This is a genomic window from Bacillus thuringiensis, from assembly GCF_022095615.2.
In the GTDB taxonomy this organism is placed as follows: Bacteria; Bacillota; Bacilli; order Bacillales; family Bacillaceae_G; genus Bacillus_A; species Bacillus_A cereus_AG.
Window position 1 is genome coordinate 422,844 of sequence record NZ_CP155559.1, and the last position, 115,343, is coordinate 538,186.

Sequence of the window (115,343 nt, forward strand, 5' to 3'; positions counted from 1 at the left end):
GTTTCCGTTAAAGAAAGTATCTCCCATCCAAGCGATACCGAAAATAGCAACAACTGCTGTTGCCCCCGCTTTAAAGACGTTACCAGACACGATGCTTTCTACATTTGGTTTGCAGAAAATAATAATAAGAGCTGCGATAGTTAACATAACCATTTCAATTGTGTTTGGCATGGAAAGACGAACTAACTTCCCGTCAACCATCCATCCTGGACGAAGTGCTTCAAATGAACCGAGAAGTACGACAAGGAAAGTTCCTACTAAGAAAAGGATAACGGATAGTTTAGCGCCTTTTAAACCAACAAATTCTTTCTTCTCTTCAATTTTAGGAATCATTCCTTCTTTTAAACGTTTCAAGTATTCAGGGTCTTCATTTAATTCTTTCCCCATTTTGCTAGCAACAAATGCAGCTACCATACAAGCGATGAAGGTAGAAGGGATACTTACTTTTAAAATATCTAATAAAGTGATTTTATAGTCAGCTAACATTGCTAAAAGGGCAACTGTTGCAGCTGATATAGGGCTAGCTGTAATTGCTTGTTGGGAAGCGATTACGGCAATTGACATTGGTCGTTCTGGTCTAATCCCAGATTCGCGAGAGACTTCTGCGATAACAGGAAGTACAGAATAAGCAACGTGACCAGTTCCTGCGCACAGTGTAAATAAATAAGTAACAATTGGAGCAAAGAATGTAATGCGCTTTGGATTTTTTCGTAATGCTTTCTCAGCAAGATGAACAAGATAGTCCATTCCTCCAGCGGCTTGCAGTGCACCAGCAGCTGTAATTACTGCTAAAATCATAAGCATTACATCAATAGGAGGAGCTGTAGGTTGTAAGTGGAAGACGAAAACAAGTATTGCCATACCAACGCCACCCATTACTCCTAGACCAACTCCGCCTAGGCGTGCGCCAATAAAAATGCAGAGTAGTAACGTAAGAAATTGTAGCCAAAACATGATAAACTACCTCCGAAATTCATTAGTTAAGGTATATTCGAATAATTTAATTTGAATGAAAATTAAAATAAATACTCAAAATAATCCTTGTGTTATATACATTTTTTATTATATAACACAAGAAATGTAACATTCACGAACTTTGTTAAATTATTTCGAAAAAATAATACATTGAAACTTTACATTTGCATCTCTAAATAGGTAGACATTTTAATTTTTATGTTGTAATCTTTGATAGAGAATAACTTAATTCTCATAGAACTCCCATATCGTTCAACTCGTTCAGCGAGAAAGGCAAACTGATGGAAACATTAGGACGCAAAACTACAGGAGCTAAGGCCGCAATGCTATGCTAGCCAGTTACCGGACGGATAGGGTTGGTCTTGACCAATGCTCTTTTCATTGGTCTTTTTTTTATTTGTAAACAAATGAGAATCGTTATCGATTATTAATAAGATTTATATTTTAATAGCTTTACTTTATAGTAAGTAAATTAAGAAAGGTGATGTTAATGAAAAAATATTGGCACAAGCTATCGTTTCTTCAAAAAAATGTATTGTTAACTGTGTTAGTTATTTTGACGCTTGTTGGTACTATGGGAGCGTTAAGTTTTAACATGTTTCAAAATAGTATGATGTCTATATTTGAAAGGCATTCTTTTGAAACAGGAGATACGGTATTACATAAATTAGACGCGAAAATATTGAGAGATGTTGCAAAAGACCCGACGGCAGAAAGAGAAAAGAGAGAGAAGTTAGTAGAGAAGTTAGATGAATCAACGGAAGAATTGAACAGTGTTGGACAAACGTATATTGTTGGAGCAAAAGAAAATGAAAAAGGTGAGTTACAAGTTGTCGCTTTGGCTACAGGGTTAGCAAATGTTGTTGAAGTAGAACCGGGAGACTATTATAAACAACCAGATCTTTGGATGGAAGCATATGATAAAGTAATGAGCACAAAAAAAGCAAACATGACAGTAGTATATGAAGACGCATTGGGATCATGGGTAACGATATTAGAGCCAATTAAAGATGAGGAAGGTAATATTGTGGCAATTGTTGCAGCCGATGTAGATGCCTCTATTGTTCCTATTACAAAGGAAAAATTCATTGTACAAGGTTTAATGTTTATTTGTATTTCTGTTTTAATTGCAACGTTTATTCAATTCCTAATCGTACGTAACGCACTTGCTCCATTGCGGGATTTACGTGAAGGATTGCGCAAAGTCGGTGAAGGTGACTTAAGTATTAAATTAGAGGAAAGACCCGATGATATTGGTATTATTAATGCGTATTTTAATAATACTATCGAGAAGTTTAAAGAGATTATAGACAAAGTGAAGCAGACAGCAGAACAGGTTTCCTCATCTTCACAAGAATTGTCAGTAAGTACGAAAGAGAATAGCATGGCAGTCCAAGGAATCGTAAGTTCTATAGTGGAGTTAAGGGTTGGCGTTCAATTACAAGAAACTGCAGTACCAAAGTATTTAGATATTATATATGAAATGGAAGATAGGATGGAAGAGATAACGAATGCTGCAAAACAAATGGCGAAAGAGTCTGAAGGTACAAAGCATCATTCAGTAAAAGGAAATGGTATTATTGAACAGACGATTAATCAAATGAACATAATACAAAATGCAGTACAAGATTTATCTTCTATTATTTATTCTTTGGAAACAAGATCAAAAGAAATTAGTGATATTGTAACAGTAATTACCGGTATTTCAAATCAAACGAATTCGCTAGCTTTAAATTCTTCTATTGAAGCTTCACGTGCTGAGGAAACCGGACGAGGATTTGCTGTTGTTGCTGATGAAGTGCGTAAATTAGCAGAGCAGACGGAAGCATCAGCAAAAGATATAGCAAAATTAATAGGGGAAACGCGAGCTGGTACGGAAGAAGCTGCTGTTTCAATGAAAAATGCTTTAAAAGAAGTAGAATCGGGTATGAAACTTGTTGAAAGTAGTGGTGCTTTCTTTGGTGGAATTTCAAAATCAGCACAATCTGTTACAAATCAGGTTAGAGTTGTTTCTGACAATTCAAGTGATATATTGCAAAATAGCCAAAATATTGTTCGTTTTGTAAATGAACTATCACTTATCGCAAATACGTATGCAAATAGTAGTAGTAATATTGAAGAAAGTATGAAAGAACAGGAAATGTCTGTACAAGATATTGCTGAATTAGCTAGTTCTTTAAGCTGGCTTTCACAGGAGTTACAAGAGTTAATAGGGGAATTCAAAAGCTAAATGAAGTGATTATGCATGCTTTTGTTTGTTCAATAAAATAAATCATGCTACAATGAAAACGAATTAAGGACCGGGGAGCCAATTGGCTGAGAGGATGTAAACAAACATCGACCCTCAACCTGATCTGGATAATGCCAGCGTAGGGAGTTACTTAAAGTGATGTAGCATATGTTATTCTATAATAACTTGCATACAAGGCTTTCCTACGTAGTAGGAAAGCCTTTTCTTGTTTTAACATTTCATTTTATAAGGGGGATTTACAATGTCACAACAAGTTACGATTTCATTTTCAGTAGTACCGCAAGCGAAGAACAAAGATGTATATTCTGTTGTCGATAAAGCAATTGAAGTTGTACAACAATCAGGAGTTCGTTATGAAGTAGGGGCAATGGAAACAACGCTGGAAGGAGAATTAGATGTACTTCTTGACGTCATTAAACGTGCGCAACAAGCTTGTGTGGATGCTGGAGCAGAAGAAGTAATTACTTCTATTAAAATCCATTATCGTCCAAGCACTGGTGTAACGATAGATGAAAAAGTTTGGAAGTACCGTGATGAATATGCAAAACCAGAAGCAATCTAAAATAATTACAACAATTTGGCTTATCCTTCTCATTGCGATATGGGAAGGATCTGTTTCATTATTTAAAATTGAACCGTGGATTTTACCGAAGCCTTCTGCCATTGTTCAAGAATTAATTGGAATGAAAGATTTACTATTACCGAATACGATGCAAACGTTACAAGAGGTTATAATCGGACTATTTTTTGCGATTTTAATTGGGACAAGTATTGCAATTATTATGGACGTTATCCCTTTATTTCGTATTTTAATAAATCCATTGCTTGTTATTTCGCAAACGATCCCAATCGTTGTACTTGCACCGTTATTTATTATTTGGTTTGGATATGGAATGCTACCGAAAGTAATGGTAGTCATACTCGTTTGTTTCTTCCCGATTGCGCTTAGCATTTTAGAAGGTTTTCAAACGGTAGATAAAAATATGTTGAAGTTGTTGCAAACGATGAAGGCAACGAAATGGCAAGTTTACCAGAAAGTAAAGTTTCCAGCAGTGCTTCCATACTTTTTCTCAGGTTTAAAAATTGCAGTTACATATAGCGTAATGGGAGCGATCATTGGGGAATGGCTCGGTGCCAGTGAAGGGTTAGGAGTTATGCTTACGAGAGCTACAAAATCCTTTTTAACAGCCCGAGTATTTGGTGTGGCAGCAATTATTGTTATGGTGACATTATGCCTGTATTTTATCGTGGAGTTTATGGCAAGAATAACAGCACCATGGATATATAGAAAGGACGGCAGAAAATGAAAAAAGGTTTAAAAGTTATGTTGGCTGCCTTATTAGCAGTAGGTGTGGCTGGATGTAATCCGGCGAAGAAAGAAGATAGTGCAAGTAAAGATCAAAAAATAAAAGTAGTTTTAGATTGGTTTCCAAATACGAACCATACTGGCTTATATGTAGCGCAAGCGAAAGATTATTATAAAAAGCAAGGCTTAGATGTAGAAATTATTCAGCCTGGTGATAATGTGACAGCGGAGCAAATGATAGCTTCAGGAAAAGCTGATTTCGCAATAAGCGCACAAGAAAATGTAACATTGGCTCGTGTAGAAGGTATTCCTGTTGTATCTGTCGGAGCGATTATTCAGCATAACACTTCAGCATTTGCATCGCTTAAGAAAGATAACATGACTTCACCGAAAGATTTTGAAGGTAAACGTTACGGAGGCTGGGGAGGACCAGCAGAAGAAGCAACGTTGAAGACAATTATGGAGAAACATCAAGCTGATTTTAATAAAGTTGAAAAAATCATCTTAGGACAAACTGATTTCTTTAAATCAATCGGCCGCGATGCAGACTTTGAATGGATTTATTACGGATGGGATGGAATTGAAGCGAAGCGCCAAGGAAAAGAGTTAAATACGATTATGGTGAAAGACTTAGACCCAGCGCTTGATTTCTATAGTCCTGTTATTATTACGAGTGAAAAACATACGAAGCAAGATAAAGACTTTGTGAAAAAGTTTATGAGCGCAACGACAGAAGGGTATAATTTTGCAATTAAAGAGCCGAAAGAAGCTGCTGATATTTTAATTAAAGCTGTTCCAGATGTAAATAAAGACTTAGTACAAGAAAGTCAAAATTGGTTAAGCACGAAGTATCAAGATGATGCAAAAGCATGGGGAGTACAGAAGGAAGATGTTTGGACGAATTACATGAATTTCTTATATGATAACAAAGTAATTAAGAAGAAAATTGATGTAAAAGATGCCTTTACAAATGAGTTCCTTCCAAGCGAAAAATGAGCGGATTACAAATAAAAGATATTGTGAAATCTTTCGATGGAAAGAATGTATTAGCAAATATTAGTGCTTCTATACGAGAGGGAGAGTTCGTTTCTTTTGTAGGGCCAAGTGGTTGCGGGAAAAGCACATTATTAAATATGATTGCAAATGTTGAGAATCCAACAAGTGGGAATGTAACGTATAACGATAAGCAAATGCAAGAGCAAGATGTTGTAAGTTATATGCCGCAACAGGATTTATTACTGCCGTGGCGATCAGCTTTGCAAAATATAGTTCTTCCATTGGAAATCGAAGGGAAACCGAAAAAACAAAGGCTGACAGAGGGGATGGAAGCATTAAAGCAGTTTGAACTAGATGAATATGCAGACCATTATCCAGATGAATTGTCTGGTGGGATGCGTCAAAGAATTAGTTTTCTGCGCACATATTTATGTGAAAAGCCAATTATGCTACTTGATGAGCCTTTTGGAAAATTAGATGCCTTTACAAAAATGGAAGTACATAGCTGGCTTTTAAACTCTTGGCACCAAGAGAAGCAAACAATCGTTATGGTCACACATGACTTAGATGAGGCAATCTTGCTTTCGGATCGCGTATTTATTTTATCTCAAAGACCAGCCTCAATAGTTGGTGAGGTACAAGTGAAATTACCTAGGCCGAGAACGATGGATATGTTAACATCACTTGAGTTAAAGAAGGATAAGGAAGAAATTCTGAGAGTATTAGCCCCGTATATGAGAAAATAGAAAAAGTCTTTTAACAGTTTTTGGTATGATTACTGTTAAGAGGCTTTTTTATATAGGGGGAGAAAGATGAAATCTATAGAGCAAATAGTTGATTCGTTAACACTCATCTTTACAAGTCCATATGCATTAGAAAAGATGTATAAAGAAATTTACGAAGAAAATGAAAAAACGGAGAAGGAACAAAAGAAAAAATAGAGAATAGAATATAACAGAGTAGTTTATACTCTTAATATAACAAATGTTAAAGGAGTGAAAGGATAAAATGACTTTATCAACTGTTCTTCAAATGGTTTTAGCTTGATACGGGAGAAGTCTGCCCATTTTTAACGATTAAGCTAAATTGAAGACAGCAGGTAAAGAACCTTAATCCTTTTTTACGATAATATGTAATGGGTAAGGTGTATTCACCTTACCCATTTTTTATATATACAATTAAATAAGGCTTTATACTGTTGCTCTCTCTATTTAGCTTATGAACTATAAGTAGAGGAGAGAAAAAAATGAGTATATTAACAGTAGAAAATTTAAGTCATTCGTATGGTGAGAAAACCATTTTATATAATGCATGTTTTCGACTATTAAAGGGCGAGCATGTTGGGTTAGTTGGGAAAAATGGAATTGGAAAATCAACATTGTTAAGGATTTTAACAGGAGAACTTATACATGATGACGGAAACATTGAATGGTTTCCACATGTGAAGATAGGTTTTTTACAGCAGCATATGGATTTACAAGAAGGAATAACAATTGAGAGATACTTACAAAGTGCATTTTCTAATCTGTATGCGATTGAGTCTGAAATGTTAAAAATTGCTGAAGAAATGAATGGAGCAGGAGAAATAGAAAAACTGTTAGTAAAGTATGGAGAATTACAAACTATATTAGAAAGTTCTAATTTCTATCAAATTCATACTGAAATTGAAGAAGTAGCAATCGGCTTAGGCTTACTTGAAATAGGTTTGAAAAAGGATGTTTCACAGTTAAGTGGAGGACAGCGAACAAAGTTATTACTTGGGAAGCTCCTTTTAGAAAAAGCTGATGTTTTATTGCTAGATGAGCCAACAAATTATTTAGATACAGCTCATATAGAATGGTTGCAATCGTATTTGAGACTGTATGAAAAAGCTTATGTGATCATTTCACATGACGAAGTATTTTTGAACAGTATTACGAATGTTATTTATCATCTAGAAGAACGGAAAGTGAAGCGGTACGTAGGAAATTATGAAAAATTTGTGCAAAGTTATCAATTGCAAAGGAAACAATTACAATCGGCGCATGCGAAACAACAAAAAGAAATTGCTCAGTTAGAAACATTTATTCAAAAAAATAAAATTCGAAAAGCGAAACAGGCTAAGAGTCGAGAGAAAGTATTAGAGAAAATGCAAAGGATTGAAAAGGTTAATCATGTAACTCGATCCCGTTTTGATTTTACTGTTTATGAGGAGCCAGTAAGTCGTATATTGCAGGCTGAGAAACTAAGGATAGGTTATAGTGATCCATTATGTCCAGAGTTAAATTTACAAGTGAAAAAGGGAGAAAAGATAGCGATTGTTGGTCATAATGGAATCGGAAAAACGACGATGTTAAAAACGTTATTAGGCCAAATAAAGCCGCTAAGTGGTTCGATTTCTGTTGGCGAGCGAGTAAATCCTGCCTATTTTGCACAGGAAGAGTTTGCTTCAGAAACAACACCATTAGAGAAAGTTTGGGCAGAACGACCAGATATGACCAGGAAAGAAGTACGCCAAGCACTAGCAAAGTGTGGCTTGAAAGAAGAGCACGTATTAAAACCTATTCGTTTATTAAGCGGCGGAGAACAAACGAAAGTGCGTTTATGTGAACTTATCGTAACGAAAAGCAATGTTTTAATTTTAGATGAACCGACTAATCATTTGGATATAGAAACAAAGAAGTCTTTGCAGGAAGCGTTACAACAATATACAGGAACAGTTTTACTTGTCTCACATGAGCCTTCTTTCTATGAAGCGTGGATCACAAAAGTATGGAATATAGAAGAATGGAACGCTGAACAATATGAATAAAGAAAAGGCCTTAGCTTATATAAGCTAAGGCCTTTTCTTTGTGATTAACATGATTTTCGAGAACTCTTACATGAGAATTGTATGAAGAAGCACTCTTATGGTGCGCTTATAAGCGTGCTTTTTCTTATATTATTTTTATATTTAGATGCCTTTCCCTAATAGGCGACTATCTTTCTTTGTATATATAGATAGTTTGAAATGGAATGAAAAATAATTCCTATATGTAAAGGATAAAGTGATTAGTATAAGAAGACAATAGAACTGAAAGGAAATTCATGTAAAGTTCAGATGAACTTCACATGAACTTCATATTAGAAACTAAATATAATTATAATAGGTTATCGTAATATATATTTGTAATTTTTCATGAAATTCAAACTTTAGTGAAATGATTAATGGAGGCTATGTTTAGTTTTCGCTAATGGATGCATTTAAAAGTTCAGTAGGATTGCCTGTTCCAGCTCCTCCGATTGTAACAGATCCACCAGGAAGAATTTCACCATTCCATCCTGCATTCGTAATTACGTAATGATTATTTATTTTACTACTGATTTTAGAATCCCAAACTTGTGTTAAATTGCCGTTATAATCAAATTCTAATTTCCAGTTTTTAATAGGGGTCGTTCCACTATTTTTAATTACAATCGAGAAGTTGTAACCACTTCCCCAATTTGAAGTGACTGAAAAGGTAGCATTGCTATTTCCACCAGGAGGTGTTGTGTTAGCGTCATCTGTTTTTACAAGAATGGAAGTAGGCTGTGATTTATTCCCAGCAGCATCCTTTGCTAATACTGAAAAGGTGTATTCTGTATTAGGTTTTAAGTTTTTAATTGTAATACTATTTGTTGTTGTACTCCATTTTTCTTCTCCGGCAGTAATTTCATATTCAGTAACTCCTACGTTATCAGTAGATGCAATCCAGTTTAATTGAACTGAGTTTGAATTTTTATTTGTAACAGCAATATTTTTTACGTTTGTTGGTGGTTCAATATCTTTTTGAGTAATAGGTCCACCAAGTAATTCTTTTACTAGCGTATCAAGTAATTTTGGTCCACTACAACTATATTTTGGACTTGTACGGCAATCCCCGCTTAGCTCCCAAAACATTGCGCCACTTAAACCCTTTGTCTTTATATAGTCTGTTTTATATTTCATAGATTCGTTGTCATCATAGCTAATAAATGTGCCTGTAGTCGCATTATATAAATAAGGTACTTTCGCTACATCGTTCCAGTGGCGAACAAAACCATTTTTATTAACATAATTAGCTGCTAAATCACCATAATCGTACACACCTGTGTCACCGGTAGAATAATCATCCCAAGTACCTTTAGAAGCGAGCTTTCCGTCACTACCTGGTTTACAAGGTTGGTATTGCCCATTATTTTCTTTTCCGCAACTTTTCCATCCACGTCCGTAAAAAGGTACACCTAATACGAGTTTATCCGCTGGAACCCCTTCATTTGTATAAATGTCTATCGCACCATCTACGTAAAATTTTGTATCTGTTGCGGGGTCATTTGGATCTTTGTATAGTGCAGCATTATGGTTAGAAGTAGCTTCCCATCCACCATGGAAATCATATGTCATAATATTAATCCAATCAAGTATTTGAGAGATCTTCTTTAGCTCCGTATGATCCGCATAACGTTGGCTTGCACCTGACGCGATTGTTAGTAAATATTGTTTCCCATCTTCTGCACCAGCTTTCGTTAATGCATTTCGAACATCTTGAAGGAGTAGGGTGAAGTTTTGTTTATCTTCAGGACGATAACTACCACCAGGAATTGTTTCAACACCCGGGTATTCCCAGTCTAAATCAACGCCGTCAAATCCATATTCGCGAAGAAAAGCTACTGTAGATTCGGCGAATACTTTTCTTGTTTTTTCATCAGCGGCCATATCAGAAAAGCGGTTAGACCAAGTCCAGCCACCAACTGAAATAATTGTTTTTAAGTGAGGATACTTAGCTTTTAATCGTTTCAGTTCTCCGAAATTTCCGCAGCGGGCATATTTATCACAATCTTCCCAAGTTGTACCCGATCCCGGATAAGATTTTGTGACATCAGCCCATGGTTCACCGAGTACGAGAGTGCCATTAGGGACCTCTTTATTTTGCAGTGGTACACCAGATTCTTTACAGTTCCATGTTTGTTTATTTGGATTATCGGGGTGAGTAGAAGGGTTTCCATGTTTTCCATTCCAGCAAATATCAGCGAACGCATAGTTTAAATGAGTTAGCTTTGACGCATCAATGTCTGCAACTTGATAATTACGTCCGTAAATACCCCATGAAGGAAAATACCCAACAATTTTTTGACCTTGCTTTGGTGAATCTGCTAATGCGAAATTTGGAGTAGTAAAGTTTGTGAGAAAAAGAGGTAAGAAGAGTAGTAGGGATAGTAATAGCAGTGTGAATTTTTTTGATCTCATAGTCATTTCTCCTTTCAAAATAAAAGATATATTTAAAGGCATACGCCAATAAATCAAAATGGATCTAGACGTATGAAACGTCTAGATAAAGTGAAACTTTAATCAGTGGGGGGCTTCATCCCCCACTGATTATTAGTTGAACCAATCGGACTTTTAGGGGCAGTTGATCCCCCACCTAACTTCTTTGCTTTCGCTAAAGTTTGAGGTGGGGGTCTTACTGCCCATTAAAGCGGGATAAAAATGATCAGACATCACGAAGTCTATACAAGAGAGCTGGGGGTGATTAAATCGTAGCAAATGTAAGATTTAGTGTAAACGCTTTATTTGATTCAAAAAGATTTTCTCAATATGAAATGGCTCTAACACAGACTACACATGAAAATAAAATATTGATTAGGGAGGAAAAGGCTCCTTGTAATTAAATTTGAGAAAAAATTGTATAAAGTCAATTTGTAATAGCGTAGCAAGATGAGAAAATATCATGTAAAATAATAGTAAAAATATGTAAAGGAGCGAATGGTGTGGATGTCTTTTTGAACATTGCTGAAGAAAAAATTCGACAAGCAATACGGAATGGAGACCTTGATCATATTCCGGGAAAAGGAAAACCACTACAATTAGAAGACCTTTCAATGGTACCTCCAGAACTTAGAATGAGTTATAAAATTTTAAAAAATGCGGGCATGATTCCACCAGAAATGGAACTACAAAAAGATATATTAAAAATAGAAGACTTAATTGCGTGCTGTTATGATGAAGCAGAGAGAAAAGAATTACAAGAAGAGTTAACAGCAAAAACGCTGCGTTTTCAGCAGGTAATGGAAAAGAGAAAGATTAAAGATAGTTCAGCTTTTCGTATGTATCAGGATAAAGTATTTCGTAAATTAAGCTAAGAGGGATAAGATGAATACATTTGAAACGATAGAAGAATTAGCGACATATATTGAAGGACAACAATTAGTACTGCTGTTTATTAAAACGGAAAATTGTGGTGTTTGTGATGTTATGTTAAGAAAAGTAAATTGCGTATTAGAGAATTATGATTACGTAGAGAAAGTAGAAATATTACTACAAGACATGCAAGAGATAGCGGGGCGATATGCAGTATTTACAGGACCAACAGTTTTATTATTTTATAATGGAAAAGAGATCCTTCGTGAATCACGCTTCATTTCACTTGAAAATCTAGAAAGAACCATTCAATTATTCGAAGATTAAGGGAGGCTTTTATATGGAATTTATTATTGTCATACTATTATTTGTTGTAGTTGGAACGATCGTAACAGCAGTTCGATCAAACAAAAAGAAGGTAAATCTTACAAAACAAAATAACATTCATAATTCATCCAACAGCTCATCACCATTATTTTTCTTTGCTGGATCGGATAATGATAGCTCGCACGATGGAGGTTCACATGATTGCGGAGGTTCTTTTGGTGGAGATAGTGGAGGTAGCTGCGGTGGTGGAGGCGGTGGTGATTGATGAGAATACGCCTTATAGGGGGCGTATTTCTTTTTAAACAAACGTTTGATTAGTTGGCTTACATATGCATAACAACAGTTAAACAAACGTTTGATTAATATTTTTAACGTACTAAGGGGAATAGAAATGAAAAGGGAACTGAAAGTGAAAAACAAGGGGAAAGTAGTGTTATTTTTATTAGCTGCGGGAGGCGTAGTTCTTGTTAAATTAGGATTTAAAATTGGAATCATACATATGATTCGAACGTGGTTTGAAAGTACGTTTTCTTAAATAAGGAATATAGCCTCTTGCGATAGAGGTTTTTTATTTGTTATTATTAGACTGAACGGTCGGTTTAAAGAGGTGTGAATATGAGAAGAAGCGCAGAAGAGATAAAGAAAGAAATTGCCTATAAAGCAGAAAGTCTGTTTTCACAGAAGGGCTATGCAGCTACATCTATGGAAGAGATTTGTGAAATTACAGAGAGAAGTAAAGGAAGCATTTATTATCACTTTAAAAGTAAAGAAGAATTATTTTTATTTGTAGTGAAACAGCATACGTATGATTGGCTTGAAAAATGGAATGAAAAAGAGAAGTTGTATAGTACGAATACTGAAAAACTATATGGTCTCGCGGAATATCATGTCGAGGACATACAGCAGCCCATTTCAAATGCAATAGAGGAATTTTCTATGAGCCAAGTTGTAAGTAAAGAGATTTTGGATGAACTATTGGCTTTAACTAGAGAATCATATGTTATGTTTGAGAAACTAATTGAAGCAGGCATACAGTCTGGAGAGTTTCGTGAAGATAATACGCGTGATCTTATGTATATTGTGAATGGATTATTATCGGGGCTTGGAGTACTTTACTACGAGTTAGATTATAAAGAGCTGCAACGTATTTATAAAAAGGCAATAGATGTATTGTTAAAAGGAATGGCAGCTGAATAATAGGTCAGTTGCTTTTCTTACGAAATAAATTAGACCGAACGGTCGGTTTATGAAAGGAGAATGAAAATGAACGCTTTATTTAAAAATCGAGCATTTATGCTCGTTATGGTATCTGATATTTTACAACAATTTGCAATTTGGATTAGAAATATGGCTCTTTTGTATTTCATAATGGAGCGAACGAATAATGATCCAGTTTCCGTTTCATTGTTATCGGTTATGGAATATGCACCTATTTTTATTTTCTCGTTTATCGGTGGTGCGCTAGCTGATCGCTGGAATCCGAAAAGAACAATGGTTGCTGGAGATGTATTAAGCGTACTGTCCATTGTAGGAATTGTCTTGTTGTTAAAGCTGGATTATTGGCAGGCTATATTTTTTGCAACACTCATTTCCGCGATTGTAGGCCAGTTTTCTCAGCCATCATCTTCGCGTATATTTAAGCGCTACGTAAAAGAAGAACAGGTAGCAAATGCAATTGCATTTAACCAAACGTTACAGTCATTATTTATGATTTTTGGACCAGTGGTAGGGTCGCTTGTGTATACACAACTTGGTTTATTTACGTCACTATATAGCTTAATCATTTTATTTTTGTTATCTGCTATAGCCCTTTCATTTTTACCAAAATGGGTGGAACAAGAGCAAGTGGCGAGAGGTTCATTAAAAAATGATATAAAAGAAGGATGGAAATACGTTCTTCATACGAAAAATTTACGTATGATTACGATTACTTTCACCGTTATGGGCTTAGCTGTTGGACTAACGAATCCATTAGAGGTATTTCTTGTAATAGAGCGCCTTGGAATGGAAAAGGAAGCTGTTCAATATTTAGCTGCAGCTGATGGAATCGGTATGTTAATCGGTGGTATTGTTGCTGCAGTTTTTGCTTCAAAAGTGAATCCGAAAAAGATGTTTGTATTCGGTATGAGCATATTAGCAATGTCATTTTTAGTAGAAGGGTTATCTACATCATTTTGGATTACTAGTTTCATGAGGTTTGGAACAGGTATTTGTTTAGCTTGTGTTAATATCGTTGTCGGTACGCTTATGATTCAACTTGTACCAGAAAATATGATTGGAAGAGTAAATGGAACAATTTTACCACTGTTTATGGGGGCAATGTTAATCGGAACTTCACTAGCTGGAGGATTGAAGGAGATGACCTCACTAGTTACTGTATTTTGTATAGCAATGTCACTTATTTTATTTGCGATAGGTCCGGTTTTGCGTATGCAAATAAAGAAAGAAGATATTGTGAATCGAGAGGAAATGACGAATTGATTCGTTTCGGAATAGCTATTGTAAGGGGGCTGAATTGCTCCCTTTTCTTGTGGCAATCTTTTGACAACGACATGCCCCAACTATATACTGATGATGTAAAAACGATTTTACAGGTTAGGAGCAATGGTGTGAAAAATCAAATCTATGAATTACGCACTGAAAACAATATTTCACAAGGTGCATTGGCTGATAAGTGTAAAGTTTCTAGACAGACGATAAATGCAATTGAGAATAATAAATATGATCCAAGCTTAGCGTTAGCATTCCGTTTAGCTGAAGTATTAGGAACAACTGTTGATAAACTATTTTTGTACAAGCTGTAGGGGGAGTAGTTGTTGGGGAAAGAGAAAATAAGCTTTGTAGTTACGGCATTAGTAGCTATAAGTACGTTAGTGTTTGCACTTTATTATTGGTTAACTGAACTTCAAGTAAACTGGTATGCACTATTTATTTGTAGCATCGCATTACATTATATGTTTAAAAGTTTGGCATCGCATAATGTGGAAGGGACAACGGAGGAGAAAGAAGATGTAGAAAAACATGTATTAAAAACAAGTGCAAATGTTACGTATTATGTACTTGTTGTATTAATTTTTGGTTTGTTTTTCGCATCGGTAGGTTTTAATAAATGGATTGATTTTCATAACATACCGCTTTTGTTTGCGTTATGCGCTGCGATAGTTGTAAAGCCGGCTGTAGAATTTTTAATTGTAAGACGTTATCGCTAAAAATAAAGAAAAGATCCTCTTCTCATGAGAAGAGGATCTTTTTCTTATAGCGTTTTTGTCTTTGGGCTAGGTGGTGTAACGGATGTATTATTTTCAGGAACTCTAGTTAATAAGAATCCACCGATAACGAACAGTACAATAATACTAAGGACACCAGCGTTTGTTTTTCCCGTTAATTGCGTCGTAACACCGACTAATACGGGACCCATAATCGCTGCAAACTTACCAAAGATATTATAAAATCCGAAGAATTCATTTGCAGATTCTTTAGGTACTAGTTTTGCAAAATAGGAACGACTAAGTGCTTGAATACCACCTTGAGAAGTTGCAACTAACATTGCTAAAATCCAGAAATCGAGTGTCGTTTTTAAGAAATAAGCATATGTGCAGATAATGATATAAATAATAATACCGACATATAGCATTTTTTTACCTGTAAATGTTTCTGATAATTTTCCGTATAATAAAGCGAATGGACAAGCTACAATTTGTGTGACAAATAAGATGATTAATAGATTCGTTGCACTAATACCGAGATCTGTTCCGTAAGCGGTAGACATAGTAATAATGGTATCGACCCCGTCAATGTAGAAGAAATAGGCGATTAGGAACATGAAGACTGTTTTATATTCTTTAATATTTTTAAAAGTATCAGCAAGGCGTTTGAAGCTCATTGCAATTGGTCTTGGATGGCGTTCAATATAATGTGTTTGCTCTACGTTTTTTAGCATTGGAATTGTAAATAATCCCCACCAAAGAGCTGTTATTGCGAATGAAATTTGACTAGCAATGCCGACCGATAAAGGGATAGTGCCTTTTTGAGCAAGAATAATAAGGGCGATACAGCCGATAAAAGGAATTGTGCTCCCAATATAGCCTAATGCAAAGCCTCTTGTAGAAATTCGATCCATTCTATCTTTAGAGGTAACATCTACTAAAAATGCATCATAAAAAATGTTTGCTCCAGCAAAACCGACTAATGCGAGCATGTAGCATCCTAGTAATAAGTACCACTGAGATGTTGGGACGACTGCTAGCATACTTGTAAATACGATACCGAGTCCAAAGAAGAATGTGAAAAATCGTTTTTTAAATCCTTTATAATCAGCAACTGTGCCGAGAATAGGGGCAAGTATAGAAATTAAAAGTGTAGCGAATGAGTTTGCGTATCCCCAATATGCTGTTGAAGTTGCACCAGATAGCCCAGCTTCTTTTGCAGCTGCCTTAAAGTAAATTGGGAATAATGCAGTTGTAATGACGAGTGAATATACGGAGTTCGCCCAATCGTATAATATCCAGCTTTTTTCTTGTCTGGACATTTTTTTCATATAGTGTTCCCCCTTAAATTTGTTCTACTAACAGTGTACAAAAATAAAAATTATAAAAAGAGAAACTGTGATGATTTTTACATAACTTTTACATGTATACACAGTTCTTTACAATTGGAGTAAATCCTCTACAATTGATCCGTCTGTTTCACCTAAGTGTAAACCGAGTAGTCTAGCGATAGTTGGGCCTTCATCAATAAGTCTCATATACGGGATGATGACACCGCTTTTTATCCCTTTCCCAGCAGCGATAAAAATTGTTTCATAGTTAGGTTTTGTTGGAGAGTATCCATGTGTACCAAATGTATATTTTTTACTAGGCGTAACATCTTTTTCAGTAATTTCTTTTATAAAATCTCCTGTATAGTTTTCAGTGAAATAATATCCTTCACGCGCTTCTAACATAAATAAACAATTACCATCTGCACCGCAGTCTTTTGCAGCTTCATCATGAAGCATAAATTCAATACCGTTTTGTTTATTTTGAAGCAGTTCTTCAAGTAGTAGTTGTACGTCTCGAATTGTATCGGTATCGTTCTTGTCTTTCACATATACGTAGGCAGATCCGTCACAACTTTGGCAATAGGCCTTCCAGTCTACTAATTTTCCTTTTGAATTTATAGATATAAGCCCTTTTTGATGAAATAGTACATTTAATTGGATGGCTTTGTTTTCACTTAAAGCGCTATGGTCACCAAGAGTGATAATTGTACTCTCTTCGTATAGGTCACTGTCTTTTAAAGCTTGAATAATTTTCCCTAGCCGTTCATCATGTCTATGAATTGCGGCTATTGTTTCTTTGGATTCAAAGCCGTGATAGTGTCTTTGGGTATCTAAATCGGTGAAATGTACAAACATGACATTAGGCTTTTTTGTCTGGATTGTATGCACAGCAGAAGCCAGTACGAAATTATCGAGTTCAGGCTGTGATAAGCCATTTCTTATATGGCCAAAACGCTGATTCAAATCTAATTGATATAGAGGGCTACCGCTAAATAATGAAACTAAAACTTGATTTTGCCACGGTCTATTTGGAAAAATTTCAGGTAAATTATAATCAATATTTGCTCTGCCGGTAACAGGCCATAGAAGGGCAGCTGTCGTTAAATTTGCTTTACGTGCTTCATCGTATAATGTTGTTCCTTTAATGGATTTTCGGTACCAATGCCAATCTGGTGACTCGCGTCCAGGTTGAAGTAATGTATTGCTAACTACGCCATGTTTATTAGGATAGTTTCCAGTAACGATTGTTGAGTGACTTGGATATGTTACAGAAGGATAAATAGGTTCCACTTTTTTCGCAATCGCGCCCTTGTTTATTAATGTTTGGAAATTAGGAAGTTTTTGTAATATAGGAAAATCTAAAGCTGATAAGCAATCGAAAGATAAAATAATGACGTGGTTTGTTAATGCTTTATCCATAAAGTTCCCTCCTGATTATATAAAACCTATTATTATATATTACTATTAATACCTAGTAATAAAAATATATTTTTAGGTGAAAATTTATTATTTATTTTCAGAAAAATTAAACATATAATTAAGTATAAGGGAATCTATGGAAGGAGGAAACACTATGGAGTGGTTAGATGGATTTAGTATCTTTTATATCATTGGCGGAATTACGATTATCCTTGTATTTGCTATTTCGTATTTACTAAAGAAACGGTTTCCAAATAAACAGTTCGATATTATATTTGCACTTAGTTTAATACTTCTTTGCTTAGCATCCTTTCCGGTTACAATGATGGTGATTGGTGGATGGGAAGGAATGGGATATGGATTTATTGGTTTCTTCGTTCTACTTGGTACACTTATCGGTATGATTGCACATCAACTTTTAAAAATCACGAGAAAAAGCTACGTATAAAACTGCAAAAAACGAAAAGAATATATAGAAATTAGAAAATTAGCTATTGTTTAAAAAAAGAATTTGTATTATGATAATCAACAAATTTATTTCGTTATAACGATGAAAAAGGACTAGTACATGTTCAACCTTTTTAGCAGAGAGAGAATCCGCCCGGCTGAAAGATTCTTAAAAAGGCGATATGGAACCTACCTTTGCGTTCTGCATATGCAGCGGGAATTTCCCGTTATCAAAAAGAGAGCATGCGCAATTTTTGTGCATGAATCAGGGTGGTAACGCCGGCAAAGCTCGGTCCCTATTTAGGGATGCGGGCTTTTTTGTATTTTCTAGAAGGAGGAAGACTGACTATGGCAAAAGAACAAGTACAAGCGATTACGAAGATGGAAGAGGATTTTGCACAGTGGTACACAGATATTGTAAAAAAAGCAGAACTTGTTGATTATTCAAGTGTAAAAGGATGTATGATTCTACGTCCGTACGGTTATGCCTTATGGGAAAATATGCAGAAAGTTATGGATGAGAAGTTAAAAGCAACTGGTCATGAAAATGTGTATATGCCAATGTTTATCCCAGAGAGTTTATTGCAAAAAGAGAAGGACCATGTAGAAGGGTTTGCTCCTGAAGTAGCATGGGTGACACATGGCGGGGATGAAAAATTAGCGGAGAGACTTTGTGTACGCCCTACATCTGAAACTTTATTCTGTGAACATTTTTCAAAAATTGTGCAATCCTATAATGATTTGCCAAAGCTATATAATCAGTGGTGTTCAGTAGTTCGTTGGGAAAAGACAACGAGACCATTCCTTCGTACAACGGAATTCTTATGGCAAGAAGGTCATACGATCCATGAAACGGCAGAGGAATCTCAAGCTGAAACGTTACATATTTTAAATCTATATGCTTCTTTCTGTGAAGACTACTTAGCGATACCAGTAATTAAAGGACAAAAGACAGAAAAAGAAAAGTTTGCGGGTGCAAAGGCTACTTATACGATTGAAAGCTTAATGCATGATGGGAAAGCACTTCAAACAGGAACATCTCATAACTTTGGAACGAATTTCTCAGAAGCATTTGATATTAAGTTTTTAGATCGTAACGGTAAGTGGAAATATGTACACCAAACATCTTGGGGTGTATCAACAAGAATGATAGGTGGACTTATTATGGTCCATAGTGATAATAATGGGCTTGTAATGCCACCAAAAGTTGCTCCAGTGCAAGTTGTTATCGTACCGATTGCGCAGCATAAAGAAGGAGTTTTAGCGAAAGCAACAGAGTTACAAGAACATATTCAAAAGGTTGCACGAGTAAAAATAGATGCTAGTAATAAAACACCAGGCTGGAAATTTAATGAGTATGAAATGAAAGGCATTCCAATTCGATTAGAAGTTGGTCCTAAAGATATTGAAAAGAATCAAGTCGTACTTGTAAGAAGAGATACGAAAGAAAAAGAATTTATATCAATGGATCAATTAGAAAAACGTATTCCAGCACTACTTGAGGAAATTCATAATTCTTTATTTAATAAGGCAAAAGTATTTCGCGATGAGAATACGTATAGTGCGACGAATTTCGAAGAGATGAAAAAAGTAGTGGATGAAAAGCAAGGATTTATTAAGGCAATGTGGTGCGGAGAGTTAGCTTGTGAAGAGAAACTAAAAGAAGAAATTGGAGTATCTTCACGCTGTATGCCTTTTGAGCAAGAGCAATTAGCTGACGAATGTATTTGTTGTGGCAAAGAAGCTAAGCAAATGGTGTATTGGGGAAAAGCGTATTAATGCTCTTTTTGATAGAGGATGAAAAGGACTTTGGGTTGCATAATAAAATGCAATCCAAAGTCCTTTTTAGTTTTATAATTTGTTTCATGTATGTTTTAGATGGAGGGATGTGTTTTATTTTGCATTTTTACGGCGAATAAATAGTAACATACCGATTAGGAATGTTGAAAGTCCCATTAAAATAGATGCAGGATAATGTGTTGCCGTATTAGGTAACTTATCGCCTTGTTCTGTCGCATTATCTTTTACATTACCACCTTGAGAGCCGTTGCCCCCCTGAGAACTGCCATCGCCTTTAACGCGGTTGCCGCCTTGAGAGCCATTACCACCTTGAGAACTGCTATCGCCTTTAACACGGTTTCCACCTTGAGAACCGCTACCGCCAGAACCGTTGCCACCAGAGCCATTGCCGCCAGAACCACTGCCACCAGAGCCATTGCCACCAGAACCGTTGCCACCAGAGCCACTGCCATCAGAACCGTTGCCACCAGAGCCATTGCCACCAGAGCCATTGCCACCAGAACCGTTGCCGCCAGAACCACTGCCGCCAGAACCACTGCCGCCAGAACCACTGCCATCAGAACCGTTGCCACCAGAGCCGTTGCCGCCAGAACCGTTGCCACCAGAGCCGTTGCCACCAGAGCCGTTGCCGCCAGAACCGTTGCCACCAGAACCGTTGCCACCAGAACCACTGCCATCAGAACCACTGCCATCAGAACCGTTGCCACCAGAACCACTGCCATCAGAACCACTGCCATCAGAACCGTTGCCACCAGAGCCATTGCCACCAGAACCGTTGCCGCCAGAACCGTTGCCACCAGAACCACTGCCATCAGAACCGTTGCCACCAGAGCCATTGCCACCAGAACCACTGCCACCAGAACCGTTGCCGCCAGAACCGTTGCCACCAGAACCGTTGCCACCAGAACCGTTGCCGCCAGAACCACTGCCATCAGAACCGTTGCCACCGGAACCACTATCGTCCTGAGAACTATTGTTTTCTGGTGGCTTATTATTATCTTTTGAGTTGCCTTCTGCTAAATGATCGTTATTTTGTACAATTGCGTTTGTTGCTGGAGAGAAGTTTTCAGTTGCTGCATTACCGATATTTAAACCGCTAAAAAAAGATAAAGAGAGTGTTGATGCTAAAATGAAGATTTTCGTCATTGTTTTCCTCCTAAGAAATTAATATTCCATCTAAAATACATCCCTTTGTAATATTTCTTAGGAAAAAGAGTTTTATGCAAAAAAAACTATATATAGAAAAAGGTGGTGTATTTCTGAAGAGAGAAAAGAGTTAGTGTAAATTCTTTATAATAGTAGAGTGGTGAGAATTTTACACGCATTACAATAGAGGAAGTGACAGCATATGAAAGAATATATTGCATTTGATATTGGTGGTACACAAATCAAATATGGAATTGTTTCAGAAACAGGAACAGTACGAAAGCATAAAACAGTTTCAACAGAAATTCATTTGGGTGGGGAACAAATCATTCAAAAACTTATTCTTCTATCCAAACAATTAATGAATGAACATACGATTTCAGGAATTGGCATTAGTACTGCGGGAATTGTTAATATTCATAAAGGGGTTGTAACGGGAGGAGTGGAGCATATTCCGAACTACGCGACTATTCCTATTATTGATAGATTGCAAGGGGTATTGCAAGTACCTGTGTCCGTTGAAAATGATGTGAATTGTGCAGCTTTGGGTGAGAAGTGGAAAGGTATTGGAAACGGAAAAAGAAATTTTATTATGCTTACTCTTGGAACTGGTATTGGAGGAGCAATTTTTATAGATGGAGAGTTATACAGGGGACATTCTTTTAGTGCTGGTGAATGGGGAAATATGTTAATAGAAGGAAAGCAGTTTGAAGAGGTCGCTTCCATTTCAGGGTTAATTCGTCTTGTGCGAAAATATAAAGGTGAACGTGATTGGAATGGAAAAACGATTTTCGAACTGTATGATAAAGGAGATAGAGAAGTTACGCAAGCGGTTGAGGTTTTCTTTAAACATTTAGCGATTGGAATTAGTAATCTTGCTTATATTTTTAATCCAGAAATGATTGTTATAGGTGGAGGAATTACTGATAGAGGAAATAAGTTCTTAAAAGAAGTAAAAGAGGAAGTAGAAAAATATTTAAATAAAGAGATTTATAGTAATTGTGAGATTGAACTTGCACAAAACGGTAATTGTGCAGGAATGATTGGTGCTATTTACCACTTCTTACATCATCATAAGTAAATTATATGAATGTTTTCATATAACTGAGAATTTATCCTTTTTATCACTAGGTAAATAATGCTACAATATAAGAGAAGAATACAATATTTTCCGCCTTGGAAAATGCTTTGTAGAAAGGAAGAAACTGCATGCCTATTATTTTAGAAAAAGGTCAAAAGATCGATTTAACGAAAGGACAACCCAAAGTAGCAAAACTACAGGTTGGCTTAGGCTGGGATCCAATTGGGCAATCAGGTGGGTTTCTGTCTTCATTATTTGGAAGTAAACCAAATGTAGATTGTGATGCATCTGTTGTTATGTTAGAAGGAGATCGCTTTTTAAACAAAAACGATTTAGTTTACTTCGGAAACAAGCTTTCTACTTGTGGTAGTATTATTCATTCAGGAGATAATTTAACAGGTGAAGGCGCTGGTGATGACGAAACAATTTTCGTAGAATTACATAAAGTTCCGAGCCGTATTAATCGTTTAGTATTCGTTGTAAATATTTATGACTGTGTAAATCGTCGTCAAGATTTCGGGATGATTCGTAATGCATATATTCGAATTCAAAGCCCGCAAACTGGTGAAGAATTAGCACGCTATAATTTATCGGATAATTATGCTGGCAAAACGACTCTAATTGCAGGTGAAATGTATCGCCATGGAAGTGAATGGAAGTTTTCAGCTGTTGGAGAAGGCACACAAGATAAAAACTTAAGTGAGATTGTATCACGTTATCAATAAAATAAACCGAGGAGGAATTGAATATGGCATCAATTTCATTGAAAAAAGGACAAAAGGTAGACTTAACAAAAACAAATCCAGGTCTTTCAAAAGTTCTTGTAGGACTTGGTTGGGATACGAATCGTTATGACGGACAAAACGATTTCGATTTAGATGTTAGTATTTTCTTAGTAGGTGCTAACGGTAAAGTTTCAGGTGCAGAGGATTTCGTTTTCTATAATAACCCTAAAGGTGCGAATGGTGCTGTCGAGCATTTAGGAGATAATCGAACTGGTGACGGTGAAGGTGATGACGAAGCGATTAAAGTAGATTTAAAAAATGTACCTGCACATATCGAACGTATTTGCTTCACAATTACAATTTATGATGGAGAAGGCCGTAGCCAAAACTTCGGGCAAGTTTCTAACTCTTTCGTACGTATTTTAGATGAAGAAAAGAATGCAGAATTAATTCGTTACGATTTAGGAGAAGATTTCTCTATTGAAACAGCTGTTGTAGTAGGTGAATTATACCGTCATGCAGGTGACTGGAAGTTCAATGCAATCGGAAGTGGATTCCAAGGTGGATTAGCGTCTCTATGTAATAATTTCGGTTTAGATGTAGAGTAATAGATTTATATATCCATCAGTAAACAGATGTGTACTGATGGATATATTTTTAAGATTAAAATATAGAGGTGAATATAAATGGTAATTCAATTGCAAAAAGGACAGAAGATTGATTTAGGTAAGACAAGCCCTGGTTTAACAAAAGCAGTAATTGGTCTTGGGTGGGATTTTAAATCTTATGATGGTGGATCAGATTTCGATTTAGATGCATCTGCTTTTTTATTGGATGCGAACGGAAAATGTACGAAGGAAACTGATTTTATCTTCTATAACAATTTACAGTCTCCTTGTGGATCTGTTTTACATACAGGAGATAACCGTACAGGTGAAGGCGACGGGGATGACGAGCAACTTGTTGTAGATTTGAAAAAGGTTCCATCAGATGTTCATAAAATTGCTATTACAGTTACAATTTATGATGGAGAAGGCCGTAACCAAAACTTTGGACAAGTCGGAAACGCATTTGTTCGTTTAGCAAATGAAGAAACGAATGAAGAAGTTCTTCGCTTTGATTTAGGGGAAGATTTCTCCATCGAAACAGCAGTTGTCTTTTGTGAATTATACCGTCATAATGGACAGTGGAAGTTTAATGCAGTAGGAAGCGGTTTCCAAGGTGGCTTAGGCGCGCTTGTAAGAGCGTATGGCTTGGATGCATAGAAAGGAAACGATATTCGTTTCCTTTTTTTGACCTTTCTATAAATCTAGCAAAGAATAGGGGATAAAGGTAAGATGAGTATTTTGCAAGGAATCCTTGATACGTATGCTCAGTTTTTCGACTTGGACATGTGGATTAAAGTGTTGCAAGATCCAGTATCTTGGGGATTAATAGGTACACTTGTTGTACTTGAAGGTTTGTTATCTGCTGATAATGCACTTGTATTAGCAGTAATGGTAAAACACCTTCCGGAAGAAAAACGTAAAAAGGCATTATTCTATGGACTTATTGGAGCTTATGTATTCCGATTTATTGCGATTGGAATTGGAATGTTCTTAATTAAATTAGCGTGGGTAAAAGTGTTAGGTGCACTTTACTTAGCTTGGCTTTCAGTTAAATACTTCATTGATAAAAGAAAAGGTAATGCAGAAGAAGAGGAAGCTCATGGTATGAACCAAAACAGTATTCTCTTCAGAATGTTTGGTGTCTTCTGGGGAACAGTTGCGATGGTTGAATTAATGGATATCGCGTTCTCTGTAGATAGCGTACTTGCTGCATTTGGTGTATCAAATGAAGTTTGGATTCTATTATTAGGTGGAATGCTCGGTATTTTAATGATGCGTGGTATCGCTGGTGTATTCTTAAAATTGTTAGAGCGTATTCCAGAACTTGAAACGACAGCATATATTTTAATCTTAATTATTGCAGTAAAAATGTTACTGTCTGTTATTCATATTGAAATAAGTCATATGCTATTCTTTATCATTTTAGTTGTAGCATTTGGAGCAACATTTATACTTCACTACATGAAGAATTCTGGACAAGCTAAAGAAGAAGTTGCAGCTACTAAAGAAGACAATAAATAATTGAAATGGGTTTGCTCGTTTTACGAGCGCCCATTTTTTATAACCAAAAATAGTTTATAATAGAAGAAAGACTTAGAAAAAACGTAAATGTTTTTGGAGGTGAACTGTTGTGTTTTCACGTTTTACACTTCAACCATATGGATTAAAAGATGAATCAGATTTAAAGCAATTTGAAACACTTTTAGAAAAACGCCCACAATATGAACTGACAGAGAATGAGATGAAATTTAGTTATATAGCATGTCGAATCCTTGGCGTTCCTAATGATGTAGATGAATATTTTAATGAGCTATTTGATTATAGTGAAGCGAAAGGAATCGAAGTTTTACACGAACAAAATTTAAACAAAGTGATTGATTCGGAAAAGCTTCGTCATATTCAAGAAGTGTTCGGATTACATCAAGAAGCACCAAACGGTCTGACAGTAAATAGGCTAGTGGCACACTTATCTGGGAAACAACTTTTACCGAAAGTAGACAATCCTGACTTACAGCATTATATACATACGACGTTTATTTCTGTATTGAAATTGTATGAGAAACAACATAACCAATCGTTAAAAACAGAGGGATTCCGTCGTTTCTTAATTGATATAATTAAATTAAGTGAAAATTACGTAGCGAAGTGGTTTTCTACGGTTAATTATAAGAAACAAATGCCGCGTATCGTTTGGTATGGTGATGCGACGGAAAGCCGTATATATTTCTTATACTTCCTTATTATGCTCGGCTGTGATGTACTTTATTATCATCCAGAAGGAAAAGATGGATTTGAGAATGTTGATGAGGAAGGAAGAAGTTTTGTTGTGTCTCATTCAGGTCGCATTTCTCTTGAGCCATTTCCAGATCGCCGCCGCGAACGTGTTGCAACAGTAGCGTATCAAGCTTCAAAAGAAATTGAGCAAGTACTTCACCACGATAATTCACTGCTGTACAAGCCGTGGCAGTTCCGCTCGTATACGCCTGTAGCTCGTACGCTCAAAACAACATACGATGAACTCTTTTTAATTACGAAAGAAAAGGCATTTGTACGCCCGACATTCTTTGTTGAGAATAAACACATTTATATTCCTTCTTTATTTGCAAAAATATCAGGTGTTTCAAAGAATGATAAAGAATATTTTCAGCGACTAAAGGCTGTTACATCATTTGATAACAGTTTATTAATTAATACATTCCCGTTTACGAAAGAACAAAAAGCAAATTTCCAATATCATTACCGAGATGCTTTAGACCGCGGGGGAAAATTACATCCAGATTTAATTATGAACAGTCATTGGTGGCCGCATAAACGATTGCCAGAAGGATTACAACATGGTATTGCAGAAGCGATTATCCATACGTGTGAAAGTGAAATGTGTAAACCAATTGCAAAAGAGACGAAACAAGATGTAGCGTTATATGTTTTCGCGCAACTTTCTCAAATACCACCGAATATTTTAGAACAGCTTGAGAAATTTGATTATTCACAAGATGTACCGAAAATTGTTATATTTAATAATGAGAAGAGTGGGGAATTAACTCGTTCGGATGCTGTTTTACTCCTATTTTTAAATCAAATAGGAGTAGATGTATTCCACTTCAATCCAACGGGACGAAATGATATTGAACCGTATATTGATGCAGCAGCATTTGATTCACATTGGCTTGAAGAAGTTAATTTCGATCTTGAGTTTCATGGTTCATCAGCCTATAAAAATTTATCACAAACAATAAAAGGACTATTTCGTCCATTTTTATAAGGAAAGGGAGAATACCATATGAATAACCCAGTCGTACTAGATTCGAAAACAGAATTAAATGAGCAAACAGCACAAGATGTTCGCTTGCAACTTAGACAAGATGCGGATGTACAACGTATTTATAATGCGGTAGATATTAAAGACCAATTAGAATTAATTGAGCTTGGAAAAGAACCTTCTATGGAAATTTCACGCTTTGCAGATCAAATTTTACATACAATGTCTCTGTCAAAAATAGAAGACTCTGGTGAGTTATTAAAACAGCTTGGTAAAATTATGGACCGATTCGATAGCAAAGACTTTGCGGAAGAGAAGAGTGGTTTCTTCTCACGTATGTTCAAAAAAGCGGATAAAATGATTGAACAAATCTTTAGCAAGTATCAAACGATGGGCCGTGAAATTGATAAAGTGTACGTGGAAATTACGAAGTATCAAGATGAAATGAAAAAATCAATTGGTACGTTAGACGGGTTATATGAGCAAAACTTAAAATATTACTTAGACTTAGAAAAATACGTAGTAGCAGGAGAAATGTTATTAGATCGTTTAAATACAGAGCTAGTTCCGATGTATGAAGAGCGTGTACGTAATAATGATCAATTAGCAGGTATTGAATTAGAGTCGCTTAAAAACTCTGTGGAAATTTTAGAACAGCGTATTGACGATTTAGAAAAGGCACGCATGGTTGCTTTACTTACAGCACCACAAATTCGTATGATTCAACGTGGTAACAATAAATTAATCGGTAAGATCAATACAGCATTTATTACAACGATTCCTATCTTTAAAAATGGTATCATTCAAGCGGTGAATGCGAAGCGTCAAAAGCTGGTTGCAGATTCTATGGCTGAACTGGATCGTCGTACAAATGAATTACTTAAGAAAAATGCACAAAATATTGCAACGCAAAGTGTGGAAGTGGCAAGGTTATCAGGCTCTTCTAGTATTAAGATGGAAACACTTGAAGAGACTTGGAACATTATTTCAAGAGGTATGCAAGAAACACAACAAATTGAAGAGCAAAACAAACGTGAGCGTGAAGAAAGTCGTAAGCGTATGGCTACATTAACAGAGAACATCAAAAAAGAATTACAAGGATAAATGAAAAGGCAAGGAGGACTATAGTCCTCCTTGCCTTTTAGTTTCTCTTCACTAATTTAATGATTTCATTCACAACAAGCGGAATGATACTTAATAAGAGAACAAATCCCCAATCTCGCATCGTTAATGCATGCACACCGAATATATTGGCAAGAGGTGGGATGGAAATGATACAAACTTGCATAAGAACACCGATAAGAAGGGAGAACACTAAATATTTATTTGTAAAGATCCCAATTGAAAAAATCGATTTCGTTCTTGAACGCAAGTTAAAGGAATGAACGAGCTGAGAAAAACTAAGAACGACAAATGCCATCGTTTGAGCATGTAATAGGGCATCTTCATCAATGCGCTCTGGGAACAGAGGGAATAAATTTGTATCTCCAGTATAGAATTTTGCTCCGGCGATAAAGGCCACTAGCGTTAAAAGTCCAATGACAGCCCCATTGAAAATAAGAAAAGGGATGCTACCGCTAAATAGGCTTTCTTTCGCACGTCGTGGCTTTTCCTTCATCACATCTGAATCTTCAGGGTCAACACCAAGTGATAGTGCAGGAAGTGTGTCGGTAATTAAATTGACCCACAAAATGTGGATTGGGCGTAATGGTGTCGCCCAGCCGAGTAAAATGGCTAAAAATAAAGCGATAATTTCTCCAAAGTTACAAGAGAGTAGGAAGAGAATTGATTTTTTTATGTTACGATAAATATTTCTACCTTCCTCAACAGCTTTCACGATAGATGAGAAATTATCATCTGTTAACACGACATCCGCAGCCCCTTTTGCAACGTCTGTTCCTGTAATGCCCATCGCTACGCCAACATCTGCTTGTTTTAAAGATGGTGCATCATTGACGCCATCACCAGTCATAGAAACGATATTGCCTTTTGCACGTAATGCTTTTACGATCTTTACCTTATGTTCTGGAGAGACCCTAGCGAATACATGTAAGTGATCAATTTTGCTTGCTAGTTCTGTATCTGAAATGTTATCTAATTCAGTTCCAATCATAATTTCAGATATTTCTGTAGCAATGCCAAGTTCTTTGGCGATTGCAAAAGCGGTATCTTTATGGTCACCAGTAATCATAACTGTGCGAATACCGGCTTTTTTACATTCTGTAATTGAATCCTTTACTTCAGTTCGAGGTGGATCAATCATACCGACAAGACCGATAAAGATGAGATTTTCTTCAAGATGATTTATATCTACAGCGTTTGAATTGTATTGTTTAAATGCGAATGAAAGTACTCTTAAAGCTTCTTGAGACATTGATCCGGCAGCTTCTAATATTTGATTTTTATCAGTATCTGTTAGAACCTCGATTTTATCATTTTTAAATATGTGGGTACATCGAGGTAAGAGTTTATCAATAGCACCTTTCGTCATGCTATAGTAGCCTTCATCATATGTATGCACGGTTGACATCATTTTACGATCTGAATCGAAAGGCAACTCGTTAACGCGCTCATGTATCTTTTCTAAATGATCTTTTTGCATATTAAAAGTGCTTCCAGCAACGAGAAGAGCAATTTCAGTCGGGTCTCCGGTTTGTGATTCGTTATTGTAAGACGCATCATTACATAGCACCATATTCTCTAACAATAGACGTTGCGTATCGTTATTTACATTTAAATTTTCTAATTGATCGTATAAGTTATCACTATAAAAGTGAGTAACGGTCATTTTATTTTGTGTTAACGTACCTGTTTTATCTGAACAAATAATTGTGACAGAACCGAGAGCTTCAACAGCTGGTAGTTTTCGAATGATAACGTTTTGTTTAATCATGCGTTGCACACCAATTGCAAGAACGATGGAAACGATAGCTGGCAAGCCTTCTGGAATAGCTGCAACGGCTAAACTAATAGCAGTCATAAACATTTCTAACGTATCCCGGCCTTGTAAAAAGCCGATGAAAAACATAACGATACAAATAGCTACAGCGACAAAGCCTAAATACTTTCCGACTTGTGCCAAGCTTTTTTGGAGTGGTGTCATATCATCGTCTGCTTCATGTAAAAGGGTAGCAATCTTGCCGATTTGTGAGTTCATGCCAGTTTCAACAGCAACACCGACACCTCGCCCGTATGTAACAAGAGTAGACATAAAGGCCATATTTTTTTGATCGCCGAGTGGTACTTGTTCATCCGTTTGCATAGAAGGATGATAAAGTGCATCCTTATCAACAGGAACGGACTCACCAGTGAGAGCAGATTCTTCAACTTTTAAATTTGCTGTTTCGATTAGTCGCAAATCACATGGGATATAACGTCCTGCATCGAGCATGACAATATCACCTGGAACGACTTGTTCAGATAGAATTTCTTGTAGCTCACCGCCGCGTTTTACGATAGCTTTAGGCGTTGCCATCTTTTTCAATGCCTCTAAAGCTTGTTCTGCTTTCGATTCTTGGACGACACCGATAACAGCATTTAAAACTACAACGAGCGCAATAATACTTGCATCAGCCCATTCACCTACAAAGGCAGAAATAAGAGCAGCAATAATAAGGACATATACGAGGACATCATTAATTTGGGCGAAAATCCGCTGCCATAACGTGCGTTTTTGTTTTGTAGCTAATTCATTAGAGCCGTATTGCTTTAAACGTTCATTTACGATTTCATCTGTTAAACCGTGTTGTTCGTTTGTTTCTAGGTCGATTAACGTTTGATCTTTCGTCTTACTGTACCAATTGCTCATAAGTAAGCACCTCCAGTAAAAACAGTTAGCAATGGTAGTGTTGCTATTATTTGTGAGTAGTATGTATGGAGAAAAAATCTAAGGTGAGGTTCTACTTCTATTGTACAGTATTTTACAGTTGGTTGAGGGAAACAGAAGAGTTGTCATGAATTTGTTGGAAATAAAAAAGAGCCCCATAAGCGAGGCTTTTTTTACTTTTTAATTAATGTACCTAATTCTTCTGTAATAGCTTGCATTTCACTGATGCTGAATGTTTCACGTTTCATAACATGATCATAAATGTCACGTAAGTCTTCGTACATTTCTTCATTAAAGCTAGCAGCTCTCATCGCTCCAGCATTAACCATACGTAATTTTTCTTTAATAGCTTCGACCATATATTCAACGTTTTCTTCTGACTTTACGGATAAATCCACCGAAGTGTCCCCCTTTAAAATAACATAAGGCTATCTTAACATTTTTTATCATTTTCGTTAATGAATCTTTTCAATCCTATTAAATTAGTAGGGATTTCCTTTATATTTAATAATTGGTTGTTTATACTATAAGTATATATTAAGAAATGCACCAAGAAGGGAAGAGACAAAAATATGATTCAAGTATTGTTTGTTTGTCTTGGGAACATTTGCCGTTCTCCGATGGCAGAAGCGATTTTTCGAAATCTTGTCGTAAAAGAGGGACTCGAAGGGAAAATTGTCATTGATTCTGCAGGAACTGGAGATTGGCATATCGGTCATCCGCCACATAAAGGAACACAAAAAATTTTAAAAGAAAATGCAGTCACTTTTGAAGGAATTAAAGCGAGGCAAGTAGAAAAAGAAGACTTAACAAAGTTTGATTATATTATTGCCATGGACAACAAGAATATAGCAGATTTAAAAAGTTTAGGTAAAACTGGAGGCTATATTGGTAGGCTGTCCGATTTTGTTCCAGACGGTGGCTGGACAGACGTTCCCGACCCTTACTATACAGGGAATTTCCAAGAAGTATATGACCTTGTAACAGAAGGGTGTGCAAAGCTATTAGCTTTCATTCGAAATGAACAAGGAATATGAGGAAGCTTAGAAAGAAATACTTTCTAACATAAGAAATGAAAGGGTGAAGGAATATGGCAAAGAAAAATAATATTGCTCGAAATATTGCACTTGGTGTAGCTGCAGGTGTAGCTGTATCTATGTTGAAGAAAGAAAACCGTGAAAAAGTAAAAAATACTGCGGAAAAAGCAAAAACAAAGATGATTGAAATTGGTGAAAATGCAAAGATCAAAGAAAAAGTGCAAACTGTTACAGATAAAGGACGCGAACTTGCTGATTTCAATGTAGTGAAAGCAAAAGTAGCAGAAATCAAAAAATTGACGCCGTCTGTTGTAGAAACGTTAAAAGAAACGAAAGAAATTTTTAGTAAGAAAAAAATTGAGCAAGTAGAAAAGCCAGAAACAATTGAAATTCAAGCTGTATCGTCAAAGGTAGATGAGCTGAAAGCAGAAGAAGAGCCAGTAGTAGCTGGAGATGGCGGTATGAAAGAAGCGCGTGAACTATTTATGAAAGACTCAAATGCAGAGGAAAAAAAAACTGAAGCGTACATTGAGTTAAAGCAAGATAAAGAAGAGAAGAAAAGCGTTTAAACATATATGAGAAAAATTTTAGAAAAGGTGAGGAGACATCGTACTTATTCGTTTGGTAAAGACTTGTATGACCGAACGATGCGCGATGATGTAGCGGGCTTGGCAGCACAGCTCGCTTATTTCTTCTTGCTTGCGATTTTTCCTGGGCTTGTTTTCTTAATTACGCTTCTTGGATTCATTGACCTTCAAACAGAAAGTGTGCTCAATTTATTAGAACCGTACGTACCCGAAGATGCAATGTCCTTAATTGAAGTAAACGTTGATAAAGTTGTAAATGAGCAAAATGGTGGTTTATTATCATTTGGTTTATTATCGATGTTATGGTTTGCTTCAAACGGGGTAAATGCGGTTATGAATGCTTTTAATCGTGCGTATGATGTAGCAGAAACACGTTCTTTTATTAAAACGAGAGCTTTATCAATTGTGTTTACATTAGCAATCATTTTTATGATTGTGTTTGCGCTAATTGTTCCAGTGTTCGGACAAGTCATTGGAGCAGCGGTATTTAAAGCAATTGGTTTATCGGATAGTTTTTCTTACGTGTGGAGTATTATGCGGTTAGTAGCGAGTTTCTTCGTGCTATTTGCATTGTTTAGTTTTTTATATACATTTGCACCAGATCGAAAGTTAAAAAGAAGAGAAGTCATTTCAGGAGCAACATTTGCTACTGTAGGATGGATTGTGGTATCGTACTCATTTGCTTATTATGTAGATAAGTTTGCGAATTACGCCAATACATATGGTGGTCTCGGTGGTATTATTATTTTAATGTTATGGTTTTACTTGACTGGGTGGGTAATTTTACTTGGCGGTGAAATTAATGGTTTACTCCATCATTATAGGACGGGTGACAATAATTCCCGTAATGAAAAGTGAGCTCTTGTTCCATAATAAAAGGGAACAGGGGGGATATTTCATGAGTAATAATAAAAAGAATCACAACAACAAAAATAACAATAAACAAAAGAGCAGTTCGCATCCAAAGCATAAAACGAGTAGTAGTGCGAATGGGCATAATAGCTATCATTAGAAAAAACGGGTCCTCTATGAGGGACCCGTTTTTATTTGTTTCCTTTTAATAATCGTAAACCATTTAAAATGACAAGAATCGTGCTTCCTTCATGCCCAATAACACCAAATGGAAGAGCTAAAAATTGCAAGAAATTTGAACAAATCAGCATTGCAATTACAGCTAGCGAAAAAATTACGTTTTGCTTTACAATGCGGTTCATTCGTTTTGATAAACGGATTGCTTGGGAAAGTCGAGATAATTCGTTTTTCATAAGTACAACGTCTGCAGTTTCTAAAGCTACGTCTGTTCCTTCGCCCATTGCTACACCAATGCTAGCGGTAGCGAGTGCAGGGGCATCATTTATACCATCTCCGACCATTGCTACTGTCCCGTATTTTTCTTTTAGCTCTTTAATTGTTTCAACTTTTGTTTCTGGTAAGCATGATGCGTAATATTCCTTTATATTACTTTCAGAGGCAATTGCTTTTGCCGTTTCTTCATTATCACCAGTAATCATAATAGCTTCGACATCAATGCTTTGTAGTTCGCGGATAGCAGCTATTGTTTCTTGGCGAAGCGTATCTTTTAAAGCGATAAGTCCAAGGATGCCATCCTTATCACTAATATAAACGACAGTTTTACCCTCTTTTTCAAGTGAGGCAGAAATACCATTATGAAATGTCTTTGTTTCTTCACCGATAAAATCAGCTTTACCTATTTTATAAGCTTTGTTTTCGAATAGTCCTTTTAGCCCAAAACCAGTTACATCTTCAACATTTTCTGGTTTTTTTAATGCAATGTTATACGTATGTTGTGCATATTTAACAATAGATTCAGCTAAAGGATGTGTAGAGTGACTTTCAATTGATGCTGTAATAGAAAGTACTTCTTTTTCTGTCATATTTTCTCGAACATATACATCTGTTACGGTAGGTTTTCCTTGTGTTAATGTTCCTGTTTTATCAAAGGCGATCGCTTTTACTGAAGCGAGGCGTTCTAAATGTATGCCACCTTTAAAGAGAATTCCATTTCTTGCCCCGTTAGAAATTGCAGATAACGTTGCTGGTGTAATGGCAGCAACGAGTGCACAAGGAGATGCGACTACAAGTAAGATCATAGCGCGATAAAACGTTTCATTCCAGCTCCAGTCAAGTACGAAATGAGGGACGAACATCATAAGCGCAACAACGAGTAGTACACCTTTTACGTATGTTCCTTCAAACTTTTCGATGAATAGTTGTGATGGTGATTTTTCGCTTTGTGCACTTTGGACAAGACGGATAATCTTTTGGAATAATGTTTGATCGCTCGGCTTTGTAATTTTAACTTCGATAGCACCGCGTAAATTTACAGTACCAGCAAATACTTCATCACCGAATTTTTTCTCATTCGGAATAGGTTCCCCTGTAATAGCAGCTTCATCGATATTTGTTTCACCGTTATGAATCGTACCGTCAGCAGGAACACGCTCACCTGGCTTAATTAAAATAATGTCGTTAATTTGTAATCGTCCTACAGGAACACGTTCCTCGGTTCCATTAGAAATACGCAATGCTTCTTCAGGTTGTAAATCAAGAAGCGCTGAAATTTCTTTTTGACTTTTACTTAATGTATAAGATTCCATCGCACCGCTTAGTGCAAAGATAAAGATTAAAATCGCACCTTCTGCCCAGTAGCCAATGATTGCAGCACCGATAGCAGCAAAGAGCATGAGCATTTCGACATTTAGCTCTTTCTCTTCAATGGTATCTTCAATACCTTCTTTCGCCTTTGCATATCCACCAACTATATAAGCAAGGATATAGCAAGTAATCCCTACATTCATTGCATCGTTCTTTGTGAATAACCAACCAGCTAAAATGAAAATACCAGATGTGATTGAAAATATAAGTTCATAATGTTTCTTTAATGTATCCCATAAAGAGGGATGAGAAATAGACTTTTGTACTTGTAATGTTTTTACTTCTGAGTTCATTACTACTCGCTCCTTCCAAATTCTTATTGAGAAAAAGAATCAAAATCGAAACCCCTATAAAACGACGAAAGCTGCCATCCATAATGGATAGCAGCATTTCTGTTGAATCTGATTTTAATAGTTATTATGTTGTAATTATTCTATAGTATAGCATATGTTTTCGTTAGATGATATGTTTTTGTTTGCGTATAAACTGAAAACTTGTATTTTCACACTTCCTTTGGTATATATGAATATTGTTCATAAAAAGATCGGAAAGGAAGACCACAAGTGAAGACAGAGAAATTTTTTACCCATCCGATTGGTGTATTAATTGCTGCAATAGTAGCGACTTTTTTATGGGGGAGCGCATTCCCGTTTATTAAATTAAGTTATGCTGAACTTGGAATTCAGCCACAAGAAGTTGGAGAGCAAATATTATTTGCTGGTTATCGTTTCTTTTTATCTGGAGTAATGCTCATATTTTTCTTTAAAGTATTAGGAAAAGATATGAGCTTCAAAAAAGGAACGGGGAAGCAGTTAGTACAAATTGGTTTATTTCAAACATTCCTTCAATATATATGTTTTTATATTGGGATGAGTTATAGCTCTGGTATTGAAGGAGCTATCATTTCAGGAACATCATCATTCTTTCAAATTTTACTCGCGCATTTTTTATATAAAGATGACGCTCTCAATATGAGAAAAATAATTGGGGTCTTTATCGGCTTTTGTGGTGTCATTTTGGTAAATGTACCGAGTGATGGTAGTTTGTCATTCCATTTCGGAATCGGTAGCTTATTACTTCTTAGTGCAGCAATGTTGTATTCATATGGAAACATATTGGCGAAAGAAGGTAGCAAAACATTAGATGTTGGCTATATGACAGCATACCAAATGATCTTTGGTTCTATCGGGCTATTATGTATAGGGGCTTTGCAAGTTGGAGTCATGCCATTTACATTTAGTGCACATGCAATATTTATGCTTATTTACTTATCTTTCTTATCCGCAGCAGGCTTTTGCATGTGGAATACAATTATGAAGTACAACAAAGTTGGAAAAGTATCAATGTACATGTTCTTTATACCCGTATTTGGTGTGTTATTATCGAGCATGATTTTAGGAGAAGCAATTCACTCATTTGTATTATTCGGTTTAGCATGTGTAGCCGCGGGAATTATCGTGGTGAATCGTACGCCAGCTAAGCAGAAAATGGAGCAAGAAAAACAGGTAGCGTAGAGAGAGGGAAAACGATTACAATGGAAGAACAGTACTGTTCTTCTTTTTTTATATAGAAAAAGGATAATAGACTAGGTGTAACGAAAAAAGATACAAAAAGCATTTATTGAGGAGAACATATTATGAATCTACTTTACGTGGTGTTAATTGGACAAATAATTCTTTTTTTAATTGGTGCAATGTACGCAATAGGACAGACAAAAAAAACAAGAAATAATATGCCGTTACCTTTAGCGGTGCGTCTTATTCTTAGTTTTTCTTTAACAGTAAGTGCAATATGGATCTGGTTACAAGATCCATCAGTAGAGTATAGTACGTGGGTTGCACTAGGTATGACGTTATCAACTGTAGGGGATTTATTTATGGCAGGTTTGATTCCAATTGGTCATCGATTAATTGGAGGGATGATTACTTTCGCTCTTGCACATTGTTTTTATGTAAAAGCATTTTTGCAAACAGGCATCTCATGGAATGGTTTTTGGATTGGTTTACTCGTATACGGACTCTTTCTCGTTATAGGATGGTTCTTTTTTATACGAAATGATAAACAAGATAAATTGTTTACGATAGGCGCTCTAATTTACGGACTGTGGGTTGGAGGAATGGCTTGCTTTGCATTCGCCTTATACTATGAGAATACAGGAATATGGTGGATACCAGCTTTTGGTGGTTTTCTATTTGTGATTTCTGATTTTATTATTGGCGTGACAGATATTGGAGGGCGTAAATTAAAGTATGAACCACTTTGGATTTGGTTTACATATGTAGCGGCTCAAATGTGTATTGTATATGTAGGGATATAAAAAGGTACTCTCAAAAATAGTGGATAGACTATTTTGAGAGTATCTTTTTTACTATTTTACTTCAACCGATTTTTGAGATGGGAGTTTTACTGCCTAAAAATAGTGAGATAAATATATAGTAAATAAAATAAGAAGTTTATGGGGTATTTCGAGTTTATAATATTCTAATTATTCAATTCAGAATTTTGTGGAAATTGAGAGGTGGAAGTCCTTATAATAAAAGTAAAAAGATGATGAGATGGTGGAATGATGCAAAAGAAAAAACGTTGGCGTGAATTCTTTGGAACAATTGCAATTGCATGTTTGTTGGTGTTTTTGGCAAAAATCTTTTTGTTTTTTCCTACGACTGTAAAAGGAGCGTCCATGAAGCCAACGTTACAAGATGGGGATAAGGTGATTGTTAATAAGTTGGCAAAGCAATTTGAAAGTTATGGGCGAGAAGATATTATTGTTGTGAAGACAGATAATTTTTATGTGAAAAGGGTTATTGGTTTGCCTGGTGATGTCATTGAGGTGAGAAATGATCAATTATATGTGAATCATGAAGTGATACAGGAAGCATATTTGTATAGTAATAAAAAACAAGCTGAAAAAAAACTTATGAATTTAACAGAGGACTTTGGACCAATTACAATTCCTAAAAATAAGATTTTTGTTATGGGAGATAATCGTTTAATAAGCAGAGATAGTAGAAATGGTTTAGGACTTATTGATAAAGCGGATGTATTAGGAGAATTAGCGGCAATTTATTATCCACTTGAACATATGAAAATAATGAATTAAAGTAAAAAACCAAGCAAATTTCGTTTGCTTGGTTTTTTATCCCGCTTTAATGGGCAGTAAGACCCCCACTGATTAAAGTTTCACTTTATGTTAAATCGTAGGAGACTCATTAAATTCATAGACGTCTTCATTGTTTTTGTTCGTACTTAAAATGAATTTGTGCTGCAATAGTTGCAGTTTAAAGAATGCTAACGGATCGTGATAAGTTTCTGGATTGCTTCTTAACGTTGCTAATGTTTGCTCGTCTTCCTGTATTTCAAGTTGAGCTGATTCTACATTTTGTTTCAGTATGCTAAGTGGATCTTTAAAGAACATCATGATATCTCGTTCTAAGGCGCCTTCAAATACTTCAAATTGAAGGAAGAATTGTTTTGAAATTGTTTGAGCAATTTCCGTATAATCTTCCGTTTCAATGTATTGTTTATATTTGTTTGCGAGCATAGATTGATTTTTTTGCATGTTACCAAATAGTTTTCCCGCACTCTTTAAGAAAAATTGTGTCGGTGTAAAGCGTAATAAAATATTGATGTTCGATACTGTAATTCGATTTGTCATACGTACAACATCTCGATGCCAATCATCTAGTAATTTGAAATCGCAAGGAAGTTTCATGCGTTCTTCTTTATATAATTTATTAAACGTTTCACTCATTTCATCTAAATAAGATTGAGCTTGAATAAATTCATTATGCGCTGTTTCAATCCATTCTTGAATAAACCCAGTAAATTTAGGAAGAAGCACTTGCTGTACATGTTTTTGAATTCGTTCGTTCATTGCAGCATTTAATTCTTCATGAACTAATTTGAAATCACTATCTTCTTGAACAAGGTCAGAACAGCTCTGTAACAATTCAGGAATTTGAGAATGGATATCCCGTGTGATTTCTTCTTTCGTTAAAAGATAAGATTCTGTAATAGAACGAATTTTATCTTTTTCAAGAGCAGTAAGATTGTTAATAAATCCGTTTAGTTTTACTGAGATATGTTTATTCCAGCGTACTGATTTCACTAATGTATTTTCTAATTCCACACGTTCATTTACAAGGTATGCGATTGTTTTTTGAGTAAACCATATTAGTTTTTCTATACGTTCTTGTTCTATGTCGCGTTCTGCTAGATTAGAAAGAATAGACTCTGTCACGTCTCCAAGTTGCTGGCTACTCTCTTGTGAAGGAGAGTATGGGAAGAATTTTGCATTTGGGAAATGGACTTTAATCTTACTCATGAGTTTTTCATTATTGGCCGCACTATTTGTGTGTAATACGAAATGAATTTGTAAGTTTGGCACTTGTTCACGTAAATAAATTAATGTATCAAGCTCTTCACCATGCAATGGTGAAGCAGAATTTAATAAGTAAATAAGGCTATCTGCTGCTTGTAAGTATTCAAAATATGAGCTGCTTTTATCCACTTGCCCTTGAACAGCTGGCGTAACAAGAAATGCAAACTTATTTTTTCTTAAAAATCTACTTGGTAACTTAATTTCTATACACTTCTTCTCAAGTTCTGACTCGGAAGGTGTAGCCATTATTTGATGGAATTCATCAAAGTTCGGTATATTGTGTACATCTAACGCAGTGAATTCTGTTATTTCAGTTTGGCTATCATCTTTAAATAGAATAGGAGTTGTTACAGTCTCAGTTAAGATGTTCTCTCCTAATATTGAATTGATGAATGATGACTTATCATGGTCACTAGTTCCCGCTATTAGTAATTGTGTAACATTTAAATCACATAGTTCATGAACGAGTAACGTAAATTGATGACTTAAATCCACATCATTTTTTTCAGCCCATACAGCAATTGTTTCGAATAAATGAGAAACGGTTTCCATATTTACAGTTGTTTCAGCTGTTGAATTAGAGAGTAGGGCTCCCGCACTTTTTACGAGTAATGACTCTAAAGTTGTAGGTGAAACTTCATTCCATGCTAACACTGCAGCGGAGACAAATAGGGCATCTTTTGCTTTCGTTAAACTAAACCAATTTGTTAATAAATCTGGCACAAGTCCCTGCATTTCATGCATGAAATGTTCACCAGTAATTAATTCAAAGTATGTATCTTGGTAGCGTTCAATAATTTCATGCCAATCGTCATTGTTGTCTGTTTCGATATGTAAGAATAAATGATTTATTGTTTGAATCCAAGGTAGATGCAAGTTTTCATTTTGATAGCTGTTCCAAAGAGCAATAACAAGTTCTTTAAATTGGACTTGATCAATTGCATATAAAGCTTTTAAAGATTCATAGAAATATTCTGGTTTGATTTGTTTCGTGAATCCTTGATTCACATAATTGATTAAAGTATCGAACCAGTGTAATGATTTTGTTCGAATTCCTTCTTGAACGGCAAGTTCGATGGCGTTATTCCAATCTTCTTGTTTTTCATAGAATGAGCGAGCAATTGCAGTAATATTTGGATAGTCAGGTTGAAATGCAACAGCCTCACTAATCGTCTTAAATGCTAGACCTAAACGATCTTGTTCGATGTAAAGAGAAAGAAGTTGTAAGGAAACTTCCATTGTAAGAGTTGTATCTTCTGTTTGGATAGATTGATAAATCTCTTCTGCTTTTGGCAAGAATCCTAGTTCAAAATAAGAATCTGCAATATTTTTGGTTGCCCAAAGTGCAAGTTCGTTATTTACTTTCTCCCATTTAAATATCGCGGCTTCAAAGTCTTTATTTTGGTAATAAAATTCACCTTGAGCAAAGCGGATATTAGAAATGTTGGAGAATTCGTTTGTAGATTCATTTATATATGCTTCACCGAGTACTTCTGATACTGGAGTAGAAGTTTCTTCTGTTAAAAATGTTTTATAGTAAACCTTTTGGATAAATTGATTTTCAATGGTCATGTTCGTTCCCCCTGTATAATTTAGAAAAATGATGTTGTATGTAAAGGGTGCATGTTCTTTTTATAGGTAGAAGTTGCATTATATCGACCAAACTACGTTTTTGCTAGATATATCATTTTTCCTGAGAGTTAAACCGTTGCGAAAAGTAACTTTCCTTTATTGTAACAAAAAAACAAGCATATGAATTTTTATTTTTTAATCCTGCTATTTACGGATTATAAGACTAGCACTTCAAAAAGCGGTGAATCCAAGGGAAGTAGGCGGGAGTTGGGCACACGATTAATGGTTCACTTTCTTCCTGCTAAAGGAATGGATAGAAGTAGAGTTCATTATAAAAACAATGTATAGTGAATATGTATACCATGTTTGTCTGAAAGAGAGAAAGGGCACAATGTGGAATAACGATTGTGCATAGGATGTGTCTTCCGAATGGAACAACATATTGGCGAGTTAATCGCGCATTATGGGTATTTTGGAATTATTATAGCGTTGGCAGGTGGGATTGTCGGATTACCGATACCAGATGAGTTTTTATTGACCTTTGTTGGTTATAACGTTTCAAAAGGAGTTATGTCAGGAACGGCTGCTTTTTTAAGTGGGATGGCTGGTGCGATGTTAGGTATTACATTAAGCTACATATTAGGTTTAAAACTGGGACTTCCTGTTTTAAAAAAATATGGGCCAAAAATTAGAATCAAAGAACATCATATTGAAAAAACACATATTTTATTTGAAAAATATGGACCATTTCTTTTAATGATTGGTTACTTTATCCCAGGAGTACGTCATTTAACAGCATATTTTGCTGGGGTGTCGAATTTAACACTTTGGCGTTTTTGTTTGTATGCTTACGGTGGTGCGTTTATTTGGATAAGTGTTTTTATTGGACTTGGCTGGAAGTTAGGAGAGAAGTGGCGTTTCGTTGAGTATAGTTTACATCATTATGGAATATGGATTTTATTCATTTCAGTAGTTGTTACAGGTGTTGTGTGGTTTTACATAAAGAAAAAGAAAAACCGCTAATAGCGGTTTTTTTAGCTGAAAGCAATAAATAGTACACCAGCTGTAATAAAGACTACACCAACGCCAGTCATAAAGTTTAACTTTTCACCGAGTATAATCATAGCGAGGATGATAGAAAATACGACGCTTAATTTATCGACAGGAGCCACTTGTGAAACTTTCCCTGTCTTGAGGGCAAGAAAATAAAATAGCCATGACGAAGCACCTGCAACCCCACTTAATGTGATAAAGAGCAGTGCTTTTTTATTTAGCAGTACGTCGCCAATATTTTGAAATTTACCTTGTATAATAATAACGCCTACCATAAATAATGCCATAATAATAGAACGAACCGTTGTCGCAACATTGGCATCGATTCCATCTAAACCAATCTTTCCAAAAATAGATACAAGGGCAGCAGCAATTGCTGATAATAGTGCGAAGAAGAGCCATGAACTCATAGTAAAATTCCTCCAATCTTACATTATTATACATGAAAATCATTCTCATGTATAAAGTGAAACTTTAATAAGTGGGATTCTACCGCCTCGCAAATAGCTGGATAGTTAGCGAAATAATCCCACCTTATATTTTTAATAAGGTGGGATTATTATACTACTCTGCAATTTCTTCATATAAAAAGTACGTTACATTATAAATATGTTCTACTTCATCGTCTGTCATAAACAATAATTCGTCACGCTCAATCCCTTTTTTCTTTTCAATAAACTCAATCATATTTTTGCGTTCTTCTCTTTTCATCAATTTTATTTCTCCTCTCAATCTGTTTTAATACAGTTTATTTAAGTTACTGCTATTATATAACAGAATCTTTAGAAAGTTCCACCTATTTTCTTGTTTTTTTCAGAAGAACTTTTCGACAAAACAAGCCCACCTAAAGGGGGCTTGTTTTATTTTATAGTCGTAAAAACTCGGGCTCCGTCGTACCAGCACTATCGATGTAATAAATTGTGTCAGGATTGATTTTAATTAGTACATAATTAGGGTCTTCAGGACCGAGTAACCAGCGTTTTAAGCTATTATTCCAAAACTTGTTTTTTAATGTGGAGTCTTCCTCGATGGAGGCTAAGCCTTCAACCTCAATATAGTCTTCATCTAATTTTTTTCCTTCACGCCCAAGTAGTACATATACATTTGGATTTTTTTCAATATCTGTTATCTTTTTTGATTTTCGATCTGTTGCAACATATAGTACAAAATCTTCGTGGAAAAACATCATAAAGGCACTATGAGGTTTATTTTCACGTACAGTAGATAATACACCGGTCCGTTGACCGCAAATAATAGTTTCAATTTTTTCTTTTAAATGCATGCTTTTAACCCCTCTTCATACTTTGTAATTTTCTTCGTCTAAATAAAAATGAAGTATCTTTCATACTCTTTTCATCAACATGATTTTTTAAACGTAATTGTGATGAAATCGGACAAGTTAGGAGAAGAATAATAATAATAGCGAGGAGAAATACATACGATGGAAGGATGAAAAGCATGTTTAATAAAATATTTCTTATCGTAGCGCTTATAGGTGTACCACTTTCTGTACTTGGGAAAACACTTCATTGGCCTCAAACAATTATGTTCGCTGTGTATTGTATTACGATTATCGCATTAGCGGGTTTTATGGGAAGAGCGACAGAAAGTTTGGCAATTGTCTCTGGACCTAGAATAGGCGGATTATTAAATGCTACTTTCGGTAATGCTGTTGAACTAATTATTTCAATTTTTGCACTTCAAGCTGGGTTAATTGAAGTAGTGTTAGCTTCTTTAACGGGTTCTGTACTTGGAAATTTATTATTAGTAGGAGGACTATCCTTCTTTATAGGTGGACTTAAATATAAAAGGCAAAGCTTTAACGTTTACGATGCAAGGCATAATTCAGCTTTATTAATATTTGCTGTTGTAGTAGCTTTTGTTATTCCAGAGATTTTTTCAATGAAGATGGACGCTGGAAAGACGTATCAATTAAGTATCGGTGTTTCTATCATTATGATTATTATGTACCTTGCTGCACTGCTATTTAAGCTCGTTACGCATCGCGGTGTATATCAACATAAAACGGATGAAGTAGCTCATGAGGAAGAACCAGAGTGGTCGAAAGGTAAAGCGCTACTCATTTTAGCAATAGCGACAATTGCGGTAGCTTATGTGTCAGAGGCGCTCGTGCATACATTTGAGACAGTTGCCAAATCATTTGGTTGGTCAGAATTATTTATAGGGGTTATTATCGTTGCAATTGTTGGAAATGCAGCGGAACATGCATCTGCAATTATTATGGCTTATAAAAATAAAGTAAATATTGCAGTTGAGATTGCAATAGGTTCTACATTACAAATCGCCATGTTTGTTGCACCTGTATTAGTACTTCTGTCTATGTTCTTCACGCAAAGGATGCCTTTAGTATTTACAATACCAGAACTTGTTTCTATGATTACAGCTGTTTTCTTAACGATTGCGATTTCAAATGATGGAGATACAAACTGGTTTGAAGGCGGTACTTTATTAGCAGCGTATGTCATTATGGGAATTGGTTTTTATTTATTATGAAAAATAGGCATAACAATTGTGCCCAGAGAAAACAATAAACAAAGTAGTATATATACCTTTACATAGGAAGGAGCCAGACAGGTGAAACGAGTATACAGCATATGTCTTTCAACTATGGTCTCGTTTATTCTATTATTTCCTAACATGAGTTTTGCAAAGACAACGGTAGGAACAAAAATGCCTTCATCTGTTTTAAATATTTCCAAAGACAATACGTTTCCAAATGATGCGCAAGATTTGCCGCGTTTACTGCCGAGTAAGTTTGCTCAAGAACTATTGAAAACAGCAAATATTAAAATTGAAAATCCGGACTTAATTCGAATGTTTAATGAAACGACAATTTCGAATGCGCCGCTTGCGGTAGGGTACCGAGCGAAGATTTATTTAGGTCAATGGGCATTAAATTATGAATCGGTTGATACATCGATTAATTGGGAATATAAACAAGTAAATCGCAATGTGTATGATAATCGCGGAGGAGATCGTCTATATCCGCTACGCTATAAGCAAGAAACGCAAAAGACGATTGAAGGTGATTTGACAGCAGATATGAAAAATACTGCGGATGTGAAAAAAATGATGCTTCTCAAAGCACTTGAAAAAGTACAATTGCCGCTTTCATTTAAAACGACCATTGGTTATGGTACTGGACATGAGCGTGTGTATAATATTAGTCCGAGTCAACTTGGATATTTATACGCTTATACACCAGCAGTAAATGAAAAAGGAAAAGTAACATTTGGAGAAGTGTATCTTGTGTTAAAGGGAAATCAAAAAAGGCTTGTTGTGAAAAATATTACCTCTCAAGGAATTGGAGCGGCAATTCCAATTCATGATCATTTATTCTTTAAATTCATTTCCTCTTCTCACTCGCAATAACATGAAAAAACGTCAGCTTATAAGCTGACGTTTTTTTATAATGTAATGTTTGCTGTTTTTGATAAGAAATCTTCTGTCGGATAGTAGCTGTTTTTTACAAGAACATTTGGTCCAAGGCATTTTACTGCAGGACAGTGACAGCTTAATGATTTTGCTGTTTTTGAGGCACTCCATTTGTCATATGCTTCTTGTAGTGTGTTTGTTTGTACGTTACCTAGAAGGGGAACGTCACCGAAATCAGTTACGATAATATTACCATCAAAAATGTTTACATTTAAGCGTGAACGGCCATCTGGATCGTTACGAACTGTTACATTTTTGCTCTCTTGTAATTTTTTAAATGTGGCAATGTCTCGCTCGTCATCGCTACAAGCATAGAAAGGTAAAGTCCCAAATAACATCCATACATTTTCATCGCGAATATCTAGTAAATGCTCAATTGCATCACGAATTTCAGCTTTTGTTAAAATTTCTAAATTGCTCGCGAAGTCGCTTGGATACATCGGGTGAACCTCATGACGTTTACAGCCCATTTCTTCGACAATTTGACGGTGAATATGTTCCATATGTGGAAGAGTTCTTTTGTTTAACATCGTTTCGGCTGATACGAGTACACCTGCATCTGATAGAGCTTTACTATTTGTAATCATTCGTTCAAATAATTTCGCACGTTGTTCATACGTAGGTTTACGCTCCATCATTGCAAATCCGCCTTCAACGAAGTCATCAATTGTTCCCCAGTTATGAGATATATGCAATACGTCTAAATAAGGAATAATTTGTTCGTAACGTGCTAAATCTATAGTTAAGTTTGAGTTGATTTGAGTGCGAACGCCTCGTTCATGGGCATATTTTAAGAGTGGTGTTACATAGTTGTCGACGGATTTCTTTGAAAGCATAGGTTCTCCGCCAGTAATACTTAAAGAACGTAAATGAGGAATCTCATCTAATCGTTTTAATAAAAGATCCATCGGAAGCGGATTCGGGTCTTTCGGCTGTAACGTGTAACCAACAGCGCAATGCTCACAGCGCATATTGCATAACGTCGTCGTTGTAAACTCAACATTTGTTAATAGTAGTTTGCCGTACTCTTCAAGGTCCATATACGCTTCCCATGGATCGTAAGAAGGAGTAATCGGCTTCATTTTTTGTGATATCGTCATATGAAATACTCCTTTGACTATTGAAATAACAATTTGTCCATTCTCTATAATAGAAGAATATGTGCTTTTTATAAAGTGAAACTTTTTTGTGAAAAAAGAGAGAGGGCTTACATTTGAATGGATTACTGTGACAAAATTGATGAAATTACATATCCACAGTAATCATTTTTGCGGTATAATAAAAGCAACTCGAATTAAAAGGAGAGTGCCTTCATGGGAAAAGCAATTCAAGATAAAGATACACAATTAGTATATTTAAAAGAACGTTTAAATATGTTCATTGAAGTAATTGATACAATTGAACCTGAAGAAGTAGAGTTAGAAGATGTAGATCGTCTTCTTGCGATGTTAGATGAATTAGAATTAAAATGTGAGCAATTTAAAAAAGACGAATAATATATTAAAAAGGCTGCCAACTCCAATTTGGTAGCCTTTTTCTGTGCGGATAATAGAAGGACGATAGAAAAAGAGGTATAATCAAGTTGTGAAAAATTTCATTTATGTTTTAATAGCGTGAAACAAATAAAAAGCTGAAGAGCATAACAATGAAATTTTCAGCTCATAACGTTTTGGTAGCGTTCACAATTGAGGGGGAAGTAACAATGGAAAAGCTTCAAGAAAGCATGTATCAACTAATTGTTGAAACGTCAACGAACTTACCGAAAGATGTTCGTCGTGCGATTCAACAAGCGAAAGAGCGAGAAAATGCAGGGACTCGTTCTGCGATGGCACTTGGCACAATTACGAATAATATTAAAATGGCTGATGATAACATCTCGCCAATTTGCCAAGATACAGGGATGCCAACGTTTAAAATTTATACACCAGTTGGTGTGAATCAATTAAAGTTGAAGGAAGCTATCTATAATGCGCTTGAGCGGGCGACAAAAGATGGTAAGCTTCGTCCCAATTCTGTTGATTCTCTTTTTGGAGACAATAGTGGAAATAATTTAGGACCAGGTACACCGGTTATTAAGTTTGAACAATGGGAAAAAGATTATATTGATGCACGTTTAATTCTAAAGGGTGGTGGCTGTGAGAATAAAAATATTCAGTATAGCTTACCGTGTGAATTAGAAGGACTTGGACGAGCTGGCCGTGATTTAGAGGGGATTCGTAAATGCCTCCTTCATGCAGTATATCAAGCACAAGGTCAAGGGTGTAGTGCAGGTGTAATTGGTGTTGGTATCGGGGGAGACCGCACATCAGGTTACGAATTAGCAAAAAATCAATTATTCCGTACATTAGATGATGTCAATCCAGTCCCAGAGTTACAAAAACTTGAAGAGTACGTATTAGAAAATGCGAATAAGCTTGGAATTGGTACGATGGGATTTGGCGGAGAAACAACTTTACTTGGCTGTAAAATTGGCGTGTATAACCGTCTGCCAGCTAGCTTCTACGTATCTGTTGCGTATAATTGCTGGGCATATCGCCGCCTTGGCGTAACAATCCACCCTGAAACAGGTGAAATTATGGATTGGTTATATCAAGAAGGTGACGATACACTGGAGCAAGATGCACAAGAAAAAACAGAGCAACGTGAGATTGTATTACAAGCGCCAATTACAGAAGAGCAAATCCGTGAACTTCGCGTTGGTGATGTTGTAACAATTAATGGCATGATGTATACAGGTCGTGACGCAATCCATAAGCATTTAATGGATAATGATTGTCCAGTAGATTTAAATGGACAAATTATTTATCACTGTGGCCCAGTTGTCGTGAAAGATGAAAATGACAATTGGCAAATTAAAGCGGCAGGTCCAACGACAAGTATTCGTGAAGAACCATATCAAGGCGATATTATGAAAAAATTCGGTATTCGCGCTGTCATTGGAAAAGGCGGTATGGGTGCGAAAACATTAGCGGCTTTAGATGAGCATGGTGGTGTATATTTAAATGCAATCGGTGGTGCAGCGCAATATTATGCTGAATGTATTAAAGAAGTGAAAGATGTTGATTTCTTACAATTCGGTATTCCAGAGGCAATGTGGCATTTACGTATAGATGGATTTAAAGCAGTTGTAACGATGGATTCTCATGGTAATAGCTTACATGCAGATGTTGATAAAACATCACTTGAAAAATTAGCGAGCTTTAAAGAGCCGGTATTTAAGTAAATAAAAATGCATCTCGAATCATTCGAGATGCATTTTTTTGGTATATATAGAAAAACATGTTCAGCATGAAAGAATGCGCGTCAACAGAAACTACAAGTACGATTATATATGGAAAGGAGACTATTTATGAAATATAAATGGTTATATATCGGTCTCATTTTTTCAATTATGATGGCGCTTGTTCCAGTTTCAACATTAGCTTATACAAATACTCCACATAACTGGGGAATCCCACGTCCTAAAAATGAAACAGTACCAGATGCAGGAAAGTTATATACAGATTTACTACAAAAAAATGGTGGGTTTTATTTAGGGGATACAAAGAAAAAAGATATTTATTTAACATTCGATAATGGGTATGAGAATGGATACACAGGGAAAATCTTAGACGTATTAAAAGAGAAAAAAGTACCGGCAACTTTCTTTGTAACGGGTCATTATATTAAAACACAAAAAGATTTGTTATTAAGAATGAAGGATGAAGGACATATTATTGGAAACCATTCGTGGAGTCATCCAGATTTTACAACGGTAAATGATGCGAAACTTCGTGAAGAATTAACGAGTGTAACAGAAGAGATTAAAAAAGTAACTGGGCAAAAAGAAGTGAAATATGTACGCCCTCCGCGAGGTGTGTTTAGCGAAAGAACGTTGGCTCTTACGAAAGAAATGGGCTATTATAATGTATTTTGGTCACTTGCATTTTTGGATTGGAAAGTGGACGAGCAAAGAGGATGGCAATATGCGCATAATAATGTAATGACGATGATCCATCCAGGCTCTGTTTTATTACTTCATGCAATCTCGAAAGATAATGCAGAAGCACTTGCGAAAATCATTGATGATTTGCGCGAGAAAGGGTATCATTTTAAAAGTCTAGATGACTTAGTAAAAAGCAATCAACCGTAAGCATGTATGCTTGCGGTTTTCTCATGCTATAATGATGTGTAAAAAGGATGGGGAAACGTATGTGGAGCGAACATGTTACGTTAGAGTATCCGTATCATTTTGAAGAAGTATTAAAACGTTTATCTTTTGATCCTCTTCACGTCATTCAATTAGATGAGAAAGTCATTTATGTCCCGCTTTGTATAGAAGAGGAACAGATTGTTGTTCGCTTACAAGGGATCGGTACTGTTCAAAATCCACAGTTTTGGATTTCTAGTCAGACAGGAGATCCGGAGAAAGTCATGAAACGAATGAGAGCCATTTTTCATTGGAATGAACCGTTTCAAGATATACAAAACCATTTTTTAAACACATCATTACGCCCACTGTTTGAAACATATGCTTATACTCCAATTATTTTAGAATTTGATTATTTTGCTTGTCTTCTTCGCTGTATCATTCATCAACAAATAAATTTGAAATTTGCTACTGTGTTAACAGAACAGTTTGTGAAACGATATGGAACAGAGAAGAACGGTGTATTCTTTTTCCCCACTCCAGAAATAGTAGCAAATATTTCAATAGAGGAATTGAGAGAGCAGAAGTTTAGTCAGCGAAAGGCTGAATATATAGTAGGATTAGGTCGAAGTATTGTCAGCGGTACATTAGATTTAGCGAGTATAGAAACCAGGGCGGAAGAAGAGGTTTCAGCACAATTGTTACCAATTAGGGGGATTGGTACATGGACAGTGCAAAACTTTTTAATGTTTGGGCTTGGACGGAAAAATATGTTTCCGAAAGCGGACATTGGGATTCAGCGTGCAGTGCAAGGTGTATTTCAATTAGATGATAAACCTGATGATGCATTTTTAGAAAAAGTGAAACAAGAGTGTGAACCATACTGCAGTTATGCAGCGTTATATTTATGGAAAAGTATAGAGTAGAGGTGTAATAATGATACAAAAGCAACATGAGAGTAAGTTGGAAGTTGGTCAAACGTTTCCTGTGACAATTAAACGTCTTGGGATTAACGGAGAAGGCGTTGGTTATTTTAAGAGACAAGTTGTTTTCATTCCAGGAGCATTACCAGGAGAAGAAGTTGTTGCTGAAACAACGAAAATTCAGCGTGGCTTCGCTGAAGCGAAAGTGAAAAAAGTTCGTAAAGCTTCACCACATCGTGTGAAAGCACCATGTCCGGTATATGAAGAGTGTGGCGGTTGTCAGCTGCAACATTTAGATTATAAAGAACAATTAAATCAAAAGCGTGATATCGTTGTACAAGCATTTGAGAAGTATATGAACAACAATTTGGAAGAGAAAATTCGTCCAACACTTGGTATGGAAAATCCATGGCATTATCGTAATAAGAGTCAATTACAAGTGGGACGTAAAGACGAAAAGGTTATTACAGGGCTGTATAAGCAAAACTCACATCAGTTAATCGATATTGCTCATTGTATGATTCAACATAAAGCAACGAATGAAGCGACAAAAGTTGTAAGACGTATATTAGAAAAATTAAATGTTTCTATTTACAATGAGAAAAAACAAAAAGGTTTAGTACGCACAATTGTGACACGTACTGCAGTTCAAACAGGGGAAGTACAAGTTACGCTTATTACAACAAAAGAAGAATTACCAAATAAAGATCAATTTATCGCAGAAGTACAAAAACAGATGCCAGCTGTTAAATCAATTATGCAAAACGTAAACTGGCGTAAAACATCTGTTATTTTCGGCGATAAAACATTTAAATTAGCTGGAAAAGAAGTAATTCAAGAAACACTAGGTGATTTATCATTTGAATTATCAGCACGTGCATTCTTCCAGTTAAATCCAGAACAAACAGTTGTTTTATACGATGAAGCGAAAAAAGCAGCTGCTTTAACAGGCGATGAGAAAATTGTAGATGCGTATTGTGGTGTTGGTACAATCGGTCTTTGGCTTGCAAATGATGCAGCGGAAGTACGTGGTATGGATGTAATTCCAGAAGCGATTGAAGATGCAAGAAAAAATGCGAAGCGTCACGGATTTACAAATACGAAATATGAAGCAGGTAAAGCCGAACAATGGTTACCGAAATGGGTAAAAGAAGGATGGCGTCCAGATGTAATTGTTGTCGATCCACCTCGTACAGGTTGCGATGATAAATTACTGGAAACAATTTTAAAAGTGAAACCAAAACAAGTTGTTTACGTATCTTGTAATCCTTCTTCATTAGCACGTGATGTACAAGCATTAATGAAGAGTTATGAAGTGGAATATGTACAACCAGTGGATATGTTCCCGCATACAGCTCATGTAGAAAATGTAGTGAAGCTTGTTAGAAAGTAAAGTTTATTCATATTCCCTCACGATATGAGGGAATATTTTCTATGAAGGAGAGTAAAATGAATAATTATAAATTAACGATTCAGTACGATGGTGCACGTTTTAAAGGCTGGCAACGTCTCGGTAATAACGATAATACAATTCAAGGGAAAATCGAAAGTGTTATATCTGAAATGGTCGGAAAAGAAATTGAAATTATCGGTTGTAGTAGAACAGACGCTGGTGTACATGCTTTGAATCAAGTTGCTAACTTTCAAAGTGATGAGAAGTTAGTGGAACATAAAGTGAAAAAATATTTAAATCAATATTTACCTAATGATATTAGCATTACGAATGTAGAAGAAGTTCAAGATCGCTTCCATGCTCGTTACAACTCTAAAGCAAAAACGTATCTTTATAAGATTTGGAATGAAGAGCATACAAATCCATTTATGCGTAAATACAGCATGCATGTGAATAAAAAATTAAATGTGAAAAGCATGAAAGAAGCTGCGAAACATTTAGTTGGTTCACATGACTTTACCGCTTTTTCAAATGCGAAATCAAAGAAAAAGTCTATGGTGCGAGAAGTATATACACTTGATGTGATGGAAGAGGCGGGATTTGTACAAATTAGAGTAAGTGGTAACGGATTCCTTCATAACATGGTACGAAAAATTGTTGGAGCATTAATTGAAGTTGGATTAGGACAATTAGATGCAGAAGCAATTCCACAAATTTTAGAGGCTAAACAACGTAATCAAATTAATTGCCTTGCTGATGCGAGTGGTTTGTATTTGGAGAATGTGGAGTTTTAATAATCAGTAAAAAATCGAGCTGTGTAGGCTCGATTTTTTTATGTTTTGGTGTTAAGAAGATTTCTCTTTCTTCATACGTATCTTTAAATTCCAAAAAGCAGCCAGCATAATAGCTGCAAAAGAGCCGCTAATTGTTGCTAGTAGCTTTGCATAAGGATAGGCATTCATATCAATGAGTAGCATCATACATAGAAGGACAGGGAAGAAGGCTAAGTATTGTAATAACTTTAATTTTTTATCATTACTCATATATATCGTTCCTTTCTAGTATGTTATATGTTTATTATAGCATATTTTTCCAAATAATGATTTGTACTTGGAAGCGGATTCATCCTACATTTGATTAAAGTTTCATTTCATATGTGTAAATGAAGTTTTTTAATCCGATATTGTAAGTTTTGCCTACTTAATCCCAAAAACTTTGCAGCTTGTGAAATATTACCGTGGTACTCTTTCAGAATTTGATTGATGTAGTTCTTTTCCATTGCCTCTATTGTGTGCTTTAACGTTTTAGGTGCATCAGCATCGTTATTAGTCAGGGAAGGTTGCATATTGAATTCTTTTTTTATTTGTTCGCGAAAGCGAGTGGGAAGATGAAACGCTGTAATGATATTTTCATCTTCAACTAAATTCATTGAACCTTCAATGATATGTTCCAATTCTCGTACGTTTCCAGGCCAATCATATGCATACAAGAATTCTCTTACATGTACATCTAGATCTGTTACGCCGAGTCCAAATTGAATGTTGTACTTTTCGATAAAGTGCTGAACAAGAGCTGGAATATCTTCTTTTCGTTCACGTAAAGGCGGGAGACATAAAGTAACGACGCTTAATCGGTAATATAAGTCTTCCCGTAATCGATTGTGTGCAATAGCTTCAAGAGGGTCTTCATTAATAGTTGCTATAATACGAACATCAATTTCTTTTTCTTGTGTGCCTCCGATTCTTCGTATTGTTTTTTCTTGTATAGCTCGCAGTAACTTCGCTTGAAGTGCTGGACTTAATGAGTTGATCTCATCTAATAACAAAGTTCCTCCGTTTGCTTCTTCAAATAAACCAGCTTTATCGAGGGCTCCTGTAAATGCACCTCGGTTCGTACCAAATAATAAGCTTTCCATGAGTGTATCAGGTATAGCGGCACAATTTTGTGAAATAAATGGTTTTGTTGAACGCTGACTTTCATTATGAATACTTTGTGCGAATAGTTCCTTTCCGGTACCTGTTTCTCCTACGAGAAGTATGGATGAGGATGTACGAATTACTCTCTTAGCTTCTGTAATGACGGATTGAATAGCGCTAGAATCACCGATAATGTGATCAAAGGTAAACTTATTATTTGGTTTTCGAGAAAGGTTCGTTTTCATTGTTTGTTTGGAGTGGCTAATCTCTGTTGAAATTTCAATAGCGCCTTTAATTTTTCCGTTTTCTATTATAGGGAAAGTATTGTTAATCGTCGTAATTTCTTGCCCTTTATTGTTAAAATACGTTTGTTTTATATTTTTGTTTGTTTTTCCTAATTTTAATGCTTCTATAAGAGTACTATTTTTATTTTCTTCAAATGCGAATACTTCTAAAGGACTTTTATATAGCACATCTGAGCGCTCCATTGATTCAATTTCCATCATTTTGCGGTTATAGATAATCGTTTTACTTTCCTCATTAATAATATGAATCCCGATATCGAGTTCATTGAGTAAAGTTTCATATAGCATATTCATTTCAATGATTTGTTTAAAATTAATGTCTTCTGTACGCATAGATTATCTTCTCCTCATTTCACCCTATGAAGACTGACTTTTTATAATTTTATTAAAATTCTTATAAAATCGCAAAAATTTTTTGCTATTTTCTTTTTAAAACTTCTTGAATGATAGAAAAATTTTGCGGTTATGAAGATTTTTTTGTGAGAAACCTTTATTTTAAACAGGAATTGGAGATTGGTACGCATTTTGCATAAATAATAGTTGAAATCTTTAAAGGAGGGATATGCAACGTTTCAGTACCAATTAATAAGAAGGAGGAATTTATAAAGTGAAGACGGTTATAGAAGGCGTGTATAGTCCTTGTTACGGGAAAGTAGAGAAGTTATTTGTTATGGAAAGTTCTTACGTATACGAGTGGGAAAAATTAGCGTTAATTGAAACAATAGATAAACAGAAAGTAGAAATTAAGGTAGGAATCAGTGGGTATATCGAATCATTAGAAGTAGTAGAAGGACAAGCCATCGCTAATCAAAAGTTATTAATAACAGTGAGGGATGATCTTTTAATAACAGGTAGTGATTAATACTATGCATTTTGCTCTTTTCAATAATTATTCTTATTATGAACAATTTTAAAAACGCTTACATGAAATGGGTTTCCAAAGTGAAAAGGGGGGATTTATATGATGGATCAAAACCAAGGGTTAAAAAGAGAATTGAAAAGCAGGCACATATTTATGATTGCACTTGGAGGAGTTATTGGTACCGGTCTTTTTTTAGGATCTGGGTATACAATTCATGAAGCTGGGCCTGGAGGAGCGATTGTAGCGTATCTTGTTGGAGGATTTGTTATGTATTTAACGATGCTCTGTCTTGGAGAGTTAGCTGTTGCGATGCCTGACGCAGGATCTTATCAAACGTATGCTACAAAGCACATTTCCCCTGCAGCGGGTTATGTAGTGGGATGGATGTCGTGGTTAAACTGGTCTGCTACGATAGGTATTGAACTGATTGCAGTTAGTATTTTAATGAAACGATGGTTTCCTGATGTACCGTCATGGATTTGGTGTGTAGCGTTTGCGGTGCTTCTCTTTGCTATAAATGCATTATCTTCAAGAAGTTTTGCAGAAGTTGAATTTTGGTTTGCAAGTATTAAAGTCATTACAATCATTGCATTTATTATTTTGGGCGGGGCAGCAATGTTTGGTTTTCTAGATATGAAAGGAAATGAACCAGCACCGATGTTCTCTAGCTTTACTGATTATGGTGGGTTGTTTCCAAATGGATTATCAGCCATTTTAATTACGATGATTGCAGTTAATTTTTCCTTCCAAGGAACGGAACTAGTTGGTATTGCAGCTGGAGAGAGTGAAAATCCAGAAAAAACAATCCCGAAGGCAATTAATAATACAGTTTGGCGTATACTTGTGTTCTTTGTATTATCTATTTTTATTCTTGCGGGACTATTCCCTTGGCAGCAAGCGGGAGTGATAGAAAGTCCATTCGTAGTTGTATTTGATAAAATTGGTATTCCTTATGCAGCTGATATTATAAATTTTGTTATTATTACAGCGGTTTTATCCGTTGCGAATTCAGGATTATATGCAACTTCTCGTATGCTATGGTCTATGTCTAATCAAGGAATGATTAGTCCGATTTTTGGTAAGTTATCTAAAAATGGTGTTCCTATTTATGCATTGATTGTAAGTACTATTGTAGGTTGTCTTTCATTACTATCAGGTATTTATGCGGAAGATACAGTTTATTTATGGCTACTTTCTATTGCCGGATTTGGGGCGATATTAGTTTGGGCATCTATTGCTCTATCTAACTTATTAGCTAGAAGGGCGTATATTAAGCAGGGCGGGGATGTGAAGGACTTGAAATTTAAAACACCCCTATATCCATTCGTACCACTGCTTGCGTTAGTATTAAATGTAACGGTAATCGTAGCTATGGCCTTTATCCCAGAGCAAAGAATGGCGTTATATTGTGGAATTCCATTTATGATTGTTTGCTTACTGTTTTACCGTGCGACCAAAAATAAGGGAAGCAAAATAGAACATGTTGAAAAAGTAAATACAACAGAAGCAGAAAGTTTATAAATATATTAGAAACTTATGCTGAAAAAAGAGACTGTAAAATTGTAAACAGTCTCTTTTTTTGTGACAATAAAGCTGGAAACATACTATGTATGCAAAGGGGAATTAGCGATGAATCAAGAAGTTTCACAGCTATTAGAACAGATTGATCTACGAAAGAATGATCTACTAGAGCTTACAAAGAATTTAATCCGTTTTGAAACACCAGCACCGCCGGCGAGAAACACAAATGAGGCACAAGAATTTGTTGCGGATTTTCTAAGAAAACGAAATTTTAATGTTGATAAATGGGATGTATATCCGAATGACCCGAACGTTGTTGGGGTGAAAAAAGGAATAGAAAGTGACACACATAAAAGTCTTATTATTAACGGACATATGGATGTAGCTGAAGTGTCAGCAGATGAGGCGTGGGAGACTCATCCGTTTGATCCGTTTATAAAAGATGGTTGGCTAGTTGGACGTGGTGCGGCAGATATGAAAGGTGGACTGGCTGGAGCGCTATTTGCTATTCAGATTTTACAAGAAGCAGGCATTGAATTACCTGGAGATTTAATCTTTCAATCAGTAATTGGGGAAGAAGTTGGAGAGGCAGGTACACTTCAATGCTGCAAAAGAGGTTATGATGCTGATTTTGCAGTCGTAGTGGATACGAGTGATTTACATATGCAAGGACAGGGCGGCGTAATTACTGGATGGATTACTGTGAAAAGCCCCCAGACGTTTCATGATGCAACACGCAGGCAAATGATTCATGCTGGAGGACGTTTATTCGGAGCGAGTGCGATTGAAAAAATGATGAAAATCGTGCAAAGTTTACAAGAATTAGAGCGTCATTGGGCAGTGATGAAAACATATGAAGGTTATCCATCTGGAACAACAACAATTAACCCAGCTGTTATTGAAGGCGGACGGCATGCAGCGTTTATTGCGGACGAGTGCCGGTTATGGATAACAGTGCACTTTTATCCGAATGAAACACATGAACAAATCGTACAAGAAATTGAAGCGTATATTGGGAAAGTAGCGGCTGCCGACCCATGGTTAAGTGAAAATCCACCACAATTTAAGTGGGGTGGAGAATCAATGATTGTGGATCGTGGCGAAATTTTCCCTTCTTTAGAAGTAGATAGTGAACATGCAGCAGTAAAAACTCTTTGCTCAGTACATGAATCAATTCTATCTAAACATGCAATTTTAGATATGTCTGCAACGGTAACGGATGGTGGTTGGTTTAGTGAATTTCATATTCCGGCTGTTATTTACGGACCAGGTACATTAGAAGAAGCGCATTCAATAAATGAGAAAGTTGAAGTAGAACAGTTAATTGAATTTACAAAAGTAATAACAGCATTTATATATGAATGGTGTCATACAAAAAAATAGATTAGTATGTTGAAATCGTACAGGTATGTATACTTGTACGATTTTTTAGTGAACTATTTCAGAGTTGAACAGAAACAACTGAAATAGTTCTTTGTTTTTCTATGTCTTTCGTTTTAGTTCGATTAATTTCTCTTTCGCTAATTCAACAGCAATTGCATCATCTAAATAGCCAATTGGAAAGAGATAATCGGGGATAATGTCTGTTGATAAAATGAAATACAATAATGCGCCTCCGAGAACCGCACGTTCCTCATTTGAAGTAGTCTCATTGCAAAATTGTTGATACATATCCGTTAATTGTTCAATAAAAGGGCCAGCGCTATCGATTTGTTCTAATTTACTTGCAAAACTTTCATGAATACGTTTTTCACCTTCTGTTGTTTGAGCATAGCGTTCATAGTTTTCAAGTTCTTGTTTTACGCGTGTTGTTGTATAGTCAAAATCGAATAAGTTAGAGGATTGCAGCGTTTGCTGAATGGTATCAAGAGATGTGTACATATCCGTCTTTTCTTTATTTATGTGAGGAGAATCAGGATACATTTCATCAAATAACAATTGAGGTGGAACTTGCAAACATTCTGCAAATTTTTGTAGATGTTTTTGTTTTGGCGGTTGTTTACCATTCATAATTCTTGAGATTGTTGCGGGATCAATATTTGTATGCATTCCTAATTGGCGCATGGATAAGGCACGTTCTTTTAAAAGTTTTTTTATTAATATACTAAGCCGCTCATTTGGATTTTCTTTAGGCATAGTGAAGGCACTCCTTTTTTATTGTTGAAAAAATGTTGAGCATTTATTACATGTATATGAAACAGACAGGCACAGTTGCTCAACATTTTCATAAGATGCATGGAAAAGTGAGAAAAAGGGGTGGCTGTTTATGAGTACGGCAGGTCTATTTTCAATTTTTTTAATCGGGATCGCTTCTAATTTAGATAATGCAGGTGTTGGGATTGCATATGGCATTCGTAAAATTCGAATTTCGTGGTTTAATAATTTTATCATTGCATTTTTTGGATTTTTATTTACTTTATTAGCTGGATTTTTTGGGAACTGGATCGCATTATTTATTTCAGAGTTTACGGCAAATTTGATTGGGGCCATTGTTTTAGGAATAATTGGAGTGTTTATTTTATGTCAGCCTTTCTTGAGTAAAAAAGAGACCGTAGACTCTAAAGATGATAGTGTACTTATGGAAATTTTACGGGATCCAGAAAAAGCAGATTTTGATGGATCTAAAACAATTAGTTTTTCTGAAGCAATTGTGTTAGGCGTTGCATTGTCTATTAATAATATCGCAGGTGGATTTGATGCTGGGGTAACAAATTTGAATCTGTGGCTTACAGCAACTATTTCTGGGGTGTTTAGTTTTATTTGTATTAGTGGTTTTGCGTATGTAGGAAAACGATTTTTAGCAGCATACTTAGGGAAATGGGCTACTGTTATTGCGGGCGTGCTATTAATTCTTATTGGAATAGATCAGTTATTGTAACATACAATGTTCGAGCATTTCCTCGGAAATACTCGAATGAATGGCATATATCGACATCGAATGTGCAATTACCGAAACGTTACTGTTTATATAAATATGAAAGCACCTACATAGGTGCTTTTTTAACGTATATCTTCAATTAATTGTTCCGATTCTTCATGCATACTGTATTCACTTAACACTTGAATGCAAAGCCACTTTAATTCTTCGATAGTATGTTCAAGTTCTTCAGGAAGCACATGATGAATGTCTTCAAGTCCCATTCCGAAATGAATGAGTTCAAGTACTTGATCATCGATGTTCCGATCCATTAGTAGTTCAAGCACTTCTAAATTGAATATGTATCGGTGAGCTTCATCGAGTGAAACAACTTTTAACTTCAAGCTTTCTACAATACTCAATATAAAAAGAAGAATTGTTTTTTCAAGAACAGGCTGTTTTTCCATTTGAAATATTAGTTTCATCTTTCACACCTCCACATATAGCGCTAGGTTGTACTATATTATTCAGGAGGGGGGAGCAAATATGCATGATATAGAGAAACTTTCAGTACGGTTTTTGTAAGGGGATGGATAGCTGATAAAGTTGAGGATTTTATGAAATAAAAAAATCCTGCTAGTATAGCAGGATAACTCTGAATTAAAAAATGCTCCAACCTTCTTGAGCAGAAAGAAGTTCAAGAATTTTAAAACCAGCGATACTATTTCCGTTTGCATCTAAAGCCGGTCCGAAAATACCAATTCCCATTTCTCCTTTTACGCAGCCGAAGATGCCACCAGCTACACCACTTTTTGCTGGAATACCAACACGAATTGCAAATTCACCAGACTCGTTATACATACCACATGTAACCATAAATGTTTTACAGATTTTTGTAATATGTTTAGGGATAATTTGTTTTTTCTTATATGGATCATATCCATCCATCGCAAAAATTAAGCCGATACGTGCTAAATCGATACAGTTTACTTCCACTGCACATTGACGAGTGTATAAATCCATAAGTTCTTCGATGTCACAATCGATAATTCCGTTTTGTTTCATATAGTAACAAAGTGAACGGTTTAAGTAAGCTGTCTCTAATTCTGAAGTGGCAACTTTAGAAGAATAATTAATAGTAGGATTATCCGTTATTTCACGTACAAAATGAAGGATGCGCTCCATTTTTTCTTCATTATCTTTTCCTGTTAACATACTTGTAATAGCTAGTGCTCCTGCATTAATCATTGGATTAAGCGGCTTAGAAGGACTTGTCGTTTCTAACTTAATAATAGAATTAAATGGATCACCAGTCGGTTCCATTCCAACTTTAGAAAATACATATTCTTCACCACGATCTAAAAGGGCAAGTGCAAGTGTAATTACTTTTGAAATACTTTGAAGAGTAAATAGTGTTTGTGAGTTGCCAGCATGGATGTATTCTGTTTCTTTATGGAAAATGGCAATCCCTAAATCATCTGGATTTGCATTTCCTAGTTCGGGGATATAAGTAGCAAGATTTCCTTTTTTCGTATATGGTTTTACTTGTTCTAACAACTGTTGTAAGTTGTTTGTTTCAATGCACTGCATAGTACCAACGCTCCTATTTCGAATTAACTAAGTTTACTTTTCCCGATATGCTCGGAAATAAATAATAACATGAAAAAGTGGAATGATAAAACGAAAGTTACATGTTATATCGTTCGTCTTTCGTTTGAGTATTCTGTATTAAAAAAGGAGAATTTTCCTTTTATATAACAGTTTGGAAATAGGAGATTTATCCATAAAAAATTCAAAAATAAAAACTACACATCTATACAACTATATGTTATTATGGTTATGTAAATAGAAAGCGTTTTCTAAGGCGTACTTATAATGATAACGATTTCATAAATTTGATAGGGGGAATTAAAATGTTGCAGTTTCTACAACGTATTGGTAAAGCATTAATGCTTCCAATCGCCGTACTACCAGCAGCAGGATTATTGCTTCGTTTAGGGCAACCAGATGTATTTGATATTCCTGTTATGGCACAGGCCGGTGCAGCAGTTTTTGATAATTTAGCACTTATTTTTGCAATTGGTATTGCAATCGGTCTTTCAGTTGATGGTAGTGGTGCAGCAGGTCTTGCAGGTGCAATTGGTTATCTAGTTATGAAAAACAGTATTGATGCACTTAGTAAGGGATATTCTACTGTAGAATTACAAGATAAATTAGGCAAAGTCCAAGATTTAATAGGTAATAGCGCTAATGTAGATCCATCTAAGCTTGCAGATACAATGACACAAGTATCTAAGGCAGCCGAATTATCGACTAAAGTGGATATGAAAGTTTTAGGTGGTATTCTTGTCGGTGTTATAGCAGGACTTCTTTATAATAAATTCCATAAGATTAAACTTCCAGAATGGTTAGGGTTCTTTGCTGGAAAACGTTTCGTTCCGATTGTTACATCGGTTGTGATGCTACTATTAGGAATTCTATTCGCACAAATTTGGCCAGCAATTCAAAATGCTATCGATGCATTAGCTCATGGAATTGTTAATTTAGGGGCAGTTGGCTCAGGGCTATTTGGTTTATTAAACCGTCTATTAATTCCAATTGGTTTGCACCATGTAATGAACACATACTTCTGGTTCGTACTTGGTGACTTTACAAATGCAGCAGGTAATGTTGTAAATGGTGATATTGCTCGCTTCCTTGCAGGAGATAAAACAGCGGGTATGTTTATGACTGGTTTCTTCCCAGTTATGATGTTCGGTTTACCAGCAGCATGTTTCGCAATGATTGCGGCTGCTAAACCAGAAAAACGTAAAATGGTTACAGGTATGTTAGGTGGTCTAGCATTAACTTCATTCTTAACTGGTATTACAGAACCAATTGAATTCTCATTCATGTTCTTATCACCAGTATTATATGGAATTCATGCTGTATTAACAGGTCTGTCTCTATTCATTACAACAACTCTTGGCATTCATGATGGTTTCACATTTAGTGCCGGTGCAATCGATTATTTCTTAAACTTCGGTATTGCAACAAAACCAGTATTACTAGCAGGAGTCGGTTTAATTTACGCAGTAATTTACTTCGTTGTATTCTACTTCTTAATTAAGAAGTTCGATTTAAAAACTCCTGGTCGTGAAGATGAAGAGGAACTAGCTGAAGGTGAAGAAGCTCCAGTTGCAGGTTCAATTGGTGAAACTTACGTAGCAGCTTTAGGTGGAAAAGAAAACTTAACAGTTATTGATAACTGTGCAACACGTTTACGTTTACAAGTGAAAGATGCTGGTCAAGTAAATGAAGCAGCATTAAAACGTGCTGGTGCAAAAGGTGTTATGAAATTAAGTAACACGAGTGTCCAAGTTATCGTAGGTACAAATGTTGAATCTGTTGCCGATGATATGAAAAAACACGTATAAATAATTAGATAAGAGGATATCCAAAAAGATTGATAACATCAGTTTTTTAGAGGATATCCTCTTTTTTTATGTTAAAAATTTAACGGGAATCTTACTTTTGTAAATTTTCTTTTTCTTTTTTGTACATATAGGTTGGTAATATGTACCGTGCGTGATAAAGTAGGGATGACGTCGAATGGAATGTCAAAAATCTATGAAAAAGATCTGGAATGAATCTTGTGTAGTGGAATTAAATTATCGGTAAATAAGGGGAAAAAAGCAATTATGGATCAGGAAAAAAATAATGCGAATGGGAAAGCACGTCAGCCGATTGTATACATAAAAAGAACAATCATTCTCGTCTTACTATTTTCAGTTGTATATTTCATGTATACAAAAATTGTTGCGGATAATAAGAAAGAAGAAACTTTAAAAGCAGCAGCAGAAATGAAGAAACAAGAAGAGCTAAAAAAGAAAGAAGAAAAAAAGAAGCAAGAAGCACAAAAACAAAAAGAGCAGGAAGAACAAGTGAAGCAAGTACAAGCTGTAGAAAAGCCTGCTGAGGGACCACCTCAAGAAATTAATGAAAACGCTCAATTAGATCAATATTTACAAAACACAGGATTTAGCGGGACAGCTGTTATTGTGAAGAATGGAAAAGTTCTTTTGAATAAAGGGTACGGCATGGCGAGCAAAGAGAAACAAGTACCGAACAATTCAGAGACAACTTTTTATATTGGTTCTATTTCAAAGGCATTTGTAGCGACTGCAATTATGCAATTAAAAGATCAACATAAATTAAACGTAGAGGATACGGTTGCAAAGTATATTCCAGATTTCCCTCAAGGTAATGGTATTCAGTTAAAACATTTACTAACACATACATCAGGAATTCCAGAGTATGAGCAGGGAACAGAGGATATTTCTCATGAAGAATTGATAAAACGAATAGGAAAGCAAAAGCGTATTGGGAGTCCAGGAGAGAAATGGAAATATTCCGATTCGAACTATTCTATACTCGCTTACATCGCTGAGAAGGTAAGTGGACAACCGTTAGAAGAATATATTAAACAACATATTTTTGCTACTGCTGGTATGAAACATTCTGGTTTCGGTAAAGCGTTAGAGCAAACAAGGTTCCCGTCGACAGGTTATAAAATAGTAAATAACAATATGACAACACCTAATATTCCAAGTATGTCACAACTATATGGTTGTGGTGATATATATACAAGTGCACATGATTTATATTTATTTAATGAAGCGCTCTTCTCTGGGAAGTTAATTTCAAAAGAAAGCTATGATCAAATGTTTACGGCTGTGAAAAAGGATTACGGATTTGGTTGGTATGTAGACCCGGGAAGTTATTCGAATCACGGTGTAATGCCAGGATGGAATTGTTTAAATGGATTTAGTAAAAACGGAAGTGTGTATGTCGTTTTATTATCTAACATTCAAAATAACATTAAATCGTTTGGTAAAGTGAATAACGATATTTATACGATGTTGCGAAATATTGAAGTGTAAGAGACTATCCTATTGGATAGTCTTTTTTATTGAGGAAGTGTAGGGGGCAATGAGATAATGAAATAAAGTGAAACTTTAATCAGTGGGGGTTTTCTTCATCCCCCACTGATTATTAGTTGAACCAATCGGGCTTTTACGGGCAGTTGATCCCCCACCTAACTTCTTTGCTTTCGCTGAATTTTGAAGTGGGGGTCTTACTGTCCGGCGAATAGCGGGATAAATGGAAAAGGGGGAGGGATATGAGTATACATAAGCATCACGCACGTAATGCGAAACGAATTTTTTGGGTATCTATCATTGTATGGATTATCGTTGCAATTGCATTGTTGATGGAATATAAAAAAGGGACGCTATTCACTTCGGAGAAAGAAAATCTGAAATTATTAGGTGTTGTACTACCGGCATTTGGATTATTAATATATAGCTTTATGGAAAAACGAAGATCAAAAATGCTTAAACAGGAAAATTATAATATAGAGACTTCTGAATTATTTGAGCAACAAAAATTTGTTGTTCGTAAAGAGGTAGGGATATTTCAAGTAATAACATATTTTGGATTAGACGGAAATACAGTAGGGTTTTTAAAAGAAGAGTATGATTTTGTTATTCAACGTGTATGGCAAGCTTTACTTTCTTTTCTTTTTAGGGGATTACATAAGCAACAACTTTATTTATATAATCACTCGGGAGAAAGATTGTTGCGTGTTCAAAAGAAGATGGGAGTACGCAACGCCTATATTTTTTCTAATATAGATGGAAAGAAAATTGGAGAGTTAAAACAAATACTAAGTTTAACAAAGTGGGAATGGATTTTTTTAGGGGTGGATGGTCAAGAATTTGGTAAAGTGACTGGGGACCTTTCAGCAACAATGCAGAAAATAGATTGGCGGGATGGAACACACATAGATGTGAAAGAAGACGGTATTCCGTTAGAAGCTGTTAAGTATTTTTCGGCAAGCGGAGGGTCTCTTGTTACAGCTTCTATAAGTGAACAGGCAGAATTACCACGAGCAGTTTATTACAGTGTCTCTGTGATAGTTACAATTAAAAATTAATATATATAAAGATAGATGGAATACCATCTATCTTTTTTGTGATTAGAACATATTGTTTTGTTAAAAAATGTATGTCTTACCTATCACAAAAAAGTCTGTTTTGTATACATTAAGATGTATGGATGTATTTTTATAATTTAAAATTAATAGGAGGAGAAGTGTATGTGTCTGTTCGGTAAGTATTGGAAAAAGTTATCGAGATTGTTTAATAGACAATTAGATTATTTTTTAGATAATAAGTTATTGCCTGCTGTGGAACGACTTTTATTTTCACAAAACTTCGCGAGATTTATTCAAAGAAACTCTAAGCAAGCTACGGAAGAATTTATTGAATCAAGTAGATTTCAATCTATTATTTGTAACATATTAAAAGAATGTAATACATCACCTTTTAAAGAAATTGCAGAGCAGTATTTGGGTAAAAACGTAGAAATTACGGTGACAGTTGGACAGTTAACGGGTGTAATTGTAGCAGTTGGTGATGATTTCTTAACATTGCAAGAAGGGATAGGAACAGAAATTTTATTACCATTTACAAGCATTATATCAATTAAAGAAGCGTAAGAAAGGAGACTTATATATGTTATTTACTGAAGAATTGCGTAACCATGTTGGGGAGCTAGTGCAAGTTGTGACGGCGGTTGAAATTGTTGCGGGTATTCTGTTATCTGTGACAGATGGGGCGGTAAGTGTTCGTACTTCTCCTTCTTATGGACCACCGGAAGATGTAGTTGTGCGTACACCTATTATTGCTTATGTTCGCTTGGAAGGGTAAGAGTGATACAAATATGAGAGTATCAGTTGTTATTCCAGCGCATAATGAAGCGAGTACTTTATCACAAGTTTTAGTAGAAGTGGAGAAGCTCGAACCTTATGAAATTATCGTAGTTGATAATGGATCGACAGATGGGACAAAAGAAATAGCGTTACAACATCATTGCCATGTCATTTATTATCACTATTCTCTTGGCAATGATGTTGGACGGGCAATCGGAGCAAGAGAAGCGAAAGGTGACATCGTTTTGTTTTTAGATGGTGACATCGTCATTGATAACAAAGAGTTGCAACGTTTCATAAAAGGAATTCAACAAGGCCACCAAATTGTTGTGAATAATTTAACATGGTCCGTTTATTTAAAGATGAGACCGCATTATACGACAGTTGGCAAATGTATGTTGAATCGCTATTTGAATAAAAAGGAGCTTGTTGTTGGATCTTTAATCGCAATTCCACATGCAATGAGTAAGGAAGTTATTCAGAAATTTGGTTGGTGGAATTTAGCGGATCCAACACTATTTCAAGCGATGGCGATGTCTAGAGGAGTAGATATTGCCGATATGGCTTCGGTCGATGTCATTCATACAAATAAAGTGCGTCCTGTGCACACTGGTACATCACCCGGTTCTCCTTATCCGAAAGCGACTAGTCGTATTATGGGAGATCATTTACGTGCTTTGCAATACGTAATCGAAATATATGGTAAACGTGGTGGCTTTTCGGAAGGAAGTAGGGATAGAGGGTTTATAGGAAAGTATAAACCAGTTGTATTACAAAAGAAAAAAGCGAAATATAGTGCTATTATCCCAGTATCAGAAGAGAAAATGACTATAAGATCTGTTATACAAGAAGTAAAAAAAGCAGGTGTAGATGAAATTATAGTAGTTGCGAATGGCGCTGATATGGAGACAATTAAACAAGCAAAGCTAGAGAATGTTATCGTTATTGAATTCGGGGAAGCACTTGGTCATAATGTGGCCCGAGCGATAGGATCTATGCATGCCACGGCCGATATTTGTTTATTTGTTGATGGTGATTTTGTTATTCCGGGAAAAAAACTAATTCCATTTTTACATGCTATTGAAGATGGACATGATGTGGCATTAAATGATTTACAGTGTTTATTAGATATGTTCCATCCAGCAGATCCAATTAGCATGGGAAAATATTTTGTGAATTTGATAGCGAAACGACCAGATTTATGGAACAACTCATTAACGGCAGTACCACATGCTATGCATAAAAAGGTAATAGAGAAAATCGGATATGATTCTCTTATCATTCCACCATTAGCTCAAATGAAAGCTATTTTGGAGGGGTTCTCTATTACAGCAGTAGAATTTGTAGATGTTATAAAAACAAATCGAGTGCGCCCAGAGCAACATGGATTTGTAAATGGGCGTATTCCAGCATTTGACCGTATTTTCGGTGATCAAATTGAAGCAATTGCATATTTATTGCAATCCACAGACGAGCGCGGGAGTTTTACAGATGGAGAGCGGGATAGAAATATAATTCAACAATTGAGAAAGGAAGAAGAGAATACAGATGAATGTTAGTAGTACAGTTGCCATTATCGGATTAGGATATGTTGGCCTTCCTTTGGCAGTTCATTTTGCAGAGAAAGGACATACGGTGCTTGGATTAGATAAAGATACTAGAAAAATAGAATCAATTATAAAAGGAGAAAGCTACATTCCAGATGTTTCTTCTAAATTGTTACAAAGTTTATTGACTAAAAAAAAAATAATAGTAAATACACCGGATCAAGGTATTGCTGATTTTCAAAATAGTGATTATGTTATTGTCACTGTTCCGACTCCAATTAATGAACAAAGAGAACCAGACTTAAGTGCCCTCATTTCAGCTTCTCATTATATACAACAACACCTTCAAAAAGGACAAACCTTCATTTTCGAAAGCTCCACATATCCAGGCACGCTTGAGGAAGTTATTATTCCAATTATTTCTCAAGCAGGTCAAAAGGTAGGAGAAGATTTCTATATCGGATATTCCCCTGAGAGAATTGATCCGGCTAATAGTCACTATTCCGTTCAAACGATTCCAAAAGTTATTAGTGGACAAACAGAAAAGTGTAAACAAAAAGTACAGGAGTTGTATAGTACTACATTTGATGTAGTTGTTCCAGTTAGTTCTCCGAAAGTAGCGGAAATGTGTAAGTTATTTGAAAATATTCAGCGCCTAGTCAATATTTCATTAGTAAATGAGTTAAACACACTATGTGAAAGTTTAGGAATTGATTTTTATGAGGCACTTGAAGCTGCATCTACAAAACCGTTTGGATTTACCCCATATTGGCCAGGGCCAGGGATAGGGGGACACTGCATTCCGGTAGACCCTTTATATTTTCAATGGAGAATAAAAAAGAATGGAGCAATTAGTCAATTAATTGAGGCGGCACATGTAATTAATGAAGAAATGCCAGAGAAAATAGTCCGGAAAGTAAAAGGCATGGTGCAATCGCCTGCATCAGTTTTAATTGTAGGAATTGCGTATAAGAAAGATGTAAATGACTTAAGAGAATCACCAGCGTTGCCAATTATTGAATTGTTAATAGAAGAAGGATATGAGATAGAATATCATGATCCATATATTTCTTCTGCAAAATTTGGAGATAAGGTGTACCAATCTGTTTCTTTGGATGAACAAGTCATGAAACAAGCGGGTTGTATTTTAATTTTAACTGATCACTCTAATATCGATTGGAAGCTTTTTAAAGGAATGAAGCGAGTAATAGATACACGTGGAATTGTAAAGAAGGTGAGTGTATGAGTAAGAAATGTTTAATTACAGGTGGAGCAGGATTCATTGGATCGCATCTAGCTGAAGAATTGGTAAAAAGAGGTTATGGGGTCACAATTGTTGATAACTTCTATAAAGGAAAAAACAAATATCATGATGAGTTAATGAAAGAAATTCGGGTTATTCCAATAAGCGTTTTAGATAAAAGTTCAATTTATGAATTAGTAAATCAACATGATGTAGTTTTTCATTTAGCAGCAATTTTAGGTGTGAAAACGACAATGGAAAAGAGTATAGAGCTTATTGAAACGAATTTTGATGGAACGAGAAACATTTTACAAGCAGCGCTAAAAGGAAAGAAGAAAGTAGTTTTTGCGTCTACTTCAGAAGTATATGGTAAGGCAAAGCCACCCTTCTCTGAAGAGGGGGATCGATTATACGGGGCTACTTCTAAAATACGTTGGAGTTATGCAATTTGTAAAACGTTAGAAGAAACATTATGTTTAGGATACGCTTTAGAAGGTTTACCTGTAACGATTGTTCGTTATTTTAATATTTATGGTCCAAGAGCGAAAGATGGTCCGTATGCAGGGGTAATTCCACGATTTATCAGTGCGGCACTGCAAGGAGAAGACATTCTCGTATATGGAGATGGAAAGCAGACACGTTGCTTTACGTATGTAAGTGATGCGGTAGAGGCAACGATTCGAGCGATGGATGAGAAGGTAAATGGTGAGATTATTAATATAGGTTCTGAGAACGAAAAGAGTATAAAACAAGTAGCAGAAGTAATTAAAAAGCTAACGAAATCTTCTTCAAAGATTGTCCAAGTTCCTTTCGAAGAGGTATACCCACATGGCTTTGAAGAAATTCCAAATAGAAGACCAGATGTAACGAAATTAAAAGAACTTGTGCAGTTTCAAGCGATAGTAACGTGGGAACAAGGATTGAAAGAAACTATTAAATGGTTTCGTGAAGAAAACAATGGCTAAGTCGCTATCAATTATTATACCTGTATGTAATGAAGCGGATATGATTTCAGACGTTATTCAATCGGTAAAAGGATTAAATCCAGTAGAGATCATTGTAGTAGCAAACGGTTGTAACGATGGCACAGAAGAGGTTGCCAGTTGTTTAGGGTGTAAAGTAATCGAGTATACAGAGCTACTCGGGAACGATGTTGGACGTGCGGTCGGCGCAAAACACGCGATAGGTGATGTACTACTATTTATAGATGGAGATTTTGCTATTCAAACTTCAAAATTACAATTATTCCTGAATCCAATTTTACATGATCAGGCCGACATCGTTTTAAATAATTTGGACGCACTATTTTTAAAGAAACAAAAACCGCACTCCGTGACAGTATGGCGCCAAATATTAAATGCAATGTTAGAGCGTGAAGAGTTAAAAATTGATTCTTTATTATCTGTACCTCATGCGTTGACGAAAGAAGTTGTTCAAAGCATTGGATATGAATGTTTTGTTAATCCTATTGTAGCTCATTTACGCCTAGTACAAAGCAAATGGAGAATTAGTCGTCATTGTGCAATTGATGTTATTACGCCGAATAAATTTCGGCCAACTGAGCATGCTGCGTATGGAACGGGTCTTTCTCAATCTGAAAAACGGATGATAGGTGATCATATAGAAGCTGTAGCGGAACGAATAGTAGGCAGTGATGAGCGCGGAGGATATTATGATGGAAATAGGAAAAGAGACAGTGTCTATCATACTTTAAGTTTCGAAGATTTTTATCAAGGATGGGGCGTTACATCCAAATTGTATAAAGGAAAGCAATTATCGGTCATTATTCCTGTACAAGATGAAGAGAAAACAATTGGAAACGTTATAGAAGAGCTTCGCAAAATTGAACCTTTTGAAATTATCGTTGTTGTAAATGGTTCGTCTGATCAAACAGAAACGATTGCAAAAGACAAGGGAGCAACAACAATTGTATATAAAGAAGCACTTGGAAACGATGTGGGGCGTTCACTTGGCACTTATTTTGCAAAAGGAGAAATTGTATTATTTATAGACGGTGATTTTGTTATTCCAGCTAATGAGCTATATCCATTTGCAAAAGCTATTGCAGATGGAATGGATGTCGCATTAAATGATCTAAATCATTATTTAGATTTAAGAGTACCGCTTCATCTTGTAACTGCATTTAAATATGCATTAAATTTAGCTTGTGATAGAAAAGATCTAGGAGTAGGCTCACTTATTGCTGTACCTAATGCATTTAGCAATAAGTGTTTGAAGGAAATCGGTTATAGATCTTTACTGTCACCTTGTGTAGCTCAAGTGAAAGCTATTCTGTCAGGATTCGAGATTGCATGTGTAAGTCGTGTAGAGGTAGATAAGATGAATCGCATTCGTCCCAGTGAACATTTTGCAAAAATAGGTCATCCTCCAGCTGTCTTGCGAATTATAGGTGATCATATAGAAGGATTAGAGCAATTAATTATATTGGAAGGCAGTCGTGGTGGATTCTATGATGGGAATAGAAAAAGAGATGTTTTAGAGTAGTAACAAAAAAAGTGTACAACATATGTACACTTTTTTGTTCTGTTATAAAAACTATAACAGATTAGGAGATAAGAGTATTACAGCTCTACAATGGGTATTGTTCTTATATTACAAAATAGGACTCGTATATAAGGATACCAAAAAAATACAATTAAGGAAAGGGTTAATTATAAAGACTTTTAAGCGAAGTTAACACTATGCATATAGTAGTTTGCTCAACGTTTCACAAACATGTCACAACTATTTCGTTCACTTTAGCCAAAAAGTAGTATTCTAAGTGTGTAAGCTGTTATATAAAAAATCTTAGTCCTGTACTAATCAAAAATGGAGGAGATTAGGATGACTCAAGTATTAGAAAATGTTAAAAACGCATGGGAAAACTTTAAAGGTGAAAAATGGAAAGCAGAGATTGATGTTCGCGATTTCATTTTAAATAATGTAAACGTTTTCGAAGGAGATGAATCTTTCTTAGCGGGAGCAACTGAAGCAACGAAACAACTTTGGGATCAAGTAATGGATTTAACAACGAAAGAACGTGAAAACGGTGGCGTTCTTGATATGGATACAAAAATTGTTTCTTCTATTACATCACATGAACCAGGATATTTAAATAAAGATATTGAAAAAGTAGTCGGTTTCCAAACTGAAAAACCATTTAAACGTTCTTTACAACCATATGGTGGTATTCGTATGGCGGAACAAGCTTGTGAATCTTATGGATACGAAATGGATAAAGAACTTAGCAGTATTTTCAGAGACTGGAGAAAAACTCATAATCAAGGTGTATTTGATGCATACACACCAGAAATGAAAGCGGCTCGTAGATCAGGTGTAATTACTGGTCTTCCGGATGCATACGGACGTGGACGTATTATCGGTGACTACCGACGCGTAGCATTATATGGCATTGATCATTTAATTGAAGTGAAAAAAGCTGATTTGAATTTAACTGGCGGTGTAATGAGCGAAGATACAATGCGTTTACGCGAAGAGTTATCTGAGCAAATGCGTGCACTTCAAGAGTTAAAGCAAATGGCCGCTTCTCATGGCTTTGATATTTCTAAGCCTGCCACAAACGCGCAAGAAGCATTCCAATGGTTATACTTCGCATATCTTGCAGCAATTAAAGAGCAAAACGGAGCTGCGATGAGTCTTGGACGTACTTCTACATTCTTAGATATTTATATTGAAAGAGATTTAGCAAATGGTACTTTAACAGAAGAAGAAGTACAAGAAATTGTGGATCACTTCATTATGAAATTGCGTCTTGTGAAATTTGCAAGAACACCTGATTATAATGAATTATTCTCTGGTGACCCAACTTGGGTAACTGAGTCTATCGGTGGTATGGCATTAGATGGTCGTCCATTAGTAACAAAGAACTCATTCCGTTTCTTGCATACATTAGATAATTTAGGACCAGCTCCAGAACCAAACTTAACAGTTCTTTGGTCTAAACAATTACCACAGAACTTCAAAAACTACTGTGCGAAAATGTCTATTAAAACATCAGCAATTCAATATGAAAATGATGACATTATGCGTGCTGACTACGGCGATGACTACGGAATTGCTTGTTGTGTATCTGCAATGAGAATTGGTAAACAAATGCAGTTCTTCGGCGCACGTGCAAACTTAGCAAAAGCATTACTATATGCGATTAACGGTGGTAAAGATGAAAAATCTAAAGCACAAGTTGGTCCTGAGTACGCACCTATTACTTCTGAAGTATTAGATTATGAAGAAGTTATGCATAAGTTTGATATGACAATGGAATGGTTAGCAGGTCTATATTTAAACACATTAAATGTTATTCATTACATGCATGATAAATATAGCTACGAACGTATTGAAATGGCACTTCATGATACAAATGTTCTTCGTACAATGGCAACAGGTATCGCGGGTCTATCTGTAGTAGCAGACTCTTTAAGTGCAATTAAACACGCAAAAGTAAAACCAATTCGTGATGAAAACGGTATTGCAGTTGACTTTGAAATCGAAGGAGATTTCCCTAAATACGGTAATAATGATGATCGTGTAGATGAAATCGCTGTAAATCTTGTAAAAACATTTATGAATAAACTGCGTAAACATAAAACATATAGAAATTCTGTTCATACAATGTCGATCTTAACAATCACATCTAACGTTGTATATGGTAAGAAAACTGGTAACACTCCAGATGGTCGCCGTACTGGAGAACCATTTGCACCAGGTGCGAATCCAATGCATGGTCGCGATACAAAAGGTGCGTTAGCTTCATTATTATCTGTAGCTAAATTACCATATGAAGATGCACAAGATGGTATTTCTAATACATTCTCTATTATTCCAAAAGCACTTGGTAAAGAAGATGATGTACAAGTACGTAACTTAGTATCAATGCTTGATGGTTACGCAGTAAAAGAAGGCCATCACTTAAATATTAACGTATTTAATCGTGAAACATTAATGGATGCGATGGAACATCCTGAGAAATATCCACAATTAACAATTCGCGTATCTGGTTACGCTGTAAACTTTATTAAATTAACTCGTGAACAACAAATCGATGTAATTAATCGTACAATGCATGAAAGTATGTAAGTGAAAAAGTGTTCCTCTGCTTTATATAAATAGCAGAGGGAGGCTGCTTCAATAAAGGAGGAAGTAACATGGTAAAAGGAAGAATTCATTCTGTAGAGTCTTGTGGTACTGTTGATGGCCCAGGAATTCGTTATGTCATATTTACACAAGGGTGTTTATTACGTTGTCAATATTGTCATAATGCTGATACGTGGGAGATCGGTAAAGGAAACGAAATAACAGTTGAAGAAGTAATGCAGGATGTGACATGTTACCTTCCTTTTATTGAAGCTTCTAGAGGCGGTATAACAGTTAGTGGTGGTGAACCATTATTACAGCTAGATTTCTTAATTGAATTATTTAAGAAATGTAAGGAAGTTGGAATCCATACAACAATTGATTCCTCGGGTGGTTGTTATTCTGAAGAACCAGAATTCCAAAATAAGCTAGATACTTTAATGGATTACACAGATTTAGTTTTATTGGATTTGAAACATATTGATTCAAAGAAACATCGTAAATTAACAGGGAGACCAAATGAACATATTTTACAATTTGCTCGTTATTTATCGGATAAAAATAAACCGATTTGGGTAAGACACGTATTAGTTCCTGGTATTACGGATAATGAAGAGGATCTACAAAAATTATCTAGCTTTATTCAAAGTCTATCTAATGTTCAGAAAGTTGAAGTGCTACCGTACCATAAGCTTGGTGTATATAAATGGGAAGCACTTGGACATAAGTATCCACTTGCGAATGTAGAACCACCTACTGAAAAAAATGTAGAACAAGCAAGACATATTTTACAAGCAGTCTAATCCAAATATTGGGTTAGGCTTTTTGCTTTCTTTACAATAAAACCTAGAGTATGTATATAGAAAAGAGTATACTGAAAATAGAATATCCATATTTTTGTAAGGAATAAGTGGAGAAATTTACATAATTGTAAAGGGAAATCAAAATAGTAAAAAGAATTAAGAAGTAAAAGAGTGAGTATCATGGAATAGAGAACATTTGTAAGTTATTGCGAAAGCTCTTATAGGAAAGTATAATGTAAAGATATGAGCACAGATAGGATTAAGGGGTCAATCTTATATGCTTTGCATATCCACGACAGGTACATAGCTGAAAGAGAAGTATTAGAATCTGTTTATGTAATTTTTAAGGAAAATGTTTTTCCTATTGTCGTATATGCAATATGGAGAAACAATAAGCTAGGAGTGGATTTGTTTGATAAAAAACCCCAAGGTTTTAATATTAACTGCACATTACGGTAATGGTCATGTGCAAGTAGCGAAAACATTAGAACAAACATTTCGCCAAAAAGGAATTGAAGATGTAATTGTATGCGATTTGTTCGGAGAATCACATCCAGTTATAACCGATATTACAAAATATTTATATTTAAAAAGTTATACAATAGGAAAAGAATTATATCGCTTGTTTTATTATGGCGTAGAAAAAATTTATGATAAAAAAATAGCATCTTGGTATGCGAACTTTGGAAGAAAACGTTTGAAATTACTTTTACAAGTAGAGAAACCGGATATTGTTATTAATACTTTTCCGATCATAGCTGTACCAGAGTTAAAAAAGCAAACAGGTATTTCAATTCCTGTGTATAACGTATTAACGGATTTTTGTGTGCACAAAATATGGATTCATCGGGAAGTAGATCGTTATTTTGTAGCAACTGATCACGTAAAAAAAATTATGATTGATATTGGTGTGCCCGCGGAGCAAATTGTTGAAACTGGAATTCCGATTCGTAGTAGTTTTGAGCTGAAGATCAATCCAGACATTATATATAATAAATATCAGTTATGTAAGAATAAAAAGATTTTACTAATTGTAGCAGGTGCTCATGGGGTATTAGGAAGTGTAAAAGAACTATGCCAATCATTTATGTCAGTACCTGATTTACAAGTAGTTGTCGTTTGTGGGAAAAATGAAGCGTTAAAACAGGATTTATTAGGGGTTCAGGAAAAAAATCCTGATGCATTAAAAGTATTTGGTTATGTTGAAAATATCGATGAATTATTCCGTGTTACTTCTTGTATGATTACGAAGCCGGGCGGTATTACGTTAAGTGAAGCGGCAGCATTGCAAGTACCTGTCATTTTATATAAGCCTGTTCCAGGACAAGAAAATGAAAATGCGATGTACTTTGAAAGAAAAGGAGCTGCAGTTGTCATTCGTGATGATAGTGAGGTTTTTGCAAAGACAGAGGCGTTATTACAAGATGATATGAAGCTTCTTCAAATGAAAGAAGCGATGAAAAGCATTTATCGTCCGGAGCCAGCTGGTCATATTGTGGATACAATTTTGGCAGAAAATCATGTAGAGCCGAATCATATACCTATTAAATCACCTGCTCTTGCACAATTATTTACTTAATATGAAACCCTCTTTTATATGTTTAAAGAGGGTTCTTTATTGTTTTATAAGATAAAGTAGTAACTTATCCACATGAAGATTACGCTTTCATTGAACAGTAAAGTCAAAATATTAACAACTATATCCACATTGTCCACAATTTTTAGAAAACTATCCACAATTCTAACATTTACTATGCGTTACAACATATAAACTTGTGAAGGGTTCGTTTAATTTATTCACAATTCTATAAATTGTGTGGATAACGTTATCCACACAAAAAAGGTTCCTTATTTATAAGGAACCTTTTTTGTCTATTCTATCACGTAGAAAAAATATGTAATGAGAATGAATAATTAGGGGGGAAAACTTCTAATTATTCATTCTCACTTTAAATACTTTTCGAGCGATAACCCGCTGCGCGATCTGCTTTGCGAAATTCTCGTTGGTAGAGAACCTCTTGTGTACTAGATAATGTATTTTTTGCTTTGTCACGTTTCTTTTTATCCATTACAAATCACCTCGTGTCCTAAAGTCACTATCTATCGTTTCCAAAGACATGGGGTGATATACGTATATGGCAAAATGTTAATGATTAATTATTTTTTCTAAAAATTTAGATTATGCTTCTTTTAATTGGTGAGCATCTTGGAACGTTGTATCTCGCATTGTAGCAAGTGTATATTGATCTTTTGGAATTTCATATAAGTTATATACTTCTTCATTTGCGTTAATTTCATCATAAACGGCTTTTCTTGTTTCGTTTGCTAGATTTACATATTGTAGTTTTTCGGCAGCTTTAATAGAACGAATATTTATTTTACGAATACGCATAAATATTGTTTCAATATCTAATTCATAGAAAAGTTCGCTAAAAAATGAATCTTTCGCCAATTTATTATAGCCTTTTCCATGATATGGTTTGCCAAGCCATGTTCCAAGAAACCCGGCTTTTTCTTGCACATCAAATAAAGTAATTGTTCCGATAGGGTTACCCCATTCATCTAAAATTGTGCGTGAAATTAATTCCCCACGCTCTTCAGCTTCAATCGTTTGTTTCGTTAAAAATAAATACTCCTCATAAGAATAAGCCTTTTGACGCACAAAAGGGAAGACAGCTGGGTCCACCATTAACTCGTATAGAACGTGGCTGTCGTGTAAGTCGCGTTTTTTCAACATACTAACTCCTCCTCACACGAGGGTAGCATGACGAAAAAACACCCCACCCTCGAAATTTTTATATCAATCTTTAAAAAATTTCGGGGTGGGAATCGAACCCACTAGAACCAGTGTCTAACGCTGGTGGCGCACCATTTGCCTTCCCCATTCATCAATTTGAAAATGATAATCACGACACAAATTGATTATGGTTTCATTCAGTTTATAATCGTATAATACTTTATCTAGTCAAAAAAATAAACTAGTTTTTTTTATTTTTTTTGTAAATTATTTTTCCATCAATCATGGTTAGTACAGGCTTGGCTAAATAATGGAAAGGATGATGAGTCCATAACACGAGATCGGCGTCTTTTCCAACCTCAATGCTTCCAATTCTATCCTCTAAACGTAAATTTCGTGCTGGAAATATAGTGATTCCTTCTAGTGCAGTTTTTTCGTCTAATCCTTCTCTTACTGCGACAGCAGCACAAACATTTAAATATTGAATTGGGGTATAAGGGTGATCTGTTGTTATAGAAACTTCCACTCCATTTTTCGATAATATATGGTAAGTATCCCATGTTTTGTTTTTAAGTTCGATTTTAGAACGGCGTGTAAGAGTGGGGCCAACTGAAACCTTCAAATTGTGTTTCGAAAGCTCTTCAACAATAAAGTGTCCTTCTGTACAATGTTCAATACGTAAATCGAGATTGAACTCTGTTGCAAAGCGTAGAGCAGAACTAATATCATCTGCTCGGTGAGCGTGGATACGTACAGGTATTTCGCGGCGTAATGCTTTTAAGATAGGAAGCATTCGAAAATCAGCTTCATGTCCGTAGTGCTGTGCTTCATAGAATGATTCCCGAAGTAACCCCATAATTCCCATACGTGTTATGGATTCTTTTGTTCCATTACTATGGACCTTTTTAGGATTTTCTCCAAAGGCAATCTTTAAGCCGGCAGGTTCTTGAATAATCATATGATCAATACAAGTTCCAGCTGTTTTTATTACACAAGTAGTACCACCGATAATGTTTTGACTTCCTGGCATAACGTGAACAGTTGTGATTCCGTTTTGTACAGCATCTTGAAATGCAATATCAAAAGGATGGATTCCGTCTAAAGAACGGATATGTGGTGTTGAAACTTCAGATGTTTCATTTGCGTCATTGCCAGCCCAACCAGTACCTTCATCATAGAGACCAAGATGAGTATGGACATCAATAAATCCAGGTAAAAGATGAAGAGCACGAGCGTCTATAACTGTCATATCTTGAGTAGGTTGAATGGAAGGCTTGACCTCGGCAATTCTTTCTCCTATAACGAGTACATCCCCTTGAAATTTTTGGGATGTAATAGGATAGACGATGGCTTGTTTGAGCAATATTTTCATAGGTACCTCATTTCTGTTACTTTACAATGTTAATGGAATTTAAGGGAAAGTAACTGAAAGATTATTTGTGTAATAATGCTCCGGATTCTAGAAAATGAAAGTTTTGAAAGGGGACCCTGTAAAACTGTGTTTTAGAAGTACTACATTGTATGCGAAAGTATATTTTGTAATGCATGGTCTATTGTCGGAAATGTGTATTGATATCCATGTTCAATTGCTTTACTAGGTAATACACGTTGTCCTTCTAGTACAAGTATACTCATCTCACCCAATAAAGTGTGAAGCATAAATGAAGGGACAGGTAACCAATGAGGTTTTTTCATTATAGTTGCAATGGTTTCTCCAAATTCCTTCATTCTTATAGGCAGGGGGGCTGTGATGTTAAAAGGTCCATCAATTTCTTCTTTGTGTATGATGAAATCAATCAGGCGAACGACATCGTCAATATGAATCCATGATAACCATTGGTTTCCAGATCCAATTGTACCTCCGATATAGAATTGATAGGGGAGTAGCATTTTTGGAAGAGCTCCTCCATCTGCGCCTAATACAACTCCAAGTCTTGCGTAGATTGTTCGCATTCCAAGAGAGCGTGCTTTAGATGCTTCTTGTTCCCATGAATATACTGTATTTGCTAAAAAGTCATTTCCAGGAATTTCATGCTGTTCTGTAAAAGACTCAGTTTCAGACGTTCCATAGTATCCAATAGCACTTGCGTTAATAAATGTATTTGGCTTTGTACCAAGTGTTTGCAATTGTTTAATGAGTCCTTTTGTTGTTTGAATTCTACTATTTAAAATGGATTCCTTTTGTTTCTTTGTCCATCTACTATTAATAGACTCTCCAGCTAGATTAATAACTACATCGATAGAAGAGAGGGGGAAGGTTTGTAAATCTGGTGTCCATTGTACATATTGAAGGTTAGGCGATGAAGTTTCAGTAGTTTTGTTTCGAGTAAGAATGTAAACATTATATCCTTTTTGAATAAAAAAAGTAGAAAGGTATTTACCGATAAAGCCGGTACCACCAGAAATTGCGATTCTCACAATTAGTTCCTCCTCATTATATATATTCTTGAAAAGCAAAAACGTTCCTTGACTATGTTAAAATAATAGAGAGGTGAGAGTATGGCTGTCATTACAAAAATAGAAGTGCAAAAACGATCAAAAGAACGGTTTAATATTTATATTGATAAAGGTCAAGGTGAAGAGTACGGATTTAGTGTGGATCAAGTAATCTTAATGAAACATGGATTACAAAAAGGGTTAGAAATTGATGAAATAGCGTTAGGAAATATTTTATACAATGAAGAGGTACAAAAAGCATATTTACAAGCAATTTCCTATCTATCCTATCAAATGAGAACAAAAAAAGAAGTAGAAGACTATTTACGAAAAAAAGAAGTGGGACAGGCCGTCATCTCTGAAGTCGTTTCGAAATTATTACATGATCGATATATTAATGATAAAGAGTACGCTGTTTTATATACGCGAACGCAAAGTAATGTGAATCGAAAGGGTCCAACTGTTATTAAAAGAGAGTTATTAAATAAAGGTGTTCAGGATCTAATCATTACACATAGTTTACAAGAATATCCGAAGGAAAAGCAAATTGAGAATGCTTTACTTCTTATAGAAAAGAAGAAAAGGTCTTATCAAAAGCATTCCTTTTTACAAATGAAGCTAAAGTTAGACGAAATGCTTGTTCGTAAAGGATATTCTAGAGATGTGATTCAAATTTGTTTGGAAGAATTGAAAGACGAAAAAGATGACGAACAGCAACAAGAAGCGTTACACTATCATGGGAATAAATATTATGAGAAATATAAGAAATATGATGGATGGACATTCGAAAATAAGATGAAACAAGCGTTATATCGCAAAGGGTTCTCTATTGATGAGATAGAGATATTTTTGCAGATGAAACGTGAAGAGGGATGAGGGAATAAGATGAATATGCCAAAGCGCTACAGTGAAATGACACCACATGAGCTAAGGGAAGAAATTGGGGTTTTGAAAGAGCAAGCAATAAAGGCAGAGCAACTTGGTGTTGTAAATGAGTTCGATGTATTAATGCGAAAGATGGCAATGGCTCGTGCTTATATGACTGATATAAACAAATTTCATATTGGTGAGACATATGAATTAGTAGAAGAACCTGGTATATTATTTGAAATTACGTATTTCAACGGGGTATTTGCTTGGGGACATAAGCAAAATAATAATGAAGAGATTGGAATACCGATTTCTTTATTGCAAGAAAAATGAAAACCAGAGAGCGAATATCTCTCTGGTTTTCATCTTTGGTAGGCGTTACAGGAGATAGGAGATTCTAAAATTGGCGTTTTTTACATTCATTCGCCAGTATAATGAGAGACTGGGTTTGTTGCGTCTGTCCGTTAACTTGCGCTTTTGCATGTTTCGGACGAGTCCACGTATGGTTAAATAATTCAGAACGACTATCTAAGCGATCACGGTAGCTCATCTTTATCACCTCGTGTAGGAAGTTAATTTTTTAGGTTGTACCTGTACTATTCTTCCTGCTGATTTGCAGCACGCATACGTTCTTGTGGGTGCGTGTTAATTGTGCCGTTAGGTCGTTTCGAAGCGAAGCGTGATTTCGCTTTCGGCTGACCATCGATTTTGCTGTTGTTTTTTGACTCAGACCAAAATTCGGCTTGTTTACCCATTGCGAACGCCCTCCTCATCATCAGTTGATACCTCTTTAAGAAGTATCACTTATAGAATGTGCAAAATAGAAGAAACTATCCTTTAGAAATTAAGGGAATAAATAGGTAAAAGGAGAATAGAACATGAATGATATTCACGAAACATTAACAAAAGAATTATTAGACAAAAATGACAAACTTTCTTACGCACAAGCTCGTGCGTGGGTTGAATTATTGTGGGAAGACTTTCAAACAACTTATGCTAAATCAGGTCGTTATCAAGGTGATGAAATGACTGAACAAGTGGTACGAACATGGATTAATAATCATGGAGGTCGCCTCCATGAAATGCGTACAAATAATCCGAAATATAGCCATTTAATCAATCAAGAAGATCATTTGAAACATTAAAAAAAGCGACTTAAGTCGCTTTTTTTAATGTGGAAGTAATTCCAGTTTTTTTCGAAGTTTTTCTTCACTAAAAATCCATCCTGTATAGGAATTAATAATATTTAAATTGTGGTCGAGTTGAACGATTGCAACGAATGGATAATAATCTTTACTGCGATAGCGCAAATCAATGAAGCGAACTTCGTAATAATGATCATAATCGAAAATGTCCCAGCGATACACAGGGGAGAAAGATAGAAATGCTGAGATGTTTTCATCTTGTTTAGCTGCGCGCATAATAGCGTTATCTGGGAACGGTACCCGGTCGAACTTATCATATATCATGATGTTACCACGATGCCATCTAGCAACGTAGTAATAATCAGTTGTAACGATTGCTAAATGATAATGATAAAATCTGTAAGAAGGGGAAATGATTATTTTCTCCACATGATTGAAACGTTTATATACGACGCTACGTATGTTTCTATGCATCATAATCCGTCCGATATAGTAAATAATCATCAATATATACGCCGCTAAGGCAGTATACCCTTTATGGGAACCTACAAGCATACAAGCAATCGCGAGTAGGTGGATAAAGAAAATGACGGTATCAAATGTATTAATGATGCCGAGCGCTACCCATTTTTTTGTGAAGGGACGTAATGCCTGGGTACCATAGGCATTGAAAATATCTACAAAGACATGAAGAAAGACTGCAATAAATGACCAAAGTAGTAGATGCAAATATGGAGCGTCTGAAAAGAAGGCGAAAGAGATGCCACTTATAAGGAATGACCAAAGAATCACTGCAGGAATGGAATGAGTAATCCCGCGATGATTTCTTATATATTTAGCGTTATTACGCAATTTTAAAACTGTATCGATGTCAGGAATATTGGAACCGGCAATTGCAGCAAGCATAACTGCTTGTGGCCCAATATCACTTTGTGCTATGGCTGGATCTAACGTGGCCAAACTGCCTAGAGTAACGCCCATAACAAGGTGAGTGGCTGTGTCCATAGAAATCCACCTCCGTTTTTTATTAATGTAACTCTTTTTATTCGATACCTCAAGTCCTTTGCCTTCTATTTCCTATGTCATCTTACTTAAATTTTTTCCTAAAATCTTTATAATAGTACTTATATGCAAAAAAATGAGGGGGATCAAGTTTGACACTTGAAATATTAAATAATTTTAACATAGAGCAGTTTCAAAATGATTTAATTGGTTGGTTTGAAAAAGAGCAACGCGACTTACCGTGGCGTAAAAATAAAGATCCATACCGCGTTTGGGTTTCGGAAATTATGTTGCAGCAAACGAGGGTAGAAGCTGTAAAACCATATTACGCGAATTTTATGGGGAAGTTTCCTACTCTAGAAGCTTTGGCAAACGCTGATGATGAAGAAGTATTAAAAGCATGGGAAGGTTTAGGATATTATTCTAGGGCACGTAATTTACATGCGGCAGTAAAAGAGGTAAAAGAAGTATACGGCGGGATAGTACCGAGTGATGTAAAGAAAATCGAAAAATTAAAAGGAGTCGGCCCCTATACAAAAGGTGCTATTTTAAGTATCGCATATGGTATACCAGAGCCGGCAGTTGATGGAAATGTTATGCGTGTATTATCTCGTATTTTATCAGTATGGGATGACATTGCAAAACCGAAAACTAGAAAAGTGTTTGAAGAGATTGTGCGTGAAATTATTTCGGCTGAAAATCCATCTTATTTTAATCAAGGTTTGATGGAATTAGGTGCACTAATTTGTATTCCAAAAAATCCATCTTGCTTACTTTGTCCGGTACGTGAGCATTGCCGAGGATATGCTGAAGGTGTTCAAAAGGAATTACCAGTAAAAAGTAAAGCGAAGGCTCCTACAATGGTACCGATTGTTGCAGGGGTGCTTCAAACGGAAGATGGTCGTTACGTCATTAATAAACGTCCAAGTACTGGACTATTAGCTAACATGTGGGAGTTTCCGAATGCCGAACTTGGCGAAGGGATTCGAAATCAGAAGGAACAGCTTACAGATTATATGAAAGAAAAATTTGAGCTCTCGATTTCTATTGAAGAATACGCAATGAATGTACAACATACGTTTACACATCGTACTTGGGATATATTCGTATTTTATGGAAAAGTAACTGGTGATATTGTTGAAACAGATACATTGAAATTTGTATCGAAAGAAGCATTTGAGCAGTTACCTTTCTCGAAATCGCATCGTACGATTTATGAGAATTGCGTTGAGAAAATTACAATGCAATAAATAAAAAAGTGTTCCCTATTTAGGGAACACTTTTTTAATCGTAAGAAATTTTTGTCCCATGAGTCCAACTAGCTTTACCTTCTTGTAAGCCGCCTCTTGATTCAATTTCTATAACAATTTCTTTATAAATACTTTGTCCTTCTGCGTTTAAATAGGGAAGAATCTGTTGTAATGAATGATGAAAATGAGCTAATTCATCTTCTCTCCATTCATTTTTTGAAAGCATCGTTAGTTCAGTCATATCACGTCCAGTGTACATATTTCCACCTCCATCATCTGTAGTTTGAATGAGTGATAAGAGATATATGCGGAATTTTTTCAAAAGAAAATTACGGATAGCTTCTAAAGGAATTGGTTACATTATTGGTTGTGGAGGTGAGAAAGATGAGTAAAAAACAACAAGGTTATAACAAAGCAACTTCGGGTGCTAGCATTCAAAGTACAAATGCTAGTTACGGTACAGAGTTTGCGACTGAAACAAATGCACAAGCAGTAAAACAAGCAAACGCACAATCAGAAGCAAAGAAAGCACAAGCTTCTGGCGCACAAAGTGCAAACACTAGTTATGGTACAGAATTTGCAACTGAAACAGATGTGCATGCTGTGAAAAAACAAAATGCACAATCAGCTGCAAAACAATCACAATCTTCTAGTTCAAATCAGTAATGAAAGAAAAACACTTCTCTAATTCGGGAGAAGTGTTTTCTTTGTGCCTGGATCATGGTAATGAAAATAAAGTGAACGACATAACTTCTAATAAGTCAACAAATGTAGTCAAAGGAGAAGGAAGTTAAAGATTAGAAATATGTAATGAGGAATAATAACTGATAAATAAGTCCAAAAGGGGGTAAGTAATGAACGATTTTGATAAGTTGGTAGGAGAGCAATTAGAAACGATGGATGAGTTGTTAAAGTTACAAGCTCATCTAGAGAAGTATCAGCAAATTGAAATGAGCGAAAAAGATACGTGCGATAAAAAGGAATTACATTTTATCCGCCAAGAAATATATAGAACAGAATTAGCATTAAAACTGTTACATGAGAAATTTGAAGAGCAAACAAATAGTGTAATTCAATCTTTTGAAACTGAAAAAATGATTTCGAGTTTAGGATAAGACATATTGTTACCCTCTGGTGAAAGGTCCTTCTTTAGATAGAAATAAGGAAGGGCTTTTTCTATTTCCTCGTTTGTAAATCATTCAGCGAAGGCCCCGTCGCCTAAGGAGATTAGGGATATGGTATTCAGTGTGAAAAATAGAGTCTTGTCGCTTTAGTTTTAAAATTTCGACAAAAAAGTTATAATAGAAAAAAAGTGGGTGCAGTTCAAAGGGCATTTGCAGTTGAAAGAAGGGAGCATATATGGGATTTCCCAAAGAAGGAGAAAGAGTACAAATACATAGTTATAAACATAATGGCTCCATTCATAGAATGTGGGAAGAGACAACAATTTTAAAAGGAACACAGAGCCTTGTGATCGGAGCAAATGATCGTACAGTAGTGACAGAATCGGATGGCCGAACATGGATTACTCGTGAACCAGCAATTTGTTATTTTCATGCAAACTATTGGTTTAATGTGATTGGGATGTTAAGAGAAGAGGGAGTATACTATTATTGCAATTTAGGCTCACCTTTTGCATATGATTCTGAAGCATTAAAGTACATTGATTATGATTTAGATATTAAAGTGTATCCAGATATGACATATACGCTTTTAGATGAAGATGAGTATGAGAAGCATAGTCAAATTATGCAATATCCACCTGTTATTGATACTATTTTAAAACGAAATGTAGCACAATTAACACAATGGATTCATCAGAGAAAAGGGCCATTCGCGCCAGATTTCGTAGATATGTGGTATGAAAGATATTTAATGTACAGAAATTAAAACAAACCTGCAGGGGATTTCCCGGCAGGTTTGTCCTATTAGAGGGGGGATTATGTGCAAGGTATAAAAAGATATTTGCAATTTGTTAAACCATATCGATGGCTTATTGCTATTACGATTATGATTGGTCTAGTTAAATTCGGCATCCCGCTTATTATGCCGTGGTTATTAAAATATATTATCGATGATGTAATTCAAGGTGGAGGATCACTTCAAGATAAAACGTCCCAATTAGTAACCGCTGTTGGGATTGCTTTTTTTATTTTTGCTGTAGTAAGACCGCCAATTGAATATTATCGTCAATATTTCGCGCAGCGTATCGCAAACACAATATTATATGATTTACGAAAACATATTTTTGGTCATTTACAAAAGTTGAGTTTACGCTATTATTCGAATACAAAAACAGGGGAGCTTATTTCACGTGTAATCCATGATGTAGAACAAACAAAGGATTTTGTAATTACTGGTTTGATGAATGTTTGGCTAGATACGGCAACAATTGCAATTGCTATTATTGTTATGTTTTCTATGAATATAAAATTAACATTTGTTGCGTTATTAATTTTGCCTATTTATGTAGTGGCAGTGAAATATTTTTTCGGGCGTCTTCGAAAATTAACGAAAGAGCGTTCGCAAGCTTTAGCAACGATGCAAGGGTATTTACATGAACGTATTCAGGGGATGCAAGTGACGCGTAGCTTTGCATTAGAAGAGTATGAAGGTAAGCAGTTTGAAAAAAGAAATAATGAATTTTTGACGAAAGCGTTAACGCATACGAGTTGGACTGCAAGGACATTTTCAGTAGTGAATACGTTAACCGATTTAGGCCCGTTACTTGTAATCGGTTTTGCAGCATATGAAGTAATTCAGGGGCAATTAACATTAGGGACTATGGTTGCGTTTGTTGGATATATGGATAGTTTGTATAGTCCGCTTCGCCGTCTTGTTAATTCCTCTACAACATTAACACAGTCTTTCGCATCGATGGATCGAGTGTTTGAATTGTTAGATGAAAAATACGATATTGTCAATGTGCCAAGTGCGGTACAAACGACAAAATTGAATGGTGAAGTGATATTCGATCATGTATCTTTTCGTTACAATTCAGATGAAAAAGAGATATTGCATAACCTTTCGTTAACAATGTTGCCAGGAGAGAAGGTAGCACTTGTAGGGGCAAGTGGGGGAGGGAAGTCATCTCTTGCTAGTTTAATCCCGCGTTTCTATGATGTTTCTTCAGGGGCAGTTTATATAGATGGGATAGATGTTAGAAAGTATGATATGAGAAATTTACGTAGTCATATTGGAATTGTACTGCAAGATAATTTGTTATTTAGTGATACAATCGGGGCAAATATTTTATATGGAAATCCGAAAGCTACAGAGGAAGAAGTGATTTCAGCTGCCAAAGCTGCGCAAATTCATGATTTTATTATAGAGTTACCTGATGGTTATGATACTGTCGTTGGGGAACGGGGTGTGAAGCTATCTGGTGGGCAAAGGCAACGTGTAGCGATTGCAAGAGTGTTTCTAAAGAATCCATCGTTACTTATATTAGATGAGGCAACTTCCGCTTTAGATTTAGAAAATGAACGGCATATTCAGCAGGCGCTTCAGACGTTAGCTGCTGATCGGACGACGATCATAATCGCACATCGATTGGCGACGATTACACATGTGGATACGATAATTTACATTGAAGATGGTGAAATTAAAGAAACAGGTTCTCATGAAGAATTAATGAAAAAAAGAGGATTTTATTATAATTTATATCAACTTCAACATATAACAGAAACAGCTCCTTTAGCGTAAAAGGAGCTGTTTTCTTTATTCGTCTTCTTTTTTATCTTCGATTTGGAGTTCTGCTTCTGGTTTATGGTATGTGTAGAAGCTATCCACAAGTAAATCTAAATGCTCTACTTCTTCACTATAGTTAATAATGGCAGAAATAAGAGGGAAGAGGTGTAACCATGTTTTATACGCTTCCTCATCGTCTTTGTTTTGATAATCCATAAAGATATCAATTAATTCTTGTTTACCTGTTTCAACTTCATCAAGCATTTCAACGGATTGTTGTTTTTTTGCTTTACCAATAAATTTTAATAAAACTTGTTCATGGTAATGGGTTAATGAGTCAAGTTCGTTTTGGATAGATTCCTGAAATTCTTCTGGCATATAGCGCAGTTCATTTTCAGTACGGTGTAATGATTTTAACGTACTTAAAGCACGGCTTGTCGTCGCTAACATTTGTCTGAATAAAACGAGCTTACGAATTTTTGCGAACTTTACTTTTTTCGTGTAGCTTCTTTCTTCTTTATACAGCAAATAGTAATGGTTTAGTTTGATCATTTTTTCTTTCATACGATCAATATCAGTTTTTAGCGTTGTAAAATCAGAAGCTTGCCTGCTATTCATTCGAATCCATTTTACAATTTCTTCTGTATTATCAACGATACGATGATATAGCTTTGTTTCGTATTTTGGCGGCATAAACACTAAATTTACAAGTGAAGCCGCAATAATTCCAATCATAATCGTCGCAAAGCGAAGTAAGGCAAAACTAAAGAAATCTTCGCCCTGATACTCCATAATGGCGATAACTGTTACTAAAGCAATTGATATTGTGTTTTCTAATCGTAATTGTAACGTAAGCGCAATTACTAATATACATGTTAATCCAATAATAAAAGGATTATGTCCAAAAGCAGTAGCAAATACGATAGCGAATACCGCACCAATGACGTTTGCTTGAATTTGCTCAAGAGCTGTTAAATACGAGCGGTATACAGACGGTTGAACAGCGAATATAGCTGAGATTCCGGCAAATACTGGACTCGGTAATTGAAGTAAAATACAAGCAAATAAAGCTAATGTGATGGCAATACCCGTTTTTAAAATGCGAGCACCAAGTTTCATACCCTTAATAAGATCCTTTCTCTTGTCATAATGAATGTACAACATGATACTATACATTCATTACAATATGTTAGCAAGTGATATTTTAGTGACGTTAATAAGAAATTAAGATTCATTTTATACTTTTTCCTAATTCTTTTTAAACATCAATTTTTAGTAAAAAAACCTGCTGAATTTCAGCAGGTTTCAAATTGTTACTATAGATTACTATGAGAAGTGTACTTCGTCAATTCATTCTTGAAAATGAAGGTTAAGTATATCACTCTGTTGAGATAGACGGGTCAGCCTGCTCTTTTTTCGGGATAATTTCAAAAAACTGTTGCTGCATATCATCGAGTAACGGTGTTAATAAAGCAACTTCCTCGTATTGCTCATGCTCATTTAAGACACGAATGTAATCTAGCAATAACTCAGTCACATCTTGCACACCATTTTTACTAATTGGCTGTAATGTAACATTTGCTCCTTTTGCGATTCTTCTTTTTAAAGCCTGTTCTGTTAAACCTAAGCTTGAATCATGACGTAAATAAACAACACCGCCAGTCATACCAGCACAGATCCATGGGCCAGGGTCCCCTAAAACAAGCGCTCGCCCATTTGTCATATATTCAAAAGCGAAACCTTTAATATTAGAGTATGCACCTATATTCCCTTGTTCTTTTTCACGGAGTGGCTTTGTCATACGCCCTCCAATTATCATGTCTGCTCCAGAGAGGCGGATACCAGCACGAGCATCGGCGTTACCTTGCACGTATAGCGCTCCTTTTTGTGCACCGTATCCAAAACCTTTTCCGACAGAACCGTTATAATATATGCCGTCTTTTCCTTTGGCTTTCGTTATATAAATACCACCACCAAAGGAGGTTTTACCAATGCCATCTTGTGCACCGCCATTTACATGTATAAATAAGTTCTCGCTATTGTAAGCGCCTAATCCATTTCCAGGAATAGAGCCATTCGTATACTTTAATGTAAGTGGTTCAAGCTTCGTGTCTTCATATAATTTACTACGAACGCGATAGCAAGATTCTAGACCACCCATAACGCGTTGCTCTACACCAACGCCTACTAATTCTTTTGAATGAGGGGAATGAACTGTTTCAAATTGTTTTTCCGGTACGTATTCTGTTTTTGTGACAGATGGATATTCTATCGTTTGTAGTAAATTACATAAGTCTAATAAATTTTCGCCTCGAATTTGTTCTAATAAATCGGAACGCCCGACAATTTCTTGTAAATTTGTATAACCAAGATTTCCTGTTAATCGTTTTAGTTCTACGCCAAAAGTGGTGAATAAATGTAATAATCCAGCGACGGCGCTTTCTAATTCACGCGGGACGAAGCGGCGTAATCCGTGTTCTTTCGCCTGAGCTTCAGACTCAATTTGTGTTGCAATTCCAACGTGACAAGTATCTAGATGACATCCGCGGCAAGTTGTACAGCCGATTGCGATCATCGATAATGTGCCAAATCCAATGCGATTTGCCCCAAGAAGCATGATTTTTAAGGCATCATTCACACTTCGAATACCACCGTCAGCCCAAATTTCTACTTTATGTCTCATATTTGCTTCTAATAAAGCATTGTGAGCGGCTTTCACACCGATTTCTACAGGAAGCCCTACATGTTGCAATGCGTGAATACGTGCAGCTCCTGTACCACCATCAAATCCGCTAATGTTAATAAAATCAGCACCCGCTTTTGCGATACCGACAGCAATTGTTCCAATGTTAGGGACGACAGGGACTTTTACAGCTACTTTCGCAAGTTGATTAGCCGTTTTAATCTCTGTAATCATTTGAGCCAAATCTTCAATGGAATAAATATCATGGTTGTTAGAAGGTGAAATTAAATCTGAGCCAATTGTAGCGTTACGTGCTTCAGCGATTTTGGCTGTTACTTTTGAACCTGGTAAATGTCCACCTTCACCAGGCTTTGCACCTTGACCGATTTTTATTTCAATTAAGTTTGATGAATTTAGTAGTTCGGCGTTTACGCCAAATCGCCCAGATGCAACTTGTTGTCCACGTGTATGCGGATACTTTCCAATCATATCTTTAATTTCTCCGCCTTCACCGTTTAAACTAATCATATTTAGCTGATCGGCCGCTTCTGCATATGCGCGAAAGGCGACTTCATTTTGAGAACCGAATGACATGGAACTGATAATAAATGGTAAATTATGGTTTTGGATACTGATGGATACTTCTTCAGCGGGAATTACATGTTGTGTTTGTTTCGTTTGAACAAGGTGTCTAATTGCGATTGGGTTATTTTCTTCTAATTCACTTAACTTTTCACGGTAATCATCATAAGAGTTTCCTTTTGCGACATCGCCGATTGCTTTCCAAATTCGCGGGAATATATGAAAAGATTTGCGCATTCTAACTTTAGGATTGTTATAATCATCTGCTCGCATTTGTGCATCTTCAGCAAGTGACTCAAGAGAAAAAGCTAAATCATTTGAACCGAGGAAATTCGTAATTTGTAATATATTTGCGATTTCCTCATGTAATCCGATAGAAGAATAGAGGCGACCGTAACCACGCAATTCATGAATTCCAATTGTGGAAATGACTTTTTCCAGTCCTTTATTAAGAGCATGATATAAATTCGTAATGGGTGTTTTTGTCCCATCATTTACGGTTGCAAATAATAAATATGGATTTATACTATCTGCTCCTAATCCATACAGTGTGACGATATCATGTAAGGAGCGAAGGGCACCAGAACGTATAACGAGAGAGCAGTTTCGGCGTAATTTATTTTCGCTTAATACTTGATGTACTTTAGCGGTAACTAAATGCGGATCAATCCATAAGCGTTCATTTAGATGAGCGTTGGCATCGTCTATTAATAGTATGGTAGCTCCATCGTTCACGGCCTTTATCGCTTCAGAACTAATTCGATTTAAGGCGCATTGTAAAGTTTCTGTCGGACTGAATGTAGCAGAGATTGTAGCGATAGAGCTATGGGTATTGAATAGCTGTATAAGTTGTTCGTACGTAATTGTGTGTAATTCCTCTGTAATAGATTGTGCTACACTTCCTTCTAAAATAATGGGGGAAAGCATCTCAACTACAAATGGCTGTTTAGCACCGCGTAATAAACTTGGGCGCTCTCCAAGTATCGTTCGTGTGGAGAAGTGTTCGACCTCTCGATCACGATCGATTGCTGGATTTGTAACAACGGCTACACTTTCCTTAATGAAGTCAGCGATATTTCGTCTATCAGTATCGAGTGCTGCAAGTGGTGAGTCATGCCCAAGTGAGCGAATTGGCTCAACGCCTTTTGTTGCCATCTGTTCAAGAAGCTGAATATGTTCTCGGTCCCATCCAAAAGCAACGTATTGTTTCGTTTCGACTTGTATAGAATTACATAATCCAGGGATTTCTTTCGTTTCAGGGATAGATAAGTTTAAATGATAATCTTTCGTATCAACTCGCTTTTTAAAACGGTTATATACTTGAGTTTGGTAGTCATCGTATTCGTAGAGTACAAGTTCATCTTGTTCATTCCACTTTAGACCGACCTTTTCTCCAGGAGCGAGTGGTTTTGGTTCTGCTACATATTCAGTTGGTGATACAACTCCAGGTTCAGAAGAGAAAACATAAGAACTCGCTGTCTCTACTTTCCACACTGGTCGTAGTCCAAGGGAATCAACGCTGAAAACAGCCTCATCTTTATAACGTGAAATAATACCAGCTGGACCTTGCGCAAAATGGCCCCAAGCTTCACGTATATACGTATATAAATCTTGTAAATGCGGTTCATAAAGTTTCATTTCATTAATAATTGGTGGGAATAGTATATCCATTGCTTCAAATAAACTGTAGTCGTATTGAACAAGTAGAGTTTCTAAGGTGCGGTTTAAATCTTGGGAGTCACTGCCCCCAGCAGTAAGTGGAACATGAATCATGTCAGCTTGATCACGTAATTTTGCAATTGTGTTAATTTCACCATTATGTCCGAGAACGCTAAATGGTTGTACACGAAAAAAATTAGATAATGTATTAGTAGAATAGCGGTTATGTCCTAGTGTCATAGTTGAAGCGATAAGTGGATGTTGTAAATCGTTGTAATAGGCAACAAGTGTATCCCCAGCACCTAGAACTTTATATACAACATGGTCACGACTTAATGAAGCAACATGAATAGCTTCATTTTCCTCTATTTTTATCGTTACTGAAAATAATGTTTGCTCAATATTTTTAACTTCATTTTCTGCGATAAGGGCAACTTGCCAAAATAAAGGTTCTTCCTGTTTACCAAGTGGACCGAGTGCATCGGAATTTATTACATCATCACTTTCAAAAATAATAGTAAAACTTTCATTATTTAATTGCGTACGAATATGATTTTTTAAATTAACTATATTTGCGTTTTTATTTAGAAAAAAATGTCCAACGATAAAGTGGGGATGATCCACAATCGTTGGATTGTATCCGTTATTTTTCAGCTTTTCATTCCAAAGTGCTTTTGGGACATCAATGTGAATTCCGATACCATCTCCTTCACCATTAATGAAACCAGCTCGATGATTCATTTTGACTAGTGATTGTATGCAAAGATCAATGTTTTCTTTCGTGGCAATTTTTCGTTTCTCCATAACGGAAACGATTCCACACGCATCATGTTCTGCATTTTTATAATCTCGAAATAAAGACGGTGTCCATGTATTTTTTTTATTGAGCATCCGTCAATCCCCCCTCTTGTAAAAGATTGAATAATCTTACTATTTAAGGTGTAAATCACCTTGTACACAGAGATAATAACGATCTAAAAGAATATAAAACAGATAATTATGAATAATTATACTATTAATGCGGGATTTATGAAATAGAAAAAAGGAAAAAAGAAAGGTAAGCTTTCTTTTTTCCTTGTAATGACAGTATTATTTATTGTCTGCTAAAGTAGCAAATGCTCTTCCAACAGCTTCAATTGTATATTCGATATCTTCTTTTGTATGTTCTGTCGTTAAGAACCATGCTTCATATTTAGATGGTGCTAAATTAATACCTTCTTGAAGCATAAGTTTGAAGAATCTACCGAACATTTCACCATCTGTATTTTTGGCTGCATCGTAATCTTCAATTGTATTTCTCGTGAAGTATACAGTTAATGCACCCTTTAGGCGGTTTAGTGTAATATCGATGTTATGTTTTGTAGCTTGCTCTAAAATACCTTTTTCAAGCATAGCGCCAAGTTCATCTAATTTCTCGTATACGCCTTTTTGTTGAAGTACTTCTAAGCAAGCGATACCTGATGCCATAGAAGCAGGGTTTCCTGCCATTGTACCTGCTTGGTATGCAGGTCCAAGCGGGGCAACTTGTTCCATAATTTCTTTCTTACCACCGTAAGCGCCAATTGGAAGTCCGCCGCCGATCACTTTACCAAGCGCAGTTAAGTCTGGTGTTACGCCAAGTAAGTCTTGAGCACCACCGTACATAAAGCGGAAAGCAGTAATAACTTCATCATAAATTACTAATGCACCAGCTTCATGGACAAGCTCATTTACTTTCTCAAGGAAGCCAGGTTTTGGCTCTACAATACCGAAGTTTCCAACAATCGGTTCTACAAGGATAGCTGCTACTTCATGTCCCCATTTATCTAATGCTTCTTTTAAAGTTTCTACATTATTAAATGGAACGGTAATAACTTCTTGAGCGATACTTTGTGGTACACCGGCTGAGTCAGGAGTTCCTAGCGTAGAAGGGCCAGATCCGGCTGCTACAAGTACTAAATCAGAATGACCGTGGTAACAACCAGCAAATTTCATAATTTTTGTGCGGCCTGTGTAAGCACGAGCGACACGAATTGTTGTCATTACTGATTCAGTACCAGAGTTTACGAAGCGGACTTTATCTAATGCAGGCATTGCTTCTTTTAACATTTTCGCGAATTTTACTTCTAGTGCTGTTGGTGTTCCGTAAAGTACACCGTTTTCAGCGGCTGTTGTAATTGCTTTTGTAATGTGCGGGTGAGCATGTCCAGTAATAATAGGACCGTATGCTGCTAAATAATCGATATATTTATTTCCGTCTACATCCCAGAAATAAGCACCTTTTCCACGTTCCATAGCAACAGGAGCGCCGCCGCCAACTGCTTTAAAAGAACGAGAAGGACTATTAACGCCGCCAACGATATGTTCTAAAGCTTCTTTATGTAATGCTTCTGATTTTGTGAATTTCACTACAATTCATCTCCTTACAAAAATCTATGTATTATTCTAACATGTTTTTCGAAAAGACGTATTGTTTGTGATAGAGAAGGCAGTTGGGTAAACTATTCGTTGTGACATTTAGGAAGGGGGTCCGGTTATGAAATCGGTAATTGAGGTACAAGGGTTACGTAAAGAGTTTACAGCCTATTCAAGTCGTCCGGGTTTAAAGGGTGCATTTCGCGATTTATTAAATCGTAATTATAAAATAGTACCAGCAGTAAATGATGTATCTTTTACTGTGAAACAAGGTGAAATGGTTGGGTATATTGGTGAGAATGGTGCCGGTAAATCAACGACAATTAAAATGCTTACTGGGATTTTGACGCCGACATCAGGAGAAATTTTAGTAAATGGGATGAATCCGCATAAGCAGAGAGAAGAATTTGTAAGAACAATTGGTGTTGTTTTCGGTCAACGCTCGCAACTTTGGTGGGATATTGCTGTACAAGAGTCGTTTCGTTTATTAAAAAAAGTGTACGGTGTATCAGATGCTCAGTATAAAGAACATATGGAGCACGTGATTGAAACGTTAGATATTGGTCCTTTATTAGATAAGCCAGTGCGAAAGTTATCTCTTGGTCAAAGAATGCGTTGTGAATTAGCGGCAGCATTAATTCATAATCCGCCGTTATTATTTTTAGATGAACCAACAATTGGGCTAGATGTTCTTGTGAAATTGAAAATACGTGAATTTTTAAAAGAAATGAATGAACGTTATAAAACAACAATTTTATTAACAACTCATGATATTACTGATATTGAAGCTTTATGTGAGCGTGTTATCATGCTGGATGAAGGAAATATTATGTATGACGGTTCTTTAAATAATCTTCGTACGCAGTGGGGAGCAGAGAAGGAAATACATTTTCAATTTATTGCACCAGTTTCCTATCAGGCTTTATCAATGGTTATGCCAGATAGTCATGTCGTTTGGTCGAAAGCGAAAGAGGAAAACGCGTGGGTTGCAAAAATACCGAATGAAGAAGTTATCATTTCAATGCTTATTTCTAAAGTAGTACAGGCCTTTCAAATTAAAGATTTAAAAATTAACGAAGTGTCTACAGAGGAAATCATTCGTAACATTTATGAAGAAGGTATTAAACATGGGTAAGTACATTGAAATGATTCGGATTCGCTTTTTAATGATGCTTGCGTATCGTACAAACTATTATAGCGGGATTTTAATTTATACAATTAATATCGGTGCGTATTATTTTTTATGGCAAGCAATTTATAGCGGAAAAGAGAATATTGAAAGTTTATCTATTTCGCAAATGACTACGTATATCGCAATTGCGTGGATGGCACGTGCCTTTTATTTTAATAATATAGATAGGGAAATTGCGATGGAAATTCAAGAAGGACGTGTAGCGGTAGAACTGATTCGTCCATATAACTATTTAGGGATGAAAGTGATGCAAGGTCTCGGTGAGGGAATATTTCGTTTTGCCTTCTTTTCAATTCCAGGTATGGTTATCGTTACCTTATTATTTTCATTGCAAATTACAACGAATTTTCAAACGTGGTTATATTTCTTCTTATCTTTAATATTTAGTTTTATTATTAATACACAAATTAATTTAATGACGGGAATGCTCACGTTCTTCCTATTTAACAATAGTGGAATTATGTATGCAAAACGTGTTGTTATTGATTTATTTTCGGGTCTATTATTACCAATTAGTTTTTATCCATTATGGGCCCAAAAGGCAATGGTGTTTTTGCCGTTTCAGGCCATTAGTTATATTCCGAGTATGATTTTTTCAGAAGGTATACAAGGAAGTAAATTGTATGAGGCATTATTATTCCAAGTAATTTGGGCAATTGTACTTATCATTCCAATTGTACTCATGTGGAGAACGGCGAGAAAACGTCTAATTGTACAGGGGGGATGATGAGATGATATATATAAACCTATTTTTGCAATATGCAAGCCAATATATAAAAACAAAATTGGAGTATCGGGGCGATTTTATCGTTGGATTACTTTCTGATTTATCACTACAGGCTGTTAATTTAATCTTTATTCTCGTTGTGTTTGGGCATACACAAGCATTAAAAGGCTGGAGTAGAGAAGAAGTAATCTTTATTTATGGTTTCTTTTTAGTGCCGTTTGCTATTTTCTCGGCTTTCTTTAACATATGGGACTTTAATGATCGTTACATTATTAAAGGAGAAATGGATCGTATATTAACAAGACCGATTCATAGTTTGTTTCAAATTATATTAGAAAGAATGGAGCTTGAATCTTTAATTGGAGCGATTACAGGAATAATTGTAATGGGCTACGCAGCAGTCGAGTTGCAATTATCTTTTTACTGGTACGATTTCTTCTTATTCTTACTGATGGTAGGAGGGGGAGCCCTTGTATACGGAGGGATATTTGTTACGCTTGCAAGCCTTGGTTTTTGGTCGGATGCGAAAAGTTCAATTATGCCGCTAATGTATAACATAGGTAACTATGGTCGTTATCCTGTTAACATTTATAACCGTGTGATTCGCTTCATTTTAACGTTTGTTTTACCATTTGCGTTTGTCGGAGTATATCCAGCAGCATACTTTTTAAGAAAAACAGAGTGGAATAGCTATGCGTTTGCGACACCATTCGTTGGTGTTATCTGTTTTACGATTGCAATCACTCTTTGGAATCAAGGGGTAAAAAGGTACCGTGGTGCTGGGAATTAATTATAGAAGCTTGTTTGTTTCTAAGGGATAAATCCAATGGCCATCTCATACATATAAAATGAGGTGGAGGACATGTTATGGGGATTTATTCTATTAATTGCAGCAATTGCTATTTTGAGAAGTGTCCAATTGTTATGGAGTTCATATTCAGATTCTAGGCGTTTCTTTTCGCTTTATAATTTAGCCTCCCTATTTTTAATTTATACAACGGTATTGATTGCGTTTGGGTTAAGTTATGTTGTATTAGAAGAAATGGGCTTTGCAGTTTTGAAAGAAGATGGAGAAAGCTTGCATGCCCAATCTTTTCAACTTGTAGAAATTTGCTTATATTTTAGCGCAGTTACTTTATTGTCCGTTGGGTACGGTGATATAGCTCCGATTGGAATAGGGAGATGGATTGCGATTGCAGAAGCGCTAATTGGATATACATTACCGTTTGCTTTTGTCATGAGGTCTGTAATAGACAATGAAAAATAAGGTAGTATTTGATATAGTAAAGAAAAGAGTAGGAGTGATAACAATGATCACAGTAGGAGAAATGGCTCCAGAATTTACATTAGAGGGAAGTAACGGGGAACAAGTTCACTTAGCTGATTTTCGTGGTAAAAATGTAGTTCTATATTTTTATCCGAAAGATATGACTCCAGGGTGTACAACTGAAGCGTGTGATTTTCGAGATGCATATGGATTATTTCAAGAGAAAGATACAGTTATTCTTGGTGTAAGCCCTGATTCAGCGAACAGACATCTGAAATTCATTGAGAAGCATGAACTTCCATTTGTACTTTTAGTAGATGAAGATCATAAGGTAGCAGAATTGTACGATGTTTGGAAATTGAAAAAGAACTTTGGGAAAGAGTACATGGGAATCGAACGTTCTACATTCCTTATTAATAAAGACGGTGAGCTTGTAAAAGAATGGCGTAAAGTGAAAGTGAAAGGACATATTGAGGATGTTCTTTCTTATATAAAGTAAATTCACTGTGGCGATAAAATATATAGAAGTAAGGCGAGTGTCTATACATATTTTATCGTCTCACATAAAGTGAAGTGTAGGGCATACCTCCTCAGATGATAGTATTCCAAGTGCGATTATGTCGCACTTTTTTTCTATGTAAATGTATAGAAAATGGGGCAAGGTATATAAGAATAAGGCTATATACAAAAATAAACCACATACTTATAGTAGAAATATTGACGATTTATAAGAAAAGGAGTACACTCTTTATAAGAATTATAAAATAATAATCCGTATAGAATCGGGGTGCATGACGGTGGTCAAAGAAGAATTAAAAGAAGCGCTAGAAATGCTGAAAAATACGGGTGTACGCATTACTCCACAGCGTCATGCTATTTTAGAGTACCTTGTGGAATCTATGACGCACCCAACAGCGGATGACATTTATAAAGCATTAGAAGGTAAGTTCCCAAATATGAGTGTTGCAACTGTTTATAATAACTTACGTGTATTTAAAGAGGTTGGACTTGTAAAGGAATTAACTTATGGAGATGCTTCAAGTAGATTTGATTATGTTACAAGTCAACATTATCATGTGATTTGCGAAAAATGTGGTAAGATTGTTGATTTTCCTTATGGAGGTTTGGAACAGCTTGAAGAGGAAGCTGCGAAAACGACAGGCTTCGTTATTAATAGTCATCGCTTAGAAATTTATGGCGTTTGTCCAGAGTGTCATAAGGCGTAATATATAATAAAGAAAGAGGTCGACGGCTTTACGTCGACCTCTTTCTTTATTATATATGGGAATTACGTTGGGTTCAGGAGGAATTTAAAATGTTCAGTGAAGAACCTAATTTAATTAAGGGTAAATACAAAAGGTGATTCCTTGGTTAAGGAATCGCCTTTTAATGTTTAGTTTTGTAAGGCTACATTGTACCCATATATACCTATGATTTATAGCTCTTCTTATTATATTTCTCATCAAATTCTTTTCCTTCTAGATTTCGATCCATTGTTAAAGGTTGGTTGCAATGCATACATGCGTCGACACGACCGAGCATTTTTGTTGGCTTATCGCAGCTTGGACAAATAATTTGTACAGTTTTAGTAGATAACATGCCAATCCAAAAGTAAACAACAGTACTAGCGATAACAGCTAAAAAGCCAACCATCATAAATGTTGTCATAATAATAATGTTTTCACGAAAAAAGACACCTAAGTATGCAATGAAGAGGCCGATAAATACTAAACTTAATGCAAAGGTTCGGATTTTATTGATTTTATTTGAATACTTAATGCTCATTCTCACCACTCCTTTATAATAATAATATAACATAAAATTTAGAATTTTCACTCGTTCGTAAATGTGATAAACCGATAAGATATGAGATATGGAGTATGATGAAGAATAAAGGGAGGATATAATGGTTTTAAGATTTTAACGGGATGTGAAATTTTTTTATAAAAAGTATTGACCCTTTATATACTGCATGATATATTAATAACCGTCGCTGATGCGGAAACGCAGAAAATGACAAAAAAGAAATTTTAAAACTTAGTTGACATCGAAAAACGAAGATGTTAACATAAGGAAGTCGCAAATGAGCGACTGAGTAGTTCTTTGAAAACTGAACGAAACAAACAACGTGAAACGTCAATTTTTATTTTTAGATGCTAGACAAACTAACTTTATTGGAGAGTTTGATCCTGGCTCAGGATGAACGCTGGCGGCGTGCCTAATACATGCAAGTCGAGCGAATGGATTGAGAGCTTGCTCTCAAGAAGTTAGCGGCGGACGGGTGAGTAACACGTGGGTAACCTGCCCATAAGACTGGGATAACTCCGGGAAACCGGGGCTAATACCGGATAATATTTTGAACTGCATGGTTCGAAATTGAAAGGCGGCTTCGGCTGTCACTTATGGATGGACCCGCGTCGCATTAGCTAGTTGGTGAGGTAACGGCTCACCAAGGCAACGATGCGTAGCCGACCTGAGAGGGTGATCGGCCACACTGGGACTGAGACACGGCCCAGACTCCTACGGGAGGCAGCAGTAGGGAATCTTCCGCAATGGACGAAAGTCTGACGGAGCAACGCCGCGTGAGTGATGAAGGCTTTCGGGTCGTAAAACTCTGTTGTTAGGGAAGAACAAGTGCTAGTTGAATAAGCTGGCACCTTGACGGTACCTAACCAGAAAGCCACGGCTAACTACGTGCCAGCAGCCGCGGTAATACGTAGGTGGCAAGCGTTATCCGGAATTATTGGGCGTAAAGCGCGCGCAGGTGGTTTCTTAAGTCTGATGTGAAAGCCCACGGCTCAACCGTGGAGGGTCATTGGAAACTGGGAGACTTGAGTGCAGAAGAGGAAAGTGGAATTCCATGTGTAGCGGTGAAATGCGTAGAGATATGGAGGAACACCAGTGGCGAAGGCGACTTTCTGGTCTGTAACTGACACTGAGGCGCGAAAGCGTGGGGAGCAAACAGGATTAGATACCCTGGTAGTCCACGCCGTAAACGATGAGTGCTAAGTGTTAGAGGGTTTCCGCCCTTTAGTGCTGAAGTTAACGCATTAAGCACTCCGCCTGGGGAGTACGGCCGCAAGGCTGAAACTCAAAGGAATTGACGGGGGCCCGCACAAGCGGTGGAGCATGTGGTTTAATTCGAAGCAACGCGAAGAACCTTACCAGGTCTTGACATCCTCTGAAAAACCTAGAGATAGGGCTTCTCCTTCGGGAGCAGAGTGACAGGTGGTGCATGGTTGTCGTCAGCTCGTGTCGTGAGATGTTGGGTTAAGTCCCGCAACGAGCGCAACCCTTGATCTTAGTTGCCATCATTAAGTTGGGCACTCTAAGGTGACTGCCGGTGACAAACCGGAGGAAGGTGGGGATGACGTCAAATCATCATGCCCCTTATGACCTGGGCTACACACGTGCTACAATGGACGGTACAAAGAGCTGCAAGACCGCGAGGTGGAGCTAATCTCATAAAACCGTTCTCAGTTCGGATTGTAGGCTGCAACTCGCCTACATGAAGCTGGAATCGCTAGTAATCGCGGATCAGCATGCCGCGGTGAATACGTTCCCGGGCCTTGTACACACCGCCCGTCACACCACGAGAGTTTGTAACACCCGAAGTCGGTGGGGTAACCTTTATGGAGCCAGCCGCCTAAGGTGGGACAGATGATTGGGGTGAAGTCGTAACAAGGTAGCCGTATCGGAAGGTGCGGCTGGATCACCTCCTTTCTATGGAGAATTGATGAACGCTGTTCATCAATATAAGTTTCCGTGTTTCGTTTTGTTCAGTTTTGAGAGAACTATCTCTCATATATAAATGTATGTTCTTTGAAAACTAGATAACAGTGTAGCTCATATTTTTTTAATTTTAGTTTGGTTAAGTTAGAAAGGGCGCACGGTGGATGCCTTGACACTAGGAGTCGATGAAGGACGGGACTAACGCCGATATGCTTCGGGGAGCTGTAAGTAAGCTTTGATCCGAAGATTTCCGAATGGGGAAACCCACCATACGTAATGGTATGGTATCCTTACCTGAATACATAGGGTAAGGAAGACAGACCCAGGGAACTGAAACATCTAAGTACCTGGAGGAAGAGAAAGCAAATGCGATTTCCTGAGTAGCGGCGAGCGAAACGGAACATAGCCCAAACCAAGAGGCTTGCCTCTTGGGGTTGTAGGACATTCTATACGGAGTTACAAAGGAACGAGGTAGACGAAGCGACCTGGAAAGGTCCGTCGTAGAGGGTAACAACCCCGTAGTCGAAACTTCGTTCTCTCTTGAATGTATCCTGAGTACGGCGGAACACGTGAAATTCCGTCGGAATCTGGGAGGACCATCTCCCAAGGCTAAATACTCCCTAGTGATCGATAGTGAACCAGTACCGTGAGGGAAAGGTGAAAAGCACCCCGGAAGGGGAGTGAAAGAGATCCTGAAACCGTGTGCCTACAAATAGTCAGAGCCCGTTAATGGGTGATGGCGTGCCTTTTGTAGAATGAACCGGCGAGTTACGATCCCGTGCGAGGTTAAGCTGAAGAGGCGGAGCCGCAGCGAAAGCGAGTCTGAATAGGGCGTTTAGTACGTGGTCGTAGACCCGAAACCAGGTGATCTACCCATGTCCAGGGTGAAGTTCAGGTAACACTGAATGGAGGCCCGAACCCACGCACGTTGAAAAGTGCGGGGATGAGGTGTGGGTAGCGGAGAAATTCCAATCGAACCTGGAGATAGCTGGTTCTCCCCGAAATAGCTTTAGGGCTAGCCTTAAGTGTAAGAGTCTTGGAGGTAGAGCACTGATTGAACTAGGGGTCCTCATCGGATTACCGAATTCAGTCAAACTCCGAATGCCAATGACTTATCCTTAGGAGTCAGACTGCGAGTGATAAGATCCGTAGTCAAGAGGGAAACAGCCCAGATCGCCAGCTAAGGTCCCAAAGTGTGTATTAAGTGGAAAAGGATGTGGAGTTGCTTAGACAACTAGGATGTTGGCTTAGAAGCAGCCACCATTTAAAGAGTGCGTAATAGCTCACTAGTCGAGTGACTCTGCGCCGAAAATGTACCGGGGCTAAATACACCACCGAAGCTGCGAATTGATACCAATGGTATCAGTGGTAGGGGAGCGTTCTAAGTGCAGTGAAGTCAGACCGGAAGGACTGGTGGAGCGCTTAGAAGTGAGAATGCCGGTATGAGTAGCGAAAGACGGGTGAGAATCCCGTCCACCGAATGCCTAAGGTTTCCTGAGGAAGGCTCGTCCGCTCAGGGTTAGTCAGGACCTAAGCCGAGGCCGACAGGCGTAGGCGATGGACAACAGGTTGATATTCCTGTACCACCTCTTTATCGTTTGAGCAATGGAGGGACGCAGAAGGATAGAAGAAGCGTGCGATTGGTTGTGCACGTCCAAGCAGTTAGGCTGATAAGTAGGCAAATCCGCTTATCGTGAAGGCTGAGCTGTGATGGGGAAGCTCCTTATGGAGCGAAGTCTTTGATTCCCCGCTGCCAAGAAAAGCTTCTAGCGAGATAAAAGGTGCCTGTACCGCAAACCGACACAGGTAGGCGAGGAGAGAATCCTAAGGTGTGCGAGAGAACTCTGGTTAAGGAACTCGGCAAAATGACCCCGTAACTTCGGGAGAAGGGGTGCTTTCTTAACGGAAAGCCGCAGTGAATAGGCCCAAGCGACTGTTTAGCAAAAACACAGGTCTCTGCGAAGCCGTAAGGCGAAGTATAGGGGCTGACACCTGCCCGGTGCTGGAAGGTTAAGGAGAGGGGTTAGCGTAAGCGAAGCTCTGAACTGAAGCCCCAGTAAACGGCGGCCGTAACTATAACGGTCCTAAGGTAGCGAAATTCCTTGTCGGGTAAGTTCCGACCCGCACGAAAGGTGTAACGATTTGGGCACTGTCTCAACCAGAGACTCGGTGAAATTATAGTACCTGTGAAGATGCAGGTTACCCGCGACAGGACGGAAAGACCCCGTGGAGCTTTACTGTAGCCTGATATTGAATTTTGGTACAGTTTGTACAGGATAGGCGGGAGCCATTGAAACCGGAGCGCTAGCTTCGGTGGAGGCGCTGGTGGGATACCGCCCTGACTGTATTGAAATTCTAACCTACGGGTCTTATCGACCCGGGAGACAGTGTCAGGTGGGCAGTTTGACTGGGGCGGTCGCCTCCTAAAGTGTAACGGAGGCGCCCAAAGGTTCCCTCAGAATGGTTGGAAATCATTCGTAGAGTGCAAAGGCATAAGGGAGCTTGACTGCGAGACCTACAAGTCGAGCAGGGACGAAAGTCGGGCTTAGTGATCCGGTGGTTCCGCATGGAAGGGCCATCGCTCAACGGATAAAAGCTACCCCGGGGATAACAGGCTTATCTCCCCCAAGAGTCCACATCGACGGGGAGGTTTGGCACCTCGATGTCGGCTCATCGCATCCTGGGGCTGTAGTCGGTCCCAAGGGTTGGGCTGTTCGCCCATTAAAGCGGTACGCGAGCTGGGTTCAGAACGTCGTGAGACAGTTCGGTCCCTATCCGTCGTGGGCGTAGGAAATTTGAGAGGAGCTGTCCTTAGTACGAGAGGACCGGGATGGACGCACCGCTGGTGTACCAGTTGTTCTGCCAAGGGCATAGCTGGGTAGCTATGTGCGGAAGGGATAAGTGCTGAAAGCATCTAAGCATGAAGCCCCCCTCAAGATGAGATTTCCCATAGCGTAAGCTAGTAAGATCCCTGAAAGATGATCAGGTTGATAGGTTCGAGGTGGAAGCATGGTGACATGTGGAGCTGACGAATACTAATAGATCGAGGACTTAACCATATAATATGTAGCAATGTTATCTAGTTTTGAGAGAACATAAAAAACTTGTTGACTTTTAAAGTGAATAAGTTATAATAATGATTGTCTCAAAAGAATAATGTCTGGTAATGATGGCAGAGAGGTCACACCCGTTCCCATACCGAACACGGAAGTTAAGCTCTCTAGCGCCGATGGTAGTTGGGACCTTGTCCCTGTGAGAGTAGGACGTTGCCAGGCAATATTATTCCGCAGTAGCTCAGCGGTAGAGCTATCGGCTGTTAACCGATCGGTCGTAGGTTCGATTCCTACCTGCGGAGCCATTGGAGAGCTGTCCGAGTTGGCCGAAGGAGCACGATTGGAAATCGTGTATACGTCACAAGCGTATCAAGGGTTCGAATCCCTTGCTCTCCGCCATAGGATCTATAATATTTGGCCCGTTGGTCAAGTGGTTAAGACACCGCCCTTTCACGGCGGTAACACGGGTTCGAATCCCGTACGGGTCACCACTTTTGGAGGATTAGCTCAGCTGGGAGAGCACCTGCCTTACAAGCAGGGGGTCGGCGGTTCGATCCCGTCATCCTCCACCATATAAATTATATGAATAATATTGTCGCGGGGTGGAGCAGCACGGTAGCTCGTCGGGCTCATAACCCGAAGGTCGCAGGTTCAAATCCTGTCCCCGCAACCAAATGGTCCCGTGGTGTAGTGGTTAACATGCCTGCCTGTCACGCAGGAGATCGCCGGTTCGACCCCGGTCGGGACCGCCATTTTAATAAGGCTCGGTAGCTCAGTCGGTAGAGCAGAGGACTGAAAATCCTCGTGTCGGCGGTTCGATTCCGTCCCGAGCCACCATTTATCTTAATAATATACGCCGGCTTAGCTCAATTGGTAGAGCAACTGACTTGTAATCAGTAGGTTGGGGGTTCAAGTCCTCTAGCCGGCACCATGTAAGTTTCGGAGGGGTAGCGAAGTGGCTAAACGCGGCGGACTGTAAATCCGCTCCTTCGGGTTCGGCAGTTCGAATCTGCCCCCCTCCACCATTTACATAGGGGCATAGTTTAAAGGTAGAACTGAGGTCTCCAAAACCTCCAGTGTGGGTTCGATTCCTACTGCCCCTGCCAAATATATTTACACAACATGGCGGTTGTGGCGAAGTGGTTAACGCACCGGATTGTGGCTCCGGCATTCGTGGGTTCGATTCCCATCAGTCGCCCCATTTTTATTTTTAAAATTACAAATAATCTAATGGATACTTACATATAATTAAGTAAGAATTCGGTGGGCTATAGCCAAGCGGTAAGGCAACGGACTTTGACTCCGTCATGCGCTGGTTCGAATCCAGCTAGCCCAGCCATTTTTGCGGAAGTAGTTCAGTGGTAGAATACAACCTTGCCAAGGTTGGGGTCGCGGGTTCGAATCCCGTCTTCCGCTCCAATAAAATTTAACATGGCGGCATAGCCAAGTGGTAAGGCAGAGGTCTGCAAAACCTTTACCACCGGTTCAAATCCGGTTGCCGCCTTTCTTTTGTGCCGATGTGGCGGAATTGGCAGACGCGCACGACTCAAAATCGTGTTCCTTCGGGAGTGTCGGTTCGACCCCGACCATCGGTATCATGAACGGCGTAATAAAAAATCTCTATACTAATTGTATAGAGATTTTTTGTGTTTTCATTACACAAAAAAATAAGCACAAAAAGTGTGCGGTGAGTAAACTGCGAAACATGAAAAGGATAAAAATGAATGTTTGTTTTTATCCTTTTCATTCCGGTATTCTATAAAATGTCAGCAGAATATTGTATATACAATATTCTTTTTGAGTACTCTAGAGAGAATTTCTCCAGCCCGGTGACATGAAGTTGAATCCGACACCACCAGTAGATATTAGAACATTATCAGCTGTTAATTTTGTGATTTCTAAAAATTTCTTTTCAAATTCTTCTCTGTTGTACTTGTACATAGTTGAGTGACACGACCACATTTGCGCTGAAGTACTTAACCAGTCCCCTAATTTCTTTAATTCAGGAAACGACTCAAATCGAATTGGTTCATCTAATTTCATGAATCTCACTTGATAGATAGTTGGGTTTAACTTCTCTCCAATTCCTTTAAGACCATTTGAATGTGTCATAATTATCCCTTCATCTTTTCTTCAAATTTTTTCCTATTTTAATTATACAACGATAGAAAGTAATTAAGGGAATATTATGGAAATCAATATCGTCTTTTTTGTTAAATTATGCTATGTGATTCTAAAATTCGTAATAAATGTAGGAATTCATGTATAATATAACTTGTCGAAAGAACAAAATGATAGTAATTTATATTATGTCTGTAATATGAATCAAAAATGAACTTTTTATATTTCTTTTAAAAATGTGTTGAATACACATTATATTTCATATTAATATTTTTATGTAGATTTAAAACGGGAAAGAGAGTGGAAAGTATGGGTCGTAAATGGAATAATATTAAAGAGAAAAAAGCATCAAAAGATGCAAATACAAGCCGTATATACGCGAAATTTGGACGTGAAATTTATGTGGCAGCAAAACAAGGTGAGCCAGATCCAGAGTCAAACCAAGCGCTTAGAGTCGTATTAGAACGTGCGAAAACATACAATGTGCCAAGAACAATTATTGATCGTGCAGTTGAAAAAGCAAAAGGCGGTTCAGAAGAAAATTATGACGAGCTTCGTTATGAAGGATTCGGACCAAATGGATCTATGGTAATTGTAGATACACTTACAAATAACGTAAACCGTACTGCAGCAGATGTACGTGCTGCATTTAGCAAAAACAGTGGTAACATGGGTGTAAACGGTTCTGTAGCTTACATGTTTGATGCGACAGCTGTTATCGGTCTTGAAGGTAAAACATCAGATGAAGTTCTTGAAATTTTAATGGAAGCAGATGTAGATGCACGTGACATTCTAGAAGAAGAAGATGCTGTTATCGTGTATGCTGAACCTGATCAATTCCATTCTGTACAATCTGCACTTAAAGATGCTGGTGTTGAAGAATTCACAGTTGCAGAATTAACAATGCTTGCACAAAGTGATGTAGAACTTCCTGAAGATGCTCAAGTACAATTTGAAAAAATGGTTGATGCATTAGAAGATTTAGAAGATGTGCAACAAGTTTACCACAACGTAGACTTAGGAGAATAATACGATAGATGCCCCTGTTCGTTTAACGGATAGGGGCTTTTTTTATGAGGTTAATTTAGATGATGAATTAGTAAAGGTATTTTGTTGTAGACAGAGAATATGCTTATAGGGATATATGAAATAATCATTATTGCTAGGAGGTTTAATATGGAACATAGAACACCGAAGCATATCGTTGCCGTAGCAGGTTATTTAACTAACGAAACAAATGAGGTGTTATTAGCAAAGGTACACTGGCGAGCGGATACGTGGGAGTTGCCAGGAGGACAGGTGGAAGAGGGAGAAGCACTCGATCAAGCTGTCTGTAGGGAAATAAAAGAGGAAACAGGATTAACGGTGAAGCCTATCGGTATTACAGGAGTTTATTATAATGCTTCCATGCACATTCTGGCTGTCGTTTTTAAAGTAGCATATGTGAGCGGTGAAATACAAATTCAACCTGAAGAAATACAAGAGGCTAAATTTGTTGCTTTAAATGAAGGGAACATAGATGAGTACATAACGCGTCCTCATATGAAATCCAGAACGCTTGATGCGATGAGAGCAACACATTGTATTCCGTACGAAACGTGGGAAGTGCAGCCATATAATTTAATAGGTAGATTGTAAAGAAAAGAGTAGCAGGTTTGAGATACAATCAAATCACTACTCTTTTTTGTATACTGTTTAAGAAAAAGGTCAAAATAATAATAGTGCTAGTGTTGATTTTGAGAACGTTTGTTCTGTATAATGTATGATATATTGTATACATTTAGATTACTAGATACTTACAAATATATATATATTTGTAGATGATATAATGAAAATAGGGTGTTTTAATAGGGAAGTATAGGCTTAAGGTATACTCTGCTATTGGTTTAGCATAATCTATATTCAATATTTCAGATGAATAGTAGATAAAAAAATACTGTGATACAATACTTTTTTATACCTTACAATGATGTAAGGTACGTGTAAGAGAAATCGATGGGATGTTTTTTTACAACAAGGTATTCTTAAAGTAAGAGTTATACGCTGTGTGGAAAAGAGGTGTTCAAGATGAAAGAACGAGTATTATCTAGGGTGAACTATCATCAAAAAGTTGCATTAAATCCAATGACTAAATTCTTTTATAAAGCCATTATTTTATTATTATTGTTAAGTTGTACATTATTATTCGTTGGAAATGTAATGATCGAGCAAAGTGATATTAGTAAATTACATGTACCAGCTAAGTTAGAGGTGCCAGAATCATTAACACATGCATTTATTGCGACAGAAGATAAAAGGTTTTATCATCATAATGGTTTAGATTATATAGCGATTGTCAGAGCGTCTGTTGAGAATATAAAGGCTGGTGGTGTTGTGCAAGGCGGAAGCACAATTACACAGCAGTTATCCAAAAATGCTTTTTTAACGAATGAACGTACATTTTCTCGTAAGTGGAAAGAGATTTTCTATACGAAAAAAATTGAACGTACATTTACGAAGGATGAAATTTTAAAATTGTATGTAAGTAATATTTATTATGGAGAAGGAGCATGGGGAATTGAAAAAGCGGCAAACCTTTACTTCGGTAAAAAGGTGGACCAATTAACGCTGGCTGAAAGTGCAATGATGGCTGCTGTAGTAAAAGCACCTGCTTATTACTCACCTGCACAAAATTATGATAAGGCCGTAGAGAGACGAAATGTCGTTTTGAGATTGATGGAGAAAGAAGGCTACATCAATCATGATGAGTATGTGCAAGCAGTTAGTGAGAAATTAGTAATTCGTCATGATATAAAAATAGAGCAGTCGATGTTAAATAATGCGCGTGAAAAAGCAGTAAGCTAAGGGAAGTTCCTACATAGGAGCTTCTTTTTTTGGATAAATTGTGACAATTTGTGACACAATATCGTCACAAATGTTGTATTTTTGTAATTTATGTGAGCGTGTTCATTGCGTGACGTATATAAGTGTTGATATTATGTGTATTGTGTACAATGCTGTATACAGAATATGAATTTAAAGAGGAATGTATATGAAATCAAATAAACTCATGGCTCTTGGTATAGTTTTTTCTATCGCAGTATTGATTGTAATCGGAACAATTGCGTATAGCATCATAAATGACAAAAAAGATAAAGGGAATGAGATGTTTGCTTATTCCACACAACAATCTTTAGGGAAAGATGATGCACCAGTTAAGGTAGTTGAATTTGGAGACTTCAAATGTCCTGCGTGTCGTACTTGGGATGTAACAGTATTACCACGATTAAAAGAAGAGTATATTGATAAAGGTAAAGTGCAGTTATATTTTATTAACTTCCCGTTTATCGGAAAAGACTCTGATTTAGGCGCAGCAGCTGGTGAAGCAATTTATAAACAAGATAAAGATTCATTCTGGACTTTCTATGATGAGATTTATCAAAGTCAAAAGAAAGACACGGAAGAATGGATTACAGAAGAATTACTTCTTAACATTGTGAAAGAGAAGCTTCCGAAAGTTGATGTAGAACAATTTAAGAAGGATTTACACAGTAAAGATATAAAAGAAAAAGTACGTAAAGATTCAGATCGTGCTCAAAAATTAAAAGTTCAAGGTGCTCCTTCAGTATATGTAAACGGAAATCTTGCAAACCCTGATTTCGATAGTATGAAGAAGGCGATTGATAAAGAATTGAAAAAGTGATGAGATACTCATCACTTTTTCGACTTTTTTCGATAAAATTCTTGCTTCCGTTTTTTTTACATGCTATACTACTTTACATAAGTTATTCTAATATCTTATATGTATTTCATATTTGCGGGTGTAGTTTAGTGGTAAAACAAGAGCCTTCCAAGCTCTGGTCGAGAGTTCGATTCTCTTCACCCGCTCCAAATTTTATTAAATGTTTTTCTATAAATTGTGATCAACGCAGTGTTTCGTTTCTAAGATAAACGAGGCATTGCGTTTTTTAATGTTTGAAAAATATAATTGTATGCGAAAATAGAAGTAAAGAATAGTATTCCAAAAGTGAATTGCTAACCAATATAGTCGTTACATAAGGGATGGATTCATCTGAGGAGGCGATTAAGAATGGATTTTGAACAATTAAAGCAAGATGTAATTGCGTATAGTAAAACAATTGGTATAGATAAAATAGGCTTTGCTAGTGCTTCACCATTTGAGGAATTAAAGCAGCGCTTAATCCAGCAGCAACAATTAAATTATCAATCTGGATTTGAAGAGCCTGATATAGAAAAGAGAACGAACCCACAGCTTCTACTACCTGGTGCAAAATCAATTATTGCGATTGCATTAGCGTATCCTTCAAAATTAAAAAATGCACCATTAAGTAAGCGTGGAGAACGCCGTGGGATTTTTTGTCGTGCCTCTTGGGGACAAGATTATCATCTTGTGTTACGAGATCGTTTGCAAAAATTAGAAGCATATTTAATCGAAAAACTTCCCGATATAGAAGTTAAGTCAATGGTTGATACGGGTGAATTAAGTGATCGAGCTGTTTCGGAGCGTGCGGGTATTGGATGGAGCGGTAAGAATTGCGCTATCATTACACCTGAATTTGGTTCGTATGTATATTTAGGAGAAATGATTACAAACGTTCCATTCCCACCAGACCAACCAATAGAAGATCAATGTGGAAGCTGTACAAAATGTATTGATATTTGTCCTACAGGTGCTTTAATACAAGGAGGACAGTTAGACTCGAAGAAATGTATTGCATTTTTAACACAGACGAAAGGATTCCTACCGGAAGAATATCGTGACAAAATAGGAAACCGTATATATGGATGTGATACATGTCAGACTGTTTGTCCAAAAAATAAAGGAATGGATTTTCATAACCACCCTGAGATGGAACCAGATCCTGAGTTAGTTAAGCCGTTATTAACACCACTTTTAACAATTAGTAATCGTGATTTTAAAGAAAAATATGGAATTATGTCTGGTTCATGGAGAGGTAAAAAGCCGTTGCAACGAAATGCGATTTTGGCACTTGCACATTTTAAAGAAGCATCAGCAATTCCTGATTTAATAGGTGTTATGAAAGATGATCCAAGACCAGTACTTCGCGGAACAGCAGCATGGGCACTTGGAAAAATTGGTGGAGATGGCGTGGGCGAAGCCATTGAAAAAGCGATGCAACGTGAGAAAGATGAAGAGGTTCTTCATGAAATGAATCGCGGGCTTGAATTGTTAGCGCAGAAAAAAGAGTAGATAATATCTCCCTTTTTCATATTGTAATATGGGAGGGAGACGAAATGGTTGTAAAAATAAATATTGAAAAGCAAGTGCAACAATTTTTAGCATATATAACAGAAAAACGAACAAATGTAGACGGTATTGCTGAAGATTTATTACAAATAGCACAGAGAAAGAAAAAATTGTTTCAAAAGCGTAATGCAGAGATAGTGAAAGCAACTGCGGACGTTTCTTTCATGAGACAATTAAATAATAGCAATCATCAAGAAATTGATTATCAAATACATTTTAAATATTTAATTAAGCATAAAGAATTATTTTATATCGAAGAGGAACAATTAAAACGAAGAGTTTGTTTAAATAATAGCCGGGTAATAGGTGATTATGCTATTGAAGTGCCAGAAGCAGTTGGAATGAGTGAGACGTTAGAAAGAGAAGTTATAAAAGAGAAGTATGGTTCTTATCAGTATAACCGTTTAGAGGCAGTTAAATATGCAGAGCGTTGGTGGGATGATCGAAACCCTGTATATCGTAATTTCCCTGATAATTGTACGAATTTTATTTCTCAATGTCTTCATACTGGAGAAGTACCAATGAATGGATATCCTAATATTCGTAAAGGTTGGTGGCAAAGGGAGAATCAGTGGAGTTGGAGCTGGGCTGTCGCACACTCTTTTTATTGGTATTTGTCAGGTGCTACAACTGGGCTTCGAGCAGAAGCAGTAGAAAGACCAGAGGACCTGATTCTTGGTGATGTCATTGCTTATGATTTCGAGGATGATGGTAGGTGGAATCATACGACGATTGTAGTAGCAAAAGATGCAGATGGTATGCCACTTGTAAATGCACATTCAGCGAATAGCCGTCGGCGTTATTGGAACTATGAAGATTCTAGTAAATATACACCACAAATGAAATATAAATTCTTTCACATTATTAATGGGTAGAGATTTTTCGCTCAAGTGGTATAATACGTAGTAGACAAAAAACAGAGGTGAATATCGCGTGGGAGTACATGTTGTTTTATATCAACCAGAAATTCCAGCAAATACAGGGAATATTGCTCGTACTTGTGCAGCAACTGGAACAGAATTGCATTTGATTAGACCGCTTGGATTTTCAACGGATGATAAAATGTTAAAGCGTGCAGGATTAGATTATTGGCAGCACGTGAAAGTTACGTATTATGATTCAATTGAAGAATTTTATGAGAAAAATAAAGACGGTGAATTCTTCTATTTAACAAAGTATGGCGAGAAAGCTCATACAGCATTTGATTATAGCAAACGTGAGAAGGATTACTATTTTGTATTTGGAAGAGAAACAAACGGCTTACCAGCTAATGTAATCGAAGAAAATTTCGATCATTGTTTACGTATTCCAATGACTGATAAAGTGCGTTCATTAAATTTATCTAATACAGCAGCTATTTTAATTTATGAAGCGTTCCGTCAACAAAATTATCCAGGATTAGATTTAGAAATTGTTTATTAAAAGTCGCCATATGGCGACTTTTTTTCTTAAAATAAAAATAAATATATCATCATACATTTAAAAAAGGGTACATATTCATATAGAATGGGATATATGAATAAAAATAGATCAGACGGGTTGAGATAAATATGAAGGAACAATATCGTAATCAAAATACCTTTTTAAGTATGATAGATATGGATTTAATAAAAAGAGGCTTATTACACGCTATTCAAGATTTAGTATTTATTATGAAAGTTATGGATGATGAAACCTTTAAATATATTTATGTAAATAAGATAGGTATGGATTATGCGAAGCTAAGCGAAGAATGTTATGGAAAAACGTTTGCAGAAGTATTATCCGTAGATAAAGCAAAAATATTACAAAAGCAATATACAAAAGCAGTAAAAGAAGCGAGAGCTTATACTTTTCGTGATGTAATTAGTTTAGCAACTGGTAATTTACATTATGAGTCTTCACTTAATCCCGTATTCGACGAAGAAGGAGTATGTCAGTTTATTATTTGTATTACGAGGGATATCACAGCTCAAATTGAGGAGAAGATTGAGATAGAGGAAAAACAAATGTTATTTAAGTCATTACTAGAATATAATAATGACTCCATTATATCTATAGATTCTATAGGTAGAATTACATATGCAAATCCAGCAACGTATGAAATATTTGGATACCGATATGAAGAATTACATAATAAATTTATTTTTGAATTTATTAATAAAGAATATGAAAAAGATTTTCAAATTATATTTAAAGGAGCCCTGCAAGGAAGAGCAAAGCAAATTGTTTCAAAGAAATATGTTCATAAAGAAGGGTACGAGCTCTATATTTCTTTGAGAACTGTTCCGATTATTGTGAACGGTGAAATTGTTGGGGTATATATTGTTACGAGGGATGTTACAAGGCAAGTATTAAATGAAATGCGAACAGAATATTTAGCTTATTATGATCAGTTAACAGGGTTAATGAATAGAATTTCATGTGCAAATAAATTAAATGATTTTTTAAATGAGAAGATAGATTTTGCGTTTATCTTTATAGATTTAGATGAATTTCACCTTATTAATGATACTTTTGGCCATAAAGAAGGAGATAAAGTATTACAGAAAGTTACAGAATGTTTAAGTAGTTTCCAAATAGCCGGTATGCACTTATTTAGAGAACACGATGATCAATTCGTTATGT

The 115,343-nt window shown here is 36.4% G+C and carries 108 protein-coding genes, 16 tRNA genes, 3 rRNA genes, 2 riboswitches and 1 other annotated feature (2 of these 130 cut by a window edge); of the genes, 96 read left to right on the plus strand and 31 right to left on the minus strand.

All coding sequences use genetic code 11. From position 1 onward, the window contains the following. Positions 1-954 carry the 5' portion of an anaerobic C4-dicarboxylate transporter family protein gene (locus tag KZZ19_RS02180; protein ID WP_000498713.1) on the minus strand. It extends 360 nt beyond the left edge of the window, so 954 of the gene's 1,314 nt are visible here — the first part of the coding sequence; its start codon is at positions 952-954; the stop codon falls past the left edge of the window. Between the two features lie 283 nt (positions 955-1,237). Continuing rightward, a riboswitch (cyclic di-GMP riboswitch) is annotated at positions 1,238-1,322 on the plus strand. A gap of 143 nt (positions 1,323-1,465) precedes the next feature. On the opposite strand from KZZ19_RS02180, the gene KZZ19_RS02185 reads away from it, so the two are divergent. From KZZ19_RS02185 to KZZ19_RS02215, 7 genes are all read left to right on the plus strand, one after another. Then, positions 1,466-3,205 carry a methyl-accepting chemotaxis protein gene (locus KZZ19_RS02185; RefSeq protein ID WP_237981971.1) on the plus strand — a complete coding sequence of 580 codons (1,740 nt, stop codon included), beginning with the start codon at positions 1,466-1,468 and terminating at the stop codon, positions 3,203-3,205. A gap of 61 nt (positions 3,206-3,266) precedes the next feature. After that, positions 3,267-3,368, plus strand: a riboswitch (TPP riboswitch). 99 nt (positions 3,369-3,467) lie between these two features. Then, positions 3,468-3,788, plus strand: a complete 321-nt coding sequence (locus tag KZZ19_RS02190; RefSeq protein ID WP_000082898.1) for an MTH1187 family thiamine-binding protein — start codon at positions 3,468-3,470, stop codon at positions 3,786-3,788. After that, on the plus strand, positions 3,760-4,533 hold the full coding sequence (locus KZZ19_RS02195) for an ABC transporter permease (RefSeq protein ID WP_001057155.1): 774 nt from the start codon (positions 3,760-3,762) through the stop codon (positions 4,531-4,533). Before KZZ19_RS02190 ends, KZZ19_RS02195 begins: the two co-directional genes overlap by 29 nt. Further along, entirely contained in the window at positions 4,530-5,528 is a 999-nt protein-coding gene (locus KZZ19_RS02200; RefSeq protein ID WP_237981972.1) for an ABC transporter substrate-binding protein, read from the plus strand. Before KZZ19_RS02195 ends, KZZ19_RS02200 begins: the two co-directional genes overlap by 4 nt. Further along, positions 5,525-6,274 (plus strand): ABC transporter ATP-binding protein, encoded by a 750-nt coding sequence (locus tag KZZ19_RS02205; protein WP_088094989.1) that lies wholly within the window; start codon positions 5,525-5,527, stop codon positions 6,272-6,274. Before KZZ19_RS02200 ends, KZZ19_RS02205 begins: the two co-directional genes overlap by 4 nt. 66 nt (positions 6,275-6,340) lie before the next feature. After that, on the plus strand, positions 6,341-6,469 hold the full coding sequence (locus KZZ19_RS02210) for a hypothetical protein (protein ID WP_255260242.1): 129 nt from the start codon (positions 6,341-6,343) through the stop codon (positions 6,467-6,469). Positions 6,470-6,774: 305 nt separating this feature from the next. Further along, positions 6,775-8,319 carry an ABC-F family ATP-binding cassette domain-containing protein gene (locus KZZ19_RS02215; protein ID WP_237981973.1) on the plus strand — a complete coding sequence of 515 codons (1,545 nt, stop codon included), beginning with the start codon at positions 6,775-6,777 and terminating at the stop codon, positions 8,317-8,319. Positions 8,320-8,727: 408 nt separating this feature from the next. Here KZZ19_RS02215 and KZZ19_RS02220 read toward each other — a convergent pair whose 3' ends face one another. Further along, complete coding sequence (locus KZZ19_RS02220) at positions 8,728-10,752, minus strand: glycosyl hydrolase family 18 protein (protein WP_237981974.1); 2,025 nt, start codon at positions 10,750-10,752, stop codon at positions 8,728-8,730. Positions 10,753-11,273: 521 nt separating this feature from the next. On the opposite strand from KZZ19_RS02220, the gene KZZ19_RS02225 reads away from it, so the two are divergent. The 8 genes from KZZ19_RS02225 (at position 11,274) to KZZ19_RS02260 (ending at position 15,179) form a co-directional block, all read left to right on the plus strand. Further along, positions 11,274-11,645 (plus strand): DUF1992 domain-containing protein, encoded by a 372-nt coding sequence (locus KZZ19_RS02225; protein WP_237981975.1) that lies wholly within the window; start codon positions 11,274-11,276, stop codon positions 11,643-11,645. 10 nt (positions 11,646-11,655) lie between these two features. Further along, complete coding sequence (locus KZZ19_RS02230; RefSeq protein WP_002063639.1) at positions 11,656-11,970, plus strand: thioredoxin family protein; 315 nt, start codon at positions 11,656-11,658, stop codon at positions 11,968-11,970. Between the two features lie 13 nt (positions 11,971-11,983). After that, positions 11,984-12,235 carry a hypothetical protein gene (locus KZZ19_RS02235; protein WP_000394370.1) on the plus strand — a complete coding sequence of 84 codons (252 nt, stop codon included), beginning with the start codon at positions 11,984-11,986 and terminating at the stop codon, positions 12,233-12,235. Between the two features lie 126 nt (positions 12,236-12,361). Next, positions 12,362-12,505: a hypothetical protein gene (locus tag KZZ19_RS02240; protein ID WP_000817921.1), complete on the plus strand. Its 144-nt coding sequence runs from the start codon at positions 12,362-12,364 to the stop codon at positions 12,503-12,505. An 80-nt stretch (positions 12,506-12,585) separates the two neighbouring features. Next, on the plus strand, positions 12,586-13,167 hold the full coding sequence (locus tag KZZ19_RS02245) for a TetR/AcrR family transcriptional regulator (protein ID WP_001254436.1): 582 nt from the start codon (positions 12,586-12,588) through the stop codon (positions 13,165-13,167). A gap of 66 nt (positions 13,168-13,233) precedes the next feature. After that, positions 13,234-14,451 (plus strand): MFS transporter, encoded by a 1,218-nt coding sequence (locus tag KZZ19_RS02250; RefSeq protein ID WP_088094997.1) that lies wholly within the window; start codon positions 13,234-13,236, stop codon positions 14,449-14,451. A 71-nt stretch (positions 14,452-14,522) separates the two neighbouring features. Next, positions 14,523-14,774: a helix-turn-helix transcriptional regulator gene (locus KZZ19_RS02255; protein ID WP_088095051.1), complete on the plus strand. Its 252-nt coding sequence runs from the start codon at positions 14,523-14,525 to the stop codon at positions 14,772-14,774. 12 nt (positions 14,775-14,786) lie between these two features. After that, positions 14,787-15,179: a hypothetical protein gene (locus KZZ19_RS02260; protein WP_237981976.1), complete on the plus strand. Its 393-nt coding sequence runs from the start codon at positions 14,787-14,789 to the stop codon at positions 15,177-15,179. A 44-nt stretch (positions 15,180-15,223) separates the two neighbouring features. Here the strand turns inward: KZZ19_RS02260 and KZZ19_RS02265 are convergent, their stop codons facing one another. Both KZZ19_RS02265 and KZZ19_RS02270 read right to left on the minus strand, forming a co-directional pair. Further along, a complete protein-coding gene (locus tag KZZ19_RS02265; RefSeq protein WP_237981977.1) occupies positions 15,224-16,507 on the minus strand; it encodes an MFS transporter in 1,284 nt (427 codons plus the stop codon). 108 nt (positions 16,508-16,615) lie between these two features. Beyond that, entirely contained in the window at positions 16,616-17,929 is a 1,314-nt protein-coding gene (locus KZZ19_RS02270) for an ectonucleotide pyrophosphatase/phosphodiesterase (protein ID WP_237981978.1), read from the minus strand. 154 nt (positions 17,930-18,083) lie between these two features. Here KZZ19_RS02270 and KZZ19_RS02275 point away from each other — a divergent pair, with 154 nt between their 5' ends. Next, positions 18,084-18,377 (plus strand): YesK-like family protein, encoded by a 294-nt coding sequence (locus tag KZZ19_RS02275; RefSeq protein ID WP_140392327.1) that lies wholly within the window; start codon positions 18,084-18,086, stop codon positions 18,375-18,377. Positions 18,378-18,470: 93 nt separating this feature from the next. Continuing rightward, positions 18,471-18,677 (plus strand) — a binding site (T-box leader). Positions 18,678-18,724: 47 nt separating this feature from the next. Then, positions 18,725-20,155 (plus strand): proline--tRNA ligase, encoded by a 1,431-nt coding sequence (gene proS / locus KZZ19_RS02280; protein WP_088095002.1) that lies wholly within the window; start codon positions 18,725-18,727, stop codon positions 20,153-20,155. A gap of 114 nt (positions 20,156-20,269) precedes the next feature. Here the strand turns inward: proS and KZZ19_RS02285 are convergent, their stop codons facing one another. Continuing rightward, on the minus strand, positions 20,270-21,322 hold the full coding sequence (locus tag KZZ19_RS02285) for an LPXTG cell wall anchor domain-containing protein (RefSeq protein WP_348638022.1): 1,053 nt from the start codon (positions 21,320-21,322) through the stop codon (positions 20,270-20,272). A gap of 202 nt (positions 21,323-21,524) precedes the next feature. Between KZZ19_RS02285 and KZZ19_RS02290 the strand changes: the two genes are divergently transcribed. From KZZ19_RS02290 to KZZ19_RS02320, 7 genes are all read left to right on the plus strand, one after another. After that, complete coding sequence (locus KZZ19_RS02290) at positions 21,525-22,403, plus strand: ROK family protein (RefSeq protein WP_237982190.1); 879 nt, start codon at positions 21,525-21,527, stop codon at positions 22,401-22,403. A gap of 128 nt (positions 22,404-22,531) precedes the next feature. Then, positions 22,532-23,128, plus strand: a complete 597-nt coding sequence (locus KZZ19_RS02295; protein ID WP_087979302.1) for a TerD family protein — start codon at positions 22,532-22,534, stop codon at positions 23,126-23,128. Positions 23,129-23,151: 23 nt separating this feature from the next. Next, entirely contained in the window at positions 23,152-23,736 is a 585-nt protein-coding gene (locus KZZ19_RS02300) for a TerD family protein (RefSeq protein WP_000146724.1), read from the plus strand. Positions 23,737-23,814: 78 nt separating this feature from the next. Continuing rightward, positions 23,815-24,393 (plus strand): TerD family protein, encoded by a 579-nt coding sequence (locus tag KZZ19_RS02305; RefSeq protein WP_088095004.1) that lies wholly within the window; start codon positions 23,815-23,817, stop codon positions 24,391-24,393. Between the two features lie 72 nt (positions 24,394-24,465). Continuing rightward, positions 24,466-25,257, plus strand: coding sequence for a TerC family protein (locus KZZ19_RS02310; RefSeq protein WP_088095005.1), 792 nt, complete (start codon positions 24,466-24,468; stop codon positions 25,255-25,257). A 109-nt stretch (positions 25,258-25,366) separates the two neighbouring features. Next, a complete protein-coding gene (locus KZZ19_RS02315; RefSeq protein WP_088095006.1) occupies positions 25,367-26,998 on the plus strand; it encodes a YceG family protein in 1,632 nt (543 codons plus the stop codon). Between the two features lie 18 nt (positions 26,999-27,016). Continuing rightward, the gene (locus KZZ19_RS02320) at positions 27,017-28,099 is read left to right on the plus strand and encodes a toxic anion resistance protein (protein WP_001064411.1); all 1,083 of its coding nucleotides are present in this window, start codon (positions 27,017-27,019) and stop codon (positions 28,097-28,099) included. Positions 28,100-28,136: 37 nt separating this feature from the next. Here the strand turns inward: KZZ19_RS02320 and KZZ19_RS02325 are convergent, their stop codons facing one another. Then, positions 28,137-30,803, minus strand: coding sequence for a cation-translocating P-type ATPase (locus tag KZZ19_RS02325; RefSeq protein WP_348638023.1), 2,667 nt, complete (start codon positions 30,801-30,803; stop codon positions 28,137-28,139). Between the two features lie 191 nt (positions 30,804-30,994). Continuing rightward, the gene (locus KZZ19_RS02330; RefSeq protein ID WP_000366196.1) at positions 30,995-31,219 is read right to left on the minus strand and encodes a DUF1128 domain-containing protein; all 225 of its coding nucleotides are present in this window, start codon (positions 31,217-31,219) and stop codon (positions 30,995-30,997) included. Between the two features lie 174 nt (positions 31,220-31,393). On the opposite strand from KZZ19_RS02330, the gene KZZ19_RS02335 reads away from it, so the two are divergent. The 3 genes from KZZ19_RS02335 to KZZ19_RS02345 are packed head-to-tail and all read left to right on the plus strand — an operon-like array spanning position 31,394 to position 33,303. Next, on the plus strand, positions 31,394-31,858 hold the full coding sequence (locus tag KZZ19_RS02335) for a low molecular weight protein-tyrosine-phosphatase (RefSeq protein ID WP_088095008.1): 465 nt from the start codon (positions 31,394-31,396) through the stop codon (positions 31,856-31,858). 53 nt (positions 31,859-31,911) lie between these two features. Beyond that, positions 31,912-32,427: a DUF4075 domain-containing protein gene (locus KZZ19_RS02340; protein ID WP_237982187.1), complete on the plus strand. Its 516-nt coding sequence runs from the start codon at positions 31,912-31,914 to the stop codon at positions 32,425-32,427. A gap of 6 nt (positions 32,428-32,433) precedes the next feature. Beyond that, on the plus strand, positions 32,434-33,303 hold the full coding sequence (locus KZZ19_RS02345) for a YihY/virulence factor BrkB family protein (RefSeq protein WP_088095010.1): 870 nt from the start codon (positions 32,434-32,436) through the stop codon (positions 33,301-33,303). Positions 33,304-33,488: 185 nt separating this feature from the next. Here the strand turns inward: KZZ19_RS02345 and KZZ19_RS02350 are convergent, their stop codons facing one another. Continuing rightward, entirely contained in the window at positions 33,489-35,414 is a 1,926-nt protein-coding gene (locus KZZ19_RS02350) for a heavy metal translocating P-type ATPase (protein WP_237982186.1), read from the minus strand. 270 nt (positions 35,415-35,684) lie between these two features. On the opposite strand from KZZ19_RS02350, the gene KZZ19_RS02355 reads away from it, so the two are divergent. From KZZ19_RS02355 to lepB, 3 genes are all read left to right on the plus strand, one after another. After that, the gene (locus tag KZZ19_RS02355; protein ID WP_237982185.1) at positions 35,685-36,635 is read left to right on the plus strand and encodes a DMT family transporter; all 951 of its coding nucleotides are present in this window, start codon (positions 35,685-35,687) and stop codon (positions 36,633-36,635) included. A 122-nt stretch (positions 36,636-36,757) separates the two neighbouring features. Beyond that, entirely contained in the window at positions 36,758-37,438 is a 681-nt protein-coding gene (locus KZZ19_RS02360; RefSeq protein ID WP_237982184.1) for a lysoplasmalogenase, read from the plus strand. Between the two features lie 246 nt (positions 37,439-37,684). Continuing rightward, positions 37,685-38,221: a signal peptidase I gene (lepB, locus tag KZZ19_RS02365; protein ID WP_088095015.1), complete on the plus strand. Its 537-nt coding sequence runs from the start codon at positions 37,685-37,687 to the stop codon at positions 38,219-38,221. Between the two features lie 90 nt (positions 38,222-38,311). On the opposite strand, the gene KZZ19_RS02370 is transcribed toward lepB, so the two are convergent. Next, entirely contained in the window at positions 38,312-41,074 is a 2,763-nt protein-coding gene (locus KZZ19_RS02370; RefSeq protein WP_088095016.1) for a tetratricopeptide repeat protein, read from the minus strand. Positions 41,075-41,503: 429 nt separating this feature from the next. Between KZZ19_RS02370 and KZZ19_RS02375 the strand changes: the two genes are divergently transcribed. Beyond that, entirely contained in the window at positions 41,504-42,097 is a 594-nt protein-coding gene (locus KZZ19_RS02375) for a DedA family protein (protein ID WP_061685943.1), read from the plus strand. Positions 42,098-42,108: 11 nt separating this feature from the next. On the opposite strand, the gene KZZ19_RS02380 is transcribed toward KZZ19_RS02375, so the two are convergent. The 3 genes from KZZ19_RS02380 to KZZ19_RS02390 all read right to left on the minus strand — a co-directional run bounded on the left by KZZ19_RS02380 (position 42,109) and on the right by KZZ19_RS02390 (position 43,409). Further along, entirely contained in the window at positions 42,109-42,537 is a 429-nt protein-coding gene (locus KZZ19_RS02380) for an EamA family transporter (RefSeq protein WP_088095017.1), read from the minus strand. 154 nt (positions 42,538-42,691) lie between these two features. Then, positions 42,692-42,838 (minus strand): BH0509 family protein, encoded by a 147-nt coding sequence (locus KZZ19_RS02385; protein ID WP_000817786.1) that lies wholly within the window; start codon positions 42,836-42,838, stop codon positions 42,692-42,694. 154 nt (positions 42,839-42,992) lie between these two features. Further along, positions 42,993-43,409, minus strand: coding sequence for a pyridoxamine 5'-phosphate oxidase family protein (locus KZZ19_RS02390; protein ID WP_088095018.1), 417 nt, complete (start codon positions 43,407-43,409; stop codon positions 42,993-42,995). 176 nt (positions 43,410-43,585) lie between these two features. Here KZZ19_RS02390 and cax point away from each other — a divergent pair, with 176 nt between their 5' ends. Next, a complete protein-coding gene (gene cax, locus KZZ19_RS02395) occupies positions 43,586-44,641 on the plus strand; it encodes a calcium/proton exchanger (protein WP_140392328.1) in 1,056 nt (351 codons plus the stop codon). 81 nt (positions 44,642-44,722) lie between these two features. Next, complete coding sequence (locus KZZ19_RS02400; RefSeq protein WP_237982183.1) at positions 44,723-45,520, plus strand: YfkD famly protein; 798 nt, start codon at positions 44,723-44,725, stop codon at positions 45,518-45,520. 35 nt (positions 45,521-45,555) lie between these two features. Here the strand turns inward: KZZ19_RS02400 and yfkAB are convergent, their stop codons facing one another. Further along, positions 45,556-46,683 carry a radical SAM/CxCxxxxC motif protein YfkAB gene (gene yfkAB / locus KZZ19_RS02405; RefSeq protein ID WP_088095021.1) on the minus strand — a complete coding sequence of 376 codons (1,128 nt, stop codon included), beginning with the start codon at positions 46,681-46,683 and terminating at the stop codon, positions 45,556-45,558. A gap of 213 nt (positions 46,684-46,896) precedes the next feature. On the opposite strand from yfkAB, the gene KZZ19_RS02410 reads away from it, so the two are divergent. From KZZ19_RS02410 to truA, 6 genes are all read left to right on the plus strand, one after another. Next, entirely contained in the window at positions 46,897-47,079 is a 183-nt protein-coding gene (locus tag KZZ19_RS02410) for an SE1561 family protein (RefSeq protein ID WP_000513558.1), read from the plus strand. Positions 47,080-47,285: 206 nt separating this feature from the next. Then, on the plus strand, positions 47,286-48,806 hold the full coding sequence (gene fumA, locus KZZ19_RS02415; protein ID WP_098344057.1) for a class I fumarate hydratase: 1,521 nt from the start codon (positions 47,286-47,288) through the stop codon (positions 48,804-48,806). A gap of 126 nt (positions 48,807-48,932) precedes the next feature. After that, positions 48,933-49,715 carry a delta-lactam-biosynthetic de-N-acetylase gene (gene pdaA, locus KZZ19_RS02420; RefSeq protein WP_061676720.1) on the plus strand — a complete coding sequence of 261 codons (783 nt, stop codon included), beginning with the start codon at positions 48,933-48,935 and terminating at the stop codon, positions 49,713-49,715. Positions 49,716-49,774: 59 nt separating this feature from the next. Continuing rightward, entirely contained in the window at positions 49,775-50,638 is an 864-nt protein-coding gene (locus KZZ19_RS02425) for a DNA-3-methyladenine glycosylase family protein (protein WP_088095023.1), read from the plus strand. 10 nt (positions 50,639-50,648) lie between these two features. Further along, a complete protein-coding gene (rlmD, locus tag KZZ19_RS02430; RefSeq protein WP_076542174.1) occupies positions 50,649-52,028 on the plus strand; it encodes a 23S rRNA (uracil(1939)-C(5))-methyltransferase RlmD in 1,380 nt (459 codons plus the stop codon). Between the two features lie 56 nt (positions 52,029-52,084). Next, positions 52,085-52,822 carry a tRNA pseudouridine(38-40) synthase TruA gene (gene truA / locus KZZ19_RS02435; RefSeq protein WP_237982182.1) on the plus strand — a complete coding sequence of 246 codons (738 nt, stop codon included), beginning with the start codon at positions 52,085-52,087 and terminating at the stop codon, positions 52,820-52,822. Positions 52,823-52,873: 51 nt separating this feature from the next. On the opposite strand, the gene KZZ19_RS02440 is transcribed toward truA, so the two are convergent. Both KZZ19_RS02440 and KZZ19_RS02445 read right to left on the minus strand, forming a co-directional pair. Further along, positions 52,874-53,071 carry a hypothetical protein gene (locus tag KZZ19_RS02440; RefSeq protein WP_237982181.1) on the minus strand — a complete coding sequence of 66 codons (198 nt, stop codon included), beginning with the start codon at positions 53,069-53,071 and terminating at the stop codon, positions 52,874-52,876. A 107-nt stretch (positions 53,072-53,178) separates the two neighbouring features. Further along, entirely contained in the window at positions 53,179-54,582 is a 1,404-nt protein-coding gene (locus tag KZZ19_RS02445; protein ID WP_237982180.1) for a sigma-54 interaction domain-containing protein, read from the minus strand. 274 nt (positions 54,583-54,856) lie between these two features. Here KZZ19_RS02445 and KZZ19_RS02450 point away from each other — a divergent pair, with 274 nt between their 5' ends. From KZZ19_RS02450 to KZZ19_RS02460, 3 genes are all read left to right on the plus strand, one after another. Beyond that, positions 54,857-55,111: a biotin/lipoyl-containing protein gene (locus KZZ19_RS02450; RefSeq protein WP_237982179.1), complete on the plus strand. Its 255-nt coding sequence runs from the start codon at positions 54,857-54,859 to the stop codon at positions 55,109-55,111. 99 nt (positions 55,112-55,210) lie between these two features. Continuing rightward, positions 55,211-56,632: an amino acid permease gene (locus KZZ19_RS02455; RefSeq protein WP_237982178.1), complete on the plus strand. Its 1,422-nt coding sequence runs from the start codon at positions 55,211-55,213 to the stop codon at positions 56,630-56,632. Positions 56,633-56,740: 108 nt separating this feature from the next. After that, entirely contained in the window at positions 56,741-58,015 is a 1,275-nt protein-coding gene (locus KZZ19_RS02460) for an acetylornithine deacetylase (protein ID WP_237982177.1), read from the plus strand. Between the two features lie 99 nt (positions 58,016-58,114). On the opposite strand, the gene KZZ19_RS02465 is transcribed toward KZZ19_RS02460, so the two are convergent. Then, the gene (locus KZZ19_RS02465) at positions 58,115-58,768 is read right to left on the minus strand and encodes a DUF1232 domain-containing protein (RefSeq protein ID WP_088095030.1); all 654 of its coding nucleotides are present in this window, start codon (positions 58,766-58,768) and stop codon (positions 58,115-58,117) included. Positions 58,769-58,898: 130 nt separating this feature from the next. Here KZZ19_RS02465 and ytaF point away from each other — a divergent pair, with 130 nt between their 5' ends. Then, positions 58,899-59,510: a sporulation membrane protein YtaF gene (gene ytaF / locus KZZ19_RS02470; RefSeq protein WP_088095031.1), complete on the plus strand. Its 612-nt coding sequence runs from the start codon at positions 58,899-58,901 to the stop codon at positions 59,508-59,510. A 122-nt stretch (positions 59,511-59,632) separates the two neighbouring features. On the opposite strand, the gene KZZ19_RS02475 is transcribed toward ytaF, so the two are convergent. Continuing rightward, entirely contained in the window at positions 59,633-59,974 is a 342-nt protein-coding gene (locus KZZ19_RS02475; protein ID WP_000766602.1) for a DUF3969 family protein, read from the minus strand. Between the two features lie 175 nt (positions 59,975-60,149). Next, a complete protein-coding gene (gene glsA / locus KZZ19_RS02480; RefSeq protein ID WP_063263184.1) occupies positions 60,150-61,079 on the minus strand; it encodes a glutaminase A in 930 nt (309 codons plus the stop codon). Between the two features lie 323 nt (positions 61,080-61,402). Here glsA and nagE point away from each other — a divergent pair, with 323 nt between their 5' ends. The 12 genes from nagE (at position 61,403) to KZZ19_RS02545 (ending at position 76,506) form a co-directional block, all read left to right on the plus strand. Then, on the plus strand, positions 61,403-62,905 hold the full coding sequence (nagE, locus tag KZZ19_RS02490) for an N-acetylglucosamine-specific PTS transporter subunit IIBC (protein WP_088095034.1): 1,503 nt from the start codon (positions 61,403-61,405) through the stop codon (positions 62,903-62,905). A 264-nt stretch (positions 62,906-63,169) separates the two neighbouring features. Continuing rightward, the gene (locus tag KZZ19_RS02495; protein ID WP_237982176.1) at positions 63,170-64,411 is read left to right on the plus strand and encodes a serine hydrolase domain-containing protein; all 1,242 of its coding nucleotides are present in this window, start codon (positions 63,170-63,172) and stop codon (positions 64,409-64,411) included. A gap of 239 nt (positions 64,412-64,650) precedes the next feature. Beyond that, a complete protein-coding gene (locus KZZ19_RS02500; RefSeq protein ID WP_237982175.1) occupies positions 64,651-65,466 on the plus strand; it encodes a sugar ABC transporter ATP-binding protein in 816 nt (271 codons plus the stop codon). 162 nt (positions 65,467-65,628) lie between these two features. Beyond that, on the plus strand, positions 65,629-66,030 hold the full coding sequence (locus tag KZZ19_RS02505) for a hypothetical protein (RefSeq protein ID WP_000335519.1): 402 nt from the start codon (positions 65,629-65,631) through the stop codon (positions 66,028-66,030). Positions 66,031-66,046: 16 nt separating this feature from the next. Continuing rightward, entirely contained in the window at positions 66,047-66,241 is a 195-nt protein-coding gene (locus KZZ19_RS02510; protein WP_000899482.1) for a hypothetical protein, read from the plus strand. Then, a complete protein-coding gene (locus KZZ19_RS02515) occupies positions 66,222-67,802 on the plus strand; it encodes a glycosyltransferase family 2 protein (RefSeq protein WP_432442722.1) in 1,581 nt (526 codons plus the stop codon). Before KZZ19_RS02510 ends, KZZ19_RS02515 begins: the two co-directional genes overlap by 20 nt. Beyond that, a complete protein-coding gene (locus KZZ19_RS02520; RefSeq protein WP_237982173.1) occupies positions 67,792-69,036 on the plus strand; it encodes a nucleotide sugar dehydrogenase in 1,245 nt (414 codons plus the stop codon). Before KZZ19_RS02515 ends, KZZ19_RS02520 begins: the two co-directional genes overlap by 11 nt. Then, positions 69,033-69,998 (plus strand): NAD-dependent epimerase/dehydratase family protein, encoded by a 966-nt coding sequence (locus KZZ19_RS02525; protein WP_237982172.1) that lies wholly within the window; start codon positions 69,033-69,035, stop codon positions 69,996-69,998. Before KZZ19_RS02520 ends, KZZ19_RS02525 begins: the two co-directional genes overlap by 4 nt. Further along, on the plus strand, positions 69,991-71,538 hold the full coding sequence (locus KZZ19_RS02530; protein ID WP_237982171.1) for a glycosyltransferase family 2 protein: 1,548 nt from the start codon (positions 69,991-69,993) through the stop codon (positions 71,536-71,538). Before KZZ19_RS02525 ends, KZZ19_RS02530 begins: the two co-directional genes overlap by 8 nt. Before the next feature lie 339 nt (positions 71,539-71,877). Further along, complete coding sequence (gene pflB, locus KZZ19_RS02535) at positions 71,878-74,127, plus strand: formate C-acetyltransferase (protein ID WP_237982170.1); 2,250 nt, start codon at positions 71,878-71,880, stop codon at positions 74,125-74,127. A 68-nt stretch (positions 74,128-74,195) separates the two neighbouring features. After that, positions 74,196-74,927 carry a pyruvate formate-lyase-activating protein gene (gene pflA / locus KZZ19_RS02540; RefSeq protein WP_237982169.1) on the plus strand — a complete coding sequence of 244 codons (732 nt, stop codon included), beginning with the start codon at positions 74,196-74,198 and terminating at the stop codon, positions 74,925-74,927. 412 nt (positions 74,928-75,339) lie between these two features. Further along, on the plus strand, positions 75,340-76,506 hold the full coding sequence (locus tag KZZ19_RS02545) for a diglucosyl diacylglycerol synthase (RefSeq protein ID WP_237982168.1): 1,167 nt from the start codon (positions 75,340-75,342) through the stop codon (positions 76,504-76,506). A gap of 370 nt (positions 76,507-76,876) precedes the next feature. On the opposite strand, the gene KZZ19_RS02550 is transcribed toward KZZ19_RS02545, so the two are convergent. From KZZ19_RS02550 to KZZ19_RS02565, 4 genes are all read right to left on the minus strand, one after another. Then, positions 76,877-76,996, minus strand: a complete 120-nt coding sequence (locus tag KZZ19_RS02550) for a YfhE family protein (RefSeq protein ID WP_000358484.1) — start codon at positions 76,994-76,996, stop codon at positions 76,877-76,879. Between the two features lie 110 nt (positions 76,997-77,106). Next, a complete protein-coding gene (locus KZZ19_RS02555; protein WP_000914737.1) occupies positions 77,107-77,664 on the minus strand; it encodes a GNAT family N-acetyltransferase in 558 nt (185 codons plus the stop codon). A gap of 241 nt (positions 77,665-77,905) precedes the next feature. Beyond that, positions 77,906-79,036 carry an amidohydrolase gene (locus KZZ19_RS02560; RefSeq protein WP_000698308.1) on the minus strand — a complete coding sequence of 377 codons (1,131 nt, stop codon included), beginning with the start codon at positions 79,034-79,036 and terminating at the stop codon, positions 77,906-77,908. A 140-nt stretch (positions 79,037-79,176) separates the two neighbouring features. Continuing rightward, a complete protein-coding gene (locus tag KZZ19_RS02565; RefSeq protein WP_237982167.1) occupies positions 79,177-80,082 on the minus strand; it encodes a TIGR01777 family oxidoreductase in 906 nt (301 codons plus the stop codon). A gap of 81 nt (positions 80,083-80,163) precedes the next feature. Between KZZ19_RS02565 and recX the strand changes: the two genes are divergently transcribed. Together recX and KZZ19_RS02575 are read left to right on the plus strand one after the other, a co-directional pair. Then, positions 80,164-80,976, plus strand: a complete 813-nt coding sequence (gene recX / locus KZZ19_RS02570; RefSeq protein ID WP_000268506.1) for a recombination regulator RecX — start codon at positions 80,164-80,166, stop codon at positions 80,974-80,976. Between the two features lie 9 nt (positions 80,977-80,985). Then, entirely contained in the window at positions 80,986-81,303 is a 318-nt protein-coding gene (locus tag KZZ19_RS02575) for a YfhH family protein (protein WP_088095043.1), read from the plus strand. 64 nt (positions 81,304-81,367) lie between these two features. Here KZZ19_RS02575 and KZZ19_RS02580 read toward each other — a convergent pair whose 3' ends face one another. Both KZZ19_RS02580 and KZZ19_RS02585 read right to left on the minus strand, forming a co-directional pair. Next, positions 81,368-81,520, minus strand: a complete 153-nt coding sequence (locus tag KZZ19_RS02580; RefSeq protein ID WP_000122093.1) for a YpzG family protein — start codon at positions 81,518-81,520, stop codon at positions 81,368-81,370. A 46-nt stretch (positions 81,521-81,566) separates the two neighbouring features. After that, positions 81,567-81,725, minus strand: a complete 159-nt coding sequence (locus tag KZZ19_RS02585) for a small, acid-soluble spore protein K (protein WP_000517891.1) — start codon at positions 81,723-81,725, stop codon at positions 81,567-81,569. Positions 81,726-81,848: 123 nt separating this feature from the next. Here KZZ19_RS02585 and KZZ19_RS02590 point away from each other — a divergent pair, with 123 nt between their 5' ends. Next, a complete protein-coding gene (locus KZZ19_RS02590) occupies positions 81,849-82,115 on the plus strand; it encodes a YfhJ family protein (protein WP_000997857.1) in 267 nt (88 codons plus the stop codon). 24 nt (positions 82,116-82,139) lie between these two features. Here the strand turns inward: KZZ19_RS02590 and KZZ19_RS02595 are convergent, their stop codons facing one another. Beyond that, complete coding sequence (locus KZZ19_RS02595) at positions 82,140-83,120, minus strand: metal-dependent hydrolase (RefSeq protein WP_088095044.1); 981 nt, start codon at positions 83,118-83,120, stop codon at positions 82,140-82,142. A 149-nt stretch (positions 83,121-83,269) separates the two neighbouring features. Here KZZ19_RS02595 and mutY point away from each other — a divergent pair, with 149 nt between their 5' ends. Continuing rightward, the gene (gene mutY, locus KZZ19_RS02600; protein WP_061676748.1) at positions 83,270-84,367 is read left to right on the plus strand and encodes an A/G-specific adenine glycosylase; all 1,098 of its coding nucleotides are present in this window, start codon (positions 83,270-83,272) and stop codon (positions 84,365-84,367) included. A gap of 34 nt (positions 84,368-84,401) precedes the next feature. Here the strand turns inward: mutY and KZZ19_RS02605 are convergent, their stop codons facing one another. Then, the gene (locus KZZ19_RS02605) at positions 84,402-84,626 is read right to left on the minus strand and encodes a hypothetical protein (RefSeq protein WP_237982166.1); all 225 of its coding nucleotides are present in this window, start codon (positions 84,624-84,626) and stop codon (positions 84,402-84,404) included. A 125-nt stretch (positions 84,627-84,751) separates the two neighbouring features. Between KZZ19_RS02605 and KZZ19_RS02610 the strand changes: the two genes are divergently transcribed. The 4 genes from KZZ19_RS02610 (at position 84,752) to KZZ19_RS02625 (ending at position 88,072) form a co-directional block, all read left to right on the plus strand. Further along, on the plus strand, positions 84,752-85,033 hold the full coding sequence (locus KZZ19_RS02610; RefSeq protein ID WP_088095047.1) for a gamma-type small acid-soluble spore protein: 282 nt from the start codon (positions 84,752-84,754) through the stop codon (positions 85,031-85,033). Positions 85,034-85,221: 188 nt separating this feature from the next. After that, entirely contained in the window at positions 85,222-85,482 is a 261-nt protein-coding gene (locus KZZ19_RS02615) for a YgaB family protein (RefSeq protein WP_000997583.1), read from the plus strand. A gap of 244 nt (positions 85,483-85,726) precedes the next feature. After that, on the plus strand, positions 85,727-86,257 hold the full coding sequence (ntdP, locus tag KZZ19_RS02620) for a nucleoside tri-diphosphate phosphatase (RefSeq protein ID WP_061676751.1): 531 nt from the start codon (positions 85,727-85,729) through the stop codon (positions 86,255-86,257). Positions 86,258-86,311: 54 nt separating this feature from the next. Beyond that, the gene (locus KZZ19_RS02625) at positions 86,312-88,072 is read left to right on the plus strand and encodes an ABC transporter ATP-binding protein (protein WP_237982165.1); all 1,761 of its coding nucleotides are present in this window, start codon (positions 86,312-86,314) and stop codon (positions 88,070-88,072) included. A gap of 15 nt (positions 88,073-88,087) precedes the next feature. Here KZZ19_RS02625 and KZZ19_RS02630 read toward each other — a convergent pair whose 3' ends face one another. From KZZ19_RS02630 to hemL, 3 genes are all read right to left on the minus strand, one after another. Next, positions 88,088-89,176 carry an aromatic acid exporter family protein gene (locus KZZ19_RS02630; RefSeq protein ID WP_151631828.1) on the minus strand — a complete coding sequence of 363 codons (1,089 nt, stop codon included), beginning with the start codon at positions 89,174-89,176 and terminating at the stop codon, positions 88,088-88,090. 259 nt (positions 89,177-89,435) lie between these two features. After that, the gene (locus KZZ19_RS02635) at positions 89,436-93,872 is read right to left on the minus strand and encodes a glutamate synthase-related protein (RefSeq protein WP_237982164.1); all 4,437 of its coding nucleotides are present in this window, start codon (positions 93,870-93,872) and stop codon (positions 89,436-89,438) included. Between the two features lie 198 nt (positions 93,873-94,070). Next, entirely contained in the window at positions 94,071-95,369 is a 1,299-nt protein-coding gene (gene hemL / locus KZZ19_RS02640) for a glutamate-1-semialdehyde-2,1-aminomutase (protein ID WP_237982163.1), read from the minus strand. 127 nt (positions 95,370-95,496) lie between these two features. Between hemL and KZZ19_RS02645 the strand changes: the two genes are divergently transcribed. From KZZ19_RS02645 to perR, 6 genes are all read left to right on the plus strand, one after another. Further along, on the plus strand, positions 95,497-96,510 hold the full coding sequence (locus KZZ19_RS02645; protein WP_000843649.1) for an ABC transporter ATP-binding protein: 1,014 nt from the start codon (positions 95,497-95,499) through the stop codon (positions 96,508-96,510). Further along, a complete protein-coding gene (locus KZZ19_RS02650; RefSeq protein ID WP_000521523.1) occupies positions 96,503-97,294 on the plus strand; it encodes an ABC transporter permease in 792 nt (263 codons plus the stop codon). Before KZZ19_RS02645 ends, KZZ19_RS02650 begins: the two co-directional genes overlap by 8 nt. Before the next feature lie 4 nt (positions 97,295-97,298). Beyond that, complete coding sequence (locus tag KZZ19_RS02655) at positions 97,299-98,084, plus strand: ABC transporter permease (RefSeq protein ID WP_061676757.1); 786 nt, start codon at positions 97,299-97,301, stop codon at positions 98,082-98,084. 72 nt (positions 98,085-98,156) lie between these two features. Continuing rightward, on the plus strand, positions 98,157-98,561 hold the full coding sequence (locus KZZ19_RS02660) for a potassium channel family protein (protein ID WP_000964347.1): 405 nt from the start codon (positions 98,157-98,159) through the stop codon (positions 98,559-98,561). Between the two features lie 43 nt (positions 98,562-98,604). Then, positions 98,605-99,060, plus strand: a complete 456-nt coding sequence (gene bcp / locus KZZ19_RS02665; protein WP_087957266.1) for a thioredoxin-dependent thiol peroxidase — start codon at positions 98,605-98,607, stop codon at positions 99,058-99,060. A gap of 298 nt (positions 99,061-99,358) precedes the next feature. After that, positions 99,359-99,787: a peroxide-responsive transcriptional repressor PerR gene (perR, locus tag KZZ19_RS02670; RefSeq protein WP_000237831.1), complete on the plus strand. Its 429-nt coding sequence runs from the start codon at positions 99,359-99,361 to the stop codon at positions 99,785-99,787. Positions 99,788-99,989: 202 nt separating this feature from the next. Here perR and KZZ19_RS02675 read toward each other — a convergent pair whose 3' ends face one another. Next, complete coding sequence (locus tag KZZ19_RS02675; protein ID WP_000025063.1) at positions 99,990-100,346, minus strand: YgzB family protein; 357 nt, start codon at positions 100,344-100,346, stop codon at positions 99,990-99,992. A gap of 386 nt (positions 100,347-100,732) precedes the next feature. Here KZZ19_RS02675 and KZZ19_RS02680 point away from each other — a divergent pair. The 18 genes from KZZ19_RS02680 to KZZ19_RS02765 all read left to right on the plus strand — a co-directional run bounded on the left by KZZ19_RS02680 (position 100,733) and on the right by KZZ19_RS02765 (position 106,941). Next, positions 100,733-102,284, plus strand: a 16S ribosomal RNA gene (locus KZZ19_RS02680). Between the two features lie 146 nt (positions 102,285-102,430). Beyond that, positions 102,431-105,352: ribosomal RNA gene (locus KZZ19_RS02685) — 23S ribosomal RNA — on the plus strand. Positions 105,353-105,452: 100 nt separating this feature from the next. Further along, positions 105,453-105,568, plus strand: a 5S ribosomal RNA gene (gene rrf, locus KZZ19_RS02690). Together the 16S, 23S and 5S rRNA genes with 15 tRNA genes alongside form the textbook arrangement of a ribosomal RNA operon. Before the next feature lie 8 nt (positions 105,569-105,576). Then, positions 105,577-105,651 (plus strand) — tRNA-Asn (locus KZZ19_RS02695). 2 nt (positions 105,652-105,653) lie between these two features. Next, positions 105,654-105,745 (plus strand) — tRNA-Ser (locus tag KZZ19_RS02700). A 17-nt stretch (positions 105,746-105,762) separates the two neighbouring features. After that, a tRNA-Glu gene (locus KZZ19_RS02705) sits at positions 105,763-105,837 on the plus strand. A gap of 5 nt (positions 105,838-105,842) precedes the next feature. Continuing rightward, positions 105,843-105,918 (plus strand) — tRNA-Val (locus KZZ19_RS02710). A 24-nt stretch (positions 105,919-105,942) separates the two neighbouring features. Then, positions 105,943-106,019: transfer RNA gene (locus tag KZZ19_RS02715), tRNA-Met, on the plus strand. 3 nt (positions 106,020-106,022) lie between these two features. Continuing rightward, positions 106,023-106,098, plus strand: a tRNA-Asp gene (locus KZZ19_RS02720). Between the two features lie 9 nt (positions 106,099-106,107). Then, positions 106,108-106,183 (plus strand) — tRNA-Phe (locus tag KZZ19_RS02725). An 18-nt stretch (positions 106,184-106,201) separates the two neighbouring features. Then, a tRNA-Thr gene (locus KZZ19_RS02730) sits at positions 106,202-106,277 on the plus strand. Between the two features lie 10 nt (positions 106,278-106,287). Beyond that, a tRNA-Tyr gene (locus KZZ19_RS02735) sits at positions 106,288-106,371 on the plus strand. A 7-nt stretch (positions 106,372-106,378) separates the two neighbouring features. Continuing rightward, a tRNA-Trp gene (locus KZZ19_RS02740) sits at positions 106,379-106,452 on the plus strand. A 19-nt stretch (positions 106,453-106,471) separates the two neighbouring features. Further along, positions 106,472-106,547, plus strand: a tRNA-His gene (locus KZZ19_RS02745). A gap of 63 nt (positions 106,548-106,610) precedes the next feature. Beyond that, positions 106,611-106,685: transfer RNA gene (locus KZZ19_RS02750), tRNA-Gln, on the plus strand. Positions 106,686-106,690: 5 nt separating this feature from the next. After that, positions 106,691-106,765: transfer RNA gene (locus tag KZZ19_RS02755), tRNA-Gly, on the plus strand. 14 nt (positions 106,766-106,779) lie between these two features. Further along, positions 106,780-106,850, plus strand: a tRNA-Cys gene (locus tag KZZ19_RS02760). 9 nt (positions 106,851-106,859) lie between these two features. Next, positions 106,860-106,941 (plus strand) — tRNA-Leu (locus KZZ19_RS02765). Positions 106,942-107,152: 211 nt separating this feature from the next. On the opposite strand, the gene KZZ19_RS02770 is transcribed toward KZZ19_RS02765, so the two are convergent. Continuing rightward, complete coding sequence (locus KZZ19_RS02770; protein WP_237982642.1) at positions 107,153-107,458, minus strand: DUF3884 family protein; 306 nt, start codon at positions 107,456-107,458, stop codon at positions 107,153-107,155. A gap of 318 nt (positions 107,459-107,776) precedes the next feature. Between KZZ19_RS02770 and KZZ19_RS02775 the strand changes: the two genes are divergently transcribed. The 9 genes from KZZ19_RS02775 to KZZ19_RS02815 all read left to right on the plus strand — a co-directional run. Then, entirely contained in the window at positions 107,777-108,496 is a 720-nt protein-coding gene (locus tag KZZ19_RS02775; protein ID WP_076542245.1) for a YebC/PmpR family DNA-binding transcriptional regulator, read from the plus strand. A 147-nt stretch (positions 108,497-108,643) separates the two neighbouring features. Further along, a complete protein-coding gene (locus KZZ19_RS02780) occupies positions 108,644-109,105 on the plus strand; it encodes an NUDIX hydrolase (RefSeq protein ID WP_237982643.1) in 462 nt (153 codons plus the stop codon). 429 nt (positions 109,106-109,534) lie between these two features. Next, complete coding sequence (locus KZZ19_RS02785; RefSeq protein WP_237982644.1) at positions 109,535-110,311, plus strand: transglycosylase domain-containing protein; 777 nt, start codon at positions 109,535-109,537, stop codon at positions 110,309-110,311. Positions 110,312-110,498: 187 nt separating this feature from the next. After that, a complete protein-coding gene (locus KZZ19_RS02790; RefSeq protein ID WP_088095054.1) occupies positions 110,499-111,149 on the plus strand; it encodes a DsbA family protein in 651 nt (216 codons plus the stop codon). Between the two features lie 114 nt (positions 111,150-111,263). Then, positions 111,264-111,337, plus strand: a tRNA-Gly gene (locus KZZ19_RS02795). Positions 111,338-111,536: 199 nt separating this feature from the next. After that, complete coding sequence (queG, locus tag KZZ19_RS02800) at positions 111,537-112,679, plus strand: tRNA epoxyqueuosine(34) reductase QueG (protein ID WP_060629454.1); 1,143 nt, start codon at positions 111,537-111,539, stop codon at positions 112,677-112,679. Positions 112,680-112,723: 44 nt separating this feature from the next. After that, on the plus strand, positions 112,724-113,611 hold the full coding sequence (locus KZZ19_RS02805; protein ID WP_098343803.1) for an amidase domain-containing protein: 888 nt from the start codon (positions 112,724-112,726) through the stop codon (positions 113,609-113,611). Between the two features lie 58 nt (positions 113,612-113,669). Further along, on the plus strand, positions 113,670-114,158 hold the full coding sequence (gene trmL / locus KZZ19_RS02810) for a tRNA (uridine(34)/cytosine(34)/5-carboxymethylaminomethyluridine(34)-2'-O)-methyltransferase TrmL (RefSeq protein WP_000538149.1): 489 nt from the start codon (positions 113,670-113,672) through the stop codon (positions 114,156-114,158). Between the two features lie 128 nt (positions 114,159-114,286). Next, on the plus strand, positions 114,287-115,343 hold the 5' portion of the coding sequence (locus KZZ19_RS02815) for a sensor domain-containing protein (protein WP_237982645.1). 1,013 nt of this gene lie beyond the right edge of the window; the window shows 1,057 of its 2,070 coding nt (coding positions 1-1,057); it begins with the start codon at positions 114,287-114,289; its stop codon lies beyond the right edge, outside the window.

Bases quoted from the DNA above. Each gene is read 5' to 3' on its own strand.
- KZZ19_RS02275 (WP_140392327.1), top strand. From the start codon at position 18,084: ATGGAGTGGTTAGATGGATTTAGTATCTTTTATATCATTGGCGGAATT.
- bcp (WP_087957266.1), top strand. From the start codon at position 98,605: ATGATCACAGTAGGAGAAATGGCTCCAGAATTTACATTAGAGGGAAGT.
- KZZ19_RS02780 (WP_237982643.1), top strand. From the start codon at position 108,644: ATGGAACATAGAACACCGAAGCATATCGTTGCCGTAGCAGGTTATTTA.
- KZZ19_RS02310 (WP_088095005.1), top strand. From the start codon at position 24,466: ATGAGTATTTTGCAAGGAATCCTTGATACGTATGCTCAGTTTTTCGAC.
- ytaF (WP_088095031.1), top strand. From the start codon at position 58,899: ATGAGTACGGCAGGTCTATTTTCAATTTTTTTAATCGGGATCGCTTCT.
- KZZ19_RS02660 (WP_000964347.1), top strand. From the start codon at position 98,157: ATGTTATGGGGATTTATTCTATTAATTGCAGCAATTGCTATTTTGAGA.
- glsA (WP_063263184.1), bottom strand. From the start codon at position 61,079: ATGCAGTGCATTGAAACAAACAACTTACAACAGTTGTTAGAACAAGTA.
- proS (WP_088095002.1), top strand. From the start codon at position 18,725: ATGGCAAAAGAACAAGTACAAGCGATTACGAAGATGGAAGAGGATTTT.
- KZZ19_RS02555 (WP_000914737.1), bottom strand. From the start codon at position 77,664: ATGTTGAAAAAACGCGACTTACACGACAGCCACGTTCTATACGAGTTA.
- KZZ19_RS02495 (WP_237982176.1), top strand. From the start codon at position 63,170: ATGGATCAGGAAAAAAATAATGCGAATGGGAAAGCACGTCAGCCGATT.
- KZZ19_RS02380 (WP_088095017.1), bottom strand. From the start codon at position 42,537: ATGAGTTCATGGCTCTTCTTCGCACTATTATCAGCAATTGCTGCTGCC.
- KZZ19_RS02340 (WP_237982187.1), top strand. From the start codon at position 31,912: ATGGCAAAGAAAAATAATATTGCTCGAAATATTGCACTTGGTGTAGCT.
- KZZ19_RS02185 (WP_237981971.1), top strand. From the start codon at position 1,466: ATGAAAAAATATTGGCACAAGCTATCGTTTCTTCAAAAAAATGTATTG.
- KZZ19_RS02350 (WP_237982186.1), bottom strand. From the start codon at position 35,414: ATGAACTCAGAAGTAAAAACATTACAAGTACAAAAGTCTATTTCTCAT.
- KZZ19_RS02500 (WP_237982175.1), top strand. From the start codon at position 64,651: ATGAGTATACATAAGCATCACGCACGTAATGCGAAACGAATTTTTTGG.
- KZZ19_RS02370 (WP_088095016.1), bottom strand. From the start codon at position 41,074: ATGACCATTGAAAATCAATTTATCCAAAAGGTTTACTATAAAACATTT.
- KZZ19_RS02250 (WP_088094997.1), top strand. From the start codon at position 13,234: ATGAACGCTTTATTTAAAAATCGAGCATTTATGCTCGTTATGGTATCT.
- KZZ19_RS02445 (WP_237982180.1), bottom strand. From the start codon at position 54,582: ATGCGTACAGAAGACATTAATTTTAAACAAATCATTGAAATGAATATG.
- KZZ19_RS02455 (WP_237982178.1), top strand. From the start codon at position 55,211: ATGATGGATCAAAACCAAGGGTTAAAAAGAGAATTGAAAAGCAGGCAC.
- fumA (WP_098344057.1), top strand. From the start codon at position 47,286: ATGGAAAAGCTTCAAGAAAGCATGTATCAACTAATTGTTGAAACGTCA.
- KZZ19_RS02345 (WP_088095010.1), top strand. From the start codon at position 32,434: ATGAGAAAAATTTTAGAAAAGGTGAGGAGACATCGTACTTATTCGTTT.
- KZZ19_RS02550 (WP_000358484.1), bottom strand. From the start codon at position 76,996: ATGGATAAAAAGAAACGTGACAAAGCAAAAAATACATTATCTAGTACA.
- KZZ19_RS02675 (WP_000025063.1), bottom strand. From the start codon at position 100,346: ATGAGCATTAAGTATTCAAATAAAATCAATAAAATCCGAACCTTTGCA.
- KZZ19_RS02300 (WP_000146724.1), top strand. From the start codon at position 23,152: ATGGCATCAATTTCATTGAAAAAAGGACAAAAGGTAGACTTAACAAAA.
- KZZ19_RS02390 (WP_088095018.1), bottom strand. From the start codon at position 43,409: ATGCATTTAAAAGAAAAAATTGAAACTATTATTTGCGGTCAACGGACC.
- KZZ19_RS02270 (WP_237981978.1), bottom strand. From the start codon at position 17,929: ATGGATAAAGCATTAACAAACCACGTCATTATTTTATCTTTCGATTGC.
- KZZ19_RS02590 (WP_000997857.1), top strand. From the start codon at position 81,849: ATGAATGATATTCACGAAACATTAACAAAAGAATTATTAGACAAAAAT.
- KZZ19_RS02295 (WP_087979302.1), top strand. From the start codon at position 22,532: ATGCCTATTATTTTAGAAAAAGGTCAAAAGATCGATTTAACGAAAGGA.
- KZZ19_RS02655 (WP_061676757.1), top strand. From the start codon at position 97,299: ATGATATATATAAACCTATTTTTGCAATATGCAAGCCAATATATAAAA.
- KZZ19_RS02515 (WP_432442722.1), top strand. From the start codon at position 66,222: ATGTTCGCTTGGAAGGGTAAGAGTGATACAAATATGAGAGTATCAGTT.
- KZZ19_RS02575 (WP_088095043.1), top strand. From the start codon at position 80,986: ATGAATATGCCAAAGCGCTACAGTGAAATGACACCACATGAGCTAAGG.
- KZZ19_RS02200 (WP_237981972.1), top strand. From the start codon at position 4,530: ATGAAAAAAGGTTTAAAAGTTATGTTGGCTGCCTTATTAGCAGTAGGT.
- KZZ19_RS02585 (WP_000517891.1), bottom strand. From the start codon at position 81,725: ATGGGTAAACAAGCCGAATTTTGGTCTGAGTCAAAAAACAACAGCAAA.
- KZZ19_RS02210 (WP_255260242.1), top strand. From the start codon at position 6,341: ATGAAATCTATAGAGCAAATAGTTGATTCGTTAACACTCATCTTTACA.
- ntdP (WP_061676751.1), top strand. From the start codon at position 85,727: ATGGGATTTCCCAAAGAAGGAGAAAGAGTACAAATACATAGTTATAAA.
- queG (WP_060629454.1), top strand. From the start codon at position 111,537: ATGGATTTTGAACAATTAAAGCAAGATGTAATTGCGTATAGTAAAACA.
- KZZ19_RS02645 (WP_000843649.1), top strand. From the start codon at position 95,497: ATGAAATCGGTAATTGAGGTACAAGGGTTACGTAAAGAGTTTACAGCC.
- pflB (WP_237982170.1), top strand. From the start codon at position 71,878: ATGACTCAAGTATTAGAAAATGTTAAAAACGCATGGGAAAACTTTAAA.
- KZZ19_RS02255 (WP_088095051.1), top strand. From the start codon at position 14,523: ATGCCCCAACTATATACTGATGATGTAAAAACGATTTTACAGGTTAGG.
- KZZ19_RS02635 (WP_237982164.1), bottom strand. From the start codon at position 93,872: ATGCTCAATAAAAAAAATACATGGACACCGTCTTTATTTCGAGATTAT.
- KZZ19_RS02465 (WP_088095030.1), bottom strand. From the start codon at position 58,768: ATGCCTAAAGAAAATCCAAATGAGCGGCTTAGTATATTAATAAAAAAA.
- KZZ19_RS02440 (WP_237982181.1), bottom strand. From the start codon at position 53,071: ATGAGTAATGATAAAAAATTAAAGTTATTACAATACTTAGCCTTCTTC.
- lepB (WP_088095015.1), top strand. From the start codon at position 37,685: ATGATGCAAAAGAAAAAACGTTGGCGTGAATTCTTTGGAACAATTGCA.
- recX (WP_000268506.1), top strand. From the start codon at position 80,164: ATGGCTGTCATTACAAAAATAGAAGTGCAAAAACGATCAAAAGAACGG.
- KZZ19_RS02205 (WP_088094989.1), top strand. From the start codon at position 5,525: ATGAGCGGATTACAAATAAAAGATATTGTGAAATCTTTCGATGGAAAG.
- KZZ19_RS02525 (WP_237982172.1), top strand. From the start codon at position 69,033: ATGAGTAAGAAATGTTTAATTACAGGTGGAGCAGGATTCATTGGATCG.
- KZZ19_RS02375 (WP_061685943.1), top strand. From the start codon at position 41,504: ATGGAACAACATATTGGCGAGTTAATCGCGCATTATGGGTATTTTGGA.
- KZZ19_RS02360 (WP_237982184.1), top strand. From the start codon at position 36,758: ATGAATCTACTTTACGTGGTGTTAATTGGACAAATAATTCTTTTTTTA.
- KZZ19_RS02580 (WP_000122093.1), bottom strand. From the start codon at position 81,520: ATGAGCTACCGTGATCGCTTAGATAGTCGTTCTGAATTATTTAACCAT.
- KZZ19_RS02605 (WP_237982166.1), bottom strand. From the start codon at position 84,626: ATGTACACTGGACGTGATATGACTGAACTAACGATGCTTTCAAAAAAT.
- KZZ19_RS02630 (WP_151631828.1), bottom strand. From the start codon at position 89,176: ATGAAACTTGGTGCTCGCATTTTAAAAACGGGTATTGCCATCACATTA.
- KZZ19_RS02290 (WP_237982190.1), top strand. From the start codon at position 21,525: ATGAAAGAATATATTGCATTTGATATTGGTGGTACACAAATCAAATAT.
- rlmD (WP_076542174.1), top strand. From the start codon at position 50,649: ATGATACAAAAGCAACATGAGAGTAAGTTGGAAGTTGGTCAAACGTTT.
- pflA (WP_237982169.1), top strand. From the start codon at position 74,196: ATGGTAAAAGGAAGAATTCATTCTGTAGAGTCTTGTGGTACTGTTGAT.
- KZZ19_RS02305 (WP_088095004.1), top strand. From the start codon at position 23,815: ATGGTAATTCAATTGCAAAAAGGACAGAAGATTGATTTAGGTAAGACA.
- KZZ19_RS02775 (WP_076542245.1), top strand. From the start codon at position 107,777: ATGGGTCGTAAATGGAATAATATTAAAGAGAAAAAAGCATCAAAAGAT.
- KZZ19_RS02460 (WP_237982177.1), top strand. From the start codon at position 56,741: ATGAATCAAGAAGTTTCACAGCTATTAGAACAGATTGATCTACGAAAG.
- KZZ19_RS02790 (WP_088095054.1), top strand. From the start codon at position 110,499: ATGAAATCAAATAAACTCATGGCTCTTGGTATAGTTTTTTCTATCGCA.
- KZZ19_RS02265 (WP_237981977.1), bottom strand. From the start codon at position 16,507: ATGAAAAAAATGTCCAGACAAGAAAAAAGCTGGATATTATACGATTGG.
- KZZ19_RS02805 (WP_098343803.1), top strand. From the start codon at position 112,724: ATGGTTGTAAAAATAAATATTGAAAAGCAAGTGCAACAATTTTTAGCA.
- KZZ19_RS02770 (WP_237982642.1), bottom strand. From the start codon at position 107,458: ATGACACATTCAAATGGTCTTAAAGGAATTGGAGAGAAGTTAAACCCA.
- truA (WP_237982182.1), top strand. From the start codon at position 52,085: ATGAATAATTATAAATTAACGATTCAGTACGATGGTGCACGTTTTAAA.
- KZZ19_RS02785 (WP_237982644.1), top strand. From the start codon at position 109,535: ATGAAAGAACGAGTATTATCTAGGGTGAACTATCATCAAAAAGTTGCA.
- KZZ19_RS02530 (WP_237982171.1), top strand. From the start codon at position 69,991: ATGGCTAAGTCGCTATCAATTATTATACCTGTATGTAATGAAGCGGAT.
- KZZ19_RS02560 (WP_000698308.1), bottom strand. From the start codon at position 79,036: ATGAAAATATTGCTCAAACAAGCCATCGTCTATCCTATTACATCCCAA.
- KZZ19_RS02475 (WP_000766602.1), bottom strand. From the start codon at position 59,974: ATGAAACTAATATTTCAAATGGAAAAACAGCCTGTTCTTGAAAAAACA.
- KZZ19_RS02505 (WP_000335519.1), top strand. From the start codon at position 65,629: ATGTGTCTGTTCGGTAAGTATTGGAAAAAGTTATCGAGATTGTTTAAT.
- KZZ19_RS02610 (WP_088095047.1), top strand. From the start codon at position 84,752: ATGAGTAAAAAACAACAAGGTTATAACAAAGCAACTTCGGGTGCTAGC.
- KZZ19_RS02520 (WP_237982173.1), top strand. From the start codon at position 67,792: ATGAATGTTAGTAGTACAGTTGCCATTATCGGATTAGGATATGTTGGC.
- KZZ19_RS02240 (WP_000817921.1), top strand. From the start codon at position 12,362: ATGAAAAGGGAACTGAAAGTGAAAAACAAGGGGAAAGTAGTGTTATTT.
- yfkAB (WP_088095021.1), bottom strand. From the start codon at position 46,683: ATGACGATATCACAAAAAATGAAGCCGATTACTCCTTCTTACGATCCA.
- KZZ19_RS02335 (WP_088095008.1), top strand. From the start codon at position 31,394: ATGATTCAAGTATTGTTTGTTTGTCTTGGGAACATTTGCCGTTCTCCG.
- KZZ19_RS02215 (WP_237981973.1), top strand. From the start codon at position 6,775: ATGAGTATATTAACAGTAGAAAATTTAAGTCATTCGTATGGTGAGAAA.
- KZZ19_RS02190 (WP_000082898.1), top strand. From the start codon at position 3,468: ATGTCACAACAAGTTACGATTTCATTTTCAGTAGTACCGCAAGCGAAG.
- KZZ19_RS02425 (WP_088095023.1), top strand. From the start codon at position 49,775: ATGTGGAGCGAACATGTTACGTTAGAGTATCCGTATCATTTTGAAGAA.
- KZZ19_RS02235 (WP_000394370.1), top strand. From the start codon at position 11,984: ATGGAATTTATTATTGTCATACTATTATTTGTTGTAGTTGGAACGATC.
- pdaA (WP_061676720.1), top strand. From the start codon at position 48,933: ATGAAATATAAATGGTTATATATCGGTCTCATTTTTTCAATTATGATG.
- KZZ19_RS02230 (WP_002063639.1), top strand. From the start codon at position 11,656: ATGAATACATTTGAAACGATAGAAGAATTAGCGACATATATTGAAGGA.
- KZZ19_RS02615 (WP_000997583.1), top strand. From the start codon at position 85,222: ATGAACGATTTTGATAAGTTGGTAGGAGAGCAATTAGAAACGATGGAT.
- KZZ19_RS02220 (WP_237981974.1), bottom strand. From the start codon at position 10,752: ATGAGATCAAAAAAATTCACACTGCTATTACTATCCCTACTACTCTTC.
- KZZ19_RS02385 (WP_000817786.1), bottom strand. From the start codon at position 42,838: ATGAAAAGAGAAGAACGCAAAAATATGATTGAGTTTATTGAAAAGAAA.
- KZZ19_RS02195 (WP_001057155.1), top strand. From the start codon at position 3,760: ATGAATATGCAAAACCAGAAGCAATCTAAAATAATTACAACAATTTGG.
- KZZ19_RS02245 (WP_001254436.1), top strand. From the start codon at position 12,586: ATGAGAAGAAGCGCAGAAGAGATAAAGAAAGAAATTGCCTATAAAGCA.
- KZZ19_RS02410 (WP_000513558.1), top strand. From the start codon at position 46,897: ATGGGAAAAGCAATTCAAGATAAAGATACACAATTAGTATATTTAAAA.
- KZZ19_RS02510 (WP_000899482.1), top strand. From the start codon at position 66,047: ATGTTATTTACTGAAGAATTGCGTAACCATGTTGGGGAGCTAGTGCAA.
- KZZ19_RS02325 (WP_348638023.1), bottom strand. From the start codon at position 30,803: ATGAGCAATTGGTACAGTAAGACGAAAGATCAAACGTTAATCGACCTA.
- KZZ19_RS02650 (WP_000521523.1), top strand. From the start codon at position 96,503: ATGGGTAAGTACATTGAAATGATTCGGATTCGCTTTTTAATGATGCTT.
- cax (WP_140392328.1), top strand. From the start codon at position 43,586: ATGTTTAATAAAATATTTCTTATCGTAGCGCTTATAGGTGTACCACTT.
- KZZ19_RS02320 (WP_001064411.1), top strand. From the start codon at position 27,017: ATGAATAACCCAGTCGTACTAGATTCGAAAACAGAATTAAATGAGCAA.
- nagE (WP_088095034.1), top strand. From the start codon at position 61,403: ATGTTGCAGTTTCTACAACGTATTGGTAAAGCATTAATGCTTCCAATC.
- KZZ19_RS02285 (WP_348638022.1), bottom strand. From the start codon at position 21,322: ATGACGAAAATCTTCATTTTAGCATCAACACTCTCTTTATCTTTTTTT.
- KZZ19_RS02595 (WP_088095044.1), bottom strand. From the start codon at position 83,120: ATGGACACAGCCACTCACCTTGTTATGGGCGTTACTCTAGGCAGTTTG.